General features: G+C 50.7%; 108 protein-coding genes and 4 pseudogenes (1 of these 112 running past the window's edge). 80 read left to right on the top strand and 32 right to left on the bottom strand.

Annotated features, from left to right (window positions below):
* From M0R33_RS05420 to M0R33_RS05395, 6 genes are all read left to right on the top strand, one after another.
* Positions 1-1,085, top strand: the 3' portion of a protein-coding gene (locus tag M0R33_RS05420; protein ID WP_292566164.1) for a Na/Pi symporter. 745 nt of this gene lie to the left of the window's left edge; 1,085 of the gene's 1,830 nt are visible here — the last part of the coding sequence; its start codon lies beyond the left edge, outside the window; the stop codon is at positions 1,083-1,085.
* Complete coding sequence (locus tag M0R33_RS05415) at positions 1,078-1,317, top strand: hypothetical protein (RefSeq protein ID WP_292566161.1); 240 nt, start codon at positions 1,078-1,080, stop codon at positions 1,315-1,317. The genes M0R33_RS05420 and M0R33_RS05415 overlap by 8 nt, the downstream gene beginning before the upstream one ends.
* A 155-nt stretch (positions 1,318-1,472) precedes the next feature.
* Positions 1,473-1,955 carry a hypothetical protein gene (locus M0R33_RS05410; RefSeq protein ID WP_366043133.1) on the top strand — a complete coding sequence of 161 codons (483 nt, stop codon included), beginning with the start codon at positions 1,473-1,475 and terminating at the stop codon, positions 1,953-1,955.
* 143 nt (positions 1,956-2,098) lie between these two features.
* Entirely contained in the window at positions 2,099-2,464 is a 366-nt protein-coding gene (locus tag M0R33_RS05405; protein ID WP_366043131.1) for a transposase, read from the top strand.
* 295 nt (positions 2,465-2,759) lie between these two features.
* Complete coding sequence (locus tag M0R33_RS05400; protein WP_292566159.1) at positions 2,760-4,133, top strand: ATP-binding protein; 1,374 nt, start codon at positions 2,760-2,762, stop codon at positions 4,131-4,133.
* On the top strand, positions 4,130-4,804 hold the full coding sequence (locus M0R33_RS05395) for an RloB family protein (RefSeq protein WP_292566156.1): 675 nt from the start codon (positions 4,130-4,132) through the stop codon (positions 4,802-4,804). The genes M0R33_RS05400 and M0R33_RS05395 overlap by 4 nt, the downstream gene beginning before the upstream one ends.
* 198 nt (positions 4,805-5,002) lie before the next feature.
* Here M0R33_RS05395 and recG read toward each other — a convergent pair whose 3' ends face one another.
* The 5 genes from recG to M0R33_RS05370 form a co-directional block, all read right to left on the bottom strand.
* The gene (gene recG, locus M0R33_RS05390) at positions 5,003-7,114 is read right to left on the bottom strand and encodes an ATP-dependent DNA helicase RecG (RefSeq protein WP_292566153.1); all 2,112 of its coding nucleotides are present in this window, start codon (positions 7,112-7,114) and stop codon (positions 5,003-5,005) included.
* 35 nt (positions 7,115-7,149) lie between these two features.
* Positions 7,150-7,545: a RidA family protein gene (locus tag M0R33_RS05385; RefSeq protein WP_292566310.1), complete on the bottom strand. Its 396-nt coding sequence runs from the start codon at positions 7,543-7,545 to the stop codon at positions 7,150-7,152.
* Positions 7,546-7,547: 2 nt separating this feature from the next.
* The gene (locus tag M0R33_RS05380) at positions 7,548-9,725 is read right to left on the bottom strand and encodes a bifunctional (p)ppGpp synthetase/guanosine-3',5'-bis(diphosphate) 3'-pyrophosphohydrolase (RefSeq protein WP_292566150.1); all 2,178 of its coding nucleotides are present in this window, start codon (positions 9,723-9,725) and stop codon (positions 7,548-7,550) included.
* Between the two features lie 8 nt (positions 9,726-9,733).
* The gene (rpoZ, locus tag M0R33_RS05375; protein WP_292566145.1) at positions 9,734-9,976 is read right to left on the bottom strand and encodes a DNA-directed RNA polymerase subunit omega; all 243 of its coding nucleotides are present in this window, start codon (positions 9,974-9,976) and stop codon (positions 9,734-9,736) included.
* 460 nt (positions 9,977-10,436) lie between these two features.
* Positions 10,437-11,891, bottom strand: a complete 1,455-nt coding sequence (locus tag M0R33_RS05370; RefSeq protein WP_292566142.1) for a M48 family metalloprotease — start codon at positions 11,889-11,891, stop codon at positions 10,437-10,439.
* A gap of 131 nt (positions 11,892-12,022) precedes the next feature.
* Between M0R33_RS05370 and tusD the strand changes: the two genes are divergently transcribed.
* The 6 genes from tusD (at position 12,023) to M0R33_RS05340 (ending at position 15,979) form a co-directional block, all read left to right on the top strand.
* A complete protein-coding gene (gene tusD / locus M0R33_RS05365; protein WP_292566139.1) occupies positions 12,023-12,412 on the top strand; it encodes a sulfurtransferase complex subunit TusD in 390 nt (129 codons plus the stop codon).
* A gap of 6 nt (positions 12,413-12,418) precedes the next feature.
* The gene (gene tusC / locus M0R33_RS05360) at positions 12,419-12,775 is read left to right on the top strand and encodes a sulfurtransferase complex subunit TusC (protein WP_292566136.1); all 357 of its coding nucleotides are present in this window, start codon (positions 12,419-12,421) and stop codon (positions 12,773-12,775) included.
* 75 nt (positions 12,776-12,850) lie between these two features.
* Positions 12,851-13,432, top strand: coding sequence for a PilZ domain-containing protein (locus tag M0R33_RS05355; protein ID WP_292566131.1), 582 nt, complete (start codon positions 12,851-12,853; stop codon positions 13,430-13,432).
* Positions 13,433-13,470: 38 nt separating this feature from the next.
* Positions 13,471-14,463: a bifunctional biotin--[acetyl-CoA-carboxylase] ligase/biotin operon repressor BirA gene (birA, locus tag M0R33_RS05350; RefSeq protein WP_292566130.1), complete on the top strand. Its 993-nt coding sequence runs from the start codon at positions 13,471-13,473 to the stop codon at positions 14,461-14,463.
* Positions 14,460-15,200 (top strand): type III pantothenate kinase, encoded by a 741-nt coding sequence (locus tag M0R33_RS05345; RefSeq protein WP_292566127.1) that lies wholly within the window; start codon positions 14,460-14,462, stop codon positions 15,198-15,200. Before birA ends, M0R33_RS05345 begins: the two co-directional genes overlap by 4 nt.
* Positions 15,197-15,979, top strand: coding sequence for a hypothetical protein (locus M0R33_RS05340; RefSeq protein WP_292566124.1), 783 nt, complete (start codon positions 15,197-15,199; stop codon positions 15,977-15,979). Before M0R33_RS05345 ends, M0R33_RS05340 begins: the two co-directional genes overlap by 4 nt.
* A 247-nt stretch (positions 15,980-16,226) precedes the next feature.
* Here M0R33_RS05340 and M0R33_RS05335 read toward each other — a convergent pair whose 3' ends face one another.
* Positions 16,227-16,760, bottom strand: a complete 534-nt coding sequence (locus M0R33_RS05335; protein WP_292566121.1) for a hypothetical protein — start codon at positions 16,758-16,760, stop codon at positions 16,227-16,229.
* Between the two features lie 79 nt (positions 16,761-16,839).
* The gene (locus M0R33_RS05330; protein WP_292566118.1) at positions 16,840-17,742 is read right to left on the bottom strand and encodes a MerR family transcriptional regulator; all 903 of its coding nucleotides are present in this window, start codon (positions 17,740-17,742) and stop codon (positions 16,840-16,842) included.
* 91 nt (positions 17,743-17,833) lie between these two features.
* Here M0R33_RS05330 and M0R33_RS05325 point away from each other — a divergent pair, with 91 nt between their 5' ends.
* The 17 genes from M0R33_RS05325 to M0R33_RS05245 all read left to right on the top strand — a co-directional run bounded on the left by M0R33_RS05325 (position 17,834) and on the right by M0R33_RS05245 (position 34,128).
* Positions 17,834-19,102, top strand: a complete 1,269-nt coding sequence (locus M0R33_RS05325; RefSeq protein WP_292566115.1) for a sigma-70 family RNA polymerase sigma factor — start codon at positions 17,834-17,836, stop codon at positions 19,100-19,102.
* 143 nt (positions 19,103-19,245) lie between these two features.
* Positions 19,246-20,403: an FtsH protease activity modulator HflK gene (hflK, locus tag M0R33_RS05320; RefSeq protein WP_292566113.1), complete on the top strand. Its 1,158-nt coding sequence runs from the start codon at positions 19,246-19,248 to the stop codon at positions 20,401-20,403.
* Positions 20,403-21,263: a protease modulator HflC gene (gene hflC / locus M0R33_RS05315; protein WP_292566110.1), complete on the top strand. Its 861-nt coding sequence runs from the start codon at positions 20,403-20,405 to the stop codon at positions 21,261-21,263. The genes hflK and hflC overlap by 1 nt, the downstream gene beginning before the upstream one ends.
* A gap of 17 nt (positions 21,264-21,280) precedes the next feature.
* The gene (gene ftsH / locus M0R33_RS05310) at positions 21,281-23,182 is read left to right on the top strand and encodes an ATP-dependent zinc metalloprotease FtsH (RefSeq protein WP_292566106.1); all 1,902 of its coding nucleotides are present in this window, start codon (positions 21,281-21,283) and stop codon (positions 23,180-23,182) included.
* A gap of 72 nt (positions 23,183-23,254) precedes the next feature.
* Entirely contained in the window at positions 23,255-23,674 is a 420-nt protein-coding gene (locus M0R33_RS05305) for a hypothetical protein (RefSeq protein ID WP_292566103.1), read from the top strand.
* 34 nt (positions 23,675-23,708) lie between these two features.
* Complete coding sequence (locus tag M0R33_RS05300; protein WP_292566101.1) at positions 23,709-24,587, top strand: phosphate-starvation-inducible PsiE family protein; 879 nt, start codon at positions 23,709-23,711, stop codon at positions 24,585-24,587.
* 115 nt (positions 24,588-24,702) lie between these two features.
* A complete protein-coding gene (locus tag M0R33_RS05295) occupies positions 24,703-25,179 on the top strand; it encodes an SRPBCC family protein (protein ID WP_292566098.1) in 477 nt (158 codons plus the stop codon).
* 41 nt (positions 25,180-25,220) lie between these two features.
* Positions 25,221-25,682, top strand: a complete 462-nt coding sequence (locus M0R33_RS05290) for a PAS domain-containing protein (protein ID WP_292566095.1) — start codon at positions 25,221-25,223, stop codon at positions 25,680-25,682.
* A 208-nt stretch (positions 25,683-25,890) separates the two neighbouring features.
* Positions 25,891-26,718: a sterol desaturase family protein gene (locus M0R33_RS05285; protein ID WP_292566093.1), complete on the top strand. Its 828-nt coding sequence runs from the start codon at positions 25,891-25,893 to the stop codon at positions 26,716-26,718.
* A gap of 49 nt (positions 26,719-26,767) precedes the next feature.
* Entirely contained in the window at positions 26,768-27,727 is a 960-nt protein-coding gene (gene msrP, locus M0R33_RS05280; RefSeq protein ID WP_292566091.1) for a protein-methionine-sulfoxide reductase catalytic subunit MsrP, read from the top strand.
* A 47-nt stretch (positions 27,728-27,774) separates the two neighbouring features.
* Positions 27,775-28,368 carry a protein-methionine-sulfoxide reductase heme-binding subunit MsrQ gene (locus tag M0R33_RS05275; RefSeq protein WP_292566088.1) on the top strand — a complete coding sequence of 198 codons (594 nt, stop codon included), beginning with the start codon at positions 27,775-27,777 and terminating at the stop codon, positions 28,366-28,368.
* A gap of 30 nt (positions 28,369-28,398) precedes the next feature.
* Positions 28,399-29,313 carry a TIGR01777 family oxidoreductase gene (locus M0R33_RS05270; RefSeq protein WP_292566085.1) on the top strand — a complete coding sequence of 305 codons (915 nt, stop codon included), beginning with the start codon at positions 28,399-28,401 and terminating at the stop codon, positions 29,311-29,313.
* Positions 29,314-29,319: 6 nt separating this feature from the next.
* Complete coding sequence (locus M0R33_RS05265) at positions 29,320-29,832, top strand: hypothetical protein (RefSeq protein ID WP_292566083.1); 513 nt, start codon at positions 29,320-29,322, stop codon at positions 29,830-29,832.
* A 6-nt stretch (positions 29,833-29,838) separates the two neighbouring features.
* Positions 29,839-31,206: a deoxyribodipyrimidine photo-lyase gene (locus M0R33_RS05260; RefSeq protein WP_292566080.1), complete on the top strand. Its 1,368-nt coding sequence runs from the start codon at positions 29,839-29,841 to the stop codon at positions 31,204-31,206.
* 8 nt (positions 31,207-31,214) lie between these two features.
* Entirely contained in the window at positions 31,215-31,733 is a 519-nt protein-coding gene (locus tag M0R33_RS05255) for a lipocalin family protein (protein WP_292566077.1), read from the top strand.
* 8 nt (positions 31,734-31,741) lie between these two features.
* Positions 31,742-32,683 carry a DUF523 and DUF1722 domain-containing protein gene (locus M0R33_RS05250; RefSeq protein ID WP_292566074.1) on the top strand — a complete coding sequence of 314 codons (942 nt, stop codon included), beginning with the start codon at positions 31,742-31,744 and terminating at the stop codon, positions 32,681-32,683.
* Between the two features lie 83 nt (positions 32,684-32,766).
* On the top strand, positions 32,767-34,128 hold the full coding sequence (locus tag M0R33_RS05245; RefSeq protein WP_292566072.1) for a hypothetical protein: 1,362 nt from the start codon (positions 32,767-32,769) through the stop codon (positions 34,126-34,128).
* A gap of 201 nt (positions 34,129-34,329) precedes the next feature.
* On the opposite strand, the gene M0R33_RS05240 is transcribed toward M0R33_RS05245, so the two are convergent.
* Both M0R33_RS05240 and M0R33_RS05235 read right to left on the bottom strand, forming a co-directional pair.
* Complete coding sequence (locus M0R33_RS05240) at positions 34,330-36,069, bottom strand: flavodoxin domain-containing protein (protein ID WP_292566069.1); 1,740 nt, start codon at positions 36,067-36,069, stop codon at positions 34,330-34,332.
* Between the two features lie 91 nt (positions 36,070-36,160).
* Positions 36,161-41,644 carry a glutamate synthase-related protein gene (locus tag M0R33_RS05235; RefSeq protein WP_292566066.1) on the bottom strand — a complete coding sequence of 1,828 codons (5,484 nt, stop codon included), beginning with the start codon at positions 41,642-41,644 and terminating at the stop codon, positions 36,161-36,163.
* A 251-nt stretch (positions 41,645-41,895) separates the two neighbouring features.
* Here M0R33_RS05235 and M0R33_RS05230 point away from each other — a divergent pair, with 251 nt between their 5' ends.
* Entirely contained in the window at positions 41,896-43,116 is a 1,221-nt protein-coding gene (locus M0R33_RS05230; RefSeq protein ID WP_292566063.1) for a UbiH/UbiF/VisC/COQ6 family ubiquinone biosynthesis hydroxylase, read from the top strand.
* 70 nt (positions 43,117-43,186) lie between these two features.
* Here M0R33_RS05230 and glnD read toward each other — a convergent pair whose 3' ends face one another.
* Together glnD and map are read right to left on the bottom strand one after the other, a co-directional pair.
* Positions 43,187-45,832 carry a [protein-PII] uridylyltransferase gene (gene glnD / locus M0R33_RS05225; protein ID WP_292566061.1) on the bottom strand — a complete coding sequence of 882 codons (2,646 nt, stop codon included), beginning with the start codon at positions 45,830-45,832 and terminating at the stop codon, positions 43,187-43,189.
* Positions 45,829-46,593, bottom strand: a complete 765-nt coding sequence (gene map / locus M0R33_RS05220) for a type I methionyl aminopeptidase (protein ID WP_292566059.1) — start codon at positions 46,591-46,593, stop codon at positions 45,829-45,831. The genes glnD and map overlap by 4 nt, the downstream gene beginning before the upstream one ends.
* Before the next feature lie 267 nt (positions 46,594-46,860).
* On the opposite strand from map, the gene rpsB reads away from it, so the two are divergent.
* The 9 genes from rpsB (at position 46,861) to M0R33_RS05175 (ending at position 55,017) form a co-directional block, all read left to right on the top strand.
* Positions 46,861-47,604 (top strand): 30S ribosomal protein S2, encoded by a 744-nt coding sequence (gene rpsB, locus M0R33_RS05215; RefSeq protein ID WP_292566056.1) that lies wholly within the window; start codon positions 46,861-46,863, stop codon positions 47,602-47,604.
* Between the two features lie 124 nt (positions 47,605-47,728).
* Positions 47,729-48,610, top strand: a complete 882-nt coding sequence (tsf, locus tag M0R33_RS05210) for a translation elongation factor Ts (RefSeq protein ID WP_366043161.1) — start codon at positions 47,729-47,731, stop codon at positions 48,608-48,610.
* Positions 48,611-48,695: 85 nt separating this feature from the next.
* A complete protein-coding gene (gene pyrH / locus M0R33_RS05205; RefSeq protein ID WP_292566051.1) occupies positions 48,696-49,415 on the top strand; it encodes a UMP kinase in 720 nt (239 codons plus the stop codon).
* 1 nt (position 49,416) lies between these two features.
* Complete coding sequence (gene frr / locus M0R33_RS05200; protein ID WP_292566048.1) at positions 49,417-49,974, top strand: ribosome recycling factor; 558 nt, start codon at positions 49,417-49,419, stop codon at positions 49,972-49,974.
* A gap of 16 nt (positions 49,975-49,990) precedes the next feature.
* The gene (locus M0R33_RS05195; RefSeq protein ID WP_292566045.1) at positions 49,991-50,755 is read left to right on the top strand and encodes an isoprenyl transferase; all 765 of its coding nucleotides are present in this window, start codon (positions 49,991-49,993) and stop codon (positions 50,753-50,755) included.
* Between the two features lie 35 nt (positions 50,756-50,790).
* Positions 50,791-51,696 carry a phosphatidate cytidylyltransferase gene (locus tag M0R33_RS05190; RefSeq protein WP_292566043.1) on the top strand — a complete coding sequence of 302 codons (906 nt, stop codon included), beginning with the start codon at positions 50,791-50,793 and terminating at the stop codon, positions 51,694-51,696.
* Positions 51,693-52,877 carry a 1-deoxy-D-xylulose-5-phosphate reductoisomerase gene (gene ispC / locus M0R33_RS05185; RefSeq protein WP_292566040.1) on the top strand — a complete coding sequence of 395 codons (1,185 nt, stop codon included), beginning with the start codon at positions 51,693-51,695 and terminating at the stop codon, positions 52,875-52,877. The genes M0R33_RS05190 and ispC overlap by 4 nt, the downstream gene beginning before the upstream one ends.
* A complete protein-coding gene (gene rseP, locus M0R33_RS05180; RefSeq protein WP_292566037.1) occupies positions 52,877-54,241 on the top strand; it encodes an RIP metalloprotease RseP in 1,365 nt (454 codons plus the stop codon). The genes ispC and rseP overlap by 1 nt, the downstream gene beginning before the upstream one ends.
* Before the next feature lie 65 nt (positions 54,242-54,306).
* Complete coding sequence (locus M0R33_RS05175; protein ID WP_292566034.1) at positions 54,307-55,017, top strand: DsbC family protein; 711 nt, start codon at positions 54,307-54,309, stop codon at positions 55,015-55,017.
* A gap of 97 nt (positions 55,018-55,114) precedes the next feature.
* Here the strand turns inward: M0R33_RS05175 and mutS are convergent, their stop codons facing one another.
* Positions 55,115-57,688 (bottom strand): DNA mismatch repair protein MutS, encoded by a 2,574-nt coding sequence (gene mutS, locus M0R33_RS05170; protein ID WP_292566031.1) that lies wholly within the window; start codon positions 57,686-57,688, stop codon positions 55,115-55,117.
* A 680-nt stretch (positions 57,689-58,368) separates the two neighbouring features.
* On the bottom strand, positions 58,369-59,106 hold the full coding sequence (locus M0R33_RS05165; protein ID WP_292566028.1) for a transposase: 738 nt from the start codon (positions 59,104-59,106) through the stop codon (positions 58,369-58,371).
* Positions 59,107-59,203: 97 nt separating this feature from the next.
* On the opposite strand from M0R33_RS05165, the pseudogene M0R33_RS05160 reads away from it, so the two are divergent.
* From M0R33_RS05160 to M0R33_RS05145, 4 genes and pseudogenes are all read left to right on the top strand, one after another.
* A pseudogene (locus M0R33_RS05160) lies at positions 59,204-60,340 on the top strand (thioester reductase domain-containing protein); the annotation flags it as partial.
* Between the two features lie 57 nt (positions 60,341-60,397).
* Positions 60,398-62,872, top strand: coding sequence for a TonB-dependent receptor (locus M0R33_RS05155; protein ID WP_292566027.1), 2,475 nt, complete (start codon positions 60,398-60,400; stop codon positions 62,870-62,872).
* 94 nt (positions 62,873-62,966) lie between these two features.
* A complete protein-coding gene (locus tag M0R33_RS05150; protein ID WP_292566024.1) occupies positions 62,967-64,127 on the top strand; it encodes a PepSY-associated TM helix domain-containing protein in 1,161 nt (386 codons plus the stop codon).
* Positions 64,128-64,342: 215 nt separating this feature from the next.
* Positions 64,343-64,861 carry a sulfotransferase gene (locus tag M0R33_RS05145; RefSeq protein WP_292566021.1) on the top strand — a complete coding sequence of 173 codons (519 nt, stop codon included), beginning with the start codon at positions 64,343-64,345 and terminating at the stop codon, positions 64,859-64,861.
* A 279-nt stretch (positions 64,862-65,140) separates the two neighbouring features.
* Here the strand turns inward: M0R33_RS05145 and M0R33_RS05140 are convergent, their stop codons facing one another.
* Positions 65,141-65,653: an RNA polymerase sigma factor gene (locus M0R33_RS05140; RefSeq protein WP_292566018.1), complete on the bottom strand. Its 513-nt coding sequence runs from the start codon at positions 65,651-65,653 to the stop codon at positions 65,141-65,143.
* A gap of 930 nt (positions 65,654-66,583) precedes the next feature.
* On the opposite strand from M0R33_RS05140, the gene M0R33_RS05135 reads away from it, so the two are divergent.
* Positions 66,584-67,546 (top strand): FecR family protein, encoded by a 963-nt coding sequence (locus tag M0R33_RS05135; RefSeq protein WP_292566017.1) that lies wholly within the window; start codon positions 66,584-66,586, stop codon positions 67,544-67,546.
* A 338-nt stretch (positions 67,547-67,884) separates the two neighbouring features.
* Positions 67,885-68,436, top strand: coding sequence for a pyridoxamine 5'-phosphate oxidase family protein (locus M0R33_RS05130; protein ID WP_292566014.1), 552 nt, complete (start codon positions 67,885-67,887; stop codon positions 68,434-68,436).
* A gap of 81 nt (positions 68,437-68,517) precedes the next feature.
* Here the strand turns inward: M0R33_RS05130 and M0R33_RS05125 are convergent, their stop codons facing one another.
* A complete protein-coding gene (locus tag M0R33_RS05125; RefSeq protein ID WP_292566011.1) occupies positions 68,518-69,174 on the bottom strand; it encodes a response regulator transcription factor in 657 nt (218 codons plus the stop codon).
* Positions 69,167-70,531 (bottom strand): histidine kinase, encoded by a 1,365-nt coding sequence (locus M0R33_RS05120; protein ID WP_292566008.1) that lies wholly within the window; start codon positions 70,529-70,531, stop codon positions 69,167-69,169. The genes M0R33_RS05125 and M0R33_RS05120 overlap by 8 nt, the downstream gene beginning before the upstream one ends.
* Positions 70,532-70,747: 216 nt before the next feature.
* Between M0R33_RS05120 and M0R33_RS05115 the strand changes: the two genes are divergently transcribed.
* The 8 genes from M0R33_RS05115 to M0R33_RS05080 all read left to right on the top strand — a co-directional run bounded on the left by M0R33_RS05115 (position 70,748) and on the right by M0R33_RS05080 (position 75,301).
* Entirely contained in the window at positions 70,748-71,185 is a 438-nt protein-coding gene (locus M0R33_RS05115) for a regulator (RefSeq protein WP_292566006.1), read from the top strand.
* A 9-nt stretch (positions 71,186-71,194) separates the two neighbouring features.
* A complete protein-coding gene (locus M0R33_RS05110; protein ID WP_292566003.1) occupies positions 71,195-71,695 on the top strand; it encodes a DUF2380 domain-containing protein in 501 nt (166 codons plus the stop codon).
* A 126-nt stretch (positions 71,696-71,821) separates the two neighbouring features.
* Entirely contained in the window at positions 71,822-72,655 is an 834-nt protein-coding gene (locus tag M0R33_RS05105) for an alpha/beta hydrolase (RefSeq protein ID WP_292566001.1), read from the top strand.
* 19 nt (positions 72,656-72,674) lie between these two features.
* Positions 72,675-73,367 (top strand): CTP synthase, encoded by a 693-nt coding sequence (locus M0R33_RS05100; protein ID WP_292565998.1) that lies wholly within the window; start codon positions 72,675-72,677, stop codon positions 73,365-73,367.
* Between the two features lie 29 nt (positions 73,368-73,396).
* Positions 73,397-73,849, top strand: coding sequence for a GNAT family N-acetyltransferase (locus M0R33_RS05095; protein WP_292565995.1), 453 nt, complete (start codon positions 73,397-73,399; stop codon positions 73,847-73,849).
* A gap of 8 nt (positions 73,850-73,857) precedes the next feature.
* Positions 73,858-74,502 (top strand): FMN-binding negative transcriptional regulator, encoded by a 645-nt coding sequence (locus tag M0R33_RS05090; protein ID WP_292565994.1) that lies wholly within the window; start codon positions 73,858-73,860, stop codon positions 74,500-74,502.
* A 157-nt stretch (positions 74,503-74,659) separates the two neighbouring features.
* Positions 74,660-74,893, top strand: coding sequence for a type II toxin-antitoxin system VapB family antitoxin (gene vapB, locus M0R33_RS05085; RefSeq protein ID WP_292565993.1), 234 nt, complete (start codon positions 74,660-74,662; stop codon positions 74,891-74,893).
* Between the two features lie 6 nt (positions 74,894-74,899).
* A complete protein-coding gene (locus tag M0R33_RS05080; protein WP_292565992.1) occupies positions 74,900-75,301 on the top strand; it encodes a type II toxin-antitoxin system VapC family toxin in 402 nt (133 codons plus the stop codon).
* Positions 75,302-75,396: 95 nt separating this feature from the next.
* Here the strand turns inward: M0R33_RS05080 and M0R33_RS05075 are convergent, their stop codons facing one another.
* Positions 75,397-75,519: a hypothetical protein gene (locus tag M0R33_RS05075; protein WP_292566314.1), complete on the bottom strand. Its 123-nt coding sequence runs from the start codon at positions 75,517-75,519 to the stop codon at positions 75,397-75,399.
* On the opposite strand from M0R33_RS05075, the pseudogene M0R33_RS05070 reads away from it, so the two are divergent.
* Positions 75,492-75,656: pseudogene (locus M0R33_RS05070) on the top strand (AraC family transcriptional regulator); the annotation flags it as partial. The gene M0R33_RS05075 and the pseudogene M0R33_RS05070 sit on opposite strands and share 28 nt — an antisense overlap.
* A gap of 71 nt (positions 75,657-75,727) precedes the next feature.
* On the opposite strand, the gene M0R33_RS05065 reads toward M0R33_RS05070, so the two are convergent.
* The 3 genes and pseudogenes from M0R33_RS05065 to M0R33_RS05055 all read right to left on the bottom strand — a co-directional run bounded on the left by M0R33_RS05065 (position 75,728) and on the right by M0R33_RS05055 (position 77,659).
* Positions 75,728-76,474: a class I SAM-dependent methyltransferase gene (locus M0R33_RS05065; protein ID WP_292565989.1), complete on the bottom strand. Its 747-nt coding sequence runs from the start codon at positions 76,472-76,474 to the stop codon at positions 75,728-75,730.
* Between the two features lie 46 nt (positions 76,475-76,520).
* Positions 76,521-77,039, bottom strand: a pseudogene (locus M0R33_RS24380) (FecR domain-containing protein); the annotation flags it as partial.
* Between the two features lie 95 nt (positions 77,040-77,134).
* Positions 77,135-77,659 carry an RNA polymerase sigma factor gene (locus M0R33_RS05055; protein WP_292565984.1) on the bottom strand — a complete coding sequence of 175 codons (525 nt, stop codon included), beginning with the start codon at positions 77,657-77,659 and terminating at the stop codon, positions 77,135-77,137.
* 704 nt (positions 77,660-78,363) lie between these two features.
* Here M0R33_RS05055 and M0R33_RS05050 point away from each other — a divergent pair.
* From M0R33_RS05050 to blaOXA, 11 genes are all read left to right on the top strand, one after another.
* Complete coding sequence (locus M0R33_RS05050; RefSeq protein WP_292565981.1) at positions 78,364-78,591, top strand: hypothetical protein; 228 nt, start codon at positions 78,364-78,366, stop codon at positions 78,589-78,591.
* A gap of 133 nt (positions 78,592-78,724) precedes the next feature.
* Entirely contained in the window at positions 78,725-79,984 is a 1,260-nt protein-coding gene (locus tag M0R33_RS05045) for an RNA polymerase sigma factor (protein WP_292565978.1), read from the top strand.
* A gap of 406 nt (positions 79,985-80,390) precedes the next feature.
* On the top strand, positions 80,391-80,783 hold the full coding sequence (locus tag M0R33_RS05040; protein ID WP_292565975.1) for a YciI family protein: 393 nt from the start codon (positions 80,391-80,393) through the stop codon (positions 80,781-80,783).
* 111 nt (positions 80,784-80,894) lie between these two features.
* Positions 80,895-81,260, top strand: coding sequence for a YciI family protein (locus M0R33_RS05035; protein ID WP_292565972.1), 366 nt, complete (start codon positions 80,895-80,897; stop codon positions 81,258-81,260).
* 134 nt (positions 81,261-81,394) lie between these two features.
* On the top strand, positions 81,395-81,871 hold the full coding sequence (locus M0R33_RS05030; RefSeq protein WP_366043159.1) for a VOC family protein: 477 nt from the start codon (positions 81,395-81,397) through the stop codon (positions 81,869-81,871).
* Between the two features lie 35 nt (positions 81,872-81,906).
* Entirely contained in the window at positions 81,907-82,392 is a 486-nt protein-coding gene (locus M0R33_RS05025) for a VOC family protein (protein WP_292565970.1), read from the top strand.
* Between the two features lie 35 nt (positions 82,393-82,427).
* Positions 82,428-82,826, top strand: a complete 399-nt coding sequence (locus M0R33_RS05020) for a VOC family protein (RefSeq protein ID WP_292565967.1) — start codon at positions 82,428-82,430, stop codon at positions 82,824-82,826.
* Positions 82,827-82,890: 64 nt separating this feature from the next.
* Complete coding sequence (locus M0R33_RS05015) at positions 82,891-83,247, top strand: YciI family protein (RefSeq protein WP_292565964.1); 357 nt, start codon at positions 82,891-82,893, stop codon at positions 83,245-83,247.
* A gap of 24 nt (positions 83,248-83,271) precedes the next feature.
* Positions 83,272-83,406, top strand: coding sequence for a hypothetical protein (locus M0R33_RS05010; RefSeq protein ID WP_292565961.1), 135 nt, complete (start codon positions 83,272-83,274; stop codon positions 83,404-83,406).
* Positions 83,373-83,642, top strand: a complete 270-nt coding sequence (locus tag M0R33_RS05005; RefSeq protein WP_366043157.1) for an SRPBCC family protein — start codon at positions 83,373-83,375, stop codon at positions 83,640-83,642. The genes M0R33_RS05010 and M0R33_RS05005 overlap by 34 nt, the downstream gene beginning before the upstream one ends.
* A gap of 332 nt (positions 83,643-83,974) precedes the next feature.
* Positions 83,975-84,760, top strand: a complete 786-nt coding sequence (gene blaOXA / locus M0R33_RS05000) for a class D beta-lactamase (RefSeq protein WP_292565959.1) — start codon at positions 83,975-83,977, stop codon at positions 84,758-84,760.
* 16 nt (positions 84,761-84,776) lie between these two features.
* Here blaOXA and M0R33_RS04995 read toward each other — a convergent pair.
* Both M0R33_RS04995 and M0R33_RS04990 read right to left on the bottom strand, forming a co-directional pair.
* Positions 84,777-85,061: pseudogene (locus M0R33_RS04995) on the bottom strand (WYL domain-containing protein); the annotation flags it as partial.
* 428 nt (positions 85,062-85,489) lie between these two features.
* Positions 85,490-86,911: a PLP-dependent aminotransferase family protein gene (locus M0R33_RS04990; RefSeq protein WP_292565956.1), complete on the bottom strand. Its 1,422-nt coding sequence runs from the start codon at positions 86,909-86,911 to the stop codon at positions 85,490-85,492.
* 147 nt (positions 86,912-87,058) lie between these two features.
* Between M0R33_RS04990 and M0R33_RS04985 the strand changes: the two genes are divergently transcribed.
* From M0R33_RS04985 to M0R33_RS04940, 10 genes are all read left to right on the top strand, one after another.
* Complete coding sequence (locus M0R33_RS04985) at positions 87,059-87,853, top strand: PhzF family phenazine biosynthesis protein (protein ID WP_292565953.1); 795 nt, start codon at positions 87,059-87,061, stop codon at positions 87,851-87,853.
* Positions 87,846-88,733: a DMT family transporter gene (locus M0R33_RS04980; RefSeq protein ID WP_292565950.1), complete on the top strand. Its 888-nt coding sequence runs from the start codon at positions 87,846-87,848 to the stop codon at positions 88,731-88,733. The genes M0R33_RS04985 and M0R33_RS04980 overlap by 8 nt, the downstream gene beginning before the upstream one ends.
* Before the next feature lie 40 nt (positions 88,734-88,773).
* Positions 88,774-89,649, top strand: a complete 876-nt coding sequence (gene ilvE, locus M0R33_RS04975; protein ID WP_292565947.1) for a branched-chain-amino-acid transaminase — start codon at positions 88,774-88,776, stop codon at positions 89,647-89,649.
* On the top strand, positions 89,649-90,149 hold the full coding sequence (locus M0R33_RS04970) for a DinB family protein (RefSeq protein WP_292565945.1): 501 nt from the start codon (positions 89,649-89,651) through the stop codon (positions 90,147-90,149). The genes ilvE and M0R33_RS04970 overlap by 1 nt, the downstream gene beginning before the upstream one ends.
* A gap of 35 nt (positions 90,150-90,184) precedes the next feature.
* A complete protein-coding gene (locus M0R33_RS04965; protein WP_292565942.1) occupies positions 90,185-90,676 on the top strand; it encodes a cupin domain-containing protein in 492 nt (163 codons plus the stop codon).
* 30 nt (positions 90,677-90,706) lie between these two features.
* Complete coding sequence (locus M0R33_RS04960) at positions 90,707-90,991, top strand: hypothetical protein (RefSeq protein WP_292565940.1); 285 nt, start codon at positions 90,707-90,709, stop codon at positions 90,989-90,991.
* 22 nt (positions 90,992-91,013) lie between these two features.
* The gene (locus M0R33_RS04955; protein WP_292565938.1) at positions 91,014-91,154 is read left to right on the top strand and encodes a hypothetical protein; all 141 of its coding nucleotides are present in this window, start codon (positions 91,014-91,016) and stop codon (positions 91,152-91,154) included.
* A gap of 217 nt (positions 91,155-91,371) precedes the next feature.
* Complete coding sequence (locus M0R33_RS04950) at positions 91,372-93,903, top strand: ExeM/NucH family extracellular endonuclease (protein ID WP_292565935.1); 2,532 nt, start codon at positions 91,372-91,374, stop codon at positions 93,901-93,903.
* 54 nt (positions 93,904-93,957) lie between these two features.
* Positions 93,958-94,530 carry a hypothetical protein gene (locus M0R33_RS04945; protein ID WP_292565933.1) on the top strand — a complete coding sequence of 191 codons (573 nt, stop codon included), beginning with the start codon at positions 93,958-93,960 and terminating at the stop codon, positions 94,528-94,530.
* A gap of 11 nt (positions 94,531-94,541) precedes the next feature.
* Entirely contained in the window at positions 94,542-96,377 is a 1,836-nt protein-coding gene (locus M0R33_RS04940; RefSeq protein WP_292565931.1) for a bifunctional metallophosphatase/5'-nucleotidase, read from the top strand.
* Between the two features lie 149 nt (positions 96,378-96,526).
* On the opposite strand, the gene phoU is transcribed toward M0R33_RS04940, so the two are convergent.
* On the bottom strand, positions 96,527-97,213 hold the full coding sequence (gene phoU, locus M0R33_RS04935; protein ID WP_292565929.1) for a phosphate signaling complex protein PhoU: 687 nt from the start codon (positions 97,211-97,213) through the stop codon (positions 96,527-96,529).
* A 302-nt stretch (positions 97,214-97,515) separates the two neighbouring features.
* On the bottom strand, positions 97,516-97,734 hold the full coding sequence (locus tag M0R33_RS04930; RefSeq protein WP_292565927.1) for a hypothetical protein: 219 nt from the start codon (positions 97,732-97,734) through the stop codon (positions 97,516-97,518).
* 22 nt (positions 97,735-97,756) lie between these two features.
* Between M0R33_RS04930 and M0R33_RS04925 the strand changes: the two genes are divergently transcribed.
* Positions 97,757-97,984, top strand: coding sequence for a hypothetical protein (locus M0R33_RS04925; RefSeq protein WP_292565924.1), 228 nt, complete (start codon positions 97,757-97,759; stop codon positions 97,982-97,984).
* Between the two features lie 53 nt (positions 97,985-98,037).
* On the opposite strand, the gene narI is transcribed toward M0R33_RS04925, so the two are convergent.
* The 5 genes from narI to M0R33_RS04900 form a co-directional block, all read right to left on the bottom strand.
* Positions 98,038-98,721: a respiratory nitrate reductase subunit gamma gene (narI, locus tag M0R33_RS04920; protein ID WP_292565922.1), complete on the bottom strand. Its 684-nt coding sequence runs from the start codon at positions 98,719-98,721 to the stop codon at positions 98,038-98,040.
* Between the two features lie 14 nt (positions 98,722-98,735).
* Positions 98,736-99,446: a nitrate reductase molybdenum cofactor assembly chaperone gene (gene narJ, locus M0R33_RS04915; protein ID WP_292565920.1), complete on the bottom strand. Its 711-nt coding sequence runs from the start codon at positions 99,444-99,446 to the stop codon at positions 98,736-98,738.
* 10 nt (positions 99,447-99,456) lie between these two features.
* Positions 99,457-101,013, bottom strand: a complete 1,557-nt coding sequence (gene narH / locus M0R33_RS04910) for a nitrate reductase subunit beta (protein WP_292565917.1) — start codon at positions 101,011-101,013, stop codon at positions 99,457-99,459.
* Positions 101,014-104,754 carry a nitrate reductase subunit alpha gene (locus M0R33_RS04905; protein ID WP_292565914.1) on the bottom strand — a complete coding sequence of 1,247 codons (3,741 nt, stop codon included), beginning with the start codon at positions 104,752-104,754 and terminating at the stop codon, positions 101,014-101,016.
* A gap of 81 nt (positions 104,755-104,835) precedes the next feature.
* A complete protein-coding gene (locus tag M0R33_RS04900) occupies positions 104,836-107,514 on the bottom strand; it encodes an MFS transporter (RefSeq protein ID WP_292565911.1) in 2,679 nt (892 codons plus the stop codon).
* A 768-nt stretch (positions 107,515-108,282) separates the two neighbouring features.
* On the opposite strand from M0R33_RS04900, the gene feoB reads away from it, so the two are divergent.
* Genes feoB through M0R33_RS04875 form a run of 4 tightly spaced genes read left to right on the top strand, consistent with a single transcriptional unit; the run spans position 108,283 to position 114,037 of the window.
* A complete protein-coding gene (gene feoB, locus M0R33_RS04890) occupies positions 108,283-110,805 on the top strand; it encodes a Fe(2+) transporter permease subunit FeoB (RefSeq protein ID WP_366043093.1) in 2,523 nt (840 codons plus the stop codon).
* Between the two features lie 20 nt (positions 110,806-110,825).
* Complete coding sequence (locus M0R33_RS04885) at positions 110,826-112,814, top strand: cation-translocating P-type ATPase (RefSeq protein ID WP_292565909.1); 1,989 nt, start codon at positions 110,826-110,828, stop codon at positions 112,812-112,814.
* 2 nt (positions 112,815-112,816) lie between these two features.
* A complete protein-coding gene (locus tag M0R33_RS04880) occupies positions 112,817-113,554 on the top strand; it encodes a ZIP family metal transporter (protein WP_366043088.1) in 738 nt (245 codons plus the stop codon).
* 3 nt (positions 113,555-113,557) lie between these two features.
* Complete coding sequence (locus M0R33_RS04875) at positions 113,558-114,037, top strand: hypothetical protein (protein ID WP_292565906.1); 480 nt, start codon at positions 113,558-113,560, stop codon at positions 114,035-114,037.
* Between the two features lie 95 nt (positions 114,038-114,132).
* Here M0R33_RS04875 and M0R33_RS04870 read toward each other — a convergent pair whose 3' ends face one another.
* The 3 genes from M0R33_RS04870 to M0R33_RS04860 all read right to left on the bottom strand — a co-directional run.
* Positions 114,133-114,573 (bottom strand): cytochrome c, encoded by a 441-nt coding sequence (locus M0R33_RS04870; RefSeq protein ID WP_292565904.1) that lies wholly within the window; start codon positions 114,571-114,573, stop codon positions 114,133-114,135.
* Positions 114,574-114,749: 176 nt separating this feature from the next.
* Positions 114,750-114,881: a hypothetical protein gene (locus M0R33_RS04865; RefSeq protein WP_292565900.1), complete on the bottom strand. Its 132-nt coding sequence runs from the start codon at positions 114,879-114,881 to the stop codon at positions 114,750-114,752.
* A 125-nt stretch (positions 114,882-115,006) separates the two neighbouring features.
* The coding region (locus M0R33_RS04860) for a hypothetical protein (RefSeq protein WP_292565898.1) at positions 115,007-115,343 on the bottom strand (337 nt) is incomplete at its 5' end.

Here is a 115,343-nt window from a genome sequence, read left to right as displayed (position 1 = left end):
TTACCGCGGTTTTGGGTGCGTTCGGCGCCAATATCAAGGGTAAACGTCTGGCCGGGGCCCATGTATTATTCAATGTATTTACCGGTTTGCTGGCAATTGTATTTTTGCAGCAATTTAGTTGGGTGGTTGAGTTTCTTTGCCGCCACGTCGGTATTGCCCAGGATGATTACACCTTGAAGCTGGCGATGTTTCATAGCGTATTTAACTTTGCCGGTGTCATCATCATGTTACCCGTCTCCGGATTAATGGCGAGGTTGCTGGAAAAGGTGATGCAGGAAAAAACAGCCAGTGTCGATTTACCGCGTTTCCTGACTACCTCGGCCTTGCAGTATCCCGATACGGCGGTTGAGTCGGTGCAGCAGGAAACCATGCATTTATACGAGAACGCTACGCATATCATTTTGAAGGCCATGGGTCTGCATAGGCGTGATGTTTATTCCGGGCAGGATCTGAACGTCGTGATCAGCCGATATAGGCTTATTGGCGATTACGATATCGATGATGCTTATGACCGCAATATCAAAGGCCTGTATAGCGCGATTATCGAATTTGTCAGTCAGGCGCGCTTTACCTGGGAAATGAAGCAGTCGGGACGGCTGCACTGGCTGCGTCAGGCCAATTTAAAGTTGGTGGAAGCGGTAAAAGGGATGAAGCATTTGCAGAAAAATCTGCTAAAACACAATCGCTCCTATAACCGCTATCAGACCGACGAGTATGACCGTATCCGTTATCAGATAGCGATGGTGATTCGGGAGTTGCAGAAAATCAAAGATACGGATGTGGTAAACGAGTTGCCGTTGTTGTCGCTGGATGCGCTTAAGGGGCGAATCAAGGAGCAACGTCAAGCCGCCATCGAAATTATAGAAAGCCTGATTCGTGAACACAAAATCAGCGCCGAGGCGGGTACCTCGTTGCTAAACGATAATTCCTACGTCTATGATATACAAAGTAATTTGCTTCGGATGGCGGAAACTGTATTCATTAACCACGCAGCAGATTCGGTCAAGGCAGAGAAGGAGTTCGCCTTGACCGATCATGAAATGCAGGAAGTTATTAAACCCAAACAGGCAATTGATCATGAATAAAATTGAATTGTTGTCTCGGTTACAAGCTTTTTTCAATTCCGATGCAAAGGCAAAGAAGAAAAAATCGGAGCAGATTAAAGGCGTGATCAAAAAGCTGAAAACCAAACAGAACAAAATTAAAAAAATGTTGGAGGCATGCCGGGACGAGGAAATGAAAAAAGCCCTGCAATTGGAGGCGGACATTATCAAGGCACAAATCGATAAAGGTGTGGACGTGCTGAAAAACCTTTAGCTTTTCAGCTGGAACGCTGTCGGATGACACAAATAACGAAAAACCCGATTGGTATTGGTTCTTAGAGCCGGAATGGCAGGCATGTTTGCAACTGTGCCAACATGATAGTCAAGTCTTCCTGTAAAGCGGGCAAATTATCTACATAAACCAAAACGATGATTGAATATCGCCGTTTTCAATTTCCTGGAGCCACATGGTTTTTTAGCGTTAATTTGGTCGAACGCCATGGCAATCGACTATTAACGGATCGGATTGATCTGTTGCGGATGGCATTTGCCCATGTGCAAGCTCATCATCCCTATGAAATCGATGCGATTGTGGTATTGCCAGAACATTTACATTGTGTTTTAACGTTACCCGATGGTGATTCCGACTTTTCTACCCGCTGGGGATTAATCAAAGCCTATTTTTCCCGCCATATAGCAAAAGGTGAGAGAATTTCCCAAAGTCGAGAAAAACGGGGTAAAAGAGGCTTATACCCAAAAGGCACAAGTGGCAGCGGCGATTTTGGGAACACCTTATTAGGGATGAAACCGATTATCGGCAGCATATCGAATACATTCATTGGAACCCGATCAGGCATGGCTGGGTTAGAACTGTTAAAGATTGGCCCTATTCAAGTTTTCATGGTTATGTAAAGCGTGGTGTGTATCCTGAAAATTGGGGCGATGACATCGATTTATCGAAGGTAGCGACTGGAGAATAACCCGAACGATGCGGTTCCTACCTCAGCACATCCTACCGTGCTAATCATCCCTATGAAATCGATGCGATTGTCGTATTGCCAGAACATTTACATTGTGTTTTAACGTTACCCGATGGTGATTCCGACTTTTCTACTCGCTGGGGATTAATCAAAGCCTATTTTTCGCGACACATCGCAAAAAATGAGAGAATTTCCCAAAGCCGAGAAAAGCGAGGTGAAAGGGGCTTATGGCAGCGACGGTTTTGGGAACATCTTATTCGCGATGAAACCGATTATCGGCAGCATGTCGATTACATTCATTGGAACCCGGTCAAGCATGGCTGGGTTAAATCAGTTAAAGATTGGCCCCATTCAAGTTTTCATGGTTATGTGAAACATGGTATATATCCTGAAAATTGGGGCGATGACATCGATTTATCGAAGGTAGCGGCTGGAGAATAACGCGAACGATGCGGTTCGTACCTCACCGCATCCTACCGTGCTGATCGTTGTCGCCCCGTTTCTGCCATTCAAAGTATTTTATCGATCATCTGATTATTGCCAACAGTGGATGCTCGCAAGATATAACGAACCCGCATATCGTTCCAGGAGCGATCAGATTGCACACGCTATAAACCGAATGTATGCAATACGTACCTATACTGATAGCGCGGAAATATCACATAATCTATGTTAATATCGCCTTATATTTCACCATAAAAAACTTCTATTCTGTGAAAAAATCACACATAAGCACATGATTGTCTCGTTTTCTGTTTCCAATTTCCGTTCTTTTTCCTCGGAACAGACCTTGTCGCTGGTTGCCAGCAATCGTCTTAGCGGCAGCCATGAAGATCATGCGTGTTCTATTCCTGGTACCAAAGAAAAAGTACTTAAAACAGCTGTTCTATACGGCGCAAATGGCGCTGGGAAATCCAACCTTTTTAAAGCGCTACGCTATCTCAAAACGATCGTTCTCAAGCCAAGAAAAAAAAACAGCGGCATGGAGCGCGAAAAATTCCGCTTTGGACCAGAAGCGGACGAACCTTCCGTATTCGATCTTCAATTTATTGTTGATAGTAAACTGTACCGCTATGGAGCAAAAATAGACGACTATAAAATTATTGAAGAATGGTTGTACGAAGTGGTAGGCTCTAAACAAAAAAGTCTGTATGAACGAATAATTGATGAACAAGGCAATGTACGTGTTGAACCCGGTAAGACAAAATTCAAGAAGGGTAAGCTAGGTGCCCTGTTTACAGTCGGCGGACTACAAAACCAATCGTTCCTAGCAACCATTCAGGCAACACTGGATAGCGCAGATTATGACGATGAGTTAACGAATGTCATTAACTGGTTCGATGACAATTTGACATTCATCGGACCGGATTCCTCTTTCGGTTCGCTTGGACATTTATTAGCAAGTGATTCAACGTTCTTAACATTTGCCGGAGATTTTCTTAGATCAGCATCTACCGGGATAACACATTTACAACCGCAAAAAACCGAAATCAGCGAAGAAGAGCTACGTAACCTGTTGCCAAAAAAGTTCGTTTCCAAATTATTGGAAGATATAGTTGAAGATAAGGATGGTACCGCCGTCATTAGCCTTGAACAAGGCAATGAGCTTTTGATCGAGCGTAGCGAGGAAAACCATTTTTATAGATTAAGCATTCAAGCGGCTCATGAGCACGAACTAGGCAAGGTAATTCCATTGGATTTGAGCGAGGAATCCGATGGCACTCGTCGTCTATTAAATCTCCTGCCAGCATTACACTTCTTGCAAACAGGCAATGCGGTATTTTTTATCGATGAAATTGACCGTAGCATGCACCCTATTTTGGCAAAGCAATTTTTGGAATTTTTTCTAAAATCCTGCCAAGGTGGCAGGCATCAAATCATCATCACCACACACGAATCGAATTTGCTGGATTTGGAACTACTGCGTCGCGATGAAATATGGTTTGCGGAAAAAGACCAAGCCGGAGCCAGCCATCTTTATTCCTTGGCTGATTTTAATGTTCGAACAGACCAAGATATTCGTAAGCGTTACCTGCAAGGTCGATATGGTGCCATTCCATTTTTGGGCGATTTGAACGCATTGCTGGAAATTGAAAATTTGTCTCAATGAGTTTAATCAAAGACCTGAAGCCTAGGCCGTTAAACAGAGATGTCGGCACTTTGCGCGACGACAGGTTGTTTATTGTCGCCAGCGATGACTCCTATGCACCTAAGCAATATTTCGATTTTTTCCGGATCGCACGGGTGCAAGTCCATGTGGTTGAAACACCTTTAGATGAGAACAGATGCCACGCTATTGATGTTCTAGAACGCCTAGAGGGTATCGAACATGAAGAGGAAGACGAACGCTGGATGCTGTTAGACACCGACCATTACGTTAATGGCCCTCATATAAAAGAATTTAGGCGAATCATCAAAGAAGCCAAAGAAAAAGGCATATCCGTTGCTTTAAGCAAGCCTTGTTTTGAGATGTGGTTACTGCTTCACCACGCAGACAAAGATGCAGTGGCGGAACTAAACAATGCAAAAGCAGTAGAAAAATCCTTGCGAGACCAGCTTGGGGGATATAACAAGACGAGCTTGAAACGCGAGCATTTTCCGCTTGAAGCTGTCGCAAGGGCATACTTTCAGGCCAAAGCCCTAGATAAAACAGTTAAAGGTGGAATAATTCCACTAACGAATACTAGCCGTGTCTATCGACTCTGGGAAGCCATTATCACCAATGCGCTTCCGTTGCAGCTTCCACCCGAGCTAGCTGCATTGCTTGCATCGAAGAGATAAAGCAGAAATATTCGATGTATGACATTTATCAATGACAGGTATAGGGTGTCAACCGTTCATTCATTAGGAACCTCTCCATCGACTACTTTTGGCCGAACTTGCTCTGTCAGAATGAGGAGCGCGAAATTTTTCAATATTAGCGGCACAAAATCCGGAGTTTTTCACTATTGCTGTCATACGACAAAAACCCCGCGTTTTCTAGGGGCTGTAGACGGTGTGAAACAGTTCGTCCAGGTCTTGTAACGAGCCGCCTGTCCAGCGTTGTACCAAGGGTTTTATCGTTTCCGGGTGTTGCCGGCAAATCAGTTGCGCGGCTGTTTGCACTCTGTCCAGTAGTTCGCGATCGCGGCTGAGATCGGCGATTTTGAACTGAATTTGTCCGGTCTGGCGGTTGCCGATGACTTCGCCGGGACCGCGCAGTTCCAGGTCTTTTTCGGCAATGACGAAGCCGTCGTTGCTTTCTCGTAAAATGCCCAGGCGCTGTTTGCCGGTTTCCGATAGCGGAGATTGATACAGCAGCAAACAGTAGCTCGCCAGGCTGCCGCGTCCCACCCGGCCGCGTAATTGATGCAGTTGCGACAAGCCTAAACGTTCCGGGTTTTCGATGATCATCAGGCCGGCGTTGGGAACATCGACACCGACTTCAATCACGGTAGTCGCCACCAGTAAATCGCAATCGCCTTGCTTAAAAGCCTGCATCACGGCGTCTTTATCGCTGGCTTTCATGCGCCCGTGTACCAGGCCGATGTGCACACCCGGTAAGGCTTGTTGTAGATAAACTGCGGTATTTTCGGCAGCTTCGCATTGCAGTTGCTCCGACTCATCAATCAAGGTGCAGACCCAATAGACTTGGCGCTTTTGCGCGACCCAATGATCGATGCGCGCAATTACTTCGGCACGGCGTTCGGAGGGAATTACGCTGGTGGTGACCGGTTTACGGCCGGGCGGCAGTTCGTCGATCACGGAAATATCCAGATCGGAATATTGCAGCATGGCCAGGGTGCGCGGAATTGGGGTGGCTGTCATCACCAGTTGATGCGGTACCCGGTCGGCATTCTGGCCTTTGGCGCGTAATGCCAGGCGTTGCTGTACCCCGAAGCGGTGTTGTTCGTCTATTATCACCAAGCCCAGGTTTTGAAAGTTGACGCTGTCTTGAAACAGCGCGTGCGTGCCAATAACCAGGCCTGCGCTACCGTCCGCCAAAGCCTCTAGCGTGGTCGAACGAACTTTGCCTTTGATTTGCCCGCTTAAATATAAAACCTGGGTATCGGTGTGGGCAAACCAGCGCTTGAAATTACGAAAGTGCTGCTCGGCTAATAATTCGGTCGGCGCCATCAAGGCCACCTGAAAGCCGGAAGATAGCGCGCTTAGTGCCGCAATCGCCGCGACCAGAGTTTTGCCGGAGCCGACATCGCCTTGCACCAGACGCAGCATTGGATGGGGGGTGCTGCAATCGGCTTCGATTTCGCTAATCACCCGTTGTTGTGCGCCGGTAAGCTGGAAGGGGAGTTCGGCTAAAAAACGCGTTTTGGTCGAAATGTCGCCGATAAACACCGGCGCTTGCCAGGTTTTATAGTGTTGTTTGCCTAGTAACAGTGCCAGATGATGGGCCAAAAATTCCTCGAAGGCCAGGCGTTTTAAGGCTGGCAGCTCGCCTTGGGCCAAGCGTTCCGCCGACAAGGTAGGGGGCGGACTGTGCAAAGTGAGCAAGGCTTCGGCCAGATCGGGATAGCCATATTGTTGCCGGACGGCTGCCGGTAACCAATCCGTCAGGGTGTCGGTGTTACTTAAACAAAGTTCTAAAGCCTGTTTGATGGCTTTACGCAAGGTTGACTGGGTCAGGCCTTCGGTCAGGGGATAAACAGGCGTCAGGCCGGTTTCGGTGGGCTCGTCGCCGGCATGCAGGGTGCGGTATTCCGGGTGAACCATTTCCAGGCCATTAAAACCCATGCGAATTTCGCCGAAACAACTGAGCTGCGTGCCGGGCCTGAGCTGCTGAATTTGTTGTATCGAAAAATGAAAAAACCGTAACGACAGCAGGCCGCTAGCGTCGCTGATACGGCAAATCACGCTGTTGCGGCCGCGTTGTGGAGTGTCGATATATTCCACTCTGCCGCAAACCAGGGCGGTCATGCCGGGGGTCAGGCTGGCAATCGGGTAAGTACGGGTTCTGTCCTGATAACGCTGCGGCAGGTGAAACAGCAGGTCTTGCAGGGTTTGGATGCCCAGTTTTTGCAGCCGGGCGGCGGATTGAGAACCGATACCTGTCAGGCGGGTGACAGGCAATTGTTGCGGTTCTTGCCGAGACATATCAGACGGCGTTTGCGCCGTGTCGGCGCAGCGAATTAATAGTAAGGTTCTTCAACGACCATCACGGCGTCCATTTCCACGCCCACGTCTTTGGGTAAAGCCGCCACGCCCACGGCCGCACGGGCAGGGTAGGGTTCGACAAAATATTCCGCCATGATTTCGTTGACGATAGGAAAGTTGCTCAAATCCGTCAAAAACACGTTCAGTTTGACAATATTGCAAAAATCACCGCCCGCGGCTTGGGCGACGGCGCGCAGATTATCGAACACCCGGCGAATTTGAACGCTGATATCACCATCAACCACTTCCATGGTAGCGGGGTCCAGGGCGATCTGGCCGGACAAATACACCGTGTTGTCGACTTTGATGGCTTGCGAGTATGTGCCGATGGCTTGCGGCGCCAGCGGGGTGGAGATAATGGTTTTTTTCAGGCTCATGCTTTGATACGGGTAATTTTTAACACAATGGATAATTTTTTCAGCTTGCGAATGATGTTGGCCAAATGGACGCGGTCGCGGACGGCCAGCGTCAGCAAGTCCACCGATACCCGGTCGTCCTGGCTGACCACATTAATATTTTCGATGTTCGAATCCATGAACGAAATCGTCGAGGCGATGGTGGCCAACGAGCCGCGTTGGTTTAAGAGCTCGATACGGATTTCGGCCGGAAATTCGCCGCTGGCGTCCGGACTCCATTCCACATCCAGCCAGGTGGTTTGCTTTTTTCTGACTTCGTTACTGTTACGGCATTCGTGGTGATGTACCACAATCCCCTTGCCGGGATTGAAAAAACCGATGATGGAGTCTCCGGGAATCGGCCGACAGCATTTTGCCAAGCTGACCACCATGCCTTCGGTACCTTTGATCACTAAAGGTGATTTGTGGTGTTGTTCGTTATCGTCCAGTTTGACGCCATGATTATTGTCGATCTGGTTGATGTGTTTGGCGACCAGAAACGGCATGCGATTGCCGAGGCCGATATCTTCCAATAAATCGTTCAGCGAATGTTTTTTCATGGCGTGCAGGACTTGCACGATTTGGGCATCGTCGATCTGGTCGAGCTGAATATTCAGGCTGTTGAGTTCTTTTTCCAGTAGACGTCGACCCAGGTTGATGGCTTCCTGCTGGTTGAAATTTTTCAGGTAGGCGCGGATGCAGCTACGGGCTTTGGCGGTGGCCACGTAATTGAGCCAAAGCGGATTGGGCCGGGCCCAGCTGGCGGTAATCACTTCCACGGTCATGCCGTTTTCCAGTTTGGATTGCAACGGTACCAGTTTTTTGTCGATACGCGCCGAAATGCAGGCGTTGCCGACATCGGTATGTACCATATATGCAAAGTCGACGATGGTCGCGCCGCGCGGCAATTTGATGATCTTGCCCTTGGGGGTGAACACGTAGACTTCCTGAGGGAAAAGATCCACTTTCAGGTTGTCGATAAATTCCAACGAATCGCCGGCGGATTTTTGAATTTCCAATAAATCGCGCAGCCATTCATTGGCGCGTGCCTGTATGGTCTCGCTTTTCTCGTTATCGGATTTATACAGCCAGTGCGCGGCGATGCCGGACTCGGACAGACGGTGCATTTCGTGGGTACGGATCTGGATTTCGATGGGCACGCCGTAGGGGCCGATCAAAATGGTATGCAAGGACTGGTAGCCGTTAGCCTTGGGTAGGGCAATGTAATCCTTGAATCGGCCGGGTATCGGTTTAAACAGGTTATGCACGCAACCCAGCGCCCGGTAGCAATCGTCAACCTCGTGGCAATAAATACGAAAGGCATAGACATCGAATACATCGGTAAAGGAGATTTTCTTATGCAGCATTTTTTGATAAATGCTGGCTATGTTTTTTTCCCGTCCGGTTACTTTGGCATCGATATCGGTTTCCAGTAAGCGATTTTGGATCGAGCTTTGGATGGTGTCGACGATTTCCTTGCGGTTGCCTCGGGACTTTTTGACCGCATTGCTGATGGCGGAGTACCGATTAGGGTAAAGCGCCTTGAAGCCCAAAGATTCCAGTTGGTGGCGAATATCGTTCATGCCCAGCCGGTTGGCGATGGGAGCGTAGATTTCCAGGGTTTCCTTGGCGATACGGCGCTTTTTATCCATAGGCATGTTGCCCATGGTCTGCATGTTGTGCAGGCGATCGGCAAGTTTGACCACGATGACCCGCAGATCCTGGGCCATGGCCAAAAACATTTTCCGAACGTTTTCCGCCTGTGCTTCGGCACGCGAGCGGCTATCGATTTTGGACAGTTTGGTGACACCGTCGACCAACTCGGCGACTTCCTGGCCGAATTCCGCGGCGAGTTGTTCTTTGCTGATCGGGGTGTCTTCTATGACGTCATGCAGGATGGCCGCCATGATGCCGTGGGCATCCATGTGCATGCTGGCCAGTGTGATGGCCACGGAGACGGGGTGGCAAATATAGGCTTCGCCGCTTTTGCGGAATTGCCCGGAGTGGGCCGCCGCGCTGAAGTGATAGGCGCGGACGATGTTGCTGATATTTTGTTGGTCGAGATAGCCGTATAAAATCTCGCAGAGCTGGTGGAGCAATTTCTCTTCAGGATGCTCTAGTTGCAGCGGGGTTGTGGGGGCGGCTATCTCGGTCATTCGCACTATCAGCCAATTTCCAGGTGGGTGTCGGACACATTGCCGCCACGATGCAAACGGTCTATATTTTCTTCGGAGACGAAGCCGGCCGCAATCTCGCGTAACGCCAATACGGTGTCTTTATCTTTCCCGCGCGGCAAAAATTCGTCTGCACCTTTTTCCAGTTGTCTGGCCCGCTTGCCGGCCAATAAAACCAGTTTGAAACGGTTTTCTACATTTTCTAAACAATCTTCAACGGTAACACGTGCCATTTTTGAACCTTTTTTGGGAATGGATGGATAAATCAAACAGACTAGATTAAACAGCTAATAGTCGTAAGTGGCTATTATAATTGAAAAAGGACCATGGAAGCCACTCGTCAAGCTTGTGCAGGGGCAATCAGTTTATCGGCGGCGGGCAATAAAAAGCCCGCGTAAAGCGGGCTCGTCCTTATTATTGCTATTATTATGTTGGACGTCTGCCAGCAATGGCAGTGTAGTCAAGCAGTTACTGTTATTGTTATTGTTATGCGCCTTAGCTACAGGCCGCTTCCCTCCCCTCAAAGTCATGGTCTATATTTTTTAGACCTTGTGCACTCCTATAAGGTGGGTAGAGTCTATGTGAAAAAAAATGCGATGTCCATCAAAAAGGTATGTTTTTTCCGGTAATTAGTTTCGGGGCGAAATTAACTTTTTGAAACAAAAGCTTGTAAATATCGTTATTCTCTAATATTTAATCGCGTTTCTTTTTCATCTCTTCCCATTCGCTGAGGAAAAAATTTAAACGCTCATCCAGGATGGCCTGCATTTGGTAATTGATGTTTTTTTCCTGCTTCGCCAAGCGTATTTGCAGAATGGCATCTTCTGTTTGGCCGCCGGCAAAATAATGTTCGGCCATATAGCGGTGCGATTCCGCCGGTTGGTTTAGGTCGGCATAGATTTCGGCCAGGGTCTGGTAGTAAAACGGCCGTTCTTTTTGGTTGTCCGACAGGCTCAGCAATACCAGTTTGGCCTGTTCGGGTTTGGCGTTTTTCAACAGGGCGCGGGTATACTCGATTTTAATGGCGTCATTGCTGGGAAAATTTTGCATGGCCTTAGCGTAAAGCTGATTGGCCTTTTCGTATTCGTGGTTCTCCACGGCGGTGCGGGCCAGGGCGGCGATATATTGGGGTTGATTGGGGTATTGGGCCGCTAGTTGCTGAAATATTTCGCTGGCGGCTTGATAGCGTAAGTTTTGTAAGTCAACTAAGCCGATGCCGTAGCGTGCCACGGCGCGTTGTTCGCTGGTGCCTTGTTGTTCCAGGGTGGAAAAATGTTTGAGAGCAGCATTTTTGTCATGCATGGTGAGTGCATATAATTTGGCTTTGGTAAGCAAATAGCCCATCGAATCAGGAACTTGCCGGTATGGATAGGTTTCCGCCCGGCCGCGGGTGTCGGCAATCCGGCTTTCGGAAACCGGGTGAGTCCTTAAAAACTCCGGAACGCCTTTGCCGTAGTAACGGGTGGATTGTTGCAAACGCTCGAAGAATGTCGGCATGCTGCGCGGGTCGAAACTGGATTCGGCCAAGGTTTGCATGCCGACCCGGTCGGCTTCTTTCTCGTTATCACGGGTAAAATTAATCTGAAATTGCACGCTGCCGGCTTGTACGGCCATTAAGGCGGCCTGACCCATGCTTGGCGATTGGGTGCCGATCAATATCGCCGCCAAGGTGGCCGCTACGGTGGGGATAGACATTTTACTGGCGGTTTCGATTTGTCGGTACAGATGGCGTTGCGTGACGTGGCCGATCTCGTGAGCCATGACCGAGGCCAGTTCGCTTTCGGCTTCGGTGAGTAATATCAAGCCCGAGTTAACGCCGATATAGCCGCCAGGACCGGCGAAAGCATTAATGTTGGGGTCCATTACCACGAAGAAATGAAATGGCGTGGAGGGATTGTCGCTATGCGAGGCCAGTTGCAGGCCTATGCTTTGGATATATTGTTGTACCTCCAGATCCTGGCTGATTTCCGCTTGCGAATGCAGGTTGCGGAAAAAATAAGCGCCGAACTCTTGTTCCTCGATAGGCGAAATCAGCGCGCCGGACGAATCGCCCATGTCCGGCAACTGGATTTTTTCAATTTCAATTGCGTTAGGTACCGTGGGGAGCAAACTCAAAACCATGGCTGCTGTTAGCGCGGATAATTTCATGATAAGTAGGATAATGCCGGAGTCGATATGATTGTGTGCTAAAGGAGTAACCGGGAAATTTAAGCCGGCATGTTATGCTGATATCAATACGATCGATTATAAGTGATTTAGTTTAAATACCTCATAAAGTCATGAAATATGCTATTCAAGTCAATGCCGGTCTTTATGCATCCAATGCCGGTTTAATCGCGCACCGGTTTATTCAGGCCGCTCTGCAAGACGGGCACCAAATTTTGCAGGTATTTTTTTATCGGGAGGGCATTCAGCATGCGTTTCGCTACGTTTTGCCGCCCGATGATGAAATAAATTTAACCGCGAGCTGGTCGAGGCTTGCCGTCGAACGGCATATCGATTTGGTCGTCTGTATTTCTGCTGCCCAGCGGCGCGGTTTGTTGTGCGACGATGAAGCGCGCCGCCAAGGGGCGGCGGACAATCAACTGGCCGATGGATTTCGAATTGCCGGCTTGGGTCAGTGGCTAGAGGCGACCCTGAAGGCCGATCGATGTCTGGTGTTCGGGTAAGCCGGCATGAAAAAATATTTGTTTGTCATGCGTCATCTGCCGCATCTAACCAGTCATGTGCAGGAAGCATTGGACCAAATGCTGACCACGGCCGCGTTCGATCAAGCTGTATCGGTGTTGTTTTTGGATGATGGCGTGTTTCAATTGAAAACCGGGCAAAATCCGCACGGAATGGCTTTAAAAAATACCGCCGCTATTTTTACAGCTTTAGAGCTTTACGAAATAAGTGATGTGTTTGTGGAAGCGGAGTCGTTAGCAGACAGAGGCTTGCTGACGGATGATCTGATTTTGCCGGTGCGAAGTATTCCTCGAGCCGATGTCAATGCGCTGATGCGCAGCCACGATGTGGTGGTTCCGGATTAATGCGGTAAATTTTGTCAGTTTTAGACTGCCATCGGCTAAAATTGGCGCGGACAACTACCTGTTAGGACTGTAAATATGGCAGAGGAATTTGAAGAGAAAAGACGCTATTTCCGGGTTAGCGATACCATTAGTCTGCTGTATAAAGTTGTCAACGAGATGCAAGTTAAACAACTTAGTCATGTGTCCTTCGATGTTTTAAGCACTTGCAGCCTTAGTGCCGCGCTGGAAGTGTTGAATCAGGAGGCGGCGGCCTTGGCTCCTAGATTGGACAGGCGCGATCCGGAAATGTTCGAGTATTTGAAAATTCTGGATAATAAGATCAATTTAGTCGTGCAATCCTTGACGCCTCGGCAGGAGGATTTTTCGGAGCAGGATAAACGCGAAGTCAGTTTGAGTGCCGCCGGGGTGGCGTTTACCAACTGCATTGCGATTCCCGTCGATACTTTACTGGAGCTGCGCATGGTGCTGACCTCCTGTTTAGCCGTGATCGTCGCTTACGGCCGGGTTGCCCAGTGCAAGGATATTTCCCAAGACAATGCCGAACATCCCTATGCGATTTGTGTCGAATACGTGAATATGAAAGAAGAAGATAGAGAGTTGCTGATCAAGCATGTGATTAAAAAACAAATGCAGCAGTTACGTGACAAAAACGCCTAGCATTCTCCATCACTATTCGGGCGGGTGTTAATTTCATTATGTCGATTTCCGATCAACTGGTCCAGTTGCTGAGTTTGCTGGCCGACGGCCGGTTTCACTCGGGCACCGAACTGGCTAGGGTGTTGGATGTCAGCCGCTCGGCCGTCTGGAAACATTTGCATGCCCTGGATGACTTGGGGATAGAGCTGGTGGGGGTGAGCGGTAAAGGCTATAAATTGCAGCGGCCTATGCAGTTACTGGATAGGCAGCATATTCATGATCAGCTTGAGTCACGTGCAAAAGCCCTGATTTCTGAACTGGAGATTTATCCCGCCATTGCCTCTACCAACGGCTATTTGCTAGAACTTGCCCAGCGCAGCCAATCGACCGGCAGAGTGTGTCTGGCGGAATACCAAACCGCCGGTAAAGGCCGCCGAGGCCGGGCCTGGGTTTCGCCGTTTGGGCACAATATTTATTTATCCATACTCTGGCGCTATCACAACGGGCCTGGCGCCATTGCCGGTTTGAGCTTGGCGCTGGGTGTTGCCGTGGTGCGGGCGCTATCTCGGGCCGGCGTGCAAGAGGTGGGTTTGAAATGGCCTAACGACATTTATTGGCGCGAACGTAAGCTGGCCGGCATTCTGATCGAAGTGTCGGGGGAAAGCAGCGGGCCTTGCCATGCCGTGATAGGTTTGGGTTTGAACTTATACTTGCCGGAACAGCAAGCCGAAGCTATCGAACAAGCCTGGGTAGACTTGCGGTACATTTTGGGTGATGGCATTACACAGCAGCGTAACCGACTGGTGGCCTTGCTGTTGAGTGAAATGCTGCCGGTAATTGCCGATTTTGAAGAACGGACTCTACAGGGTTTTATCGACGACTGGCGAAATTTTGATTGCATGCAGGGCAGAGCGGTCAATATCTATATTGGCGAGCAGACATGTACCGGAATTGTGCGCGGCATTGACGATCAGGGCTTGTTGTTGCTGGAAGATGAACAAGGCCGGTTGCGAGCCTTTGCCTCGGGCGAAGTCGGTTTCAGATCGATATGAATTTATTGTTGGACATCGGTAATACCCGTCTTAAATGGGGGCTTGAAAATCAAGGCCGCATGTATCTTAGCCACGCGTGCGATTATCGCCAGCCTGATTTTTTAACCCATCTTCAGCAGGCTTGGCTGGGAATTAGCGTGCCGCGGAACGTGGCCATCGGCTCGGTTTCCAATAAACAGATGTGCGATTGTCTTATCCAGCTGAGTCGAAAATTATGGCCGCAAAGCCGGTTGGTGACCCCGCAATCGTCCCGTTCGGCTTTTGGAGTGCATAATGCTTATGAGCAACCGGAAAAACTCGGCATCGATCGCTGGTTGGCGATGATAGCGGCCCATAATTTTTTTCCCGGGAATGTGTGTGTGGTAGATTGCGGAACCGCCGTGACGGTTGACGCGTTACAGGCCGACGGCAGACATTTGGGCGGCTTGATCTGTCCAGGGTTAACCCTGATGAAGCAAGCCCTGGTGTCCAATACCGCCGATTTGACTTTTACCAATCGTCATTATCGTAACGAGTTGGGTACGGCGACGGATGCCGCTATTGCCAATGGGGTCTTCTTAGCCGTAACCGGGCTGATAGTGAGTGCGCTGGATAAACTGGATGTCGGCTATCGCTTGCTGTTGACCGGTGGCGACGCTGCCGACGTAGCCCCTTCATTAACCATGCCGTATTTGCTCGATCAGGACTTGGTGTTAAAAGGCTTGTCGATTTTTTGCCGGGGAGAACCGAACTTGTGAAGCCGCTGTTTTTTCTGCTCTGTGTATTGAATCTGGGTTTTTTTCTGTGGCAATTTCATTCGGGAAAACTGAGTCCGGTGGTTGCGCGGGAAACGCAGTCTGGCGTTAACCTGTTAACCGTCGAAGAATATAGGCGGGCACTGCGCGGTTCCCGAATTTCTACACTGGTAGAAGAGGATATCAGACGCTGGCAGCTGGCTGACGTCGAGTATATGTTGGCCGGTCTGCGGGGCCCGGTAGGGTATTTGCCGGCTAAAAAAACTGAACAACCGCTTAAGCCTCGCCCCGTGGTTAAAGAAATTCAACCCGAAAAACCGCTGCAACCGATTCAACCGCTTATCGTCCGCAAGTGTTTTGAAGCCGGTCCTTTTCAGGACGAAGCGAACGCCCAACAATGGTTGGCGCAAAAAGCCTTGAGCAGTAAACAAATCCTGGCAAGAGACAAAATTACCGGCAGCGATTTTCAAGTCTATTACCCGGCCGCTAAAACGTCCGAACAATCCCGCAGCGACAAGTTTTTCTTAAAAGACAAAGGCCTGCTCGATATTTGGATGATTCAAGAGGGGGATAAAAAAGGCGCGTTTTCCTTAGGTGTTTTTAACGATAAAGCGAGGGCGGTTTTATTTAAAACCCAACTGGCCGCCCGTGGCATAACCTCTGAAATCAGGCAGCGCGACAAGACTCAATCGCAATGGTTTGCCAAGCTTATGTTGGACAAAGCTAGCTTAACGCAGTACGAGTCGTCGGCTATCCAGCTGTCGCCGTGTACCAATAAATAGCCGAACCAGACGAAGTGTCGCGTCGCAAAGGCGGTTAATGGGGATGTGCTTGCCGGATGCTGTTGATGTGTGTGACAAGCCCATCGGGTCAAAGGGGTTCGAAATCAAACCCAGCAGGCCCTGGCGTATGTATGTCTCAATTTTGTGATTTTGAATTTTGGCCGTCATAAAATTAGCCGGTATTTCGGTCACCCGCATCAATACGCCATTCTTTAAGGCCCGACTGCACAGCCAGGCCTCCCACTTCCTAGCGTTTATTCCGTTCCGCCGCCAGGGCCTCATGGCGTAAGTCCACGTAATTACTGCCTACCCATTTCCAAAACATGGCGGCTGATTCCGGATCGGTGCTGAGCAGTTTCAATGCAACGGCGCCGTTGTCGCTAATGTCGGTAATTTCGGCCTCAATATCCACCGTATCCTTGTTTTGGATGATGCGCTTATCGGCGTCGAAGCGCAGCGTGACGGTTTCTCCGACGCGAAACACTTTGTCCGCCTTTAAACCGCCAAAAAATTGCAGGCGGTATTCCGGTACGGATTGATAAGGCAATACATATTCGGCATGCCAACGGAAAGGCGGGCAGTTAATGGGGCCGCTTTTTTTCGGAAAATGTATGGTGTAGCCATCGTCGACCTGGGCCTTAACCGTACCCTTGGTGTAGATTTGGTGGCAATTGGTCAATACCGTATCGCCGGGTTCAAATTGATAATTGCCTGCCGCTAGGGCTGAAGGGTTGTGCAAGCTCAAAACACTCAATAACGAAAACATGACAAAACGTCTCATAGCACACCTCTTTTTTAGTAGTTATGGTGCCCGAGTCTGGATTGGCCGGTTGCGAATGTCAAGACGGCTAAAATTAGCCTTATCTAAAAAAGTGATGTTGCTGGGCTTTGGCGTGGAATTGGTCGATGTTGGCAATCCACTCGCATCCCGCTGGCGGTGATTGATGTAAATTGAACCAGTATTCGGCACCAGCGCCGGCCAGCCAAAGTTTGGTTGCGCCGGTTTCGGCAAAACCGACCAATTGGTCGAGTTGTAACAGGGTTTGTTTTTCCGGCGGATTTTTAACCACGCCCAGTACTATAACGGACGGTTTTAGATGCTGGCTGGCATCGATAATATCCAGGCTGGGAAGATCCGGGCCTACGTAGTAGCAAGTGTATTGTTGGGCCGCCGCCACCAGGCAACCTAGCAATATTCCGAATTCGTGGGGTTCGCCGCTGGGCGTGGCGAATAACATGGAAGGGTTCTGCTTGGAGGGATGATGCAGATTATTCACCATGGTCAGCACGATGCGTTTTACACAATTACAAAACATGTGTTCCTGGGCAATATTGATTTTCTCTTCGTGCCAGAGTTGGCCGATTAAATGCAATGCGGGTAATAAAACGTCTCTGGCATAGTCCAGAGGTTCGTAGGCCAGTTGCGCGCGTTTCAACAATTGCTCGCAGCGTTCGATACGGTAATTTTGCAAGGCATCCACCAACTGATTGAACAAAATCGTTTGCTGTTGGTCGTTTTGTTCAGGTGATTGGTTCTGATAATGGCGCAATTGCTCGCAGGTCAGGTTAGCAATTTTACTGATGCCGTGGCCGTTTCGAGTCAAATTAACTAACAACTTGAGTTTTTCCAAATCCATTTGGGAATAGGACCGGCGGCCATTCTCGTTGCGTTTTGGGGTAATGCAATCATAGCGACGCTCCCAGGCTCTCAAAGTTTCCGCTGTCAGGCCGGTTAAGGATGTGATTGCTTTAATTGAATACATTTGTTTATGTTTTGTACTAAAATAAGTTTGACAAAAATTCTACAGCATTGTATCTTCGATTCCAACCTAATATTTAATCCGGTAAAAACCAATGTCAGCACTCCCCGAAGTAGTTACCCAATCGGTCGGTCGTCTTGCTAGCGAGTCCGAACCCGTGATTCTGGCTTGCCGTGTCGAAAAAGCGCGTCAGCAGTTGCTTGATTTCTTGTTGGAAAACAATCAGGTGGCTGGTTTTATCGTCAGGCAGTTGCTGTTGGACTTACATAAAGGCACCGAATATTCGGACATATTGCTGGTTAAGAACAACGACAACTACAAGGACTCCTTACGCCGGTTTGTAGCTGAGTTTGCCAATCAAGAGGCGTTTTTCGATAGCGTTTTGAGCGAGGTTAGGCCGGTTAACAGATACAATGTTGTACAGGATTATAGGCTTGTACAAGTTTTAAGTCATATGCCGAGTGAACGGGTTGAGATTTCAGCGGCTGCCTACGGGCTTTTGCGGGAATTGCATTTTCTAGCGATTTATCTGCTTGAAACGAGTGGGTTTGTCGAAAATAATCTAGGGTTGCTGAGCGAATTGGCGCCTGATTATAAGGTCCGTTTGCGCGAGCTAAGATACCAGCTTAAACGACTGCGCCAGGAAATGATTGCCAGTAATACCGGCTTGGTGGCGTTTGTGGCGCATAAATATAGAACCGTTTCCTTAAGTTTTGACGACTTGATGCAGGAAGGCATGGTGGGATTGATCAAAGCGGTCGACCGCTTTGACCCCGAGCGGGGCAATTGTTTTTCAACCTATGCCATTTATTGGGTCCGGCAAGCGATTTCAAGATTGATCGTCAAGCAAGAAAAAGCGGTGCCGTTGCCGGTTGCACTGGCTGAGAAATCCTCTCCCCTATTTGAAGTAATGCGTACCACTTATTTGCAACACGAGCGGTGGCCCACATTTGCCGAATTGAAAGCCAGCTGCGATTTATCCGAACAAGAAATCAAGACCATCAGCAGTTACTATCAATCGACTTACATGCAGGATGCAAGCACCAATGAAGAAGACGATGGTATGTCCATAATGGAAAAAATGCAGCAGCAGCAATTTAGTTTGCCGTTGGAAGACCTGATCGATAACGATCTGGCGAGTTATATGGATAGGGCTGTGGCCACCTTACCCGAAAAACAGGCCGTCATTTTAGCGATGCGGTTCGGCTTAAAAAATCATACCGAAATGACTTTGCAGGCCGTTGCGGATCAGTTACAAGTGACTCGGGAACGCGTCAGACAAATTCAAAACGAAGCTTTGCAAAAATTAAAACAACAATTTGGGTTTGACCTTATGCTGTTTTTGGAACCAAAAGATACTTAAAACACTCTGTATTTTTGTTTCGAATCAGGAAATACCTCATTTTTGTTTCGAATCAAGAAATAATGTATCTAAATCAGCCAGTATTTGCTAAAAATAACAACGAATGCCGAGGTTAGGCTATCTACGTAACGAGAGGAGTGACTATGTCTTCAGAAAACCACAACACCGATAAACAAACGCCGCCGCCGGATTGGAAAATGGAGTTTGAAAAACAATGGAAAGCCATTTCCGATAAGACCGTGGATTTTTACCACGCACATGAAAATATGTTTTCCCTGTCAAAAGTCGCGAGTGTGCTGGGCGGTTCTTTGGTTTTGGGCTGGCTGATCAGCGGTATTTATATTATCGATCAGGGTAATCGTGGTGTGGTCACTCGTTTTGGCGCTTATACCGAAACTACCATGCCGGGCCCTCACTGGCATATTCCGTTACCGATTGAATCGGTCAGCGTGGTGAATGTCGAACAACAGCGATTTATAGAAGTGGGCTATAGCGATTCGGCTAGAGTCAGCAAGTCTTCCGTGATTCCACAAGAATCTTTAATGTTGACCAGCGACGAAAACATCATCGCGGTTCGTTTGGCGGTGCAATATCAAATCAACAGTGCCAGGGATTATCTGTTCAATGTCAAAAATAACGAACATACCCTGAAACAGTTGACGGAAAGCGTGTTGCGGGGTGTGATCGGCAGAAACAATATGGACTATGTGCTAACCGAAGGCCGCAGCCAAATCGTGGCGGAAATCAAAACCGATATCCAGCAGGCCATGGATGAGTACAAGGGCGGCGTTATTGTAGCCAGCGTCAATTTGCAAGACGCCCAGCCACCGGAAGAAGTGCAGGGCGCTTTCGAAGATGCGATTCGCGCCAGAGAAGACAAACAGCGTCTGATCAACGAAGCTGAAGCTTACAGCAACGAAATTATCCCTAAAGCGCGTGGTGCGGCAGCCCGTATTCTACAGGAAGCGGAAGGGTATTCGGCTGAAAAAGTGGCGAAAGCAAAGGGTGAGACCGAACGCTTCGATCAATTGCTGGTTGAATACGAGAAAAACCCTGCTATTACCCGTAAACGTTTGTATTTGGAAGCTAAGGAAAAATTGTACAGCTCGACCAACAAGATCGTGGTCGATACTGATCAACCGCCCGCGCTTTACATGCCGTTACAACAGATGTCGGCTCCTCAGGCGCCTTCCGGTGCCGCAGCCAACGAACCTGAATTGAACGTTGAGCACCATAATGCGGTTAAAAACCACGCGCGTAATTCAGCGTCCAATGAATTGCGTCCAAGCAGGAGCAGATAATGAACAAAGCACAAGTCATTTTTCCGGTCAGTCTGGCGTTTTTGGGATTGGCCGCCATGTCGGTTTTTCATGTTAATGAACATGAGAGAGCCATTTTATTTCGTCTGGGAGAAATCGTTACCACTGATTTAAAGCCCGGACTCCATTTTAAGACCCCCTTCATCAATAATGTCAGTATGTTTGATGCGCGCGTGCTGACCTTGGATGCTAAATCCGAGCGTTTTCTTACCTCCGAAAAGAAGAACGTTATTGTTGACTCGTTCGTCAAGTGGCGAATCGGTGATGTGGGTCTTTTTTACACCACGGTCGGCGGCGATGAGTTTCAAGCCAATCTGCGCCTCGATCAGATCATGAAAGATGCCATGCGTAGCGAATTCGGCATACGTAACATCAAACAGTTGATCTCGGAAGACCGTAGCGAACTGCGCGATACTTTGTTGGAGAAATTGTCGCCCACGGCTAAAAAATTTGGCATTGAGCTGATCGATATTCGCATTAAACGCATCGATTTACCGCCGGAAGTCAGTAGCTCGGTATTTCAACGTATGCGAGCGGAACGCGAACGGGTAGCCAGAGAGTTTAGATCGCAAGGCGCTGAAAGCGCGGAATTGATCAGTGCGGAAGCCGATAAGCAAAGACATGTCATCGTAGCCAATGCCCAGCGCGAAGCAGAAAATGTTCGGGGTCGCGGCGATGCGGAATCCGCCGAAATTTATGCGAAAAGCTATGGAAAAAACCCTGAGTTTTATGCCTTCCATCGTAGCTTGCAGGCCTATCAAGCGTCATTTGAAAATACCCAGGATACGTTGGTGTTAAAGCCGAACTCCGATTTTTTCAAATATTTCTCCAGCGAAAAGTGAGTTAGGAGAACCTAATCATGAAGAAAATTTTATTTTTTGTCGTAATTGTTGCGGCGATTGGGATAGTGGTTTCTTCGATATTCAATCGAAACATGCCCGAATACGATCCGCATTACGAAATTTCCTATTCCGATTTTATCGAGGATGTGCGTAATAAAGTGGTGACCGAAGTGGTCATAGATGGGAATAATGTCGACGGTAAGCGCAATAACGGCAGCCGTTTTTCTACTTATAATCCCAACGATATGCGCATGATTGACGAGTTGTTGGAATACGGTGTCAAAATCAAGGTCGAAAAACCGGAACCGCCATCCACCCTGATGAATATTCTCATCTCCTGGGCGCCGACTTTGTTATTGATCGCGGTGCTGATCTACTTCATGCGCAAACAGTCCTCGATGGCCGGTGGGCGTGACGGACAAATGGGTTTCGGTAAAAGCCGCGCCAAATTGATGGAAGAAGACCAGGTCAAGGTGCGTTTTAAAGACGTTGCCGGGGTGGAAGAAGCCAAGGAAGACGTGGTTGAAATGGTGGATTTCCTGAAAGACCCCGGCAAATATGAAGCCTTGGGAGGCAAAATTCCCCGCGGTGTATTGATGGTTGGGCCGCCAGGTACCGGTAAAACCTTGCTGGCGCGGGCCATAGCCGGTGAAGCAGGGGTACCATTCTTCTCTATATCGGGTTCCGACTTTGTGGAAATGTTTGTGGGTGTCGGCGCCTCGAGGGTACGAGACATGTTCGAGCAGGCCAAAAAACGCGCGCCCTGCATCATATTCATTGATGAGATCGATGCAGTCGGCCGTCAGCGCGGTGGTGCAGGCGTGGGTGGCGGTAATGACGAACGCGAACAAACCTTGAACCAGTTGTTGGTCGAAATGGACGGTTTCAGCGGCAATGAAGGCATTATCGTGATTGCCGCCACCAACCGTGCGGATGTGCTCGACAAAGCCTTGTTAAGGCCGGGCCGGTTTGATCGTCAAGTCCAGGTCGGTTTGCCTGATATCAAGGGCCGTGAACAAATTCTTAAGGTACACGGCGAACGGGTACCTTTGGCCGACGATGTGAATATCACCGATCTGGCCCGCGGCACCCCAGGATTTTCCGGGGCTGAATTGGCCAATCTGATCAACGAAGGCGCTTTGTTTGCCGCACGGAACAGCAAACGCGTGGTCAGCATGAACGATCTGGACAAAGCCCGCGACAAAATGATCATGGGCGCGGAAAAACGTACCATGGTAATGAGGCGAGAAGATTTGTTGATGACAGCCTACCACGAAGCGGGCCACGCCATCGTCGGTCGCATGGTGCCTGAACACGACCCGGTCTATAAAGTCAGCATCATGCCGCGCGGTGGGGCGCTCGGTATTACCATGTTCTTACCGGAGCGGGATCAATACAGCGCCAGTAAGGACAAATTGGAAAGTCAAATTGCCAGCTTGTTTGGCGGTCGGGTGGCAGAGGCTTTGATTTACGGTAAGAACAAGGTTACCACGGGCGCCTCGAACGACATCATGCGTGCCACGCAGTTGGCCAGAAACATGGTCACAAAGTGGGGTCTTTCCGACAAGCTGGGGCCAATGGATTATGGTGATAACGAAGGCGGCTACATGGGGCCGCAATCCAAGCCAATGTCGCAAAAAATGGCGGAAACCATCGACGAAGAAATTCGTGCAGTGATTGATAGCAATTACAACCGTGCAGAAACCATCCTGAAAGACAATATCGAAATTCTCCATAACATGGCGCATGCGCTACTGGATTGGGAAACCATCGATAAATATCAGATCGATGAGTTATTGCAGGGCAAAACCATAGCGCCACCCGAGCCGGAACCCGAGCCCGAGCCGCTTGTAACTGAATATGAGCTTGATGATGGCCAAGCGGAATCAATTTCTGAAGAACCTGTCACGACCTCATAACCGTCCTCCTCTATATACCCTCCCATTGCAGTACTCAGGGAGGGTATTTTTTTCAAATAAGAGGTATCAGCCATGAATACCCGTTCAGTATCTTTCGCTCCCTTAACCATTTTGCAGATCGTTTTACAGGTTAATTTTAATGCCTCCGTTATTTTAATTTTGCTGGCCAGTGTATTGTCTTTGACCGGTAGCGAATTTTTTTTTGAAAATACTAGCGATTTATACGGGCCGTTGGCAAATAATTTGCGATTGATATTGATATATCTTTGTTTAGTGCAAATTGCAGTCTATGGTTTCTATCAAATGAGCAGTAATTATGCTGCTATTGTGGCCTTAGGCGCCTTTTTTTTGATACTGATTTTATCTCTGGAATATTATGCCGCGGTCAATCAGGTTGAAATTGATGAAAACTATCAACAAGTGTTTTTATATGCCGGCTTATCCCACTTACTGTATGGTGGGATTTGTGTTTTTAGAAAAAAAGGCAGTTAGTGGCGCCTGACGTAAGGGCTTTGGGAGCAGGGTTATGATCCGGTTAGTTTACATCAGTCATGCAGTAAAACCTTTTTCTACCGATGATTTAATGTCGCTCCTGAGGCAGTGTCGGCGCTGTAATTCAGCTTCCGGCATCACCGGCGTTCTGTTGTACTTTAATGAGTGTTTTGTGCAGGTTTTGGAAGGTAAGGAAGAAGAGGTTAATAAAGCTTTTCTAAAACTCAAACGGGATCCACGCCATAAAAATATAATTGAACTAGAACGAAAATACATAAGTGAACGGCAATTTCCAGATTGGAGCATGGGCTTTGAAGAGCTGGATATGTCCCAGTTGGCCGGTCTGAATATTGAAGGAGTGAATAGTTTCTTCAGCGAGGGCGGTGGTTCTCCTCATAGCGAACTGAATCAAAGGTTGCTGGGCACATTGATGACGCATTTTAAAGGCGCCTATCAAAAACGTAAATCACATGAAGAATTACCGGTTGATGATGAGCAGGGTGATATTCTCAAGTCGTTTCACAAAGCTATTCGTTTTGCGGTAACTATTTTAGCCGGCTTAATGGTAATGGTAATTTTTCTTGGTGTGTTTCAAGTGATTTTTGTGTTGTATCAAAAGCTTGCCACGCCTCCATATTTGGTTTTGAGCATAACGGATTTATTGTCGACGTTTAGTGCGTTTTTATTGGTACTTATTGCAATAGAAATTTATTTAAACATTAGTTTGTATTTGCGTAGTGATGTGATTCCCGTAAAACTGGTAGTGGCTACCGCGTTGATGGCTATATCCAGAAAAGTGATCGTTTTTGATTTTAAATATTTAGAACCACATTATATTTATGCCAGTGCCGCCGCGGTATTCGCCTTGGGAGTAACCTACTGGTTATTGGATAAAAAAGAAAAGACAAATTGAGTAACTTGCAGGATTTTATTTATACCTTAATATATTGGCCTACAATGACTGCCGAAATTTTTCAAAATTTATATTGCTCGAGTTGAAACAATTCAACTTTATATAGGGGATTGTTATGCGTTTGAAGTTACCGTTTGATTCAACTAAGCCTGTTGTTGGCGAGGCAACTATAGAAATTGATAAGCCTCTCTGCGATGTGTTTGCTTATGTGGGAGAGCAATTTTTCAATAATTATCCGAAATGGGCCGTCGAAGTGGTGAAATTTGAACCATTGGATGGTAATAAGGTATTTGTTGGTGCAAAAGCAAAACAAGTGCGCGTGGATAATGATGCTGAAATTGAATCGACATTCGCTATTACAGATTTTAGTCCGTTTGATAAGTTAATTTTAAAAGGATTGGATCAGCCTTATAAACATAGTTATATATTAAATGCTAATGAGCAAAGGAAACCTACTCGGTTGACTTTTCGATTTGAATTGTTGGAATTGGATATTTTCATGCGGCCTTTTGAAAAGCTAATTCGTTATGCCATTGAAGACGGAGCCGAGAATACCGTTGAGAATATAAAAAAATTAATTGCCGTTGAGTGAAATTGATAATTATAAATACAGACTGATTTTGGAGTGCGAGCATGAATTTTATTGTTGATAAAGACTCGGGCATTATCCCTCAAGTGTTGTCCGCGATTTTGGATGAATGTGTTAATGGCGTCACTTTGGCTGATCCCGATTTGGAGGATGCGCCGATAATATATGCCAATAAAGCATTTGAGCGCCTGACCGGTTATTCTCAAGAGGAAATCGTTGGTCATAATTGCCGATTTTTACAAGGCGAGGACAGAGAGCAAGTTGCGCGTTATCAAATTGCCGAAGCTATGAATAACCAGCAGGGCGTTGAAGTGACCTTGCGTAATTACAAAAAGGATGGCACATTGTTTCATAACCATTTAAAAGTAATTCCTTTGTTTGATAAAAAGCAGCGCGTTATTTATTACTTGGGCGTGCAGTACGATATTACTCAGCAAGTTGACGCTAAGAATGAAATAAAGGCGTTGACCGAATTATTAAGTGCTGATCAAAAGAAAGAACAGTAACTGGTCGGCGAGGCAGTTCGCCCCTTCTTCCGGCGGGAGAAGGCTGGGATGAAGGGGCAAAATAAGCGTTTCCCTTGATTTCTATTTTCCTACTTCCCTGCATGGAAGCAGGTGGGACGGCACGAGGTCGTTCGCGGGGAGACCTGTTGTGCTTTGCGCCGAATAGTGAATAAGAATAATAGTTATTGGATTTAATAGGGGTGGGGTTATGGGGGCTTTGGAACACGCTGGAAATGCTGATATGGCAGTCACCGGTGCTTTATTTGGGTTGGCCATATTGGCATTTGTGACATTACTGGTTATCGAAAAGTTTAAACCTTATAGATACTTTACTAAAAAAGTTTATAAGAAATCTATTGTTACCAATACTACTGCATTTTTAGTCAATAATATTATTTTAACGATATTAAGAGCTTCTTCCTTATTTTTAGTGGCGCAGCAGTTTTCGTCTATAGGCTTGTTAAGCGGTTTGCAGAACGGACCTTTAAAATGGTTGTTGGCTTTTGCTCTCTTTGACTTGGCTATTTATGCTTGGCATGTTGCCAGCCATAAATATGAATGGTTATGGCGTTTTCATAAAGTGCACCATAGCGATAAAAGCTTTAACGTATCCACGGGTTTTCGTTTTCATGTATTTGATCTTTTGCTTGAAATAGCCTACAAATGCCTGTTCGTTATCGTTATTGGTGTCGATGCTTATTTAGTATTGTCAATTGAAATTATAGAGCTGTTTTTCATATTTTTTCATCATGCCAATATTCGTGTTCCAAATGAACAATTGATATCAAATTATATTATTACACCTTGTTTGCACCGCACTCATCATTCCACTTTACGTATAGAACATGATAGTAATTACGGTATTGTTTTAGCTGTTTGGGATCGTATCTTTGGTACTCGTAAGGAATTAGTACCCGTCAATATCGGTTTGGATTTAATTGAGGCTGAAAATTTTATTCAATTGTTTTCGTTGGCCTTTATAACCGAACGCAAGTTTAAACAGTTGTTAGGATTGATACCTAAAGGCAAAAAATAACTTCACGCTGGCATTGTTTGGCCCGGCTCCAACCTGCAGGTGATTTAGGATGATTATAAAAACAAATAAAGCTATCCCTGCGAGTGAAATTACAGATCCATTAGTATTTCAACAGCGGCGGAACATTATCAAGGCCCTGTTGGCGGGTACTTTGCTTCCTGCTGCTATTGGGTCGGTTTCGGCTAATACTGTCCCTCAATTACGTTGGCCGGCATTAACGAAGAGTAAACATTCTACCGATATAGGCTTAATTACCCCGCCGGAATTAGTTAAAAACTACACAAATTACTATGAGTTTTCTTTTAATAAACAGGACTCCACTGAATTGGCGCAAAGTCTTCACACAGACAACTGGACTATCGAAATCAGCGGGGAAGTAGAAAAACCGGGCCATTATCAGTTGGAAGATATTCTGGGACGGCAAACTTTACAGGAATACGTTTACCGTTTTCGCTGTGTCGAGGCCTGGTCCATGGTCATTCCGTGGATTGGGTTTCCACTGGTCGATCTGATTAAAAGGCTCAAACCGTTGTCCAAAGCCAAGTTTGTCAAGTTTACCTCTATATATGACCCGGAGAACATGCCTAAGCAGCGTATCAATGCCATGCTGGATTGGCCATATGTGGAAGCATTACGCATTGACGAGGCCGTTCATCCGCTGACGATTTTAGCTGTCGGCATGTATGGCGATGCGTTACCCAAACAAAACGGGGCGGCTTTACGTTTGGTGGTGCCCTGGAAATACGGTTTTAAAAGCATCAAGGCCATCGTTAAAATCGAATTGTTAAACCGAGCGCCCATGACCACCTGGCACGCATTCGCGCCCAACGAATATGGGTTTTATGCCAATGTCAATCCGTCGGTACCTCACCCGCGCTGGAGTCAATTTAGCGAGCGACGATTGGGTAGTAGGTTTTTTACGCCGCGTCGTCAGACGGAACTTTATAACGGCTATGGCGAGCAAGTCGCTTCTTTATATAGTGACATGGACTTACGGCATTTTTACTGATGTGGTTTCGTATCAATAATGCATGGATCGTTATTTCAATAGGTTGTTTGCTGCCCCTATTCGGTTTGCTATTGGATATTGTCACCAATAATTTAGGCTCAAATCCGATTCAGGCCATTCATATTCGCCTGGGAGATTGGTCTTTGCGTTTTCTCTGCCTTACGCTGGCCGTTACGCCGATTCAAACGATGACCAAATGGCGGGGGATGGCTGAATATCGGCAAATGCTAGGGTTATATGCATTTTTTTACGCCACCTTACATGTATTCGGCTATTTATTTGTCGATCATGCCGGCGCATGGCGGGTGATAGGAATCGATATTATCGAGAGTTCGTATATCTGGTTCGGCGTAATCGCTTATGTTATTGTCTTAATGCTGGCGATTACTTCACCCAAATCCGCTAAAAAACGCTTGGGTAAAAATTGGAAAAAACTGCATCGGCTTATTTATTATGCCGCCGGAGCAGCCGTTATTCATTATTTCTGGCAACTGAAAGGTAATTTGTTTCAGCCCTTATTTTATCTGACCATCATTTCATTTTTGTTGGGCTTCAGAGTGCTGGTTAGGCTTAAAAACCGGCAATTGGCCAAGTTGATGCTCCCAAAGGGTAGGCCGATTTCGCTTGAAGATAACGAATAATTTTGAATCAAGATTTACCGGAGCACGCAGATGCCAAATAAATCCATTTTAATTACCGGCGGTACTGGTTTTTTGGGTAGCGCCTTGACTTATAAATGGTTACAGGAAAATCAACCTGTAACGATTTTCAGCCGCAGTGCCGACAAAGTGCAGCGAGCTTTTCACCATCAGGTGCCGGCCATCACACGGATCGAAGACTTGCCCGACGCTTCCAGCTATAAAGCCGTGATCAATTTGGCCGGTGCGGGAATTTTCGATCAACGCTGGAACGATGCGCGCAAGCAGGTATTGCGTAAAAGCCGTATCGATTTTACCCGGCAACTGGTCAACTGGATTAACTCGTCTAATAGCCCGCCGGATGTATTGATTAGCGGTTCCGCCATCGGTTTTTATGGCGATCAGGGCGATGAATTGCTGACCGAACAAAGCCTGCCGCGGGTCGACTTCTCTCAGCAATTATGTGCTGATTGGGAGCAGTCCGCACTGCAGGCGGAAGCCAGTGGTACGCGGGTTTGTTTGATACGTACCGGGCTGGTCTTGGGGCAGGGTGGCGGATTACTGAAACGCATGTTGCTGCCGTTTCGGCTTGGTTTGGGCGGTCGGCTAGGACAGGGCGGGCAATGGATGTCTTGGGTACATCTGCAAGACTGGCTGGAAATTGCGCAAGCCATGATAGGCAATCCCAATATGCGGGGACCCTATAATGCTACGGCGCCGATTCCGGTTACGAATAGAGAGTTCAGCGAAAATTTGGCGGGGGTTTTAAACCGCCCTCTATTGCTGCCCATGCCGGAATTCGCGCTAAAGCTATTGCTGGGCGAAATGGCCGCCCTGGTTTTGGGTAGCCAGCGTGTGATTCCTCAACGGCTTTTGGATAAAGGTTATTCCTTTCAATTTACCCAACTCGACTCAGCCTTGCGCAATCTTCTGTTCCCCATCCAATAATCAATCATGCTTATCGATAGCCTATCTTTATTATTTGCCTTTACCTCATTCATTGCCTGGTACGAAGCGCTACTGTTGGGTTTGGCGTTTGCCGTGCTGATCTACACCATCACACCTGAACCCTTACCGGAATGGGAAGAACGCACCCCGCCCACCTTGTATTTTTATTTACAGTGGAGTTGGTTGGGCTGTTTGAAATTAAAGGACGCATTCTGGCCTTTCTTTATTTTTTTTAACGGTATATTGTGGTATATCGATTATCGTGTTCAGGAAGGTACATTCACGGTGGCCAGTTGGGTAACCATGCATATCATTATAGCCATGCCGCTTATTTACTGGACGGGAGCGGTATGGCGTTGTTCCAAAAACAGCTCCAGCCGTATTTGGCCCAGTGTGGCGCGCTGGATGACGGTGGCTGCTTATTGCGATTTGGCCTTTCGCTGGGTGATTTACCAGCATTACCCTAATATTCTGTTTAACTGTCAGCAAATGATCATTCACTGGGGCGATTGCTTTTAACCCGGTATGAAGAAACGCTTTGCAAAATCCCTGTTTATTTTTCGTCGCGATCTACGTTTATACGACAATTCCGGATTGAATGCCGCCTTGCAACAGTCCGAGCAGGTGTTGGCTTGTTTTATTTTCGACCCGCGCCAGATCGAACCGCATCCCTATCAAAGTCGACCGGGGTTGCAATTTATGCTGGAGGCCTTGCAAGACTTGCAGCAGCAGTTTCAGGCCCACCAGCGTCAACTCGGTTTATATCATGGGCAACCCGAACAGATTATCAGCCGCTTGCAACGTGAACAGGTTTTCGATGCGGTATTTGTCAATCGCGATTTCACCCCCTTCAGCCGCCGGCGCGACGCCGAGTTGCAAACATTTTGCGAGAAGCAGGGGCTGGATTTTTATAGTTGTGCCGACGCGTTGCTAAATGAGCCGGAAACTTGCCTGAAAAGCGATGGTTCAGCTTATCAGGTATTCACAGCCTTTTATAACAGGTCCCGCTTGCATCCGGTCGGTCTGCCGCAAGGCTTGGCTGAAGGACAATTGCTTGATGGCGAACACCACGCCGATCTGGTTTCGCAATTGCAGCAAGCCCATCACCATGCGTTGCTTGGCGGTCGGCAAGCCGCATTGCAAAAGCTGGAAAGCCTGGCGGATTGCAGGGACTACAGTCGACAACGCGATTATCCTGCGCTGTCGGCCGGCAGCAATTTGTCGGCCTATCTCAAGTTCGGCTGTTGCTCGGTCCGGGAAGCCTATTATGCGGTGGTGGAAAAGCTGGGAACCGAACATCCTTTGTTACGGCAATTGTATTGGCGGGATTTTTTTACCCACATTGCCTTTTACTTTCCGCGAGTTTTCGGACATGGCTTCCATCAACGCTACGACCGGATAGTCTGGCGCAACGACAGAGAGGAATTCCAGGCCTGGGCCGAAGGGCGGACCGGTTTCCCCATTGTCGATGCCGGGATGCGGCAGTTAAACCAGACCGGCGGTATGCATAATCGGGTGCGCATGATCGTCGCCTCATTTTTGGTGAAGGATTTGCATATTGATTGGCAATGGGGTGAAGGTTATTTTGCCCGCCAGTTGCTGGATTACGACCCCTGTCTGAATAACGGTAACTGGCAATGGGCGGCATCCACCGGTTGCGATGCCCAACCTTACTTCCGAATTTTCAATCCCTGGCTGCAGCAAAAAAAATTCGATCCCGATTGCGTGTATATCAAACACTGGTTGCCGGTGTTAAAAGACCATACGCCGGCAGCGATCCATAATGGCTACCAAAAACCGTTGGCCGGCAGTTATCCACCGCCGATAGTGGCGCACGGCATACGCAGCCAACAGGCCAAGATCTTGTTTCAGCAAGCCGGCCAACAACCATAGGCGTATTTATGCGGTATTTTTTATGTTTTCTTTTGGCGTTGAGTTTCACGGCTTGCACCGGCATACCCGCGGGAGTCAAGCCGGTAACGGGATTTGAACTGAACCGCTATCTGGGCACCTGGCATGAAATCGCCCGGCTGGATCACAGTTTTGAACGGGGCTTGTCCCAGGTAACCGCTGAATACAGTTTGCGCGAAGATGGCGGCGTAAAGGTGATTAACAGCGGATACAATGCCGAAGAGCAGCAACGGCAAATGGCTGAAGGTAAAGCTTATTTCATCGACAGTCCGCAAGTTGGGCGCTTGAAAGTGTCGTTTTTCGGGCCGTTTTATGGCGCCTATAACATCATGGCACTGGATAAAGCGGCTTATCAGTATGTGATGATTGCCGGACCCACTACCGAATATCTGTGGATCCTGGCGCGCACCCCCAAGCTGGATAACTCTGTTTTGCGGGCCTTGGTACAACAAGCCCGAACCCTGGGTTTTCCGACCGAGGATTTAATTTATTTGCAACCTCGACCGTAAACACCAATATGGACAGTATATTAGTAGGCATTAGCAGTTGTTTGTTGGGCAATTTAGTCCGCTACGATGGCGCGCACAAATATCACAGTTATATTGAACGCACACTTGGTCAATATTTCCAGTTCAGGGCCTTTTGTCCCGAAGTGGAAGCCGGTCTGGGTGTGCCTCGCCCGGCGGTGCAATTGCGGGAAATAGGCCCGCATATCAGGGTGGTAGGCGTTAAGGACCATAGTCTGGATGTCACGGAAGCGTTGCGGGACGTGGGAGAAAGACAGCGCGAATGGCTGATGGGTTTATGCGGTTATATTCTAAAGAAGGACTCGCCCAGTTGCGGCATGGAACGGGTCAAAGTCTATAAAAACCAGATTCCGGCCCGTAGCGGAGTGGGGGTGTTTGCCGATTATCTGCAACAACATTTTCCAACCCTACCCATTGAGGAAGAAGGCCGGTTAGGCGATCCCGGTTTACGGGAAAACTTTATCCAACGGGTCTTTGTTCGCCACCGTTGGCGGCAATTGTGCCAAAGTCCTTTAACCGTGCACGGCTTGATGCGTTTCCATAGCCGGCATAAATTGATCGCCATGAGCCATGAGCAAAATAGGGCCAGGGAATTGGGACGGTTGATTGCCGAAGCGCGGGCCGATAATATCGATGAAATTGCTCAACGGTATATTGTCGAATTAATGGCCTGCCTTAAGATTGTCGCGACCAGGGGTAACCATGTGAATGTGTTGCAACATATTCAGGGTTATTTAAAGCGCACCATCGATAGCGACGATAAGCAGGAGTTGGCGAATACTATCGAAACCTACCGTCAAGGTAGCGTGCCGTTGATTGTACCGTTGACTTTGTTGCGGCATCATTTTCGTAAACAGCCGGATGCGTTTATAGACGAGTCTTTTTACCTGACACCGCACCCCGGCGAGTTGTCGTTACTCAACGAAATATAAGCTGGTCGTTATATAATGCGCTTTTTAGCGTCGTCTTTTTTGAAGATCCGATTTTCCGAATAATTATAAAACAGGAACCTGTAATGGAAACCGTGCAAAATCTTGTGCCCTATTTTAAAGAGCTGCTGCAACAGTGGTATCAATTGACTCTGCATAACCAGGAATATGCCCTTTGTCTTGCGATTTCCGTGTGGTTGCTTACCGCCATTTTTTACAGCATTCGGATTGGATTTTTAAAAAGAGGCGCGGCTACAATCTTAAAAGCCAAACAAGAAACACAGGCCGGCTTGGATGAAGCCAAGCAACAACTTGAAGCCCTGCGGCAGCAGTTAACCGAAGCTACGGAACTCAAGCTGGCTGCCGAGCAAGCAGCGCAGGCCGAGTCGCACCGGGCTGCAAATATCGAGTTACGTTTGAACAAAAGCAATCAGCAATTAGCCGGTAGTTTGGTCAACTTGGTGGATTGTTTTGAGCTGAACCTGCATAACTTGCCGGTAGCCGATGCGGAAAATCTGTTGCCTGAATACGAAGCCGTGATTGCCCGAGTTGCCGACCGCTTCCAGAATGAGCAACAGGCCAAAACCCAGCTGCAATTAAGCATGCATGCCGAAACCGCAAAATTGGCCGAAAAGGAAATGTTGATCAGCAGTCTGGAAAATCGTTTGGACAGCCAAACCCAGCAATTAGCCAAATTGGAATTAGCCGTCGAAAAATACGAAGCGGCACAAAAACAGCTGGAACAGGACAAGCTGCAACTGGCGTTAGAGCTGCAGAATCGGCATGCGGAAGCGCTGCGTCAGCAGGCGTATGAAAAGCCGGCAGCGGCGGCCGTAGTCACTCATGCGCCTATCCACGCAGTCATTGAACAAACAGCCGAGCCGATTAAACCAACGGAAGTCGCTGAAAAACTACCTGAAACCGCACCGATTGAGTCAGAAGTTAAACCAGAGCCAGCTCTCATCACGCCAAAACCGCAAGCCGCTGCTTCAGAACCAGTTGCTGCTAGCGCAAAAGCTCCAACCGTGAAAAAAGCCAAACCGGCGGCGGGTAATAAAATGAAAGGTCTGTTTGGCAGAGCCATGGACAAAATCAGCAAAATGGATGAAAAACTGGGCAGCCCGAGCAAAGTCACTACAGAGCCGGAACCTGAAAAAACCGACGTCTTGGAGCCGCGGGCCGCCGCCGAGGTCGTGGAAAAAACCGAAACCGTTGAACCCGCTAAAAAGATTCAACAAGATAAAGGTATAAACGATAAATTATCCGGCTTGTTTGGCGGTTTTAAAAAATCCGCGCCAACTAAGGCTGAAAAAGTAGAAACCGAGCAAGCACCGACCGCAGCCGTTGTGCAAGAAACCAACGACGACGCCGAAAAATCGGCCGGCAAGGAAAAAAAAGTCGCTTCGGGGTTGAGCGGGTTGTTTGGTAGATTCAAAACCAAAAAATGACGCTGCGGCGTTGGCTACAGGACCGAACGGCGAGCGTTCGCCGGGATAGCCGGTTTTTCGTCCTCAATTGATATGCTTAAACGAAAACCATGATAATTGCCGCAGACTCTGATCGATCCCTATAAGGTTTGTATGCAAAAAAGCCCTCGCATCCTTTCGGTGCGCGGGCTTTTTGTTCAAGCGGTTTAGCGATGTCGGAATTTAATAAACATCTCTGACATAACGTTTGTCTTTTTTCAGCTGATTGACGTAGTCGACGGCTTCGGTGACTGTTTTGTTGCCGTGTATGCGGACTACATCGTGCAAGGCTTGATCGACATCTTTGGCCATGCGATATGCGTCGCCGCAGACGAAGAAGTACCCGCCTTGTTCCAGCCAAGCATATAATTCCGCGCCGTTTTCCAACATGCGGTCTTGCACGTAAATTTTTTCCGCTTGGTCGCGGGAAAAGGCCAAATCCAATTTGGTCAGCAGGCCGCTGGCTTGCATGGCTAAAATTTCTTCCCGATATATAAAGTCGGTAGCGGCGTTACGGTCGCCGAAGAACAACCAGTTTTTGCCGGCGGCGTTGCGGAATTCGCGTTCCTGCAGGAAGGCACGGAACGGCGCAATACCGGTGCCGGGACCGACCATGATCATCGGCAGGCTGTCGTCGTTGGGTACCCGGAAATTGTGATTGGGGGTGAAGAAAATCTTTACTTCACCGTCAGCGCCGGCCAAATCCGCCAGATAGGTCGAGCATACGCCTTTATGCTGACGGCCATGGGCTTGGTAACGGACGCTGGCTATGGTCAAATGCACACTATCCGGATATTTTTTGCCGCTGGACGAGATCGAGTAGGCGCGGTGCTGCAAGGGTTTGAGCAAGCGCAAAAACTCGGCAGCGGAAAATTCGACGCCGGGAAATTGCAATAGCAAGTCCAGGGTATCGCGTCCCCACAAATAATCATTCAGTTTGTCTTTGTCGCCCGCGCTCAGTAAGGCGTTTAGATCGTGATCGCCCGAGCGCTTGGCGATTTCTTCAAGTAACTCTTTACTGGGCAGCTTGATTTCAAAATGCGTGCGCAAGGCTTCCGAGAGTTTCATCAATTCGCCGTTGACCGGCTCTTCTTCGGTTCCGCTGCAGCCCAAGGCCTTTAACATGTCGGCGACCAGCTCCGGACAGTTGGTGGGGATCACGCACATGGCATCCCCAGCTTCATAACTCAGCCCGGAACCGGCTATGGAGATTTCGAAATGACGGGTTTCCTTGGATGAATCCAGTGCCGTAACAATGCGGTTGACGCTCAGTTTGGCCGGGAACGGATTTTTCCGGTTGTAAGCCGATTTTGCGGCGTGGGTTTCCGTATCGACCACTGCTACGGTAGCAGCGCCTTCCGCCATCAACGGAATCACTTCGCTGAGCCATTTTTCCGCCGGCGTTTCGAAATCGACATCGCAATCGACTCGCTCGAACAGGCGTTTGCCGCCTAATTCTTCCAAGCGGTTATCCCAGTCTATGCCGGCCTGGCAGAACAGATCGTAGCTGGTATCGCCCAAGGCCAGCACCGCATATTTAAGATTTTCCAGGCGTGGAGCGTCGTCACTGCTGGCGGCTTCCCAAAGCATTTCGGCATTATCCGGCATAGCGCCCTCGCCGTAAGTACTGGTGATGATCAGCAAATATTCCATATTAGCCAATTGGCTAAGTTCCACTTCGTCCATGCTTTTTACGACGGGTTGTAGTCCGTGGCTTTTGGCGCTGGCCGCGGCATCGTTGGCCAGAGATTCGGAATTGCCGGTCTGGCTGCCGTAGAGAACATGCAGGATACGGGCATCGGTCTGATTAATGCTGCTGGCGCTATGCAGCATATGGCTGTGCATGCCGGCAAAAAATCCGCTCAGCCAGGCGCGTTGATTATCACTGTAAGGGGCGTTTAATGGGATAAAAGGTGCTTTCATTTATTTACCAATTTTGAGCCGATTCTGTTCGGATCGATCAATATTTAATTTAACGTAGGCGGGGTTGAATCCCGCCTACCTAATCAGTCTATTAGGCTGTTTCGTTCTCCAGCATGTCCTTGACTATGGCCATACTTTCCAGGCTGGCAAGGTTTTTATCGATGGACGGTAAACCGGCCAGAGCCTGGCGGTTGAGATTATCCTGTTCGATGATCCAGGCAGTAGAGCCGATGGAAAAGATACTTTGCACGTCGCGCAGCATCAGGGTGGTTTTGTAGTCGTTCAAACGTTTTTCCGCCATCAGGGTCGCCAGCTGTCCATCGTCGTATTGACTATATGCTTCGCGGATGTTTTTGATTAAGGCATCCTGCAGTTTACGCGGTCTGTCCATCACCAAAATGCGGGCATGTTTGTCGATCAGGGCTTCAGTCAGCGGTTGACCGGCCTTGTTCAGTTGATCCTTGGCAATTTGCTGCGCCTTGTCGATAACGGCATAGCTGTTGATCAGCTTTAGGGTCAATTCGTTGTCGACGTTGCCATAGCCGGGGATGGCGCCGTTAAATAACGTGGCGTTGTTTTTATAAGCCTGTTTGATCAGCTCGATTTGTTTCTGTGCGTAAGCCACTGACAATTCCTCGATCATGGCTTTGCGGTCCATGGATTGGCTGAGGAATTCCGCTGTTTGAGTTCTGTTCAACCACAACGGCAGTGCGAATTTAAAATGCTGGCGCTCTTCCGGCCAGTTACCCAAAATGGCCTTGGCTTTTTTCGAGCCGGTGTGTTCGATGTGTTGCTCCAGCATGTACAGAATGAATTGTTCATGGCTGGCGGCTGCATCGCTACCATCGGCGAGGCTGTGAATACTGACGGAGGTTTTGTCGTACAAGTCCTGCAAGCGGTTTTCCGGGTCGTACTGGTAGGCATTGCCGCCGGACATGCCGGTGCAGAAGCCTTTACCGAAGCCGCCCAGATTCAAAACCGCGCCGTTGATCATATATTCGCAACCGAAGTCGCCGACGCCTTCCACCACAGCCATGGCGCCGGAGTTGCGCACCGCAAAGCGGTCGCCGGCCTCGCCATTGATAAACGTTCTGCCGCCGGAAGCACCGAACAGAGCGAAGTTGCCGATCAGTACGTTTTCGCCGGGTTTATCCGAGCCGCCGCCTGGCGATTTGATGACGATAGTGCCGCCGCAAGCGGTTTTACCCACGCCGTCGTTACAGGTGCCGGTGTGTTCCATGCGCATGCCGTCGTTGTTGAACGCCGCATAACTTTGCCCCGCCGAGCCGTGGGTACGGACGATGATGGTGTCATCGGCCAGATAGCGGCGGCCATGCTGGTTAGTATAGATAATTTTTGACGCGGCGAGTTGGTCGGCACTCAGTCCATATTGCAACAAACGCTCAATGTCGATAGCGGTTTGCCCGCCTACCGTTTTGTTGCGGTTGTTCAGCTTGAACTCGTCTCCTTCAACGATTACCTGCTTTTGACCTTGTTCGAATAGGGCCGTTTTGACTTGGGCAAAAATTTTGTCGTCGATGGTAAAATCTTTTTCCAGATAAATCGGTTTTTCAATTTTAATTTCCTGGATTTCCGCCAGTAGTTTATGTAAGTGAATTTGACCGACCATGCTGGAGTGGTTGATTAAATGCAGCAATTCAGTTTGACCGCGAATGTCCCGCAAACTGGCGTAACCGAGGTTGGCCAAAATTTCGCGTACTTCTTGGGCCAGGTTCATGAAAAACTGCGCCAGTACCCGCGGATCGCCTTTGAATTCTTCATGGGCGGTGGTCAAGCCGGCTGGGCAGCGGATGTTGCAGTTTTTCGCCATCACGCAGCGCAGCATCATCAGCGCTGTGGTGCCGAATTCGAAGGAGTCGCCGCCGAGTATGGCGGATTTGACCACGTCGACACCGTTCTGGTGCGCGGCACTACAGCGTAATACGATTTTTTCACGCAAACCGTTTGCCGCTAATGCCTGGTGTACCTCGGCGATGCCGATTTCGGGTGAACGGCCGGTGTTTTTCAAACTGGTTACCGCGGCCGCGCCGGTACCACCGGTGTTGCCGGCCACGTTAATCACATCGGCACCGGCTTTGGCCACGCCGACGGCGATGGTGCCTATGCCTTCGGAAGAGACCAGTTTGACAACCACTTTGACCCGGGCAGCCTTGGCGTCGTGTATTAATTGACCCAAATCTTCGATCGAATAGGTGTCGTGATGCGGCGGAGGGCTGACCAGTTCTACTTTGGGGGTACCGCCGCGCAAGGCGGCGATTTCCACCGATACCTTGGGTGCGGGTAATTGGCCGCCTTCGCCGGGTTTTGCGCCTTGGCCGATTTTGATCTCGATTTCTTCAATGGTCGGATCGGCCAGATAGCCAGCCCAGACCCCGAAACGTCCGGAGGCGAACTGTTTGATTTTACTGGAGCGTAGCGTACCAAAACGGCTGGAATGCTCACCGCCTTCGCCGGAGTTGCTTTTCGCGCCGGCAATGTTGGTGCCTTGCGCCACGGCTTCATGTGCTTCCGCTAATAAAGCCCCGTGGCTCATTGCACCGGAGGCAAAGGTGGAGGTGATTTCGTGCGCAGGTTGCACCTTGTCCAGGGTAATAGCGCTGCGGGCCGTGCGCAGGTTGTTCAGATAGTGGTAAACGACGCTATCGCTATCGTTGACGCGCAGACTGATGCTGGTATTTTCTACGGTTAAACCGAAATCGTAACCGGCAAAGCGTGCTTTGAAATGCTCGGCCAATTGTTCCAGGCGGGCTTTGCGGTTGTCGTTGGTCAGGCTTAGCGTAAAAACAACGCCATTGCTTTTCTCGGCGTTTAAGCCGCGAATCACAAAATTGTTGTTACCGATTAAATTCTGGCTGCCCAGCAGACGGTCAAAATCGGCTTTGCTGTTGGCGGCGGTAATATCGATCGGGAAGTCCATTACATCACGTAGCGCGGCCGGGCGGTTGGCCCGCTCCTGGGCCAGATTGCGGCTAAAGCTGCGGTAAGCCGGGGTAATGCCGAACGCGTCGATTTGTTCGGGGGTGCGTTTTTCGTAACCGAAGTCCAAATAAGCCGTGTCGCTGGCTTCGGCGGCTTGCTCCCGCGGAATGTACAAAATGGGCTCATCGGTCATGTTGATATATTCGCGTACCGCAGTGTTGCCAAAGGTATGGCCGGCGCCTTCCTGACGCTCTTTGAACAACCCCAGGAACGGAATATCGTTTTCGTCTTCGACGGACAAGGCTTTGTGGTGCCATTCGGTGGCGCTGGCGGCAATGTCCGAATAGCGGACGCCGCCCACTGAAGCATTGATGTTGGGAAAATAGGCTTGTAGTTTTGGTTCTTCTGTATCCAGATAGTTGGATTCGAAGAACTCGCCGCCGATATAACTTTCCGCTGTACACAGGCCGAATTTGCCCATGGTTTTCATCAGCGATTTTTCCACGCCTTTTTGGAAGTTATTTAAGGCTTTTTGTCGGCTGGCGGGGTCGCTGTATTCGGTCATCACCCGGTTATGAATACTCAGTGGGCAGATCGCGGAAGCGCCGAAACCCAGTATAGTGGCGACATCGTGCGGGCTGGCGGCTTGGCCGGTTTCCATAATCAGTGAAGAATTAAAGCGTAAGCCGTGTTTCACCATATGCTGGTTGGCGGCGGCGACCATCAGCAGCGCAGGTATGGCTGCTTTGGTTTTGCTGATGTTGGCGTCGCTCAAAATGATAATACCGGTATTACCGCGCGCGGCCAGTTCGACTTGTTCGCATACATTTTCAAGCGCCAGTTCAATGGCTTTCTCGTTTTGCACGGCATCGTCAAAGTCCGGCGTGTACAGCATGTCTAGTGTGACGGTTTTGACTTGGACTTGCCTGCGTATCTGTTCCAGTTGGGTGCGCTGCAGGATTGGCGATTCGATCATCAATTGCTTGCTGTGGCTGGGTGCGAAGGTCGGTTTGGCGCCCAAGGCTACCCGCAAGGTCATGCCGTCGCTTTCGCGCAGCGAATCCAAAGGCGGATTGGTTACTTGCGCAAAGCGTTGGCTGAAGTAGCGGGACATGCCGCCTTCCGCCGCGCTCAATGCATTTGGCGCCAAACCGTAGCCCATGGCGGAAACTTTTTCCAAGCCGGTTTGCAGAATGGGGTCCAGTAAAAACTTAAAACTTTCCTGGTTCAAGGAATAGGCGGTGTGGCGCTGATCGATATTCAGTTCGTGATCGTTGCCGATCTCGGCAAGCTCGACCTTGGGTAGATCGTTCAGGTGCAGGCTGCGCTCGGCCAGCATGGCTTTGTAGTCATGTTCCTTGGCCAGGCGCTCCAAAACCTGAAGGCTATTGTAGGATTGGCCGGTGCCGTGATCGAAATACAACATGCCGCCGGCTTCGATACGGCCGCGGTATAAAACGTCTTCCGGTGGAAAGTCTATTTGGCCGGCTTCCGACATGACGGCCAGATATTCGGTGGTTTCCACCGAGCGTAAAGGACGTAAACCCAGACGATCCAGACGGGCGCCGACCCGGATGCCGTCATTGAAAATTAACGCGGCCGGACCATCATTTTTTTCTTCGTATAGGCTGAAGAACGCCAGCATTGCCCGCACATCGTCAGACAAGGTCGGGTCGTTTTCCCAAGCCGGCGGCATCATGGCCAAAATAGCGGTTACGATGTCCAATTCGTCTTCGTTGATGCGGCGGGTCAGGGTTTGGTCTAGTCGGCCGGAGTCGGATTGTCCGCATGGGAAAACCACATGTTTATTGTTTTGGCGGGCAATGGCGTTTTCGCTGAGACGGTTTTTCTTGTCCGTGTTTAACTCGCCGTTGTGTGCCATGTAACGGAATGGCTGAGCCATCATGGTGGCCGGCGCGGTATTGGTGGAAAAACGGGTATGGAAAAACAGCGTGCAAATTTCGTGGTCTGTATCGTACAGATCGATGAAATAAGGGATTACCTCAAAGGAGTTTAAGCGGCCTTTATAGACTTGCGTGCGAGAACTCATGGACAGCGGGTAAAAGCCTTGCAATTCAGGGCGGCTAAAACCATCCGCTTCAATCGTCAGTAAAGCTTTTTGGATGTGGCGCTCAAATTCGTGGTGGCTGGCATTTTTTAAAGCGGCGGGACGGCCGAAAATCAGCTGTTTAATCGGTAATTGCGCTTTGACGGCGGCTGCATTTAACACTGATTTGTCTACCGGTACCTCGCGCCATTTTATGACCGGCAGGTCGAATTCTTTCAGGTGATCTTCCACTAACTGCGTTGCGGTGGAGTCGTAATGGGCATGATCTTCCGGGAAAAAGAAATTGGCCACGCCAAATTGGCCTAATTCTAAATTGTCGATACCGGTAATTTTTCGGAAAAACTTTAAAGACAGGTCAATGTTTACGCCCGCGCCGTCACCGATACCTTCGGCACTCATGCCGCCGCGATGCGGAATGGTGCACAAGGCTTCGTGCGACTTGACCAGAAGAGCGTGCGTCTGTTTGCTGTCTTTGCGAGTGATAAAACCTACACCGCAGCTGTCCTGAGATAAATCGGCGTCGTAAAGCATATGTGTTGCGTTGTTTTTCTGGGCGTTATTGATCATTGCTATCCAGATCCTGTCTTGCTGGTTAATTGCGTTGCCAGGTAATTACCTTATAGCAAACGCTGTTTATGGTTTTTCTCTCTGCCGCGTGTTAGAGTCGTCGAAAGCGGCAACAAGCTTGCGAGGTTGTTCTAAATTTCAGTTAGTGAAACTTTCCAATCATAACACGCAGCGGCTTTCCTGTCATTTCGCGAGCCGTGTAAATACTGGCTAGGTTGTCAGGCTAATGTTTTAATACTCTGTGACAAAATATGAAACCAAAATTTGATGTGTTGATAGTTGGCGGCGGCATGGTCGGCGCCGCGGTTGCGTGTTGCCTGGGCGGCAGTGGCCTTAAAGTGGCGATTATCGAGGCCCAAGTACCAGACGCGTTTTCGCCCGATCAACCGCATGATTTGCGGGTTTCGGCATTGAGTATCGCTTCACGTAATATTCTGGATATGGTTGGCGCCTGGCAAGGCATCACCTCGAGGCGTTATTGTCCATTCAAGCGTATGCGGGTTTGGGAAACTGCCGGCGACACTACCTTTAACAGCGACGATGTGCGAGCCCCCGAGTTGGGGTACATCGTCGAAAACAGAATTACCCAATTGGCACTGCTGGAACGTCTGGCGGATTTTAGCAATGTCACGCTGTTAATGCCTCAGTCGATTAGTAAAATTCACTATGACGGTCGGGAAAGCGAAGTGGTGCTGGCGGATGGGCAGGTATTACAGACCCGGTTGCTGGTGGCTGCCGATGGCGGTCAGTCCCGTGCGAGGCAGGCGGTAGGGTTAGGCGTGACGAGGCGGGATTATAACCAGCACGCACTGGTTATTTATGTGGAAACCGCTTATCCACAGCAGGATATTACCTGGCAACGTTTTGTGCCGAGCGGCCCGCAAGCGTTTTTACCTTTGACTGGAAATTATGGCTCGATCGTATGGTACCAGTCCCCCGATGAGGTTCGGCGTTTAAAGGCTTTACCTTATGATCGGCTCAAAGACGAGTTGCTGGCGGCTTTTCCCGACTGTTTGGGGCAAATAAATCACGTGCTGGGCGTGGCGAGTTTTCCGTTGAAGCGTCAGCATGCCCAAAGCTATATAAAACAGGGGGTGGCGCTGGTGGGTGACGCGGCGCATATGATCAATCCGTTGGCGGGGCAGGGTGTCAATATCGGCCTGCTGGACGCTGCCGCTTTGGCGGAAGTATTGGTTGATGCGCATAGACGAGGTAAGGATATTGCCGAGGTTTCGGTTTTAAAGCGCTATGAAGCCATGCGGCGCAATGAAAATTTGAAAATGATGACGGTAATGGATGTGTTTTATCAGTCGTTTAGCAATAATATTTTACCGGTCAAATTCATTAGAAACCTGGGGCTGGGCTTGGCGCAACGCCTGGCTCCGGTCAGAAACAAGGTCATGAAGGCGGCCATGGGATTGGAAGGGCGATTGCCAAAGCTGGCGAGAGGACAAGGTCTGGATACGCACTGAAAACCTTCGTTCTGCGAAATATTCAGGATGAAGGTTTGTTATTTTTTGGGGTAAAGCCAACGGATATGCATTAATTTTTGTCGGCCAAGTAACGTAGAATCGTTGCGCTGATTCTGGCTTTTTCTTGCGGATCCAGAATAGGTTGGCCATTTTGATCCGTGACATAAAACATGTCTTCCGCCCGGCTGCCGATGGTGGTGATTTTGGCGTCGTGCAGTTGTATGTTCAGCTCCGTGAAGGCTTTGCCTATGGTGGATAGCAGGCCGGCGTAGTCGGTGGTAATCAGTTCGATAGTGGTGTGTTTGCTGTGCGGATTGTCCAAAAGGGTCGCGCTGGTTTCGATTGGAAAGTGGCGGGCCTGCCTGGATTGTTTGTGAATATTTTTCGACAGGCTGACTTTTTTGTTAATCAAGCCCTGCCGTAAGGTATCGCAGATATGGATTTCCCGATACAAATCGTTGATCGCTTCCCCCGATTGTTCCAAAACCTGAAAGCTGTTTAAAACGTATTGATCTTCGGTGGTGATGATGCGGGCATCTAGAATCGTCAAGCCCAAGTGATCCAGTGTCCCGGTGCAAATGGAAAATATCTGAGCTTTATTGCGAGTGTAGACAAAAATTTCGGCGCTGCCGCGTTGGGTTTGTGGGCGCAGCAAGACCAAGGGTAATTCTTCTTCTGTCGAAGCTGCAATGGCAATGGTGTGCCAGGCAATTTCGTCGGCGGAATAGCGTAAAAAGTAATCGCCGCTTAAATGTTGCCAGGATGTTGAAATAGCGCGTTTGCTTATGCCGAGTTTGATCAGTTCGCGGTGTGCCTCTTTCTGGGTTTCCTTGATGCGTTCGGAATGGGCGACCGGGTTTTGCAGTCCGCGATGCAGTGCGCGATGCGTGGCGATATAAAGTTCTTTTAATAGTGCATCTTTCCAGGTATTCCATAAGCTGGGATTGGTGGCCCTTATGTCGGCGACGGTCAATAAATACAGATAATTCAGGTACTCGATGCTACCCACTTGCGAGGCGAAGTTGTGAATGACGTCAGGGTCGCTTATATCCTTGCGTTGCGCCGTCATCGACATCAACAAATGGTTGCGAACCAGCCAGGTAATCAACTTGCTGTCCTGTCTGGATAGGCTGTGTTGCTTGCAGAAATCTAGGGCAATTTTCTCGCCCAGCGAAGAGTGGTCACCGCCGCGGCCTTTGGCAATGTCATGAAACAGGGCGGCGATATACAAGACATCGGGCTTAGGTGTGAGCAGAAAAATATTGTTGCAAAACGGCAGTTCCTTGCTGTGCTTGTTCAATGCAAAGCGTCTGAGATTTCTAATCACAAACAGCGTATGTTCATCCACGGTATAGATGTGAAATAAATCGTACTGCATGCGGGCGACGATGTTGGCAAAATCCGGTAAATACGCCGCCAGAACGCCGTAGCGGTTCATGCGTTTGAGCTGGTGGGTGATGCCGCGGGGTTGTCTGAGTATTTCGATAAATAGCCGGTTGGCTTGCTTGTTGCGGCGAAAGTCTTCGTCGATCAAACTCAGACTTTTGCGAATAAGTCTGATGGTGCTGGCGCGAATGCCTTTTAGCGAGGGTGATTGCTGAAGCAGCAGGAAAATTTCCAGTAGCGCCAAAGGATGATTTTGAAACACATCTTCGTGGCTGACTTCCAGGTAGCCGGCAATGGATGAAAAGTTGGCTGTAATCGGGCTCGGGGTGAGGGTTTCGTGATTATTAATCAGGCGTTCGTTCAACAATTGCAGCAGCATTTCGTTAAGTCGCTCAATATCCACGACTGTTTTAAAGAAAAACTGCATAAACTGTTCGACATCTGGATTGCCGTCTTCGTCGGTATGGCCAAACAAGTCGGCCATTTCGCGTTGATGGTCGAATAATAACCGGTCTTCGCAGCGGCTGGTCAGACAGTGTAGGGCAAAGCGCAGTCGCCAGAGTATGTCGCGGGCGGCTACCAGACTGTCGTATTCCGAGCGGGGCAGAAAGCCGTACCTAATTAGTTCGCGCAGGGAGTGTGCGTTGTAATGATGCTTGAAAACCCAGCTGATGACTTGTATATCTCTAAGCCCGCCCGGTCCTTCCTTAATGTTGGGCTCCAGATTGTAAGCGGTGTCATGGAATTTGCTATAGCGCTGCTCTTGTTCGCTCATTTTGGCCAGGAAAAACCGCTCCGAAGACCAAAGCTGGGTGTTGATGATTTGTTTGGAAAGTGCTTCGAATAAATCTGCATTGCCGTTGACCAGACGCATTTCCAGCAGGCTGGTGAAAATGGTTTGGTCCTGTAGGGCGAAGGCTACGCATTCGCTGGTAAAACAGGTTCTGAGGCCGGGCTTCAGGCCGATATCCCAAAGAAAGTTACTGAAAGCGGACAGGCCGTTTTGGGTTTTATCGCTAAACTCCTGATTTAAAACAATCAGGATGTCGATGTCGGAATAGGGAAACAACTCGCTGCGACCATAGCCGCCCGTGGCGATTAAAGCCTGATGATCGGCTTCATCAGCCAAAAAATGCGTCCAGCAGGCGGATAGAAGGTTATCGATAAAGCCGGCGTTTTCGCTGAGCAGGTCCGTCGGCGATTGGGCGGGATTAAAACGAAGCTTTAGTTGTTCGTTTTCGCTGGCAATGGCATTTTTAAAGGCCGCGATAGGTTGAGGATCTTCAAAGCTTTTGGCGAAATACGCTTCGGTAAATATAGAGTCGGTCACCGTTCTTCCTGGCGCAAGGTCAATATTTCGTAACCGGAATCGGTTACCAGAATTGTGTGTTCCCATTGGGCGGATAGGCTGCGGTCCTTGGTGACGGCGGTCCAGCCATCGGAAAGAATTTTCATGTGCCGTTTACCGATATTGATCATGGGCTCGATAGTGAAAATCATCCCCGGCTCAATCACTGCCCCGTCACCGCGTTTGCCAAAATGCATGACATGTGGGTCTTCGTGAAATTTTTTACCGATGCCGTGGCCGCAAAATTCCCGAACCACCGTGTAGCGGTTGCTTTCGGCGTGTTGTTGAATGGCATGGCCGATATCGCCGAAATGGGCGCCGGGTTTGACCTGCTCTATGCCCAGAAACATGCATTGGCGGGTAATTTCAACCAGACGTTTGGCGTGTGGGCTGACATCGCCAACGCAAAACATTTTGCTGGTGTCACCGTGGTAGCCGTCTTTGATAACGGTAATATCAACATTGACAATATCGCCGCTTTTGAGTTTTTTATCGCTGGGGATGCCGTGGCAAATTTGATGGTTAATCGACGTGCAGATCGATTTGGGGAAGCCCCGATAGTTGAGCGGGGCGGGGATGGCTTGTTGTTCGTTAACGATGAAATCGTGACAAATCCGGTCGAGCTCGTCAGTCGTGACGCCTACGATCACATACGGGGCAATCATTTCTAATACATCGGCGGCAAGTTTGCCTGCAATGCGCATTTTTTCAATTTCGTCAGCTGTTTTTATAGCAATGCTCATCAGGGTATTTGGGGTAAATTATGAAAACGAGGTGGCTAATATAGAGGGTGTTGCTATCTTGGTTTAATGACAGTCTATCAGACTTGGTATTGTTGTGAAATTGTAATCATGGTATAAAGTGAAGTTCACTATGTTTAATACTCACGTCTGTCGACACGATTGATGGGGTGCCGGTTGCAGTGGAAACACGGTAATCGGTCATCAGTCGGGACAGTGCGGAGGCGTAACCCAACGCCGAATCATTCGGCAAATCTTTAGGAGAAATAAATGGCAGCAGTGTCAATGCGTCAAATGTTAGAAGCGGGTGTTCATTTTGGACACCAAACTCGTTACTGGAACCCTAAAATGGCTTCCTATTTATTCGGTGCCCGTAACAAGATCCATATCATTGATTTGGAACAAACGCTGCCGATGTTTAACGACGCGATGAATTATCTGGGTCAAATGACAGCCAACAAAGGCAGTATTCTGTTTGTTGGTACCAAAAAAGCCGCCCGTAAAGCGGTGGCGGAAGAAGCAAAACGTTGCGGCATGCCCTTCGTTAACCATCGTTGGTTGGGTGGTATGTTGACCAACTTCAAAACCATCAAAAAATCCATCAATCGCCTGAAAGAACTGGAAGCGATGAAAGCCGACGGTACTTTATACCAACGTTTCAGCAAAAAAGAAGCTTTGGGTATGGAGCGTGAATTGGAGAAGCTGGAACGCAGTCTGGGCGGTATCAAAGACATGCGCGGCACTCCCGATGCGATTTTTGTATTGGATGTTGGCTACGAAAAGAACGCTATTATGGAAGCCAAAAAACTGGGTATTCCTGTTATCGGCGTGGTTGATTCCAACAACTCGCCAGACAATGTCGATTATGTAATCCCCGGCAACGATGACTCGATTCGTGCGGTAACCCTGTATTGCCAAAGTGCGGCAGCTGCTGTTTTGGAAGCTAAAGCTTTGCGTATGGATGCCGGTACAAAATCGGATGATTTCGTCGAGGAAGTTGCAGCGGAAGCGTAAGTTTTTGCAGCTCGGAAATTTAAACCGGGCGCACCCGAAGCCGATTGATGTCGGGTTCGGATTTTAGTCTTTTAAACGCCTCCTTTGTGAGGCGTTTTTTTAGTTAATAATACTTGAGGAAAAAATAATGAATATTAGTGCGGCGATGGTTAAGGAACTGCGTGAACGTACAGGTTCTGGGATGATGGAATGTAAAAAAGCCTTGGTTGAAGCCAATGGCGATATGGAATTGGCCATCGAGAACATGCGTAAATCCGGTCTGGCTAAAGCCGATAAAAAATCAGGTCGTATCGCAGCCGAAGGCGTGATCGGGGTTAAAGTCTCCGCGGATAACAAAACTGTGGCCATGGCGGATGTGAATTGCGAAACCGATTTCGTTGCCAAAGGCGATGATTTTTCCGCTTTTGTAACCGACGTGGTGAATGCCTTGTTGTCGGCTGATGTTGATAACGAAGAGCAATTGCAAGGCATGGTTTTGGCAAACGGTCAAACCCTTGACGAAACCCGCCGGGCACTGATCGCCAAATTAGGTGAAAACATCACTGTGAGACGTTTTCAAAAATTCGTTACCGCGGAAGGCGGCCAAGCCTGCTACCTGCACGGTAGCAAAATCGGCGTTATCGTTGAATTAGCTAAGGACGACAGCGTACTGGGTAAAGACATTGCCATGCATATTGCCGCTTCCAAGCCAGAATTTGTGTCTGAAGACCAAGTGTCCGCCGAGGTGATTGCCAAGGAAAAAGAGATTTTTTCCGCCCAAGCCTTGGAAAGCGGCAAACCTGCCGAAATCGTTGAGAAAATGATTGGTGGCCGTATCAGCAAATTCCTGGCTGAAATTACTTTGGTTGGTCAAGCCTTCATCAAAGACGACAGTATGACTGTCGGTAAATTGCTGTCTTCCAAGGGTAACTCAGTGGTACGCTTCGCTCGTTTTGAAGTCGGTGAAGGTATTGAGAAGAAAGAAGAAGACTTTGCCGCTGAAGTAATGGCGCAAGTTAGAGGCTAAAGCCTCGTGGAAAACCCGGTGAGAACCGGGTTTTTTTCTGTGCCGGATTAATTGCTTTAACCCTTCAACCTTGGATACTTCGATTATGAGTCAGATCATTTGTCAGAGAATTTTACTTAAATTAAGCGGTGAAGCACTAATGAGCGAAAAAGGGGGTAGTATCGATCCCAACATCGTTCAACGTTTAGCGCAAGAAGTTAAGGATTTATGTGATGCCGGTATTCAAGTAGGTTTGGTAATAGGCGGTGGGAATATCCTGCGCGGCGCGGAAAAGGCCTCCGACGGCTTGAATCGGGTTACCAGCGATCAAATGGGTATGCTGGCCACTGTTATCAATGCGTTGGCAATGCAGGATGCCTTGGAATACCTGGGGCAACCAGTACGGGTTATGACCGCATTGAAAATTAACCAAGTTTGCGAGGATTACATTCGCCGTCGCGCCGTCAGGCATTTGGAAAAAGGCCGGGTGACTATTTTTGCCGCCGGTACCGGTAATCCGTTTTTTACCACCGATACCGCCGCCAGTTTACGGGCCATTGAAATCGACGCTCAATTGATGATCAAGGCCACAAAGGTCAAGGGCGTTTATTCAGCGGATCCCAACAGGGTAGCCGATGCCGTGTTTTATTCACGTTTAACTTACGACGAAGCGATAGACCAGCGTCTAAACGTAATGGATACCACGGCCTTGGTATTATGCCGTGACAACAACCTGCCCATGCGGGTAATGAATATTTTTGAGCCTGGAGCGGTCATGCGTTTAATGCGCGGTGAAGACATCGGCTCTTTAATTGTGAGGAAATAGAATGATCAGTGATATTCAACAAGATGCCGCAGCGCGAATGGCAAAAAGCATAGAAGCGCTGCAAAAAGCCTTTACCAAGATCAGAACCGGACGGGCCCACCCTAGTCTGCTGGACCAGATCAGTGTGAGTTATTACGGTTCTGATTCGCAATTATCGCAAGTCGCCAACGTTTCGGTTGAAGACGCCAGAACCCTGAAAGTGGTGCCTTGGGAAAAAGGCATGGTGCAAGCCATTGAAAAAGCTATTATGTCTTCCGGTTTGGGCTTAAACCCGGCAACCCAGGGAACGGTGATTCGGATTCCGTTACCGGCGTTAACCGAAGAACGTCGCCGCGAGTTGGTGAAAGTGGTAAAAAACGAAGCCGAACAGGGCCGGGTTTCGATTAGAAACATTCGCCGCGATGCCAATGCGGCTATTAAGGACGCCTTAAAGGAAAAACTGATTTCCGAGGACGATGCCCGGCAAGGCGAAGATAAAATTCAGAAATTGACCGATCAATACATCAAAGAAGTGGAAAAGCATCTCGAAGAAAAAGAAGCTGATTTGCTGTCCATGTAGATGATCGAGCACACACATGGCAAACGAACTGGGTAGCAATTTGATAATCAACGGAAGCAATCCGAAGCATATCGCCATTATCATGGACGGTAACGGTCGCTGGGCGCAAAAGCGTATGATGCCAAGAATCATGGGACATCATGCGGGCGTAAAAGCGGTTAGAAAAATTGTTGAATACTGCGCCAAGCAAAACATCGAAGTGTTGTCGTTGTTTGCCTTTAGCAGTGAAAATTGGCGGCGACCCAAGGAAGAAGTCAGTTTGTTGATGGAGCTATTCATGAATACGCTGAAAACCCAGGTCGATAAGCTGGATAAAAACAATATCCGGTTGCGTATCATTGGCGATAAAGCGGCGTTTCCGGAAAAGTTGCAGGAAAAAATCCGTGCCGCCGAAGCGCAGACCGCTCAAAACGACGGTTTGACCTTGTTGATTGCGGCTAACTACGGTGGCCGCTGGGATATTACTCAAGCGGCGCAAAAAATTGCCGCCGGCATCAAAGCCGGCCAAATTCAGGAACAGGACATTACTGAAGAATTAATTAACAGCCATTTGGTAACGGCTGATTTGCCGGAACCGGATTTGTTCATTCGTTCAGGTGGCGAAGAACGGGTGAGTAATTTTTTACTTTGGCAATTGGCTTATACCGAATTTTTCTTTACCGATGTACTATGGCCGGAATTTGATCAAGCCATGATGCAAAAAGCCATTGATAGTTTTAAGAGTAGACAGCGGCGATTTGGTCATACCGGCGAGCAAGTCATTGATAAGCGTATTCTTTAGGCACTTTCCATAACCATAATAATTAAAAGTAAACTATGTTAGTACAACGCATTTTAACGGCATCGGTATTAGCGGCTGTCGTCGTTTTGGCAGTTTTGCAATTGCCTGCCATCTATTTTTCATTGTTTATCGCTGTTATTACTTTCGGCGCCGCTTGGGAATGGTTATCACTGACCAGCGTGGAAAAGCCGAGTAAAAAGATATTGTTTTTCGTGGCTTTAATTTTCCCCATGCTGGGCGTCACGTATTGGACGGTGTTTCTGGAATTGTTAGGCGAAGCCATGGAATGGCCGGAGGTCAAAGACTACTCCGATGCCCTGGAGTGGTTTGTGATTGCTCCGGTATTGTTTTGGGTGCTGGCCATGATAGTCATCAGACAATCGGCAGCACAGTTGTTGACTATAGACTTTAAACCGCGCGTCAAAGCCTTTTTGGGCTGGTTGGTATTGCTGTCCGCCTGGATGTTCTTGACCAAATTAAGGGCCTACTATGGCCCAAGTATGGTGTTGTACTTCCTGGTTTTAATTTGTTCGGCGGATATCAGTGCATATTTTGTCGGCAAAAAATGGGGCAAAGATAAATTGTCGCCGGAAATCAGCCCGGGAAAAACCGTGCAAGGCATGTATGGTGCAGCGGTGGCGGCAGTGATCTGCGCCATAGGCTTGCGTTTGTATTACGGTTTGGAAGCTTTGCAATCCGACGATGCGGCATTGGCCATTCTGATGACCATAGATTTACTGATACTCTCGGTTTTGACCGTACTGGTCTCCATATATGGCGATTTATTTTTCAGCCTGGTTAAAAGACAAAAAGGTGTTAAAGACAGCGGCAGCCTGTTGCCCGGTCATGGCGGTATTTTGGATAGAGTCGATAGCATCATTGCCGCCGCACCGTTTTTCTATGCCGGCATCGTGCTGATCGGCCGGAGCGTATTCGCATGAAAGGTATTTGCATTCTCGGGGCCACGGGCTCGATAGGCGTTAGCACCCTCGACGTGGTAGCGCGCCACCCCGACCAATATCGAGTAATTGCGTTAACCGCCAACGGCAATATCGATGCGTTGTATGAACAATGTGTCACGCACCACCCGGAATATGCGGTAGTGGCTACCGAAAGCAAGGCCGAGGAATTCAAGCAGCGGATAGCGGCATCCACCGTTGCGGATATTAAGGTTTTGGCTGGTGCCGAAGCATTGACACAAGTGGCAACGTTAGAAAATGTCGATGCGGTCATGGCGGCGATCGTCGGCGCGGCCGGCTTATTGCCTACCTTAGCGGCGGCCAAAGCCGGCAAAACCGTATTGCTGGCCAATAAGGAAGCGTTGGTGATGTCCGGGCAAATCTTCATGCAGGCCGTCAGCGATTCCGGTGCGGTATTGTTGCCGATAGACAGCGAACATAATGCCATTTTTCAATGCATGCCGTCCGGCTATACACCAGGGCATACCGCCAAACAAGCCCGCCGAATTTTGTTAACCGCGTCCGGCGGCCCTTTCCGTAAATCGCCGCTTGAGACATTAGCCGACATGACCCCGGATCAAGCTGTGGCGCACCCGAAATGGGACATGGGCCGGAAAATATCGGTGGACTCGGCCACCATGATGAACAAAGGTCTGGAGTTGATCGAAGCGTGTCTGCTGTTTAACATGGATCCCGATCAGATTCAGGTGGTGATTCATCCGCAAAGCATCATTCATTCCATGGTCGATTACGTCGATGGATCGGTATTGGCACAAATGGGTAACCCTGATATGCGCACTCCGATCGCCCATGCCATGGCTTGGCCGGAACGCTTTGATTCCGGTGTGACGCCTTTGGATATTTTCGAAGTAGGACATATGGATTTCGAACGGCCCGATCTGCAGCGCTTTCCTTGTTTAAGGCTGGCTTACGAAGCGATTAAAGCCGGAGGCATCATGCCGACCGTCTTGAATGCGGCCAACGAAATCGCCGTCGAAGCCTTTTTAAATGAAGACGTTAAATTCACCGATATCGCCATCATCATTGAGCGCAGTATGGCTCAATTTAAACCGGACAATGCCGATAGCCTGGAATTGGTTCTACAAGCAGACCGGCAAGCGCGGGCTGTAGCCAAAACGGTTATCGGACGCTTGGCGGCCTGATGGAAACCCTGCATACCCTGTTTTACTTTAGCGTAGCGATTGCGGTGCTGGTTGCATTTCATGAGCTGGGCCATTTCTGGGTGGCGCGGCTGACAGGGGTCAAGGTGATTCGTTTTTCGATCGGTTTCGGCAAAAAGTTGTGGGCTTACCAAAAAGCGCCGGAACAGACTGAATTCGTGGTGTCCGCCATACCCCTCGGCGGCTACGTCAAGATGGTCGACGAACGGGAAGGCGAGGTGGTGGCCGCGGATTTGCCCTACGCATTCAACAGGCAATCGGTCGGCGTCAGGACGCTTATCGTTGCCGCCGGTCCGGTGTTTAATTTAATCCTGGCGGTGATTTTGTTCTGGGTGGTCATGGTGGTGGGTGAAACCGGCTTAAAACCCGTGTTAGGCGAGGTCACGACCGGCACCCTAGCAGCGGAAGCCGGGTTTCAAGCGGGCGACCAAATTATCAGTGTCAACCAAAAACCCACCCCTACCTGGGCCATGGCCTTGGATGCGTTGTTTTCATTGGCTATCGATGGCCAACGCGATATCGTTGTCGATGTAATAACCCGCGACGACCAGAAGCAATTTCGGGCGCTGGTTCTGACCGATGGCGATGTGCAAAGCCCGGAGGTTTTGAACGAACGGCTGGGTTTAAAGCCGTTTTTGCCGGTCATTAAACCGATTATCGGCAAACTGATGGAAGACGGTTCGGCCAAACAAGCCGGCTTGCAAACCGGCGATTTGATAGTGCGCGCTGACGATCAGCCGATTGAGGATTGGCAACAATGGGTCGATTACATTCAAGCCAAGCCGGATGTCGAGATTAATGTCACGTTGGAACGCAATGAAGTACAAACGCAAATCAAATTGACACCGCGAAAAGAGGAACAGGCGGACGGCAAAGTAGTCGGAAAAATCGGCGCCGGGGTAGAGATACCCGAGGCAATGATGCGTGATTTGCAGGTAGAGTATTCGCTATCGCCCCTGGAAGCCATTCCGGCGGCATTCGAAAAAACCTGGTTTTATTCGCTGAGCACCGTAAAAATGATCGGCAAAATGTTTGTCGGTTCAGCCTCGGTGAAAAATTTAAGCGGGCCTATCAGTATTGCCCAGTACGCCGGCCAGTCGGCCGAAATGGGTTTTACCGCCTTCCTGAAGTTTTTAGGTTTAATCAGTGTCAGCTTAGGTGTTTTGAATCTTTTGCCGGTACCCGTCCTGGACGGTGGTCATTTGCTTTTTTATGCGCTGGAAGTCATTAAGGGCAGCCCGGTTTCGGATCGGGTGCAAATGGTTTTTCAGCAGATGGGTATGCTGGTATTAATGTCTTTAATGGCGCTGGCTCTGTTCCTGGATCTGGATCGTTTATTTCAATAGCGCTGAACGAAATGTTCGGTTCAAAGTCCACCTCACTTTATCAAAACCTCAAAATTGGTCATACCATGAAAAAAATCTCTGGAATTTTATTGTTTGCGGCCGCTATGCTGACGGTCAATAACGTTTCCGCGGACGAAGCGGCAATTAAAAAAGCCTTAGGCGACTTTATACCGGGCGCACAAGTCGATTCCATCAAGCCAAGCGAAATTAAGGGCTTGTTCGAAGTGATCGCCGGCGGTAATATTTTCTACGCTTCCGAGGATGGCCGCTACTTGTTGCAAGGCCAGTTGTTCGATGCAGTCGAAAAGAAAAATATCACCGAAGGCAAGCTGGCGAGTGTACGAAAACTGGCTTTGGATAAAGTCGGTGAAAAAAACATGATTATCTTCAAGCCGGCAACCAGCAAACATGTGGTTTCAGTGTTCACCGACATCGATTGCGGCTATTGCCGGAAATTGCATTCTGAAATCGACCAATATATGGCACAGGGTATCACCGTGCGTTATTTGTTCTTCCCCAGAGCGGGTAAGGGTTCGGAGTCTTATTCCAAAGCCGTTTCGGTTTGGTGCGCAGCCGATAAGCAAAAGGCCTTAACCGACGCCAAAAAAGGCGATTCGTTGGAGTCTAAAACCTGCGACAACCCAGTTGATCAACATATGGCCTTGGGCGAGGCGTTTGGCATGAGTGGTACGCCGATGATTGTCACCGAAAAAGGTAATATTCTGCCGGGCTATGTACCCGCGGCACAGTTGGCGAAAATTTTAACTAACGAATAAATTTGGATTCGTCGGTATTTGTAAGTCGTAACGAATAGGTAAGAATGGACAGCGGCTTGGCCCCCATTCTTACCCGCTATTTAGCGGTTTGCTCGAGCTATTTCCATTCCTTCAACATTTTCTTCAATCGATACAATTCATCCAGTGCCTGACGCGGACTGAGCTGATCGGGTTCGATTTCCTCCAAAAGCACCACCGCCGGATGACATTCCCGGCTGGTAAATAAATCCAACTGATTTACTTCAAGATGACTTTGCTGTTCGATATAGGCCGTGTTTTCCAATTGTTGCAGTTTGTGTTTGGCGTGCGCAATCACGCTTTGCGGTACGCCCGCCAATGCGGCCACTTGCAGCCCGTAACTCTGGCTGGCGGGGCCGTCTTTCACCGCGTGTAGAAACACGATTTTGTCGCCATGCTCCATGGCATCCAAATGAATATTGTTGATGCCGGTCTGCTCTTCCGCCAGAGTGGTTAGCTCGAAATAATGGGTGGCAAACAGCGTATAGGCGCGGGTTTGCCTGGCAAGATAGTCCGCGCAGGCCCAAGCCAGCGATAGGCCGTCGAAAGTGCTGGTGCCGCGGCCGATTTCATCCATCAATATCAAGCTGTTGCTAGTGGCGTTATGCAGAATGTTGGCGGTCTCCGACATTTCCACCATAAAGGTCGAACGGCCGCTGGACAAGTCATCCGAAGCGCCAATGCGGGTAAAAATTTTATCGATTGGTCCGCAGCGCAAGGATCGCGCCGGGACAAAGCAGCCGATATGGGCCAGCAATACGATCAAGGCCGCCTGACGCATATAAGTCGATTTACCGCCCATATTCGGGCCGGTAATCACCAGCATCCGGCGTTCGTTGGAAAAATCCAAATCATTGGCCACGAACGGGATGCCGGACAGTTGTTCCACCACCAAATGGCGGCCAGCAAGGATGTTGATACCGGGTTCCTGATCGAGAACCGGCTGCGACAAATTCAAGGTCTCGGCGCGCTCGGCAAAATTGACCAGTACGTCCAACTCGGCCAGCGCCTCGGCGCACACTTGCAAGTCAGGTAAGGATGCCGCCAGAATAGTCAACAACTCCTCATACAAGGCTTTTTCGAACGACAGCGATTTTTCGCGGGCGCTGAGCACCTTGTCTTCAAAGCTTTTTAATTCAGCGGTGATATAACGCTCGGCGCCTTTCAAGGTTTGTTTGCGGGTGTAATGGGCCGGTACCTTGTCGGCCTGGGTGTTGGATATTTCGATGTAATAGCCATGCACCCGGTTGTAATTGACCTTTAGATTATTGATGCCGGTGGCGGCGCGCTCGCGCAACTCCATATCGATCAGAAATTGATCGGCGTTTTGGCTGAGATTGCGCAGTTCGTCCAGCTCGGGGTGATAGCCCGGCGCGATCACACCCCCATCGCGAATCAAGACCGGCGGGTTGTCGATGATGGCGCGTTGCAGCAGATCCAGCATGCGCGGTTGTTCCCGTAGCGATAGCCGCAGTTGCTCCAGGTGCGGGTTATCACTATCGGCCAGTTGAGTTTGCAAGGTCGGCAACACCTCCAGAGTCTGGCGCAAAACCAATAAATCCCGTGGGCGGGCGGATTTTAAAGCAATGCGCGAGCTGATACGCTCTATGTCTCCGACCTGGCGCAGACTGGTTTGTAAATCCCGGAATAGCTGGTTGTCCAACAAGCTGGCTACGCAGGCATAGCGGCCGTTGATGACGGCATGATCGCGCAAAGGGCGATGTATCCAGCGCCGCAGGCAGCGTCCGCCCATGGCTGTGGCGGTTTTGTCCAGCACGCCTAGCAAAGTGTATTGCAATTGTCCGCTGGGATGGCTATCCAACTCCAGGTTACGGCGACTGGCAGCATCCAGACTGATGCCGTCGTCGGCATCTTCGACCCGGATGCCTTGAATATGGGGTAGGGCGCTCTGCTGGGTGTCGCGCACATATTGCAACAAACAGCCCGCTGCGCAAATAGCTGCCGGCAGGTGCTCGCAGCCGAAGCCTTTTAAATCATGGCTGTTGAACTGCTTTAAGATCTGTTGTCGGCAGCTATCCAAATCAAAATGCCAAGGCGGACGTTTACACAAGCCGCGGCGTTCCTTGATAGCGGCAGGTAATACTGTCTCTTCGCTATATAGCAATTCGGCGGGATTCAGTCGCTCGACCTCGCTGAGCAACTGGGTTTCGGTGTCTTGCTGTTGCAGCACGAACTTGCCGCTGCCCAGGTCCAGTGTTGCCAGGCCGTAATATTTATCGAACACTGCCAATGCAACCAGCAAATTGTCCTTGCGGTCTTCCAGCAAGGCTTCGTCCGTAACCGTGCCGGGTGTGACAATGCGCACCACCTTACGCTCGACGGGTCCCTTCGATTTGGCCGGATCGCCGATTTGTTCACAAATAGCGATCGATTCGCCTTGTTTAAGCAGGCGGGCAATGTAATTTTCCGCAGCATGGTAGGGAATGCCGGCCATCGGAATCGGTTGGCCGCCGGAATGTCCGCGCGCGGTGAGTGTAATATCCAGCAACTGCGCGGCTTTTTTGGCATCGTCAAAGAACAGCTCGTAAAAGTCCCCCATGCGGTAAAAAAGTAACGTGTCCGGATGTTGCGATTTGATGCGCATGAATTGCTGCATCATCGGGGTGTGTTGAACGGGCTGATCTTTATTCATATCTTGATAATCATGGTCTGTAGGCTTAAATAAGCCGATTTTAAGACGTTGTCTATGTGATGTATAAGCTGCTATCTATGGCCAACTAAGGCTAGGCAAAGTTGGCTTTTTGGCGTAACAATTAGGCGATAAAAATTGAATGTTACGCCTGTTCGATGCTAGGGCGGCTAAAGCTCTGCTGCCTGGACAACCTATAATTATCTCTGATTATCCTGGGTTGCGTCTAACTGCAAAGAAGAGAAGGGTCAAAGAGAAGAGAAGGGTCAGGCCTTACATTTGACATTTTTAGGGAAAATTTTCAGCCCCCCCCCGATAACAGCCCACGTATGTCATTCATCGCTATCCACCACAAAATTGACATCATCGCTCCCCATCAACTCGATAAATTCCTTAGGCGACATAGCGTTGATAGTCTATGTCGTTAAGGGTGGAATGCTCTCAAATCCCCATCTGTCTATCGCTTGGCATACTCCTTTCCTGTTTTGGAAAATGCGCTTGTCTCAAAAACATGCACCCGATTACGCTGCGCTAATCGAACCTACGCGGGCTGGCGATTTAAAGTTGCCGGAAACGATCCCGCTTATTCCAGCCTACATAGCCAGGAAGAGTCGGTTAAAGACTGGCCAACCCTTGATTCAAAGGTCGCCAGAGATGGACAGCCAAGTACGCATATGGTGCGTTCAGGATGAAGTAGTTCCACCAACAGATAATGTGCAGTTTAAAAGAAATTGTTCCGATTTTCGGTCTCCCCCTCTGGCTTTGGGCTCAACCCGTCTACCCAATTGTTCTTGAATACGTTGCTTAAAACGATCATTGCCTAATACCCAAGCCTTATTGGTCGCCTCTCTGATTTCGGTAATACTGTTATTAGAAAGTTGATGCTTGAATAACGCGCGATAGGCAGACTGACGGGCTTCGTTCGACTTACCCAAATGCTGGAATTCGGGATGAGGTAGCACTAAATCATTAGCTTGTCCCAGTGCATTGTAATGATAACTTGACCAAGGGTAGTCAGCCGGATTGATGACCATGCCTGCTCGCACCGGATTCAGCTCTATGTAGCGCATACAGGTAAATAGATAGGCCTCGGAATCAATTAGTGTCGCTTTGTAGCGGCCTTCCCAGAGTGTGCCGGTGCGCTGGTAGCAATAGTTATAGTATTGCACATAGTAACGCCCCAGCATTTGCATGGCTTTACCCAGGCTTTGTTCGAGATGCGGCGTTATGAGCAGATGCACATGATTGGTCATTAGCACATAAGCGTGAACGGAGCATTCGTGCTTGTCACAGGCCAATTTGAGTTTTTCAAGATAGAAGTTGCAATCCGCATCGGCGCAGAAGATTTCTGCTCGATTATTACCTCGAACAATCACATGTTGTGGCTGACCGGGGATCACAAATCTCGGTAAACGGGCCATTTACTGCTCTCTTGCTTTTTTTAACAGCAGACATTATAGATAGTAAATACTACAAATCAATCGAGTCTGACCCCATTGATTCCCGACAGGCTTTCTCGGCGCGTTTTTGCTGGCCGATTTGTTGGAACAAACCCAGGCCAATGTCTATAGCCTGATCCGGGCGGCCGACGAGCCGCAGGCCGTTAGCCGGCTGGAAAAGCAATTGGCGCGTTACGAATTGCTCGATCGCATCGATTGGCGGCGGATCATTCCAGTGTGCGGCGATTTGGCGTCCGAACGCCTGGGGCTTAGCGAAGACCGTTACCGGGAAATTGCCGCTAATGTCGATGCGATCTTTCACAACGGCGCGCTGGTCAATTTCGTGCAGCCTTACCGGGCGTTGAAGGCCGCCAACGTGTCGGGCAGCGTCGAAGTCTTGCGTTTGCCGGCGACGGAGCGGCCGAAGGCGATTCATTACGTCTCGACCTTGTCGGTATTTGCCGGCCATCCCGCGAGTCCGCAAGGCTTTAGCGAAACCGACGAACCTTTACTCGGCGACGCATTGACCGGCGGTTATGCGCAAAGCAAATGGGTGGCGGAAACAATATTGCGCGCGGCAAGCCTGCGAGGTTTTCAGGTAGCCGTTTACCGGCCGGCGACAGTGGCCGGCGATAGCCGCAACGGCGTCTGGAATACCGACGACTTTGTCTGCCGGGTGTTCAAGGGGTGCATACAGATGGGCTTGGCGCCGGATGCCGACAGTCGATTAGACATGGCGCCGGTCGATTTCGTCAGCGGGGCGATCGTGACCCTAGCGCAAGAACCCGATGTTGCCGGCGGCATTTTTCATTTGAATCATCCCCATCCGCCAACCGCAAATGCCTTGTTCGATTGGTTTATTGCCGCCGGTTTTCCGTTGCGCAAGGTGTCGGCTCGGCAATGGCGGGCGGCAATACAGGCCTCCGCGGAAACGATAGCCGATTTTGCGCTGGCGCCGTTGCTGACGGTCTTTGCCGAGGAGGCGGTGTCGGACGAGTCAATGGATCAAAACGCAGGGTACGACTGCTCGGCAACGCAATGCAGGCTTGAGGCGCGAGGCATGGCTTACCTGCCAATCGACGATAACTTGCTGGCGCGTTACCGTGACTATTTCGCACGTAGCGGATGGATGAATGCCGGCAATATCGAAAAAATAGTTAATGGCGATGGGGAGAACGGGCTGTGCTGTCGTCTTCCGGGTAGGGTGCGTATGTAACAGCCTTGAGTTCGGTTGGGCGCTCCGTCATTCATTATTTAATCATCGGAACAAATCATGAGTCATTCAAGAAAACATTACGGTTTCAAGGTTAGCAAGCAACAAAAGGGGAATAGGCAACGGCATGCCTTAAAAGCGGTTGCTCTGTTGTGTGCGATGGCGGCTTCGGGCGCGGCGATTGCGGACAATGCCGGCAGTGCCGAGGTCTACAAGTTCAATATTTCCGCCGGCGACATGTCCGCGGCGCTGAACAAATTGGCGGAAACCGCCAATGTGGAACTCAGCTATCCGGCTGCGATGGCGAGCGATATGAAATCCAATGGTTTGAAGGGCAATTACACGGTCGAACAGGCGTTGCAGCAATTATTGAAGGGTAGCGGGCTGAATTACCGGGTGGCTGGAGGGAATTCGATTACCGTGGAGAAGGCGCCGTTGGCGCAGGCGAATGAGGCGACTATGGCGGCGGTGACGGTGACGGGAATTAGAGCGGGTTACGACTCGACCGATCCCTATACCAAGGATTACTCGGTGCCCCGTTCCAGCTCAGCCGGTAAAACCGAAATGGCTCTGATGGAAACGCCGGTCAATGTTCAGGTCGTGCCTAGAACCGTTATGGACGACCAGCAAGACATCGAAATCACCGAAGCATTAAGTAGAAACGTCAGCGGCGTTCAGCGCAGCCCGGAATACGGCGATCTTTATGAAAATTTTAATATCCGGGGATTCAGTACCAATTTTTCTACCTATCGGAACGGACTACGGCGCTATACCAACTACTCCGATCCTGCGAACATCGAGCAAGTGGAGGTTATTAAAGGCCCGGCGGCGGTGCTTTACGGACAAATTCAACCCGGCGGCATGGTCAACGTCGTCACCAAAAAAGCCTTGGATAAACCCTATTACTCTCTGCAACAACAATTCGGTTCCTACGATCAATACCGCACGACGGCTGCGGCTACAGGTCCCATCGACGATGCCAAGACACTGAAATATCGCCTCGATGCGTCTTACCAGGAATTAGGCTCGTTCAAGAAATACGTGGGGGACGAGCGGGTATTCATCGCGCCCAAACTGAGTTGGACGCCGAACGACAGGTTCGAAGCCAACGCGGAGCTGGAATTCAAACACGATAAGCGGGTAGACGACAACGGCATACCAACGATAGGCAAGCGCCCCGCGCCGGTACCTTTCGATACCTTCCTCGGCGATGTAAACAAAGGCCCCACCATGAATTCCGTGCTGACGGCATTCGATTGGTCTTATAAATTCAACGACAACTGGAAAGTGAATAACCGCTTTATGCACGAAGATTGGGATATCAATTATTTCGATCTTCAGCCCCAATTCATGCTCGATTCCACGACCTTGAAACGGTTTCCCATCACGGGCATGGCTTATCACGATACTTACGGCACCAATCTGGATTTGATCGGAAATGTCGAGTTATTCCATACCAAGCACGAGTTATTAATCGGCGGCGACTTTTCGAGAAGAACTCGAAAGGCCGATAAAAACCGATTCGCCTGTTGCAGCGGAAACAACACCGGCGGAACGGTCGACATTTATAACCCTACTTACAATAGCGTCGATTTAGCCGCCATTTATGCTTCGCCTTACGATTATGCGGTGAGAGAAAAAGAAGAATGGTTCGGCATTTATTTTCAAGATCACATTACCCTTTTCGATAAATTACATATTCTCGGTGGCGGCCGTTACGATTGGGCGACTTTCGGCAGGGGGGCGGACTTTGCCACCGGTAGCTACGATGTCGCCAGAGCGAATTACCAAAGCTACGACAATCAAAAATTCAGCCCTAGGGTTGGCATTTTATATCAACCGATGTCTTGGCTTTCGGTCTATGGAAACTATACCGAATCCTTGGGTAGCGCCAACACGGGCATGAGTTACGGTAACCAGTCGCTTAAACCCGAAATTGGCGAGCAATTCGAAATCGGCTTTAAAACGGAGTTTTTCGATCAAAGGTTGTCGAGCACCGTATCTTTCTACCATTTAACCAAACAGAATCTCCAAATCTCAGATCCCGCGCACTCCGGATTTACCGTTACGGCCGGCGAAGCGAGAAGCCAAGGTATAGAAGCCGATATTAAGGGCCGAATTACCGACCAACTGAATATGATTCTAACTTATGCCTATACCGACGCCAGAATTATCAAAAATGGCGAAAACACCGATGGCGCACAGGGAAAAAGACTTATCAACGTTCCCGAGCATCAGGCCAGTTTATGGGGAACCTACCAATTTACGCCGGAATTTAAAGCCGGCATTGGCGGTACCTTGGTCGGTTCGAGAGCGGGGCAAACTTGGAGCAATCTGGAATTGCCGGGATATGCGCGCATGGACATGATGGCGGCCTATGTCAAACCGATAGGAAAAACCCGGCTGACAACTCAATTGAATATCAACAACGTATTGGATAAGGAGTATTACGCGGGCGCCACTCAGCAAGGCGCCAGCAATACAATTACCGGAAACCCGCTCACGGTAATGGGTTCGTTGAAACTGGAGTATTAACTCCAAAATATACGGATATTTAAAACAAATTGGCTGAGCGGTGGCTTGAAGCCTAAGCTCGGCCTTGGAATGTTATTTTTCGATAAGCATATCCATGATAATTTCTCGTAAAAATATTCGAGGATTTTGGCTCAAACTGCATTTAATACTGGCGTTGATTTTTGGGTTGCTATTCGCGGTTCTTGGTTTAACCGGCTCCAGCAACGTGTTTTATTACGAATTGCGCGAATGGGGACTACCAAAGCCCGTAAAAGAAAACACTCAAGCGGCATTACCGCTGGATGCTATTTTACAAAGCGTTAAAGCGCAGCATCCGCAGCGAAACGGCGGCTGGTCTTTTTTGTTACCCGGTTATGGCGCGGAATATCTTCTGGTCGAATATCCAAGACCCGAAGAAACTCGGGAAAAACTTTTTGCGCCTCTGGAAATATTGATTGATCCTTACACGGGGCAAGTTGCCGATCAACGTTTTTGGGGACAGTCCGTTCCTAGTATGCTTTACGAGTTGCATGCGGCCTTGATGCTGGGTGAGCTGGGAAAAAATGTCGGCTTAATAGGATTCAAATTCGTCAGTGGCTTAGGTGCCGCGTTATTCGTATTGTGCCTAAGCGGTTTATATCTTTGGTGGCCACGCAATGGTAAGTTCAAGCAAGCTTTGACCGTTAAGCATCGAGCCAGACCGGAGCGCTTGTGTTATGACATGCATAAGATTTTCGGTTTTTATGGTTCTTTGATTTTATTAATCTTGGCCTTTACCGGTTTTTCTTTTGCGTATTCGGACGTGTTTCTGCCGATCGTGAGACTATTTTCGCCGGTTGACGACGAGCATTTGCATGAGTCCAAATTGAACTCGGTTCGAGCAGAAGCTACAAAAAGCGCTTTGACGATTAGTGAGATTTTAGCAATTGCGGATAGGGTTTTTCCAAATGCGGAGTTGCGCATGGTTAATACACCGGATGGTGCTGATGGCGTGTTTATGGTTGCCAAGCGCCAGCTAGGCGAAGCCAACCGTAAACGGCCGCGCAGCAAGGTTTGGATAGATCAGTACAACGGCAAAGTGTTAGCGGTACAAGACCCTAACCGTTTTACCTCCGGCGAAACGTTTTTCAATGTGCTATGGCCGCTTCATGACGGTCAGGCTTTGGGAATCGTTGGACGGATTGTCTGGTGTTGTGTTGGCTTTATTCCTTTAGGTTTGTATGTGACAGGGATTTTGTGGTGGCTATATAAGGGTAGGAAAAAACAGTTGGTTTGATTTGAGTTGTAAATACTTTAAGTAATCGTTTTGTCTTTTTGGGAAGGCTTGATATTCAATAATATTTTTAAGTGAATAGCAGAAAGTTCGTTTGCATTGCTTGGATGGTAAAAATAATTGAAACGAACGTCCGGCGATGTACTTATTTATAATGAGTATGGTTTGTATGATATTGTTTGAATCTTGGGCTTTAAGTTAAAAAGAGAGTTTTTGATATGGATGAAACATGTGGTCCCGTTTTTATATTATCGTGTGTTCGTTCTGGTTCTACATTATTGCGATATGTTTTAGATACTCACCAAAATATCTGTAGTCCTGGGCATTTGAACTTGGGTGTGTTGTGTCACAACTTATACCATGCCGCTTACTTGTCGATAGGTAGTTTATCTTCGGTTAAAAGCGAAAAGCAAAGAGATGGTGTGGCTATTGATGAGGTTAGGCGCGTCGTATACGGTTTGATGAATAACTATGCACAAGGCAAAGGAAAAAAAAGGTGGTGTGAAAAATCGACAGACAATATTGATTATTTGGATATTATGGAAAAAGTATTTCCGGATGGGCAATATGTCTGTCTTTATAGAAATTGTTTAGATGTGGTTTATTCATGCGTCAACGCTAGTCCGTTAGGCTTTATGTCTGAATTGGCTCCTTATGTTAGGAATAGGCCTGAAAACTTCGTGGCGGCAGTGATCGAATATTGGCTTGAGGAGAAAAGGGTCAGGCCTTACATTTGACATTTTTAGGGAAAATTTTAAGCCCCCCCGATAACAGCCCACGTATGTCATTCATCGCTATCCACCACGAAATTGACGGCATCGCTCCCCATCTGTCTATCGCTTGGCATACTCCTTTCCTGTTTTGGAAAATGCGCTTGTCTCAAAAACATGCACCCGATTACGCTGCGCTAATCGAACCTACGCGGGATACGTGGTTCACGGTATAAAGGTAGTAAAGCTGTTTGCTTGACCAATTAAATTCTTCAATCAGGTAAACGACCTGATCCCTCTTTGTCCTCAGTCATTGCTGAAATCGGCCTGATGAATTTTAAATTGCTTGCGGCAGTGTAATAGGGCCCGAGCTAAAAGTTTTTCCACCGCGCTATCGGAAATATTCATTTCAATGGCAATTTCGGCATATGTCATGCCATAAACACGATTCAAAATAAATGCTTCTCTGGCGCGATCCGGAAGTTCGTCAACGATATTGGAAAAAATCGATAGTTTTTCATTGGCGATTGCCAGCTGTTCAGTGGAAGGCAGTTCGTTACAAATAGTTAGTGTAGGGTCGGTGTTGTTTAGATGTTTTTCAACAACTTTACGGTGCTTGATATGGTCATAAGCCAGGTTTTTAGCGGTTTGAAATAGGAAAGCTCGTGGGTGTTCGATAATCTGCTTGCGCGCTTCCCTGGAAAATATAATAAAACATTCCTGCACGAGTTCTGCGGCGATATCCGGGCAATCAACAATACGTGATAAATGAAGTTGTAGCTCCGATTGATGGTCGATGTACACAGATTCAAAATTCATGTTCAATTTCCTATTGGTTGTTTTGCCAACTTAGTCAACTGCATTGACGTGGGCTGCAAAGTGTCACATGGCTAGTTTTTTCGCTAAGGGTATGTAAATTTCATAATTTCCAAGCGTTTAAAGCGGTTATCGTTTAGGCAGAAATTTTGCATCAAAGTTAAAACAACAATCGGCTAGATCAGCAAAAATTGAGCCAATAATTAATTTTTTAAAATATCAAAAAGTTGCGTTTGCATGATCAAGAAACTAGGCATCAAAGAAGTGAGATGCCACATATCAACACGCTATATGACATAGTTTAATTGTCGTGACTGATCTACTTTCCTTTAGCTGGGGTGATTTCGCATTTAAAGCGTCTTCTATATGACATGACTGTATAACCTAATCTTGTATTCTGATTGGTCTTCTTAGGTGCTGCAATCTTGATGGAATGGTCGGCACCTTCCGCCCCTTTGTAAAGCAAAGATATGGTTGCAAATAACTTCCCGCTATCCAAATTACATGGATATGGAAGGAATTCAGCCATCCATGACTTCCGGCAATCACTGTTGGAACGACGACTTTTTGCATGCAGATTCCAGTTCTGGAAGTTATTCCAAACCAAATCCTAAGCGTTTGTTTTAGGTAATACAAAAATGCTTGGTAGTTCATCGTAATCACAATGACAAGGTGTTTTGCTCTATGGTTTTAAAAGTATTGTCGCCGGATGTTTTAACGCAAAAACCGAAATTACTCGCGTTACGGGATTATTTGACCAGCTGGCACGGCAGAGCTGATATTATAAGTTTGGGATTGCCTATGTCTTTTCTGGCAGGCGAACCACAACATAAACTGGTGTTAAAGCCGGAATAATCCAGCTAAACGATAATAAAACTGAGTCAAGTAAATTAGAATTCGTTAAAATATCGGATTGTTTTTTATAATAGCCAAGTGAAAATTTTGGATTCCGATCTTAATGACAATATAGACGAACAGGCCGTGGCATGGTTTATCCGCTTGCGCTCTGATAACGTCAGTAGAGAAGATAGGAAGTCTTTCGATCAGTGGCTTGAGCAAGCCGCCGATCACCGGCATGCGTTTGATGAGGTTTGCGCCATGTGGGGTGATACCGAGCTACTAAAGAGTCTAAGACTCAATGCAAAATCACATGGCATTGCCCCGAAACGTTCTAAAAAGCGTTACATCAATCCGAAAATACCCTTGGCTTTTGCTGCTTGTTTGGTGCTTGCCGTGTCATTTTCCGGTCAAATACAGGTTCTATTAAAAGCGGACTACTCATCAGCCATTGGCGAGCGTAAAACTGTTCTACTGGCGGATGGCTCCACCGCCATGCTTAACACTGACAGCGCTATTGCTGTCAATATGAAAGACGGCAAGCGTTCTGTGGAATTATTCAAAGGTGAAGTTTTTTTTGATGTTAAACCAGATGCCAGCCGCCCGTTTTTAGTCCAGGCTGATCATTCAACGACGCGCGTATTAGGAACGCGTTTTTTTGTTAATCATCGAAAAGAAAGTGACGAGATTAAGGTGCTCTCCGGTCGTGTCGAAGTATCTGATAATCAAATTTGGAAAGATCCTGTCGTTTTAGGCAAGGATGAAATGGTAACCGTTTACGAGACATCATTTGGGCAGCCAAAAAAATTGGATTCGAAACTGACCACTTCCTGGATTGACGGGTTTTTGGTGTATGAAAACGAAACGCTAGAGGCGGTAATCGAGACTATTAACCGGTATCGTCCAGGAATGGTTTTCTTTAGAGACGATTCATTGAGGCAATTAAAAATCAACGGTCGCCTCAGTATCAGGGAGCCCCATGATATGCTGAAGGTTCTGCAAAGAACCATGAATGTCAAGATGACCTATGTAACCGACTGGGTAGTTATTGTAGGTTAAGCCATTATCTTTTTGATGCAGATTGCGCCTTAGATTTCAGCCTAGGGTGATGTGTTGACAGCGAAGATTCCAAGCCAATAATGTACTGGGAGGGTCTATAATTTCCAGCCATTCAACGATATCGTCTCATTGGCTCATTTTGGCCGAAAAGATGGCAAGGTCGCCAGCATGTCGTATTACCAAGCGCCGGCGGAATGTATGGAAGAGCGCGAACAGGCTGCTGTCTGGACGCGATGCGCGTATGATGCGGCATTGCGTACACAGCGCAAAAAACGTAAAAGAAAAACGCCGACTGCGAGCAGAACATTGAATACGTAAACAACAAGCTAGAGACATCCATGGGCAAGCGCTTTAACGAACTATCCGAGAAACATATCCGTTTTATTGTCGAACAAAAGCTGTTTTTTGTTGGGACGGCGACAGCCGACAGTCGGGTTAATATTTCGCCGAAAGGCATGGATTCGCTCAGGGTTCTGAGTCCGACTCGTGTGATTTGGCTAAACGTGACAGGCAGCGGCAACGAAACCTCCGCCCATGTGCAAATCGATCCGCGCATGACCATCATGTTTTGTGCGTTCGACGGGAAACCGCTGATTTTGCGGCTTTACGGCACGGCCAAGGTCGTCCACACACCCGACCCGGAGTGGCAGGCGTTGTTTGCGCATTTCGAAGCCTTGCCCGGTGCCCGGCAAATTTTCGACGTCAGTGTCGATTTGGTTCAGACCTCCTGCGGCATGGCCGTACCGTATTTTTCATATACCGGCGAGCGGGAGATGTTGTCCGATTGGGCCATCAAAACCGGCGAGCAGGGCATAAAAGCCTATTGGGAAGACAAAAATCAAATCAGCATCGATGGCATACCGACGCATATCCTGGCAAAAAGAGGATGAAGACCAATATCAACAGCGGCAATGCAATGGCTCGATACATCGTGCACGCCAAGGCCAAATCACATGAATGAATGCAGTTTGTCACCCTACAGGTCCAGATAACGCCAAAAGATCAAGTACATTGAGTTTAATGGCCAGTTTGGTTAATGCGATATCGCTGGCAACACCGAGTTTGCTTTTGATCAAATAATGACAATTGCCGACCGTTTTGGTGCTAATGCTGAGAAGGTTGGCAATATCATCATGGTTTTGCCCATCCATCAGTAACCGTAAGATCTCGAACTCCCGTACCGTCAGGGTTTGCAAGGCAATTCTGTCACTACCCAGTTTTTCCAATGCCAATAGTTGAGCGATGTCCGGACTTAATACATGCTGACCTGAAGACACATCCAGAATCGCGCGCAACAACACTTCGGGCTCGCTGCTTTTGCTTACATAGCCTAAGGCACCGGCACGCACGGCCTGCTCGGCAAAGGCCGGATTTTGATGCATGCTGAACACCAGGATTTTGGCACGGGTGCATCGTTGTTTGATGCGGTAGATCAGTTCAAGACCACTGCTGCCGGGCAAAGAAATATCGGTTATTACCAGATCAGGTCGGCATTGTTTAAACATTTGATAGGCTTGAAGGGCATCTCCTGCTTCCGCCACTACTTGCAAGCCGGACTGTTTGGAAAGTAATCCTCTATAGCCCTCACGAACAATGGCGTGGTCGTCGACCAATAAAATGCTAATCATGGTGTGTACTCGAAAGGCCTGCCATTGGCAAGCAAACCTCAACGATCAGGCCCTGTGGGTTGGCAATGGCCAGTCGCAACCGCCCTTGTAAGGCAGTGACACGTTCACGGATGCCCAAGAAGCCAATGCCGGTGGTATTGGCAAACGGTAATGTCTTAGCCATGCCGTCGTCTTTAACGGTCAAGCTTGCAGAATCTGAACGAATGCTCAGGTTTATACTGACATGATTTGCTGTCGCATGTTTGGCGACATTGGTCAGACATTCCTGGGTAATCCGAAACAAGGTTATTGCCTGGGCTTCCGACAGTGAAGAACAATCGCCGCTGATATGCAGTTGAAAACGGGTTTTGCTGCCGCTTCGCGCATTCCATCCTGCAACCAGACTATTGAGGTTGACGGCTAAGCCCCATTCAGCAAACTCAGCTGGTCGTAAAAGACCCAGCAAGCCGCGCACGCTGTCCAGCATGTGGGCGGTAATTCGAGTGATGTGATCGGTTTCGGCGACCAGTTCCGGGCATTGTTTTGCTGCGGTTTGTTTGATCGAGGTAGCCACAGCATTGATAGCCGCCAGACATTGGCCGAATTCATCGTGTAGCTCTCTGGCTAAATAGCTGCGCTCATCTTCCTGTAGATTGATTAACTTCACAACCAGCTTTTGGCGCTCGTCCAGCAATTGTTGCTGACTGTTCGCCAGTTGGTTGATGGCTGCGGCAATTCGTTGCCATTCATTTAACTCAAAAACGGGTAGACGGCAGTCAAGATGTCCGGATTCCATGTCTTTGATGCCTGCAACGATGGTTTTTGCCGGTTGCAAGGCATGATTGATATTCCAATAAACCAATAGACACACTGCAAAGACTGTAACGCTGGATAAGGTCATCAAGCTGAGAGTCTTGTTCCAAGCGCCGGCAATTTCCAGCTCGGCACTGGGTGTCATTGTCAAGGTTCCGTAAATCAGGCCATGGAATACAATAGGCCTCGCTACCGCTAATCCAGGGTAAAAAATTTGCCGATAGACTGTTTCAAAGAGTGTCGGCCATTCGGTCTGGCTGAGTTTACTACCGTTACAAAGACTGCGTGACATTGTGCCCACGGTAGGGACATACCTCAAACAGATACCGGGTTGGCCGCCGGATTGCTTCCAGATTTCAAAGTCGGGGAAAGGCTGGGCTTGGCCCAAGCCAGCATTGGTCAGCAATAATTGCGATTCCAGTTGCTTGCCCAGCGATTCGACCATTTGCCGGGTGTTTTCTGCGGCCATGTGATGGCTTTGATACAGCACGTAGGCTGCAATGATTAGCAAGCATGCCAAAGCCACCCAGGCGATCCGGAACAGCAAATGCAGTTGTAAGTTCATACCACGCCTAAGTTGAAAGAATTTGGTATTGCTGCATTCTACGAGTCGGCAGCCTAACTGCAAAGTCATCTCAAAATACGCGGGTAAATTGCCCGATTTTGGCGGGTAAATATCGGCTTACGATCAGTCAGGTATTGCCTATGCTGTGGTCGCCTGATCGGTGATTGGATCGGGCGCAATGTTTCATTGACCCACTTCATGACGAGGATACCCCCTATGAGTCAAACCTTATTCGACGATAGTCATATCCACTGGCAAACCCTGGCAGGTTTCGATTATTTGCACTATTCGATACTGGATATTGACGAGCAACGCCACATTATCGATGCCTTGTTTAAATTTGCCGCTAACCGGCAAATTGTCTTACACAGGCACAAAGTCTTAAATAAAACCTTTGTCATTCAGGGCGAACATCGCTTGTATCACGCCGACGGCAGCCTCAAGGAAATCAGGCCTGTCGGCCAATACACGTCTAGTCCAGCCAGCGACGAACCGCATCGGGAAGGTGGTGGTGAGGTGGATGTCATAGTGTTGTTCAGCATCCGAGGTGGCGATGGTGTTTTGTATGAAATACTGGATGACGCGCAGGATGTTATCGGCGAACTAAGATGGCAGGATTTCATCGATCTGTATGCGGCGCAGAAGCAAATTTAGGCGGCGGACATGACGCAACGGATCTTCAAATTCATCTTATCGGCACTGCTAACGCTTAGTCATCATGCGGTCGCCAGGCAGCGTGTTGCGGTGTTGGATTTCGAACTTAACGACAGCACGCTACTACCCAACACCGTAGAGGAGCAACGACGGACAGAAAGTCTTCGCCCTTTGCTGGAGCAGGCGCTGTTGCAGAAAGGCGATTACGAAATCATCGTCGTCAATGCCGAGGCTCAGGCGACCTCCAATGCCGGTTTTGGTTACTTGTTCAGCTATCATGACCTGGCGGCAAAACTGGCTGAGCAGTTCGGCGCCGATTGGGTGATTGTGGGGCAGCATAATAAGCCCAGTTTCCTGTATTCCCATTTGATAGCGGACTTGGTTTACGTCAACACTAAAAAATGGGTTTCGCGATTCGATATCGAGTTAAAGGGTACTCATGAAACAGTCACCCGGCATGGTGTTTCTGCCCTTGCCGATAAGATTACTAAAAGACTCGTTAGGCAATAAAGCGTTAAGCTACAAATATAAATTTTTCGCGGTGTGTTCGTTTTTTAAACCGTCAAAACTGGCAGTTGCTGTAAGATCTTCAATAATAAATGGTTCCCGCAATACGAGGTGCCCGATAGCGGTATTATGCATTCAGAGCAGTTTTTAGCCTACCGCCAATTTGGCGCAGCCGACGGCCAGCCGGTGATCTATTTCCACGGTACGCCGGGTTCGGCTGACGAATGCGAAATTTTTGATCTGCATGGCAAACAACATCAGCTGACCATCATTTGTTATGACCGCTCGACTATAGCCCCTAAGTTGCAAGGCAACGCTTATTACCAATGCCTAGCCGATGAGATTACCAACAAGGTTGGCGCTAAACCGGTCGATTTTATCGGCTTTTCGATCGGCGCTTTCATTGCCTTGCAAGTCTGCCGGGCGATGAACGGCAAAGTCCGCAGCCTGCATTTGGTTTCCGCGGCTGCGCCTCTGGACGCCGGCAACTTCATCGATGCGGCGGCGGGAAAAGCCGTTTTCCGGCTGGCTCAAAATCATCCGTCTGCATTTCTGCGGCTGGCTCGCGTACAAGGGGAAATAGCGCGTAGGTTGCCTGGCCTGTTATTGCGGATGTTATTTTCCAGCGCGGTCGGTGAAGACAAGGCTTTAGCAGAAGACAAGACGTTTCGGGCCGCCATGACCCAAACGCTCAAAACCTGTTTCAAGCGCGATTCGCTAGGCTATGCTCGTGACGTCATTGCCTACGTGCAGCCCTGGAAAGCGATGTTGGCCGATGTCAGCACCGATACTTATATCTGGCACGGCGCGGAAGACAACTGGTCGCCGGTTGCCATGGCGGATTTTTTGGCAACGGCGCTGCCTGGTTGTTCGAAAGTCACGGTACTGGACGGACTTTCCCATTATTCCTGCCTGTATCGAGCCGCGCCGACGATATGCCTAGCGATCAAAACGTTCAGTTAAACAAGGAGTTTACCCATCTATGACGGTATCCATCGCATTGCTCGGCGAATACACGCCTACATTTCCGCCTCATGCTGCTACCAATACCGCTATCGAACATGTCGAGGCGGATTCCGGTTTGGATATTAGCGCCGACTGGATTTCAACCGCCGACATTGATCCATCGTTGTTCGAACGTTACGCCGGCATCTGGGTGGCACCCGGCAGCCCGTACAAAAATCTGGACAAAACCCTGGCGGCAATTCGTTATGCCCGAGAAAACAATATCCCATGCTTCGGCACCTGCGGCGGCTTTCAGCACATGATTATCGAATATGCTCGCAACGTGTTGGGGTTTAAAGACGCGCAGTACGCCGAGTACCATCCGTATGCCTCGAATTTATTTATCTCGCAGTTGACTTGTTCACTGGCCGGACGCGAAATGCAACTAAGTTTCGAACCCAATTCTCGCGTGGCAGCCATTTATGCTGCGATAACGGCTACCGAGCAATATTACTGTAATTTCGGCATCAACCCGGACTATGTCGATGCTCTGAAACAAGGCCCTATGCAAATCAGCGGCGCCGATGCCGAAGGTGATATCCGGGTGATCGAGTGGCCTAGCCATCCGTTTTTCATCGGCACTTTGTTCGTGCCGCAAGCCCGATCCACGCCGGAACAGCCGCACCCTTTGGTTTCGGCGTTTTTAGCTGCAGTGAAGAACGGCGATTAATACTGCCGGAAATGGATAACGCATTCATTATGACCTACAGCTACAGAAAAGCGATTGCAATGGATCAGGAAGCGATTTTCGAATTGTATCGCCAAGTCATGGGCGATTATATTTCTGAAATATGGGGCTGGAATGAAGACTGGCAAACTAACGATTTCGCCGCACATTTTAATCCTGACGGAATAACGGTAGTTTACGAAGGGAAGCAACTGGTTGGATACGCCCACATTGACAATAATACGGATCACTTATTCCTGCGCATGTTGGCTATTCATCGTAACCATCAAAGTAAAGGCATAGGGACACACTTACTGCTGTGGCTTATTACTTCCGCTACCGAACAATCCAAACCCGTCGGTTTAGAAGTGTTTAAAATTAACATGGAAGCCAAGCGATTCTATGAAAGGCATGGTTTTAATGTGGTAGGGGAATCGCTTCATAGCTATGTTATGAAATATTACGTTTCCAATACCGGACAGTAACGGCCAAAATGTATATTCCCAAGTATTTCGAAGAACCCAGACTCGATGTCATGCAGACATTGATACGTGACTACCCGCTGGCGACGTTAGTCACCTTATCCGCCAATGGTCTGAACGCGAACCACATTCCTCTGCATTGGATGCAGGATGACGGTTCACCTTACGGCAGCTTGCGCGGCCATATCGCCCGCTCGAATCCGCTGTGGATGGATTTCGATCCGCAAGCCGAAGTGCTGGCGGTGTTTCAAGCAGAAAACGCCTACATCTCGCCGTCCTGGTATGCGACAAAACCTCAAACCGGTAAGGTGGTGCCGACCTGGAATTATGCCGCCGTGCATGCTTACGGCAAGCTACGGGTAATCGACGATCCAGACTGGATTCGCCGGCAATTGGATGCTATGACGCAGGAATTCGAAGCCGGATTTCCCGAACCCTGGTCGGTAGCGGACGCGCCTGCCGATTTTACCGAACGCTTGATAACACAGATTGTCGGTATCGAAGTCAGCGTGACGCGGCTGCAAGGCAAGTGGAAAGTCAGCCAAAACCAGCCGCCGGAAAACCAACGTAGCGTGATCAAAGCTTTGCGCGAGTCCGGCCAGCCGGCCATGGCAAACGTAGTGAACGAGGCCGGCCAAGACAAGAATAGCGGTTAAGCGGGTTGATGTTGTACTTTAAGCGTAATACGGAGAAGGTCCGGGGTGTAAGGGCCTCACATCGTCGCGGCTATCGAATTCCTCGGACAGTCAGTATGCATTGACGTTATATGGGCACAGGGATATATTGCTTGTATATAGCATTGCGGAGAAGCCCATGACCACCAGCACCGTTTTCACCAACAACCGTAGTCAGGCCGTTCGCCTGCCTGCCGACATGCGTTTTCCCGACAGCGTCAAAAAAGTTGAAGTTCGCGCCGTGGGTCAGGAGCGTATCATTGCCCCGGCGGATGCGGCCTGGGACAGTTTTTTTCTCAATGGTCCTACCGTCAGCGACGATTTTCTAAACGAACGGGCCGGTCAGCAGCAAGGCGAACGCGAGAGTTTCTAGCTGCGCATGTTGAAATATCTGCTCGATACCAACATCGTCATCTATGTGATCAAACAACGGCCGATCGAAGTATTGGCGACATTTAACCGGCATCACGGTCGCATGGCGATCTCCGCGATTACGCTAGCAGAGTTGATTCACGACACCGAGAAACGCCAGTTTCCCTCCCGAAATCTCGCCACAGTAGAAGACTTTTATAGTCGCTTGCGGGTATTGCCCTACACCGACAGCGCCGCAATGCATTACGGCAGCATACGCGCCGCGTTGGAAAAAATTGGACAGCCGATCGGTGTCAATGACCTGCACATCGCCGCCCATGCCCGCAGCCAGGGGTTGGTGTTGGTCAGCAATAATCTAAGGGAATTCGAGCGGGTGCCGGGGTTGTTGATGGAGAATTGGTTGGATTGATTCTTTTTGTGGGTAGGATGTATTGTATCGTTGGCGCGACGGCTGATTTTGAAGTCGGTTAGGCGTCAGCTGCGCTACAGGATTAGCTCGGCTATTCAACCCGCCGAACGTCCGTATCCACTATCGATCCGGGTGTGCAACGCATCGCCGAGCAGCTGCAGGCCCATGATGACTTGACGCCGCTGACTGCTTGGCTGCGCAGGTAGGCTTGTCGCCATCGCGCTTTCAGCATCTGTTTAGCCGACAGGTCGGCGTGCCGCTCAGGCGTTACCGGGCTTGGAACCGTATGCGCCAGGCGCTGACCTGCATCGTTTGCGGCGATAATTTCACGGCCACCGCCCACGCCGCCGGCGTTTGCGATTCCGCCCTCTTCAGCCACGATTTCCGCAAGACTTTCGGCGCGCTGCCAAGCGTCTGCAAAATGACTTACAAAGCCTGCAGTTTCACAGTGGCCATGAATAGAATGGCTAACGGTTGGTTGCTGTCTGGATCGTTGGGTTCGCGGATTTCGACGATCTCGAAGCCGTTGCCGACGAATAAATCCACCCAATTGGAGAGGGTGCGGAAATAATACGGTGGTGGATTGCTAAAGTCCGGGCTGAACCCTTGCCACGAACCGGCGCGCCAGCCGTCTTTGTATGGCTGGTCGCTACAGGTTGCATGTGGATGCAGGGTTTGCACGATCAAGCGGCCGTGTGCAGGCAATAAGCCGGCAGCGGCGGCAAACAGTGCTTCGACTGAGGTTTTTCCGAACAGGGAAAAATTGCAAACCAGTGCGTCGGCCTGAAACCGGAACCGGCCGTGGGCAATGTCCTGGTAAGACGCCAGGTAATAGGTTTCCGGGCCGGCTTGGCGGGCTTGTTCGATCAATATTGGAATGGCGTCGACGCCGGCCGCCTGAATGCCGCGTTCGGTCAATGCCCGCACCAGCCAGCCTTCGCCGCAGCCGATATCCAGTACCGACTGCGGCGCGCAATCGACGACGGCGTCGATGATGGCCCGGTCGGTGGCTAGGCGGCGGCTGGCGATTTGCCCTTCGCGTACGGCTGCCGTCCACGGCCCGGCATTGGTTGCCCACGACACCAGAATGCGGCGGTCGTTGGCTTGATCGGTTGCGGCGGCAAGCGGTTCGGCCTCGGCCGCAGGCGATGCCGGCAAAGCTGTTGTCGACACTGAAGGCAGTACCGGTTACTCGCGCCCGGACATCGTCGGCTATCGCCCAAAAAGGCCGTTGCGGTGCATGCGCCACCTCGAAAAACACTTCGCCACGTAATAGTCGCACGCTACGCGAGTTGTCTTGCATATCAATGCTTACAGCGGTATCGGTGTTGAGCAACAAGCGCGAACCGTCGCTCAACTCGACATGCCGTTGCTCGCCGGTATCCGTATGATAATCGCTTTGCAGATTTTGTATCAGCACCGGGTTAACCAGAAATATCAAGATACTTGCACAGACGGTAACTGCGGTCGCAGCTCGCCGTATAGGCAGACGGCGACGGCGGATAACCGTGTTCGGCTTGGATTTGCCGATTGCGAGCGCGGATTTTTCCCGCTGGCGAATTGCCGCGGCCGGTGATTCCAGAGCCATAAATAGCTCTTGTACCTCGTTCCAGGCTTGAGCATGTCGCGGGCTGATCGACAGCCAACTGACAAATGCCTGCTTTTCGGCTGCGCTGACGTCTTCAGCGCGCAATCGGAAAAACCAGGTATTTGCTTCGTCAAACAGGCTATCGGACAATGGGGGCGGTAGCGGATCGATGATGCTGACTCCGGACAAAATGAGGCAAGTACAGGCTATTAGGCCCTGCGGGTAGGCGGCTATTTAAACAGTCATCAGGATTTTGTCAAAAAACTTCGGCATAACAATAACGCCTGCCGTAAATGATGCTCAACAGTGCGTTCTGAAATATTTAAGCGGCCAGCGATTTCTTTGTAGCTTAATTGATCGATGCGATAGAGCAAAAAAACTTCCCGGGTTGTGTCCGGTAAAGTGGCAAGCGCCTGCTGTAGTTGGTTGCTCATGCATTGCTTGATGATGATGTCTTCTACACTTGGCTTTGCATCGGGAATGTCTATATCCAATGGTACAAACTCTCGGTTTTGTTCCCGGGCGAGGTTCCGCAAGTAATCGCGAGCAAGATTGGTGGCAATAGTGAACATAAATGCGTTCAAATCCTGAATTGAATTTGACCGGGGTTGCTTCAAAAATCGGAAATAAGTTTCCTGTGCCAGCTCTTCAGCAACTTCGTATGAACCTACTTTCCAGTAAAGAAATTTTTGAAGTTCCGACTGACGAGTTTCAATAAAATTAATAAGTATTTGATTGGTCGGTACATCAATGGAAGTGATTGTAGGCATAATGTATTCAATTATTCCGGCACCAAATGTAAAGCAAGAATAAAGCCACATGATAAATCTGGACAAAGGATCCGTTAAAAAAAGCAATTTCAAAATATTAAAATGCGGTAAATGCCCTATTTTGTTTTTTACTAGGGGATATGCCGCAATTTAGTCGCCGACAGCTAAAAGTTGTTTAGGCGGATGCTAATAATTCGAAGGTGCTTAGTGCCGTCACAAGTACCAACTAAATTTTACCCTGCCAATAAAATATCTCGGTGGACCATTGAACTGAGACCTGTGGACTTTGACATCTAGGTTGGTCTTGCTATCGTCGAGAGTGGAGACCAATGGCTGTCCACTGGCCGGATACCTAAATGTTGCTCGTGGAGGACCAGCTGCTCTCTTGATTGGTCGTGCACTCGAGCTTTGCCCAATCAGCAGGGCGTTGTAGTCAAGGGCTTAGCCAACATTCAAGTGGATTCGGCCAATGAAGTCGGCGCCGCGTTACATACATCTGTGACCGGAGTTGCTGCTGATGCAGGGAAATCCGCGGGTACCTGTGGAGCCGTAGGGAGATGATTACTGGGGTAGGCTCAATTGCAAGAAAGAGGGTGCGAGCCAGCTCAGTGGAAATATTATCGATCAATTGTCGAATCGGCCACATGTCATTCGACTATCAGATGGCACTCGGTTACGGTAATTGCTTACATTGAAACAGAAGAATGAATATTAATATAATTCCGGAACATACCGCCGACCGTGAAATCGTCATCAGTCGTGTCGTCGACGCAGCTCGCGAACGCCTCTGGGAGACGATGGTCGTCCTGCGTTGGTGGGGGGCGGACGATGTCGATTATCCCTACTGTAGCGGCTTGTTTATGCGCACGGCGGCGGCAAAAATGACGGTCCAGACGTGCACTTTCTCGGCAGTTGGGCGTTTGATGCACTGAACTCCCGAACTCAGCTGGCGCTAAGCATGATTTTGGATTCACCCAGTAATCGCGACGTCATCGTCAACGAATACGGCGCTATAGACCGAGGCCGCCAATGCCTTGACCGTCTCACGGGTTTTCTGACATCGGTATGACAGCTAACGGAATTTCGACGCCAATCGACAAGAAAACGGTGCATGATGCCGTGAGCGGCATTTATCGCCTTGAGTCTAGCCATGTCCTAGCCACGCTGATCCGTCTGCTTGGTGATTTTGATCTGGCGGAGGAAGCGCTGCACGACGCCTTTCGTGCCGCATTGGAGCAATGGCCACGCGACGGCATCCCTGCCAATCCGAAAGCCTGGTTGGTATCGGTCGGTCGTTTCAAAGCCATCGACAATCTACGCCGTCGGGCGCGTTTTGAGATGCTGGAGGATGTCGACACGCTGGCCGACCCAGCAGGCGAAAGCGGCGATCCCGATGAAGAGCATCTGGAAGACGACCGCCTGCGGCTGATCTTCACCTGCTGCCACCCGGCTTTGTCGTCGGAAGCGCAGGTGGCGATGACCTTGCGTGAAGTGTGCGGCTTGGCGACCGAAGAAATCGCTCGCGCCTTCCTGACGCCCGCACCTACGCTGGCGCAGCGTATCGTTCGAGCCAAGGCCAAGATTCGCGATGCAAAAATTCCTTACCAGCTGCCGGACCCCGCCGAATTACCGGAGCGGCTGGACAACGTGTTGCGCGTGGTTTATTTGGTCTTCAACGAAGGGTATTCAGCTTCGTCGGGCTCGATGCTAACCCGTCATGATTTATCGGAAGAGGCGATTCGCTTGGGCCGCTTACTGGCCGAGCTGTTGCCGGACCCGGAAATCCTGGGCCTATTGGCCCTGATGCTGTTGCACGAATCCCGCCGCGCCGCGCGCAGCTCGCCGGATGGTGAACTAATACTATTGAGCGATCAGGACCGCTCCTTGTGGAACCGAGAACAGATCGCTGAAGGCTCAATAATGGTGGAACGAGCTTTAAGGTCGCGACGATTCGGCCCGTATACGCTGCAGGCGGCCATTGCGGCGGTACACGCCGGCGCGGTGGAGGCCGCGGCCACCGACTGGCCGCAAATCGCCGCACTTTATACAGTCTTGCTGCGTATCGAGCCGTCGCCTATCGTGAAATTGAATCGAGCCGTGGCGATTGCGATGCGGGACGGTCCGGACGCCGGCCTTGTGCTGATCGACGCTATTCTGTCGCGAGGCGAATTGGCCGAATATCAGTTGGCACACTCGGCTAGAGCGGATTTGTTAAGGCGTTTGGGAAGAACGAACGAAGCCCGATCCGCTTATGAACGCGCCCTGAGCTTGACCCGGCAACAGCCGGAGCGGCGTTTTCTGGAGCGACGCTTGCGCGAATTGTAAGCACGGGCCGACACACAGGCCTTCGTCAACCCGACTAATGACGAAGCAGGCACTGCCGCATTAATGCGGCGAGCTGGACCATTGCCTGGTCGATATATGCGCTGTTTATCATGCCTAAGCCGAAGGCAAAGCCGTATAAGCGGCTGTTGGCGACGGTAAGCGGGTCAAAGCATAGAGTCCTATAACCTTTATCGGCTGCGCGCACGGCGATGTCCTCGGCTTGCAAGCGTTAGTCATTTAGCAAGGCCGTTTGACAGTATCGGCGGCGTGAAGAATAAATCAAAAATTTCAAAACGGTAGCGAGTGGCGTGAAATTTTTTTCGATTTTCTATCCCGGTTATGTCGAAATTCTCGAAGCGGAAACGACTATTAGGCGTCTAGCGTTTTTAACTAACAGGAGCCGAACATGAAATACCTCTGCCTGATTTGTGCCGAAACCGTGATGGAGCACATGACGGAAAGCGATGCGAGCAAGCACTTTGACGAATACATGGCATTTACTCAAGCCATCAAAGATAGTGGTCATTATCTAGGTTGTAATCGCTTATTGCCCGCCAATGAGGCGATTACGCTGCGGGTTCGGAACGGCAAAACCACCACCACCGACGGGCCCTTTGCGGAAACCAAGGAACAACTCGGCGGCTATTACCTGATCGAGGCCATGGATTTGAATGAAGCAATCCAGGTGGCGTCACGAATCCCGGGAGCGAAACTGGGTTGCGTCGAAGTGCGGCCGGTTGCCGAAGACGCGCAGACCTTGCAGGCACTGGGTCTTGCCGTTGCGGATATGGTCTGTTAGATAGCTTTAAAGAAATTTCGGGCGACTTGTCGATTTCGGCAAACGCTATTCGACTATCGATTGTAAGACCGCCAATTCCACTGCTCGACCGGCTTCAACAGGAGAAATTTAATGAAATGTATGGTGATTGTTAAGGCAAGCAAGGACAGCGAAAAGGGTACTATGCCTAGCGCCGAATTACTGACTGCGATGGGTCAGTACAATGACGAGTTAATCAACGCCGGCATTATGCTGGTCGGCGCTGGTTTAAAGCCCACCTCGCAGGGGAAGCGTGTCAGGTTTTCCGGTACCCAGCGCACCGTCATCGACGGCCCATTCCTGGAACCGGAAGATCAGATTGCCGGTTACTGGCTTTGGCAGGTCTCATCGTTGGATGAAGCCGTCGAATGGGTGAAGCGCTGTCCGAATCCCATGCTGGAGGACTCCGACATTGAAATTCGCCCGGAGTACGAAGAAGCAGATTTTGCAGCCTACTAACGGTAACAAATCTGCGGCAATGAACGGCATTCCCGGTAGGAGCGACGCGTAGTCGCGACAAAGTGTCGCTCCCACGGTGAATTTCATACTAATTTTGACGTTATCCCACCGATGGAGGAGGGACATGATGAAACCTGCAAAAAATCACGATTTGCCTCTGGTACAACGGCGACGCCGAAGACGCGGCGCGGTTTTACGCCGAGACCTTCCCCGATTCCTCCGTCGACGCGGTATTCCATGCCCCGGGAGACTTTCCGTCCGGGAAGAAAGGGGATATGTTGACGGTCCGGTTCAGCGTGATGGGCATTCCCTGCCTCGGGCTTAACGGCGGACCCGTGTTCAAGCACAATGAAGCGTTCTCGTTTCAGGTTGCCACCGAAGACCAAGCCGAAACGGATCGCTACTGGAACGCCATCGTCGGCAACGGCGGCGAAGAGAGTGCCTGCGGCTGGTGCAAGGATAAATGGGGCGTGTCCTGGCAGATTACGCCGTTGGCTTTGACCGGCGCGATCAGCGGTCCCGATCCGGCTGCCGCCAAGCGCGCGTTCGAGGCGATGATGCAGATGAAAAAGATCGATATCGCGGCAATCGAGGCGGCGGTTCGCGGTTGAGCATACAAAACATTTTCCACAAACAGGAGGATATTATGACCACTCAAATCAAACCTATTCCGGACGGTTGCCATACCGTCACGCCCTATCTGACGGTTCATGACGCCGACGCGGCGCTGGCGTTTTATAAAACAGCCTTCGGCGCGAAGGAAGGTTTACGCCTGCATATGCCGGACGGCAAAGTGGGGCATGCCGAATTCAAGATCGGCGAGTCAAACTTCATGCTTTCCGACGAATATCCGAATCCGAATTCCACATCGCCGCAAACCTTGGGCGGCAGTTGCGTCAAGTTGCATTTGTATGTGAGCGATGCCGATGCGGTGTTTTCGCAGGCTATCGCAGCGGGCGCCAAGCAAACCATGCCGGTCGAAAATCAGTTTTGGGGCGACCGCATGGGCTCGCTGATCGATCCCTTCGGCCACCATTGGCTGATCGCCACTCATGTGGACGATATCGATCCAAGCGAATTGCAAGGACGGATGGAAGCTTTTTTCGCCGCGAATCAAAGCCGCGACAACTGACAAACTGCAAACCACTCGCGCAAAGGAGAAAAATCATGAACCAACCCTGTAACACACATGGCGCCTTTAGTTGGTGCGAACTATTGACCAGCGATACCGGTGCCGCCAAACAATTTTACGGCAAGCTGTTCAATTGGACGCTGGAACCCGCGCCGATCTCCACTCCGGAAATGGAATACACCCTGGTGAAATACGCTGGCGAGCCGAGCGGCGGCATGATGAAGATACCGGCCGCCGCCGAAGGCATGGCGCCGCAGTGGGGCGTTTATGTCACGGTCGACGATGTCGACGCCACCGCAAAGCTGGCCGTGGAACTCGGCGGGAAAATTTGTCTACCGCCGCAGGACATTCCGCAGGTCGGACGCTTTTGCGTGCTGCAAGATCCGCAAGGCGCCGTGATCAGCATCATCACCTATGTTCAGCATTGCGGTTGATGTGCGGTGCGGCGGCGCATATCGTCCGAAAACCCGCTGATCCCAGCTTGAACGAGAGCAGATAATGAAATACATGTTGTTGATTTACTTTGAAGAACAACAGTTGGCGGAGAGCGAGCGCGAGGCGTGTTACGTCGAGTCCACCGAACTGGCGCACGATCTGAAGGCGAATGGACAATATCTGGCCGCCAGTCCCTTGCAACCCACCGAATTGGCGACCAGCGTCCGGATACGCGACGGCAAGCGTTTCGTCACCGACGGCCCGTTTGCCGAAACCCGTGAACAGTTGGGCGGCTATTATCTGATCGAGGCTCGGGATCTGGACGAAGCCATCGGCATCGCCGCACGGATACCGATGGTGCGCAAAGGCACGGTCGAAGTCAGACCCGTGATAGAGCTTCCCGGCTTGCCGGGCGATTAAGCCCGCCCACCTAGAGGAAAAACCATGATCAAAACCATTATTATCGTCTTAGCCGTGCTGCTCGTCATCGTGCTGATCTATGCGCCGCCAAACCCGACAGCTTCCGGGTCCAGCGCGTTGTCGTCATCAAGGCGGCGCCGGAAACGATTTTCCCGCTGATCAACGATCTACACAGCATGCAAAGCTGGTCGGCTTGGGAAAAAGTCGATCCCGGCATGAAGCGCAGCTACGGCGGCGCGCCTAGCGGGCCGGGTGCCATTTACGAATGGGAGGGCAACCGGGAAATCGGTCAGGGGCGCATGGAGATTCTGGAATCGGTGGTCCCGACCAGGATAACGATCCGCATGGACTTCATCAAACCCTTCCAGGCCCCAACACGTGCATTTCCAAATTGATGAGCCTGGTGTTCAGTATGGACAAGATGATAGGCGGCAAATTCGAGGATGGTCTGGCCGGGTTGAAGTCGCTTGCCGAAAAAAACAGCGGCGCCTGAGCCGAAACAAACCGGGGAGGCGCGATGAAATGTTTTGCTTGGGGTGACTTCGACCGAGAGCAGAGGCCTGTTTACGGGATGCGCTCGATGCTGTGATGCGCAGTCAGGAAGGCCGGGAATTTTCGGGTTTTGGTGTTTGCCGAGCCGGTCGAGCGCTCGTAAGTCCGGCAGGCTACTCCGGTCTGTGAGCCGATATAATGGACCTTAAACCAGTTTTAAACGGAAATCTAAAGCATGAGATATTTATTCGTCGCCTTCTTGCTGTTGATTTGCCGGCAAACCCATGCCCTCGATTGGTGGGATAGCCCGGCGATCGGCAAGCTGTTTGCCGATGCGGGCGTGCAGGGGACCTTCGTTTTGTATGACGCCGATGCGAAGACTTTTATCGGGCATGATCGTGTCAGGGCCGAGACTCGCTTGGTACCGGGATCGACCTTCAAAATCGCCAATAGCCTGATTGGGCTTTCGGCCGGTGCGGTCAAGGATGTCGACGAAGTCCTGCCTTACGGCGGTAAGCCGCAGCCATTCAAGGCGTGGGAGCGCGATATGAGCTTGCGCGAGGCGATTAAGGTTTCCAATGTGCCGATATATCAGGAACTTGCCCGCCGTATCGGCCTGCAGCGCATGCGCGATGGCGTTGCCGCGCTGGAATATGGCAACGCTGAAGTCGGCGAGGTGGTCGATCGGTTTTGGCTGCGCGGCCCGCTGAAAATCAGCGCCGTGGAACAAACGGCTTTTCTCGCCCGTTTGGCTCAAGGCGAGTTGTCGTTTCCTCAGGATGTGCAGGAACAAGGCCGCGACATCATCCGGATGGAGCGAGGCGATGGTTGGATTCTTTACGGCAAGACCGGCTGGGTCGACGCCTCCGAACCGGGTATAGGCTGGTGGGTTGGATGGGTCGCAAAACAAGGCCATGTCTACAGTTTTGCTTTGAATATCGATGTCTTGCAGCAAGATACATTGGCCAAACGCATAGCATTGGGCAAGGCCAGCCTGAAAGCCTTGGATGTGCTCGACTGACGCTCGCCGGCGATCGGCTCTGCGTCATGCGCCTTACAAACTCATCCAGCGTTTGCCCTGCGGAATCGGTAAACGTGGCGTTTTCGGGTTTCACGCTTTGAATTCGGCCCAAACGAAAATTGCGGAAATCGTCGCGCAATTCGCACCAGCCGACCAAGGTCCAGACACTACCCCAGAAGTAAAGGCCTAAAGGGCGGATGCGGCGCAGGCTCAGTTCGCCGTCCAAATCGGGGCGCGGTCCGAAACGCCGAGCGAACAGTTTGCTGTTTTCGATTCTGTCCCGTAGTTCGTCGGGAATCACCGCCGTGATTTTGTCCAGCGCCGATGGTTTTAAACTTACCCAACCTGGTCACTCGGACCGGCACCCAATTGGCTGCGCCGGGTGCTTTACCGAGTTGACTCTAAATAAACAATGAAAAGAGGCGGCGGATCAGGTGGTAGTTATCCCGCGTAGAAACGCTAAAAATTAATCGTCAAAGGGGGCGGACTTCACCGGAATCGGTGGCTGCTTTGCTCCGGAATACGCAACAAGGTTTGTTGTTGATATTTGTGACGCGACATTGCCGTAGATATTTTAAGCCGCATCCAGTAATGCCGCATTCAGGTTCGGGGTAGAAAGCCGGTGTCGAATGTTTTCAAGCATACTTAAAGAGTTGGAGTAAGTCGAGTAGCATTTCAGGGCTGAACAGCCGGGTGTTTATTATTTTTATGAGGTTGAAGTCCAGTCGCTCATCCGTTCAGTTTTTTCTGAACCAGCTGCCCTAAAGTCACCAACGCTTTGTTCAACCGTTCGTCCCAATCCACCGCGCAATTCAGGCGAATAAAATTCCGGTACTTTTGCGTGGCGGAAAAAATCGGTCCCGGAGCAATACTGATACCCAGGGCCAGGGCCTGTTGGGTGAGGGTAATGGCGTCGACTTTACCGGGCAGTTCCACCCACAACAGGAAGCCGCCCTGCGGTTGAGTGATTCGGGTGCCGGGTGGAAAGTACCCGCCAACCGCCGCTGTCATCCGCTCCACGGCTTGCCGGTATTGCTGGCGGGCCCGGCGCAGATAACGGTCGTAACCGCCGTGTTCCAAAACTTCGGCCACGATCAATTGCGCCAGCGTCGGGGTGGCCAGATTGGTGACGTATTTTAGATATTCGGTTTTCTCATACAGGGCGCCCGGTACCAGCCAGCCCACTCGTAGGCCGGGGGATAAGGATTTCGAAAACGACGAGCAATACAAAACCCGCCCCTCGCTATCCCAGCTTTTGACCGTTGACGGCCTTTGCAGGCCAAATCCCAGATCACCGTAAATATCGTCTTCTATCAACATGATTTGGTGGCGGTTGATCAGTTCGACCAAGGCCTGCTTACGCAGGTCGGACATGCAATAGCCGAGCGGATTGCTGTAATTGGCCACCACAATACAGGCTTTGATCGGCCACTGTTCGCAGGCCAGTTGCAGCGCCTCCAGGGCAATGCCTTCGCGCGGATGGGTCGGAATTTCGATAGCCCGCAAGGACAGCGATTCGATGACTTGCAGCAAGCCGTAAAAGGTAGGTGATTCCACGGCAACAATGTCGCCGGGTACGGTGATCGCCCGTAGCGCCAGGGTCATGGCCTCCTGGCAGCCGTTGGTGATCAGGATGTCGTTGGGATCGATCGGGCAGCCTTGTTCCGACATGCGCTTGGCGATTTGCCGGCGCAGCTCCGGCGCGCCAGGCGGAAATTCGTAACTGGACATGCGCTGCCGATAACGCCGAGAGGTGGTTGCCGACAGTTGCGCCACTTTTTGCGTAGGCAGGAAGGAGGGCGCCGGTACCGCCGCGCCCAGCTGGATGAATTGCGGATTGTTGGCCGCTTTCACCAGCCGCAACACTAGCTCCTGACCGGTCACTTGGGTCGGTTCCCGCGAAGGCGAGGACATGGTCGGTTCTTGCAGAACAGAGCGTAGCCGAGGCCGCACATAATAACCGGAGCGTTGCCGGGCCTCGATCTGACCTTGGTCCTCCAACAGGCGTAACGCCGATACCGCAGTCGCCGTGCTGATCTGGTGTTGCTGGCTGAGTAGTCGCACACTGGGCAAGCGTTCACCCGCTCGATAGATGCCCTGAGTGATGGCTGTTAACAAATGTTCGGCAACGGTTTCGTAACGTAGCGTCATTGGCATTTCAATACAGTTGGGTCAATTCACAATCGATACAACGCTGCATGGTTGTTAATTGTATCGATATAAATTAACTATTCTGCAACTGTATCGGTATGGCTATCTTAGACTAAAGTAATGCCTCCCATCAAGCGACTGAAAACCATGAAAACTTCACTTTTTATTATCGATGCATTTACCGATCAAGCGTTTCACGGCAACCCGGCGGCGGTTTGCCTGGTAGACCCTGATACGGATGACGCGTGGATGCAGCACGTTGCGGCGGAAATGAATCTGTCCGAAACGGCTTTTTTGTATCCGCTGGATGCGGATTTGTGGTCGTTGCGCTGGTTTACCCCGACCACGGAAGTCGATTTGTGCGGTCATGCCACCTTGGCGGCCGCGCATGCATTGCGGCATGAATTGGCATTGGCCAATGGCCCTATGAACTTCCGCACCCGTAGCGGTATTTTGACCGCAACCTCTGTAGGTACTGCAATCAGTCTGGATTTCCCCGGCTTTATCGCGGAGCCGGTCGAATTGTCCGCGGCTTTCGATGCCGCAATCGATGCGCAAACCACGGCCGCGTTACGTGCCGGAGCTCACTTGATTCTGGTGTTGCGGGATGCACAAACCGTGGTTAGCCTGAATCCCGATTTGGACCTTATTCGTCGGTTGACGGCACGGGGTGTCGCTGTTACAGCGGCCGCGGCGGCCGATTCGCGCTGGGACTTTGTGTCTCGGTTTTTTGCGCCGGCGGTAGGCATACCGGAAGATCCGGTAACCGGTTCCGCGCATTGCAGTCTCGGTCCTTATTGGGGAAAGGTCCTCGGGAAAGCGCAACTGACCGCCTATCAGGCTTCGGCCAGAGGTGGTGAGGTTGGAATGGAATTGCTGGGAGACAGAGTGCGGTTGTTGGGTCAAGCCAAAACCGTCGTCAGGGGAGAGCTTTGTGCATAAACTATCGACGACAACTCAAAATGCAGCAGCGGTCAGACGCGCTTATCTGTCGGGTATGCTTGGCATCGTTGGCTTTAGTCTGACGTTGCCGGCTACCCGCTTGGCAGTGATGGATCTCGATCCGGTGTTTGTCGGGCTTGGCCGGGCAGTGGCGGCTTCGATATTGGCGGCGGTGGCGCTTTTGATGGTCAATGCCCGGCTACCTAGCAAGCGTGAATGGCTGAGGCTGGGTGCGACGGCGACCGGTGTGGTGATCGGTTTTCCGCTGTTATCGGCCTTGGCCATGCAAAGCGTTTCCGCCATTCACGCTGCGGTCATTGTCGGATTGGCGCCTTTATTTACCGCCTGGTTTGGGGTGAGGCTGTCAGGTGAACGTCCATCGCGGCGATTTTGGTTAGCCACCACGGTCGGCAGCATGGCGATCCTGGTTTTCGTGGCTTTATCGGGAGCCGGTACCCTGCAAACCGCCGATTTGTATCTGCTGGCGGCCGTATTGTGTGCTGCTTTCGGCTATGCGGAAGGGGCTCGTTTAACGAAAGAATTGGGCGCTTGGCAGACCATCAGTTGGGCGTTACTGGCCGCAACGCCGCTATTGCTGCCCTGGGTGGCGATGGCGGCGCCGGCGAGTTTCAACCAAGTCGGCTGGCTTAGTTGGTCGGGGTTTGCTTATGTCAGTGTAGTGAGTATGTACTTGGCTTTTTGCGCTTGGTACAGAGGGTTATCCCTGGGCGGTACCGCCCGTATCGGCCAATTACAGCTGTTGCAACCATTTTTGACCATGGTGGCCGGCGCAACGTTGATGGGTGAATCCCTCCAACCCCTGCAACTTGCCACGGCTCTGATTGTAGTGAGTTGCGTAATGGTAGGAGGTAAGCGCTGATAACCAAAATGGCTATAGCTACTTTTTTGAGGAAAACGATATGAACGAAAAAGCCTTGTGCTGGCTGAACGGCGAACTTATGCCTGCCGAACAAGCTTGTATCCCGGTCAACGACCACGGTTTGCTATATGGCGACGGTGTATTCGAAGGCATACGCTTTTACAAGCGCCGGGCTTTCCGTCTGCAAAGGCATTTGCAGAGGCTGCAGATGTCGGCGCGGGCGATTGCGCTGGCAATACCGCGCTCTAATGAAGAATTGACGGCCGTCATCGAACGGCTGATCGACGCATTTGCCGACGACGACGGCTATATCCGCCTGATGGTGACACGCGGTCCGGGTTCGCTGGGCTTGAATCCTAAGGGCTGTTCGCAGCCGAACGTCATCGTCATTGCCGATCAACTGTGCATGGTCGATCAAGCCAGTCGGGAGCAGGGCGCGCGACTGATTGTCTCCTCGGTGCGCCGTCTGCCGGTCGACAGCCTGGATCCGCGCATCAAAAGTCTGAATTATTTGAACCATATTCTGGCCAAAATCGAAGCCAACCATGCCGGCGTCGACGAAGCCGTGTTGCTGAATGCGCAAGGCCGTGTAGCCGAAGGTACCGCGGATAATATATTTATCGTGCGGAACGCTTGCCTGTTGACGCCGCCATGCAGCGAAGGTGCACTGGAAGGCATCACTCGCGAAATGATTCTGGCCTTGGCGGACGCGGCCGGCATTAAGGTGCGGGTGCAGCCGCTCGGCGTTTACGACCTGTATGCCGCCGACGAATGTTTCTTGACCGGCACCGGCGCGGAACTGATTCCGGTTGCCAGTATTGATTGCCGATCATTACCTAGTTGCCCTGGCCCGGTATTCCAAAGCTTGCAACTGGCCTTTCAGCGAACCATAGACCAAGAGTGCGGAGGCGAGTGATGAATTGGCTGGAGAATTTGCTGTTGCAGGCCCGTTACAGCCAGTGGGTCAATCAGCGTCTGTACGACGCTTGCACGACCTTGGCGGATGCCGAACGCAAACAGGATAGGGGCGTATTTTTTCATTCCATCCACGGCACCTGGAACCATTTGCTGTTGGGCGACCGCGTCTGGCTGGCCCGCTTACAAGGTCACCCGGTGCCATACCAACGCTTGGATTTGGCGCTTTACACCGATTTCGGCGAATTGCGGGCGGCGCAAACCGATTGCGACCAAGTTTTGCTGGATTGGATTCAAGGCTTGAACGAAGACGCCTTGCAACGTCGCATCGCCTTCCGTAGCCTGTCCACCGGTCAAGATAGAAATCTGTCCGTGGCCAGCATGTTGACCACATTGTTGATTCACAAAACCCACCATCGCGGTCAAATTACCGCGCTGCTGGGTCAGTGCGGTTGCGATTACGGCGACATCGATTTTATCTGCGCGCCGTTTGTCGACTAAGCTTGCATTTTTTAACCCTTTTTGGATTATTCTCAATGACTGAGTCAACGTTCCCAATTGCCGCTGTAGCGGATCAAGTGCCGCCGCGCACCAGAAAATCCTTGTATCCGCAAGCCATTTTGGACGCGCATGGCGCCCGATTGGAAGGCCGGGAAAAGCGACTGTTAGGCGAATTGTTCGGTCTGCAAAACTTCGGCGTCAATCTGACTCGGTTGGCGCCGGAGGCTATATCGGCTTTGCGTCACGCGCATAGCCAGCAGGACGAATTTATTTACATCTTGCAAGGTTGTCCGACCCTTTACACCGATGCCGGCCCCACGCCCTTGTCGCCCGGCATGTGCGCCGGATTTAAAGCCGGCAGCGGCGATGCCCACCGGCTGGTCAACGAAACGGCTAACGACGTCGTGTATCTGGAAATCGGCGACCGCAGCGCCGGTGACCAAGTCGTTTACCCGGACGACGACTTGCAAGCTGCGTTTGTCGATAGTATCTGGCGGTTTTTACACAAGGACGGCACACCGTATTGAGTACTTAGAAATTTTTCACCGCCGAAGCGGATGATGCCCGTTACATCGACAGGCAAAGCCACCATGCAAATCACCCTGTTAAGATGCGGCAAACCGGCCGTCCATCTATCAGGCATGTCCGGCATCCTCGACCGGCCGCCACCGGAAATCTTGGCGGGACTGAGCCATGCCAACTACGTGGTGCGTAGCGACTTGGCGCGCTGGGGTTTGCCAATTTGCAGGTGGTGGATAGCTTGTTTCGCGAATCGGCGCTGCCGCCTTTCGGCGGCTAAGTTAATAGCTTGCGTCATAGGGCTTTTCAAAGGGTATGAATAAAGACAGCCGACGCAGCATCCGGATGAAGTTCGCCGCAATCCTGCATAACCTATTGTCCACCGCCTATAGTCGGGCCTTACGAATCGCCAGACCCTACCGGGGTGGTCGATTCTCGGTTGTCGAACAGCGCGTGATTATCTTCGATTACTCAGACTTACCCTAACTGCTTGAAAGCCTTTTCCTCGGCATGTAGTGCCGGGAACGGTTGCGGCGCTTGAATGACGTATTACATTTCATAAATTCTTCAGCTAAGCGTAACGCACTCTTAACCGTTGCAGGTTTAAATAACTGTTAACCAGTTCACGGCACTGGCGGCTTAAATCCTGTTTGGGATCGCGGCCGCCTTTTTTCGGTTTCAACGTTGCAGAGATAATCCAATAATGAGCATTAACCCTTCATACGGCTTCCAGCGCTTGATATTGGCGGCTTCGCTTGGTATCTGCGGCGTAGCGCAAGCTGCTACGCCGGTATTCATCAACGAATTGCATTACGACAATGCCGGAACCGATGCCGGAGAAGCAATAGAAATCGCCGGTCCGGCCGGTACAGACCTGAGCGGCTGGTCGTTGGTACTGTATAACGGCAGCGCTACTCAACTGAAGCAGTACGATACGATTAATTTATCCGCTGTGATCACCGATCAATCGGGTAGCGGTTTCGGTGTTTTGAGCGTGCCCGCGCCCGGCTTGCAAAACGGTGCGCCCGATGGCGTGGCATTAATCGATGCAAACCACGGCGTCGTACAGTTTTTAAGCTACGAAGGCAGTTTTACGCCAATCGACGGCCCAGCGGCCGGGATGACGGGAACCGATATCGCTGTAGTGGAAACCGGTTCCACACCAGTGAGCGTGTCGCTACAGTTACAGGGTAGCGGTAGCCAATATGAAGATTTTACTTGGGCCGGCGAATCGGCTGCTTCTTTCGGCACCATCAACACGGGGCAACGTTTTACGGGCGGGAATAGCGGCGGCCAGCCGCCGCTGTCGCAATGCGGACAGCCGTCAACGTTAATTAGCGCTATTCAAGGCACCGGTTCAATCAGCCCGGTTAGCGGCGCTGTGCGGCACGTGGAAGCGGTGGTCACAGCCAATTTCCAAGGCAGTGGCAATCTAAGCGGGTTTTTCCTGCAACAAGCGGAGACCGATGCCGATCCGGCTACTTCCGAAGGTTTATTCGTGTTTACCAATACAGCGGTAAATGTCGGCGACCGTGTACACCTGGTCGGTACAGTGACTGAGTTTAACCAGCTAACCGAGCTGAATAACGTCAGTTCGCTGGACATCTGTAGCAACGGCAACCCCTTGCCGGCGCCGATTCAGGTGAGTCTGCCGTTTGACCAAACTACGCATAATCCGGAACGCTGGGAAGGCATGTTGATTAGTCTGCCGCAAACCCTGACTGTTACCGAAAACTATAACTTGGCTCGTTTCGGTGAGTTGCTGTTGTCGTCCGGCGGGCGCTTGTTGACACCCACCCAAATCGCGCTGCCGGGGCAGGCCGCTATCGATGCGGCAGCCGGCAATGCTCTGAATCAACTGCTGGTGGATGACGGTTCCAATATGCAAAATCCGGATCCGGTGATTTATCCGCAACCCGGCCGGCTGAGTGCCGTCAATACGTTACGCAGCGGTTACAGCTTAACCGGCGCGACCGGGGTGTTGTCATACGGTTTCGGCGCTTACCGCCTGGAGCCTACCCAGGTATTGAATTTTGTCGCCGATAACGGCAGACCGGCGGTTCCGGGCTCCGACGCTACGTCAGCCTTGAAAGTCGCCAGCTTCAATGTATTGAATTTCTTTAACGGCAACGGTTTGGGTGGTGGCTTTCCAACGCCGCGCGGCGCCGATACTCAGCAGGAATTCAGCCGCCAGCGCGACAAAATCGTCCATGCCATTCATGAGCTAAATGCCGATGTGGTGGGGCTGATGGAAATCGAAAACGACGGTTACCTAGCCACCAGCGCCATTGCCGATCTGGTCAACGGTTTGAATCAGCTAGCGGGCGCCGCGCAATATGCTTTCGTCGATCCCGGTGTCGAAAAAATCGGCACGGATGAAATCGCGCTAGGCTTGATTTACCAACCGGCCAAAGTACAAATTGTCGGCACGGCGGCGATACTGAATTCTGCGGTAGACCCGCGCTTTATCGATAGCAAAAACCGCCCGGCTATTGCCCAGACCTTTCTGGATAAGACCTCGAACAAAATGCTGACAATCTCCGTCAACCACCTGAAATCCAAGGGTTCGGCTTGCGATGACGTAAACGACCCGGATAGCGGAGACGGCCAGGGCAATTGCAATATCACCCGTACCGCGGCAGCTGAAGCCTTGGTCGGCTGGTTAGAAAACGATCCCACCCTAACCGGTTCCCCTAACGTTTTGATCATCGGCGATTTGAATGCTTACGCGCAGGAAGATCCGATTGCAGCTTTGAAGAGCGGTGGCTACGTCAATCTGATCGAGAGTCTAGTGGGCAACCAAGCGGCGTATAGCTTTGTGTTCGACGGTGCTTCAGGTTATCTGGACCACGCGTTGGCGAATGCACACCTGACGCCGCAGGTTAAAGCGGTCGGTGAATGGCATATCAATGCCGATGAACCGAGGGCGCTGGATTACAACAGCGAATTTAAGTCCGCCGGGCAAATAGACCGTTTTTATGCGGCGGATGCGTTCCGCTCATCGGATCACGATCCATTGCTGGTGCAAGTCTTCGTGGCCGGCGATTTGGATAACGATGGCGACGCGGACAATACGGATGCCGGCCTGTTCCGGCGGCAACTGGGTACATGTATCGGTGCGCCCGGCTTTAATGCCGAAGCCGATTACGATCATAGCGGTTGCGTGACCATGGGCGACTACCGGATCTGGTACGGATACTACAAAGCCTACTCGGTAGCCGACAATTCGAATTAACTCAAGGCTTTCAATCAAGCCGCCTTTTATACCATTAGGTTAGGAACAATTTGCATGAAACCTGTATTCAAGACTTTATTGCTGATGCTTGTCAGCTTTGCCGGCACGCTGGCTCAGGCGGCGGTATTTTCATTAAATCCAAGCAGCACCACCATTCAAGTTGGTGATCAATTCGATATCGAGGTGTGGGTGCAAGATGCCTTTATTAACAATGCCGCAGACGAATTGTTGGGCTTCGGGTTCAACACTCAGCTCAGCGGGATAGGCGAAGTGCGGTTTTTAGGCGGCACGCTCAACCCATTATTTGACGATATTGCCGCCGACCTAAGTCTGGATGCGGCGGGGTTCGTGTTTCCGGGGTGGGATCTGAATACGATCGGCTCGTCATTCTCTCTGACTACTTTGCACTTTCAAGCCTTGACGGCCGGTGAGGCGTTCCTGGCCGTCGGCAGCGACCTGGCGGATTTGAATCAGGGCCTGATCTTTCTGACGCAAGGTAATTTAGCCATCGATGCCGGCTTAAATCTACGGATCACCGCCGTGCCGATACCTACCTCTGCCTGGATATTTATCACGGGCCTGATCGCTTCGGGTGCCGTTTCCCGCCGGCCTTTAGCTGTTTCTTAAGGAGTTACCAGATGAAAATGGATAAATGGGTTATCGGTATTGGCTTGGGTTTGGGTTTGATTGGACAGTGCCAAGCTGATGGGCATAGGCATGAAGCGAAACGGCATCATGAAAATCATCACGGAAAACACCACGGAAAACACCACGGCAACGTCACCGTAAAAATCGTCGCATTCAATGACTTTCACGGCCAGCTGGAATCGCCGGGTGGTTTTCGGCAAACGCCCGCCGGTCCGGTGTCAAGCAATATTCCGGTCGGCGGCGTTGACTGGATGGCAGGTTATATCGACGATTTTAAAATGCAAAATCCCAATACGCTGGTGGTTTCCGCGGGCGACATTATCGGCGCCACGCCGCTGGTCTCCGCGCTGTTTCACGACGAAGGCACCATCGAGACCATGAACCGCCTGGGTCTGGATATCAATGCCGTGGGTAACCACGAGTTCGACGAAGGCAGGGATGAGCTCTTGCGGATGCAAAACGGCGGTTGCCATCCCAGCGACGAAAATACTTGCCGCGGCGCCGATGTGGGTACGCCGGTGCCGTTCGAAGGGGCGCAATTCAAGTTTCTGGCCGCCAATGTGGTCGATACCGCCACGGGTAAAACCTTGTTTCCGCCGTACCAAATTAAGACCATAGCCGGGGTGCGGATCGGATTTATCGGCATGACCTTGAAGGAAACCCCGACCATAGTGACGCCCAGCGGTGTGGCTGGTTTGGAATTTACCGACGAAGCAGCGACCGTGAACGCTTTGATCCCGAAATTGCGCAAACAGCATGTGCAAGCCATCGCGGTTTTGATACACCAAGGCGGCGTAGTGCCGGTAACGCAAAGCGCCGCGACCATCAATCAATGCGAAGGTAATCTGGAACTCGATTCGCCTATCAAGGCTATCGTTAATCAACTAGACGACGCGGTGGATTTGGTGATTTCCGGTCATACTCACCAGGCTTACAATTGTCGGGTTGCCAACCGGGACGGCCGTTTAATCTCGGTCACCAGCGCCAATGCGCAGGGCAGGGTGCTTACCGATATCGACTTGCTGATCAACAAAGCCAGCGGCAAGGTACTGGATGTGGCGGCCCAAAATATCGTGGTTGACCGCGGTCATTCCCGTATCAGGCCGGATGCGACTTTGAAAACCATCGTCGACAATTACAAAGCCATTGCCGAGCCGGTTGCGAACCGGGTGATAGGAAGCATTAGCGCCGACATAACCCGGAGTGCCGGTGCAGCCGGCGAATCCGCGTTGGGCGATCTGATTGCGGACGGACAGCTGGCGGCGACTGAAAGCGCCGAGTTTGGCGAAGCCGTTGCCGCGTTTATGAACCCCGGCGGTATTCGAGCAGACCTAAGCTTTGCCTCCAGTGTCGCCAACGAAGGCGATGGCAAGGTCAGTTACGGCGAAGCATTTTCCGTGCAGCCCTTCGGTAATAGTCTGGTGACTATGACCGTAACCGGCGCACAATTGCATACTTTGTTGGAACAACAATTCACCGGCTGCAGGCTGGATTATCCGGCAAACGCACCGGCCAGCGGCCAACCCTTTAACCGGATTTTGCAGGTTTCCCAGGGCTTTAGTTATAGCTGGCAGGAAAAAGGCACGCCTTGCGATAACGTCGATCCCGTCAGCATCAAGATCAATGGCGAGCTGGTTGATCCTGCCGCGCCTTACCGGATTACGGTTAACAGCTTTTTGGCGGCCGGCGGCGATCAGTTTTATGTGTTGAACCAAGGGACGGACCGGCTCGGCGGCGCCTTGGATTTGGATGCGCTGGAAAATTATTTCAACGCCCATCCGTTGGTGAGTCCGGGTTTGCAAGATCGGATAATGCTGTTGCCGTAAGATTTAGTGGGTTTCTTTTAAGGCCTGAGCCTCGGGCCCGCCGGTACACTCCCTGCCCGGCGGGCTTTTTTTTGTGGGTCAATACAAGCAGCGTTGCCGATTAAGGGACTAGGATCGGCAAGCGGTTTAACGAAGTTTGCGATGCATCGTTAAGCGCTGTGGCGAAAATCGATGCTGTCTTTCATGAAAATCATGTATCCGGCAATGTGGCAGCAATGTTCCCCGCAGTCTTCCAATACTTTCATCATATGCATCAGTGTCAATGCCCGGCTGATGCGGCGCGCATCCTTGATGGCAAAGTCAAGCTGTTGTCTGATACCGTCGCGGAATTCAGTTTGACAATCCCGCTCGTTTTCAAGCAGGGCGTAGGCGGGTTGGACGTCGTTTTTTTCCAGCACCAGGATTAGCCTGTCCAACATGCTTTTGACCAAATTGCCGAACTTGGAAATTTCCTGCAGCAAGACATGATTGGGGTTGCTGGTGTCCGGGCCGAATAGATAGGCCACTAGACCTGCAAAGTCGATAATGTCATTACCGATTTTTTCCAGCTCGACGGCAATTTTGGAAATGGACAATATGGTACGTAAATCGTTGGCTACCGGATTGCGGCGGGCCAGGATATTGAGCACTTCGCTATCGATGGATATTTCATATTGGTCGACATTTTCATCACCGATTACAACCTGTTTGGCTAATTCGTCATTACCCTCATCCAGCGCCCGCAGGGCTTGCTCCATTTGTCGGGTGACCAATTGCGTCATTTCAACGATCAGTGTATGGACATGATTGATTTCATTGTCGAAACCGCGTACTAAGTGTTCAGTATTGTTTGACATGACCGGGCTCTTGGGAAAGTGTTGCAAATCCAAATCTTATAACACTGCGATGTTACATAAATATGACAAGCGTCTGAAAGCTCGCATACCCGTCTTGTCCGCTCGGCTCCTATTATTAAAGGTAAAAACCGGATGAAATCCGGGGTACAAGGTTAGGCAAATTTACGACAAGGCGCTCATCAAATGCGGCCTTGATGATGCTCGATAAGTGGCTGCCGTCTAGTTAGCCCGCACGTTGAGGGGGGCCACCGATACCTCGCTATTCAGGCTGATCGATACCAACTACGGCGGTGAATCCCCGGCTAACCGGCTGCCTTGGTCGGATTCCAGCTATGCGAGCCGGTTGTTCCAGACTTGTTATGGTTCTCCTCGGCATGTAGGGTCAATGCATCAGCGGACATCATTTTATGCTTGATTTTTTCGGCTTGCGCGGCGGGCCTATTTATCGCCCTGGCCGGGTATTTCGCTTCATCGGAACAGTCGGCGGCGGTTCCGGCAACCACTATTCGAATTAGCAGCAAACAAAATCCGTGCTGTATGCCGATGCCTGAGCAGCAGGATGGGCGGTCAATAACATTCCATCCTCCGGTGCTATTTCAATTAAGGATGGATTTTGTAGTTATTAAGTCGGCCTTGTCCGATAAAACCGGAAAAGGCCGAGAGGTTTTCTTAGGCCGTTTTTTGAGCGAAATTAACCAAGGCCTTCACCCGTTGCTTGGTTTCGGCAATTACTACATGGCTGCGACAGCAGTCCCGGCAATGAGTGTCTAGGCAGGGGGGGCGAAATTTCGTAACAACACTCCGTCGATATGCGGAAACAAGACCTATCCACGCCTGCGCACAACCTGATAGGGACGATTGAAGTAGCCCAAGGGCACACTCCAGACATGCACCAAACGACTGAATGGAAACACCAAAAACAGCGTCATGCCGAAAAACAAATGCAGTTTGAACAGGAAATTGATGTCGGCAATCACATCGGCCGCGCCGCTTCTAAACGTGACGATGCGTTGCGCCCATTCCGACAGCAATAACATGCTGGAGCCATCGTAATGATAAATCGATACCGGCAAGGTGAATAGACCCAGCACGAGCTGAAAGCCGATCAATAGCAAAATAAAAATATCCATGCGGCTACTGGTCGCCCGTACTCTGGGATCGGTTAAGCGGCGGCGGATTAACCGATATATTCCTGCCAGACAGATGCTGCCGAAGATGCCGCCGGCAATAACCGCCAGAATTTGTTTGGCAGAGGTGGAGATGCCTAAGCTGTGATAAACAGCTGGCGGGGTCAACAGGCCGACAAAATGCCCGAAAAACAACAGCAATATGCCGATATGAAATAAATTATTGCCCAGGCGAAAATCCTCGTCAGAGCTTAATAATTGGCTGGAACCAGTGCGCCAGCTGAATTGATCGCGTTCGAAACGCGCCAGGCTGGCGACAAAAAATACGCTGATGGCTAGATAGGGGTAATAGCCGAACAACAAAGTATTTAAATAGTTCATAGTCTAATCCTCCTTCAAAGCGAACGGCCGGGCGACGCGTTTAAAATCTGATCGCGCGGCGTAATGGTGATGGGATTAACCGTGCCGGTCTGCGTGTGACAAGTATCGCCGGCCACCATGAAACTGACGGCTTCTTCCTCCCAGATGGCATCCATATTCGCCAGCGTTTCATCTTCGCCTTCCACGGCGGCCTGTTGCCGAATGTCGTCTATATCTTCCGGTTCGCCGGCCAAATCCGCCAAGGCGTCGAAAATGGCATGAAACTCGCTGCCGCGCTCCGCCAGACGGGCGCCGAGCAGACTGAGCACCGGCATGGCATCGCGCAGCAGTTGCATGGCTTGTTCGCGCGAGTCGAGCTGGGCCAGAAATTCCAAAAATAACGGAATGTAATCCGGCAGTTCCCGGACAGTCAATTCGAAACCATGGGACTGATAGAGCTGCTGCAGATTGACCATGGCTTGGCCGCGATCGCGCGATTCGCCGTGCACATGCTCGAAAATATGCAGTGATAAAAACCGGCCGCGGTCGAATAACGCCACATAACGCTCCTGGCAATCCAGTAAATCGATGCCGCGCTGGGAATCGATCAGCGAATGCAGTGCTTTTTTAGGGGCTTTGGATAAATCGGCATCCCTTTCGATAATCTCCGCCATTTCATTGAGCGCATTCAGCATCTCGGGTTGCGGATAACTGAGTAGCACCGACAAAATTTTTAATGTAAGCATGATGACCTCGTTATTTTACCGGTTCCACTTTTACCGGAATTTTGATCGGGACTTTGCCGCGCTGCGTCAGCTTGCCGCCGCCGAACAGATTGACTTTGTCGTCGCCGGAACAGCCGTTGCCGAAACTGAAACCGCAGCCGCCTTGTTCGCTGTAGGCGTCGAATGCGGAACCCGCATATTCGCGGTGGCTGGTCGGAATCACGAAGCGGTCTTCGTAGTTGGCGATGGCCATGTAGCGGTACATGTCTTCCACCTGCGCCTGCGTCAAGCCGACCTGATTCAGCACCTGGGTATTGATTTGGCCGTCCACGGTTTTGCTGCGCATATAGCTGCGCATCGCCAGCATGCGTTCCAGTGCCAGCGCCACCGGTTCTTCCTTGCCTGCGGTAAGCAGATTGGCCAGATAACGGACCGGAATGCGCAAGGAACGCACGTCCGGGATATCATGGTTCATGCCGATCCAGTCGTTTTCCGCGGCTGCCTGTATTGGCGACAACGGCGGCACATACCAAACCATCGGCAAGGTACGAAATTCCGGATGCAATGGAAAAGCCACCTTCCAATCCAGCGCCATTTTGTAGACCGGTGAGGCTTGGGCGGCGGTCAACCAGGATTCCGGTATGCCTTCCTTGCGCGCTTCGGCCAACACCGCTTCATCGAAAGGGTCCAGGAACACATCCAATTGTTGTTGATATAAATCCTGTTCGTCTTCGCAGCTGGCCGCCGCTTCGATGCGGTCGGCATCGTACAGCAACACGCCCAAATAGCGGATGCGACCGACGCAGGTTTCCGAACAAACTGTGGGTTCGCCGGCTTCGATGCGCGGATAGCAGAATACGCATTTTTCCGATTTGCCGGTTTCCCAGTTGTAATAGATTTTTTTATAAGGGCAGGCGGACACGCACATGCGCCAGCCGCGGCATTTATCCTGGTCGATCAAGACGATGCCGTCTTCCTCGCGTTTGTATATCGAGCCGCTGGGACAGGCGGCGACGCAGGTCGGATTGAGGCAATGTTCGCACAGCCTCGGCAAATACATCATGAAGGTATTTTCGAATTCGCCGTACATGTCCTTTTGCACTTGCTCGAAATTGACATCGCGGGAACGGGATTCGAATTCGGTGCCGAGAATGTCTTCCCAGTTCGGGCCACCTTCGATTTTTTCCATGCGTTCGCCGGTGATCACCGAAAAAGGCCTGGCAGTCGGCGGCGTTTTCGATGCCGGTGCATTTTGCAAATGACCGTAATCGAAATCGAAGGGTTCGTAATAGTCTTCGATGCCCGGCATGTTGGGGTTGGCGAATATATTGGCCAGGGATTTCAGCTTGCCGCCCTGTTTCGGCTCGATCTTGCCGTTGATTTTACGCACCCAACCGCCGTTCCATTTGTCCTGATTTTCCCATTGCTGGGGGAAACCGATTCCGGGTTTGCTTTCCACGTTATTGAACCAGGCGTACTCGGCGCCCGATCGCGAGGTCCAGACGTTCTTGCAGGTGATGGAACAGGTGTGACAGCCGATGCATTTGTCCAGGTTCAGCACCATGCCGATTTGTGCGCGAATTTTCATTTATGCATCCTCCCGCTGTTCGGAGCTTTGACTGGGTTCATCCAGCCAATCGACTTTGTTGGTTTTACGGACAATCACGAATTCGTCCCGATTCGAGCCGACGGTGCCATAGTAGTTAAAGCCGTAACTTTGCTGAGCATAGCCGCCGATCATATGGGTCGGCTTCAGCGTCACCCGGGTGACCGAATTATGAATGCCGCCGCGACAACCGGTAATTTCCGACCCCGGCGTATTGATGGTTTTTTCCTGGGCGTGATACATCAAAGTCATGCCTTCCGGCACCCGTTGACTGACCACGGCCCTGGCCGTCAAGGCGCCGTTGACATTGAAGGCTTCGATCCAGTCGTTGTCTTTAATGTCCGCTTTGGCGGCATCGATTTCGCTAATCCAGACGATAGGCCCGCCGCGCGACAAGGTCAGCATTAGCAGGTTATCGGTGTAAGTGCTGTGTATGCCCCATTTTTGATGCGGAGTGAGGAAATTCAATACCAGCTCCGGATTGCCGTTGGATTTTTTTTCCAGCATCGGTTCGATCGTGCGCGTGTCGACCGGCGGTTTATAGACGCACAAAGTCTCGCCGAAGGCGCGCATCCAGCTGTGATCCTGATAAAACTGCTGACGTCCGCTCAGAGTGCGCCAGGGGATACGTTCATGCACGTTGGTGTAGCCGGCGTTGTAACAGACTTTTTCGGATTCCACACCGCTCCAGGTGGGCGAGGAAATAATCTTGCGCGGCTGCGCCTGAATGTCGCGGAAGCGAATTTTGTCATCTTCGCGCGGCAACGCCAGCGGGGTGTGATCCAGTCCGGTAAACTTGCCGAGCGCCGTCCAGGCCTTGACCGCGACCTGACCGTTGGTCTCCGGCGCCAGCGACAGTATCACTTCGGCCGCGTCGATGTCCGAGTCGATACGCGGCAGGCCCTGACTGATGCCTGCTTCGGTCACCCGATGATTCAAATTGCCTAAAAATTCGACTTCCTCATCGGTATTCCAGGCAATGCCTTTGCCGCCGTTGCCGATAGTGGTCATCAACGGACCCAAGGCCGTGAACATCTTGTAGGTATTGGGATAATCGCGCTCCACCACGACCCAATTGGGCATGGTTTTACCGGGGATAGGTTCGCATTGGCCTTTTTTCCAATCTTTTACCTCGAATGGCTGCGCCAGTTCGGTGGGTGTGTCGTGTAATGTCGGCACGGCGACGATGTCTTTCTCGATCCCCAGATGTCCAGCCGACAATTCGGAGAATTTGCGGGCGATGCCTTTGTAAATCTCCCAGTCCGAACGCGATTCCCAGGCCGGATCGACGGCTTTGGACAGCGGGTGAATGAACGGGTGCATGTCCGAGGTATTCAAATCGTTCTTTTCATACCAGGTCGCCGTCGGCAGCACGATATCCGAATACAGGCAGGTGGTGGACATCCTGAAATCCAGCGTCACCAACAAATCGAGCTTGCCTTCCGCAGCCTGCTCATGCCAGACCACTTCGGCGGGCTTTTCGCCGCCTTCGGTGCCCAAATCCTTGCCTTGAAGGCCGTGCTGGGTGCCCAGCAGATATTTCAGAAAATATTCATGGCCTTTGGCGGACGAGCCGAGCAGGTTGGAACGCCAGACGAACAGGTTGCGCGGAAAGTTTTGCGGATGATCCGGGTCTTCGCAGGACATTTTCAGGCTGCCGTCCTTTAAACCGGCCACGACAAAATCGACCGGCTTTTGTCCCGCCTTTTCGGCCGCTTTAGTCACCTCCAGCGGGTTGGTTTGCAACTGCGGCGCCGAAGGCAGCCAGCCCATGCGTTCGGCACGCACGTTGTAGTCGATCAGGCTGCCGGGCCAATCCTTGGGATCGGCCAGCGGTGACAGGATTTGGTTAATTTTGAGCTTCTCGTAACGCCACTGGCTGGTGTGATTATAGAAAAACGAAGTGCTGTTCATATGCCGGGGCGGACGTTTCCAGTCCAGGCCGAAGGCCAGCGGCAGCCAGCCGGTTTGAGGGCGCAGTTTTTCCTGACCGACATAATGCGCCCAACCGCCGCCGGATCGACCGATACAACCGCACAGCATCAGCAGGTTGATGATGCCCCGGTAATTCATGTCCATGTGATACCAGTGATTGATGCCGGCGCCGAGAATCACCATCGAACGGCCTTTGGTTTTTTCCGCATTGCTCGCAAATTCGCGGGCTACCGCGATGACTTTTTGGCGTTTGACACCGGTGATTTTTTCCTGCCAGGCGGGTGTGTAAGGTACGTCATCATCGTACGAACTAGCGACATTACCGCCAGCCAGGCCGCGATCGATGCCGTAATTGGCCACCAACAAATCGAATACCGTGGTGGCCAACACCTCGCTGCCATCGGCCAGGGTGATTTTTTTGACCGGGACCTGGCGTTGCTGGATAGACGCGTGCTGCGAATGGGTAAAATGCGGATGTTCCGAGCCGCCGAAATAAGGAAAGCCGACGCTAACGACCTCGTCTTTAGTGTCGATAAGGCTGAGGCGCAGCTTGACCTCGGCCCCGGCCGATTTTTGTTCGATATTCCAGTGCCCGCTTTCGCCCCAGCGGAATCCTATCGAACCGTCGGGCGGTACGATCTGACCGTTGATTTCATCATAGGCGACCGTTTTCCATTCCGGGTTGTTCTCCTGTCCGAGCTGACCTAAAAAATCCGAGGCTCTGAAAAACCGGTCCTGTACATAATAGCCGCCTTGTTCTTTCAGCATCACCAGGAACGGCAGGTCGGTATTTTCCCGAACATACTCGGTGAAATAGGCGCTTTGCCGTTCGATATAAAATTCTTTCAGAATCACATGACCCAACGCCATGGCTAAAGCGGCATCGGTGCCTTGTTTGGGATGCAGCCACAGATCGGCGAATTTGCTGGCTTCGGAATAGTCCGGCGTCACCACCACAACCTTGGCGCCTTTGTAGCGGGCTTCGGTCATGAAATGAGCGTCCGGGGTGCGAGTCTGCGGCACGTTGGAGCCCCACATCATGATGAATCCGGCGTTGTACCAATCCGCCGATTCCGGCACGTCGGTCTGCTCGCCCCAGGTTTGCGGCGAAGACGGCGGCAGATCGCAGTACCAGTCGTAGAAGCTCAGGCTGACGCCGCCGATCAACGATAGGTAACGGGTGCCGGCGGCATACGACACCATCGACATGGCCGGAATCGGAGAAAATCCGACGATACGATCGGGACCGAATTTTTTGGCGGTATAAACATTGGCGGCGGCAATGATCTCGTTGACTTCCGCCCAGTCGGCCCGAACCAATCCGCCCATGCCGCGTTTGCTTTTATACGCCTTGGCTTTGGCCGGATCTTCGACAATGGCGGCCCAGGCATCCACCGGTTCCAAAGTGGTTCGGGCTTCGCGCCATAGGCGCACCAAATGACTGCGTATCAGCGGATATTTCAAGCGATTGGCGCTGTATAAATACCAGGAATAACTGGCGCCACGCGGACAGCCGCGCGGTTCGTGATTCGGCAGATCCGGTCGGGTACGCGGATAATCGGTTTGCTGAGTTTCCCAGGTGACCAGGCCGTTTTTGACATAGATTTTCCAACTGCAGGAACCGGTGCAATTGACGCCGTGGGTCGAGCGGACGATTTTGTCGTGTTGCCAGCGTTGACGATAGCTGTCTTCCCAACTTCGATCTTCATTGGTGACGATGCCATGATCGCCGGAATAGGTATCGACTTTTTTCTTGAAAAACATCAAGCGGTCGAGAAAGTGACTCATAATGTGTACCTGCTTGTCGTCAGTTAGCGAGAGAAAACGGGTCGGATTAGCGGGCGTTAAGCCGACGTTTGATAAATTTATTCAACACGGCATCGGCGCATTTTTGCGGGCGTAATACCACCAGGTTATACCGATACAGCTCAGATAAAAACCGATAAAGCAGTAAAAAGCGGCATCCGGAGCGCCGGTCAGGCTGATCGAGGTGCCGTAGCTTTTCGGGATGAAAAAAGCGCCATAGGCGGCAACGGCCGAACTGAATCCCAAGACGGCAGCGGACTCCTTGGCGGCGTTGCGCCGGGCCTGGTTGATGAACTCTTCGGCTTGATCCTCGGCTGCGCGCAAGCGCTCGGTCATGAAGATGACCGGTATCATCCGGAACGTGGAGCCATTCCCGATGCCGGTGGTCAGGAACAACAGCATGAACATCATGAAAAAGCCGGCGAAACTGCCCGCCGTCCCGTCGTGCGGCATGAAATGCAATACCCCGAACACCGCAGCGGTCATCACAAGAAAATTCCATAAGGTCACCCGGGCGCCGCCCAGCTTATCGGCCAGCCAGCCGCCGACAGGCCGGCTCAGCGCACCGACCAGTGGCCCTAAAAAGGCAAACTGGGTGGGGTTCTGTTCAGGAAACAAGATTTTGATCAGCATCGGAAAACCGGCCGAATAACCGATGAAGGAACCGAACGTACCCGTGTACAACCAGCACATCAGCCAGTTGTGTTTACGTTTGAAAATGACGGCCTGCTCTTTGAACGAGGCTTTGGCCGAAGCGATATCGTTCATGCCGAACCAGGCGGCAAGGGTGGTGGCCAGAATAAACGGCACCCAAATGAAAGCGGCATTTTGCAACCAGACCGATTGCCCGACGCCGTCCTTGATCCAGGTCTGCGGTTCGCCACCCAGCGGACCGAATACGCTCATGGCAATCACCCAGGGCACGACAAATTGCACGGTACTGACGCCGAGATTGCCCAAGCCGGCATTCAGACCCAAGGCCGTGCCTTTTTGCGCTTGCGGGTAGAAAAAGCTGATGTTGGCCATGCTGGAGGCGAAATTACCGCCGCCGAAGCCGCATAACAAGGCCAGAACCACCATGAGCAAATAAGGCGTTTCAGGATTTTGCACCGCAAAGCCTATCCATATAGCAGGTATTAATAACGATCCCGTACTGATGCTGGTCCAGCGGCGACCGCCAAAAATAGGCACCATGAAGGAATAGAAAATCCGCAGCGTGGCGCCGGACAAGCCGGGCAATGCCGCCAGCCAGAATAATTGGTTGGTGGTATAAGTGAAGCCGATATTCGGCAGGTTGATCACGACGACGCTCCACACCATCCAGACCGCGAACGCCAACAGCAAGGCCGGGATACTAATCCACAGGTTGCGGGCCGCGATGCGCTTGCCGGAAGCTTCCCAGAATTTTTTATCCTCCGGGTTCCAGTCGTTCAGAACCAAAGACGATGGATGGCTCAGTTCCGGCAAGTCGGTGGATATTTCAGCCAGACCCGGTACGGCGCTGCGTTCGGAACGAATGATAGCGAAGTGCATCCAGGTCAGCGCGATCATCACCAGCACGAACAGCAGCATGAAACAGCTGCTCCAAAGGTTGGTCAAGTCGTTCAGCATGCCGAAAGTCAACGGCAGCAGAAAACCGCCCAATCCGCCGACCATGCCGACGGCGCCGCCGACCGAGCCGACATTATTGGGATAGTAGACCGGAATATGTTTATAAACGGCAGCCATGCCGAAGGACATGAACAAACCCAATACCGCCATGATAGAAATAAACCAAACGGGTTGAATGGCAAAGGCGAAATTGATGTCGCCTTTGATGCCATGCACGGTGTAATCGGTCGGCGGATAGGACAGTACAAAGGTACAAGCGGCCGCGACGATAAAGGTCCAGTACATGATGGTACGAGCGCCGAAGCGGTCAGCCAGCCAGCCGCCCAGGGCGCGGAATGAACTGGCGAAAATCGAGTAAATAGCCGCCAGCATGCCGGCGGTTTTAATCTCGAAACCGTAAGCGCCCATCATGTAGCGCGGCAGCCATAAAGCTAACGCGACAAACCCGCCGAAAACGAAGAAATAATACAGCGAGAATCGCCAGACCTGAATATTTTTCAACGGCTGGAGTTGCGCCATGAAACTAACGCCTTTGATATGGGCCGCTTGCCGGGTTTTTAAGGACGGGTCGTCTTCGGTCGTCAGCCAGAAAATGGCGGCGGTCAAGAGTAAAACGCCCGCCCACACTTGGGCCACAGCATGCCAGCCATAGGCGACCATCACGAACGGTGCGACAAATTTTGTGACTGCCGCACCGATATTGCCCAAGCCGAAAATCCCCAGCACGGCGCCTTGTTTTTCAGCCGGGAACCAGCGCGAGACATAAGCGATACCCACCGCGAACGAACCGCCGGCAACCCCGACGCCCAATGCCGCAAGCAGGTACATGATGTAGCTTTGGGCAGTGGTTAATAACAGGGTGGCGATCGCGGCGGTAACCATCACCAGCAGGTAGACGATACGTCCACCGTAGATATCGCTGCAGATCCCCAACAGCAACCGGACCAGCGATCCCGATAAGATCGGCGTGCCGAGCAAAAGCCCGAATGCCGTTTCGCTTAACTGCAAATCATTTTGGATTTGCAGGCCGATAATGGAAAAAATGGTCCAGACCGCGAAACAAACCGTAAAGGCCAGCGTACTGGCGGTTAAGGCCCGGGTTTGAAGAGAGGTACTCGCATTGCTAACCATTAAAGTTACCTTTTATTTAAGAGATGGTTACGGGTTTCTAAATGGGTGTTAGTGAAAATGCGTTATTGCCTTGCAGCCAGATTTTTGCGATGTCGTGTGGTTCAGAGGTCGGCGCGTCAGCGGCACCCGCATGATAGACGTATTTGGCTAACAGCGAATAATGTGTACGGAATTTATTCATAGCTTGAAACCGGTATTCGTCTACCATCCTGTTGTTGCAGGGCAGCGTTAGCGGTCACGCCGAGGACGGTCAATCATCCCATCAGGCGATAAACGAGCAACAAACGAACGGGTCGCCAGCGACTTTATCACAAGCCTGGTTGAACATTCAAAGTTCATTATTTCCCTGGCTTGTGGAAGAATTAGAGCCGTTGACGACGATATAACAAGAGTCGGCGACGATCCGGTAATGTTGAGACAACCATGCAGGTGCGACAGCAGCGCCTAAAGCGAACACAAGCGGTTTTAAAAGAACGGCGGATCTAACGGTTAACTATGTTCGGCAGGCATTGCCGGTGACAATTCTGCAACGGGCTCGAGAGTGTTATGTTATCTGAGAGCCGGCCCCTAGTGAGACGTCGGCAGCTGATAATCGGCAGGATTTGCGAGATTCAGAATGTCTACAGGATTATTTGCCATGCTAAATTTAAGGTTTACAAGTAACCCCGCATAAGATAAAACTAATATTATCCGGCGCGGGCGGCGCAATCACAGTTATCAGGCATTCACCGCCTCTTTTTGCACCTACGGGATCAGGATGGCTCGAAAATGTTTATCAATCTGCGCGACATGAAAGTCGGCGACTGGGGACGCGTCGCCAGTTACGATCAAAACCTATTGCCTGACCGGCAAAAACTATTAGCCATGGGCTTGACGCCCGGCACGGAATTCAAAGTCATACGAGTCGCGCCTCTGGGCGATCCGATTGAAATCCGGATGCGCGGCACCGATCTCAGTTTGCGTATGGATGAAGCGGCTGGCTTGAACATCAAACTCATGGACAACCTCGCAGAGTCTTCAAAACCCCTCTCTCAGGAAGAATACACCGTCGCCGTCATCGGCAATCCCAACAGCGGAAAAACCACCCTATTCAATAGCCTGACCGGCGCGCGACAGCATGTGGGCAATTGGGCAGGGGTTACTGTCGAGCGGAAAACCGGCTGTTACCGTTACTGTAACAAAGCCGTCGAAGTGGTCGATTTGCCCGGCATTTATACCTTGGACGTCAACGAAAAGCTCACCTCGCTGGATGAAAAAATCGCTCGGGATTACATCCTGTCCCAAAAAGCCGATCTAATCATCAATATTGTCGACACCTCGCATCTGGAACGCAATCTGTACCTGACCACACAGCTGCTGGAAATGCGCTTGCCGATGCTGGTGGTGCTGAATAACATGGACGATGCCACGGGTTGCGATCTAAACATCGACAGTGACGAAATCGCCCGTCGACTCCAGTGTCCGTTGGTGTCGCTGGTGGCCACTCGTGCAGACGACACCCGGAAATTGAAATCCAGCATCGATCGCTTGGCGGAACACAACATCCTGGCAGATTTTGCCATCAGTTATCCCACAGCGATTCAAGCGGCGCTGAAAAGTTTGACCCCGCTGGTCGAACAACAGCTGGAAAAACCCATCGGTGATACTCGTTGGTTTGCTCTGAAACTGTTGGAGCAGGACGAGTTTGCGCTTGGTCAGGCCGATACAACCCTAACCGAAACGGCAGCACAATTGCGCCATGCCATCGAGCTCGAACTCGGCGACCAAATCGACATCGCGATCGCGGATAGCCGCTACGGCTTTATCAATCTTCTGGTACAGGAAACCCTACAGAGAAAGTCGGAAATTGGCCGCGACCTATCCGATAAAATCGACAGTGTGGTGCTACACCGTGTTTTCGGGATTCCGATCTTCTTCGGCATGATGTATTTGATGTTTACCTTCACGATCAAACTCGGTCGTGCCTTCAAACCGTTTTTCAACGATCTGGCCCAGGCACTCTTCGTCGATGGCGTCGCACATGGCCTGGCGTTACTGGAAAGTCCATCCTGGCTGATCATGCTGGCAGCGCAAGGCGTCGGCAACGGTATCCGCGAAGTGGCGGCTTTTATCCCGATTTTGGGTTTTCTGTATTTGTTTATCTCGGTACTGGAGGAATCGGGCTATATGGCAAGGGCAACCTTTGCGATGGATAGATTGATGCGCGGATTGGGTTTGCCCGGCAAGGCCTTTGTGCCGATGATTCTGGGTTTCGGCTGTAACGTGCCTGCCATGCTAGCGACCCGAACATTGGAGAATCCGCGCGACCGGTTGTTGAGCATCCTGCTCAATCCCTTTATGACCTGCGGAGCACGCCTGGCGGTTTTTACCTTATTTGCCGCTATATTTTTCCCGGACAACGGCGAGATGATCGTTTTCATCCTGTATTTGATAGGGGTGATGTTCGCCGTGTTGACCGCTCTGCTACTGAAGCACACCTTCCTGAAAGAGGCATTCTCTTTGGTATTGATGGAAATCCCCAACTACCATGTGCCGAAGCTTAAAAATGTGTTGATCAACACCTGGACTCGGGTCGAGACTTTTGTCATGCGGGTTGGAAAAATCATCATCAGCATGGTCTTGATATTGAACATTCTCAGTTCACTAGGAACGGACGGCTCCTTCAAAGCCAATAACATCGAACACTCGGTACTCAGCGCGGTCGGACGTGCGGTGACGCCGGCACTGACGCCAATGGGTATAGACCAAGACAATTGGCCGGCCACGGTTGCGTTGTTCACCGGTATTTTGCATAAAGTCGTTGCGATCAGTACCCTGAAAACGATTTACGCGGAATCCAATCAAACTAAATCAAACCATCAGGCTGCAGCATTTGATTTAGTCGACGCCGTCAAACAGGCCTGCATGACCATTCCGATGGGCTTGAAAAAAATGTTGGGCATAGCCTCCGTCACTCAGTCGGCAGGTCAGGATCATTTTGCTGCCGCACTGCAGACGCATTTTCACGGCCAAATCGGGGCGTTTGCCTATTTGCTGTTCATGCTGCTGTATTTTCCGTGTATTGCCACATCAGCGGCGGCTTACCGCGAATCCAGCCTGCGCTGGTCGGTGTTCATGGTGTCGTGGGCCACCGGTTTGGCTTATCTGACCGCGACGCTGTTTTATCAACTGGCAACCTTTAGTCAGCATCCGCTCTCTTCGAGCAGCTGGCTGTTGGGGATAATTGCCATTGCCTGTACAGTAGTGCTGGTATTCCGTTACTGGGGCAAAAGTCGGCCAAGCGACATTTGAACCCGCAAAAGGATAATTTTATGCCTTATAAATACTATTTCGACAAAATCGACGCCGAATTGCTGAAAATCAGTCCGCGCGGCGACATTATGCTGCTGCGCGTCATCGCCGCTCTCATTCCCGTAGTGATGTTCGGTTTGGATGCACTCTATGACCTGCCGGTTTTATTTTGGTTGGGGATACCATTTTATCTTGTCTGCCTGGGGATTTATCTTGAGGCCCTGCTAAAAACCATACTGTTCATGCATAAAGTTTCGGCGGAGTTGTTAATCGTATTGGTGATGGCAGTGACACTGGTAGACGGCACACCGTTAAGCGGGGCGATGGTGGCCTGGTTTATCGGGCTGGGTTTATACATCTCGTTTACGATTATTCGCAAAAACCGGGAAAAAATCGAAAGCCTGATTCAGGAAGGCAAAAAAACCGCCCAAGTGCTAAAGGATGGCACTATTGAGGAGATACCGATCAACCGGGTTCGTCAGCATGATGTAGTGCTGATTCCGAAAGGTGCGATGGTGCCGATAGACGGCATCATCATCGAAGGCGAGTCATCCATAGACGAATCGACGATTACCGGCGAACCTTTTCCCGTCTATAAAACCACCGGCGCCGAGGTGACCTCCGGCACGCTGAATCTGACCGGACCGTTGCAAGTCAAGGCGGACAAAAACGGCGATGATTCGTTTCTGTCCGTGATTACCCAGGAAATCGAAAACAGCCTGCTGAATAAATCGGCACTACAAAAGCGTGCCGATACTACGGTACAAATTCTACTGCTGTCGGTCACAGCTTATTCATTTTTACTGTTGTTTATCACCGGCAGTCTGCATCTGATGGCGACGGCGCTGGCGGTAGTTTGTCCCTGCGCCTGGGCACTGGCGATGCCGACGGCGTTCGCCGCCAATATCGGCCGTCTGGCTCGCTCCAATATCCTGGCTCGAGGCGGCGAACCGTTGGAAAACATGCAGGACATCAAAACCCTGATTCTGGATAAAACCGGTACGGTAACCTTGGCGGAACCCGAAGTCAGCCAGATCATCGAAATCGGCCTGCCGCGGCAGCGACTATTGGAACTGGCCGCCTCGATCGAATCCCGCTTCGATCATCCGATTGCGCGCGCCATCATCAACTTCTCGAAAGCGCAGGGGATAACCCGATTGCTGCCGGTCGAGCAGGCGGAAGATTTGCCGGGCCGAGGCATACAGGCTCTTGTTGACCAACAGCATATTTTGATGGGCAGCGCCGAAACGCTTAGCTACCAGGATATTGAATTGCCGGCCATCGAGTATGCCGGCCGCGCCATTTGGCTGGCCGTAGACCGGGAAGTGAAAGGTGTCATAGTGATTCGCGACATCATGCTGTCGGAAATGCAGGGTTTGGCAGACACCATTCATGCCTGCGGCATAGAAAAAGTGATTCTGGCGACCGGCGACAACGAAGAGCAAGAAGCCAAGCGGGTGGCCGACTATATCAATGCTGACGAATATTATTTTAATTGCACACCAGAGGTTAAAACCGAACTGGTAAAAAAATACCAGACCCAGGGTAAAGTGGCGATGGTGGGCGATGGCGTCAACGATGCGCCGGCCCTGGCGGCCGCCAATGTGGGTATTGCCATCGGCGGCCATAAAAACGTCAATCTGGCGATTGTTTCGTCGGATGTGGTCATTCTCGGCAATGATGCCCAGGATTTGGTCACCATTTTGCGACTCAGTCATAAAATGGGTGGCATCATCCGCCAAAACTATCTATGGGCGGTCAGTTTCAACAGTATCGGTCTGGCAATGGCCACCTTCGGCCTGCTCAATCCTATCCTTGCCGCCTTATTGCATCACGTCAGTTCGGTATTCGTGGTGGTCAATGCCGGTCGGCTGTATTTCACCGGTATAGAACAATCCATTATCGGACCTGTGTTTAAAAAAATGGATCAGATGGTTAACCGCGCGCAGCACTGTCAGCCTGAGCCGTTAGCAGCCGCCCCTGAAATAGTTGCAGAACCAGAGCGCTGATCATGTTGCTGTGGATAATCGGCTTCAGTATCTTGGGTAGCATTGGTGCGGTCGGTTGTTCCGTCTTACTTTTGGTTTTTCCGGAAGGTATTCGTAAGGTTCTGCTGCCTTATCTGGTTAGCTATGCCACCGGCACTTTGCTAGGTTCTGCGTTTCTGGGCATGATTCCCGCCGGGCTGGAACGGGCGCCGGCAGACTCATTCATGGCGACGGTATTGGCCGGCATGGTGGGGTTTTTCGTTTTGGAGAAACTGGTTATCTGGCGCCACTGCCATGATGTAGACTGCGATGTTCATAGCCGTGCCGCACCGCTGATTCTCATCGGCGATGCCTTCCATAATTTTGTCGACGGCGTGGTGATCGCCGCAGCCTTTCTGACCTCGATTCCGTTGGGTATCGCGACATCGTTAGCGGTTATTGCGCACGAAGTGCCGCAGGAGGTCGGCGACTTTGCCATTCTGCTAGACAGCGGCTATAGCCGAACCAAGGCCTTGTTGCTGAATGGGCTGTCATCCACCAGTACTCTTCCCGGCGCACTGTTCGCCTATTTCTGGCTGGCCGAGATGAGCCAGGCGGTACCCTATATTTTGGCGATTTCCGCCGCCAGTTTCATCTATATCGCAACCGCCGACCTGATTCCTGGATTGCACCGGCATGTCACGCCTATGGCCTCGTTGCGTCAACTATTGCTGTTGCTGGCAGGCATTGCCAGCATCCTGTTCTTTCATTTAGGAGCTTAAGATATGAACGAGCTATCGGAGATTGAAATTCAGGCACTGAATGAAGTGCTCGATGACGAGTATCGCGCCTTCGCGACCTACGAACAAGTGCTTGCCGATTTTGGCGATGCTCGGCCGTTTAGTAATATTCGCGATGCCGAGGCGAGGCACATAGAGGCGCTTTATGCGCTGTTTGCGCGCTATGGCCTGACTGTGCCGGAGAATCCCTGGCCGGGCAAGGTTGAGCGATACGCCAGCCTGCATGCCGCTTGCGAAGCCGGCGTCGCCGCCGAGATTGCCAATGCCGAACTCTACGAACGCTTGCTTAAAGCGATAGGGCATCCGGATATAGTCAGGGTGTTTCACAATCTTAGAGATGCTTCGCAGCAGCGGCATCTGCCGGCATTTCAGCGCTGTGCGCAAGGTTCTGAAGCTGGCGGTGGTCATCATGGTCACGGTGCGGGACGCCAGGGTCGGCATAGAGGGAGGTTCCGCCAAGCATAAATCGGAACGTCATAAATCTTGCAGAAAATACCGTTCGAACCCTTAAAATATTTGGTGCGAACGGTATTCAGCAATTTAGCTGCCGTTACGAGGACTTATTCTTGCAGCCGAAAAAGGTATTCAACCAATGCCAGAATACGACTGCGAGCGGCTGACTCGCTATCGTGCGAGGGATAGTTGTCAAAATATAATGACGTTTGGTTGTTGAAGGCATTTCCCCAAACCGGCATCTCGCGCGACCCATGCGATTTGACCTCTTGCCGCCCGTCTATGATCTGATAGACCCGGTCGAACGGGAATACCCCTTTATTATTTTTCGCCAGTACCGTCAGATTAGGTACCGGCTTCACTAATAGTGCTTTTAACGGGCCATCGTCGCCTTTGCCGTTAAGTCCATGGCAAACGGCACAAACCGAATCGTATTCTCTTTTTCCAATATCCAGCTTATCCGCCGCAAGTGCATTAGCGGATAGGCCGATCAGCATGACGCCAATCGGTATTAATGACATGGGTTGGAATTTCTTGATAATTTTCATGTTGCCTCCATACGCTTTGTTCAACAACGTGCCGATTATTTGCAGATTTATACTATAGTTTTTTGCCTGAGAAATCCAACCAATGACCATAAAGTTTTTATGCCTTTAGGGTGTTAACGTCCATTTACGGTCCGGTTCCGCCGCCATTTCGTTTTGTGGCGGCTAAAAGGGATAACTCAAGCTCCTGTGGAAAAAATTCCGCGCACCCACTCAATGTCCTGTGCAAACATTTCCGGATCGGAATCTCGGATGCCTTTAAAAGGTATCTCAATATGTCTTTTGTGAAGTTCATCCTGAAGTTCTTTCATAAATACCCCTGAATGAGCTAGTAAATGTCTGTCTTGACAATGAATTGCGCATCCCGGACTCATTGGATTGCCGCCAAGGATGGCTAAGAGCTGATATCCCTGCTTAGTGTATTCTTCAAGGCGGTCTACGATATCGATACTGATTTTTCTGCAACAGTCACGGCCTGCATCGTTATCGAGTGCATCTCTAATGGATTGGCCAGGTTGTCGTTTTCTTTCAAAACCCAAAAAACGTATTTCAGGACACGGCATTTGTAATATGCCAACATTGTATTGGTTGCATAGATCAAGAATCGGCCCGTTAATCGCTGGAAAGTTTGCAGCCCCGGCATCACGAGCATTCTGATTAACAATACATTCAATCTGAAGTTTCCCAGAAAATAATCAAGCCACCATGCGCAGCAACACCGAGACCAGTGAATTTTTGGTGGGATTGCCGGGTTTTGGGCAAACCCTATCGAA

Source organism: Methylomonas sp., from assembly GCF_023228165.1.
Classification (GTDB): domain Bacteria; phylum Pseudomonadota; class Gammaproteobacteria; order Methylococcales; family Methylomonadaceae; genus Methylomonas.
The sequence above is the reverse complement of the archived record's forward strand: the minus strand, read 5'-3'. Positions and strand labels throughout refer to the sequence as shown.

Excerpts from the sequence above, each read along its gene's own strand:
- M0R33_RS04960 (WP_292565940.1), top strand. The coding sequence starts at position 90,707 with ATGATGCCCGTTACATCGACAGGCAAAGCCACCATGCAAATCACCCTG.
- ispC (WP_292566040.1), top strand. The coding sequence starts at position 51,693 with ATGAAAGGTATTTGCATTCTCGGGGCCACGGGCTCGATAGGCGTTAGC.
- M0R33_RS05370 (WP_292566142.1), bottom strand. The coding sequence starts at position 11,891 with ATGAAATTATCCGCGCTAACAGCAGCCATGGTTTTGAGTTTGCTCCCC.
- M0R33_RS04880 (WP_366043088.1), top strand. The coding sequence starts at position 112,817 with ATGTTGCTGTGGATAATCGGCTTCAGTATCTTGGGTAGCATTGGTGCG.
- M0R33_RS04985 (WP_292565953.1), top strand. The coding sequence starts at position 87,059 with ATGAAAACTTCACTTTTTATTATCGATGCATTTACCGATCAAGCGTTT.
- M0R33_RS05165 (WP_292566028.1), bottom strand. The coding sequence starts at position 59,106 with ATGGCCCGTTTACCGAGATTTGTGATCCCCGGTCAGCCACAACATGTG.
- M0R33_RS04865 (WP_292565900.1), bottom strand. The coding sequence starts at position 114,881 with ATGAAAGAACTTCAGGATGAACTTCACAAAAGACATATTGAGATACCT.
- M0R33_RS05095 (WP_292565995.1), top strand. The coding sequence starts at position 73,397 with ATGACCTACAGCTACAGAAAAGCGATTGCAATGGATCAGGAAGCGATT.
- narI (WP_292565922.1), bottom strand. The coding sequence starts at position 98,721 with ATGAACTATTTAAATACTTTGTTGTTCGGCTATTACCCCTATCTAGCC.
- M0R33_RS05295 (WP_292566098.1), top strand. The coding sequence starts at position 24,703 with ATGCGTTTGAAGTTACCGTTTGATTCAACTAAGCCTGTTGTTGGCGAG.
- M0R33_RS05100 (WP_292565998.1), top strand. The coding sequence starts at position 72,675 with ATGACGGTATCCATCGCATTGCTCGGCGAATACACGCCTACATTTCCG.
- M0R33_RS05120 (WP_292566008.1), bottom strand. The coding sequence starts at position 70,531 with ATGAACTTACAACTGCATTTGCTGTTCCGGATCGCCTGGGTGGCTTTG.
- M0R33_RS04900 (WP_292565911.1), bottom strand. The coding sequence starts at position 107,514 with ATGGTTAGCAATGCGAGTACCTCTCTTCAAACCCGGGCCTTAACCGCC.
- M0R33_RS05380 (WP_292566150.1), bottom strand. The coding sequence starts at position 9,725 with ATGACCGAGATAGCCGCCCCCACAACCCCGCTGCAACTAGAGCATCCT.
- M0R33_RS05105 (WP_292566001.1), top strand. The coding sequence starts at position 71,822 with ATGCATTCAGAGCAGTTTTTAGCCTACCGCCAATTTGGCGCAGCCGAC.
- M0R33_RS05050 (WP_292565981.1), top strand. The coding sequence starts at position 78,364 with ATGAATATTAATATAATTCCGGAACATACCGCCGACCGTGAAATCGTC.
- M0R33_RS05400 (WP_292566159.1), top strand. The coding sequence starts at position 2,760 with ATGATTGTCTCGTTTTCTGTTTCCAATTTCCGTTCTTTTTCCTCGGAA.
- M0R33_RS05140 (WP_292566018.1), bottom strand. The coding sequence starts at position 65,653 with ATGAATTTTGAATCTGTGTACATCGACCATCAATCGGAGCTACAACTT.
- rpoZ (WP_292566145.1), bottom strand. The coding sequence starts at position 9,976 with ATGGCACGTGTTACCGTTGAAGATTGTTTAGAAAATGTAGAAAACCGT.
- M0R33_RS05130 (WP_292566014.1), top strand. The coding sequence starts at position 67,885 with ATGGGCAAGCGCTTTAACGAACTATCCGAGAAACATATCCGTTTTATT.
- M0R33_RS05020 (WP_292565967.1), top strand. The coding sequence starts at position 82,428 with ATGAACCAACCCTGTAACACACATGGCGCCTTTAGTTGGTGCGAACTA.
- frr (WP_292566048.1), top strand. The coding sequence starts at position 49,417 with ATGATCAGTGATATTCAACAAGATGCCGCAGCGCGAATGGCAAAAAGC.
- M0R33_RS05045 (WP_292565978.1), top strand. The coding sequence starts at position 78,725 with ATGACAGCTAACGGAATTTCGACGCCAATCGACAAGAAAACGGTGCAT.
- M0R33_RS05175 (WP_292566034.1), top strand. The coding sequence starts at position 54,307 with ATGAAAAAAATCTCTGGAATTTTATTGTTTGCGGCCGCTATGCTGACG.
- M0R33_RS05115 (WP_292566006.1), top strand. The coding sequence starts at position 70,748 with ATGAGTCAAACCTTATTCGACGATAGTCATATCCACTGGCAAACCCTG.
- M0R33_RS04970 (WP_292565945.1), top strand. The coding sequence starts at position 89,649 with ATGAATTGGCTGGAGAATTTGCTGTTGCAGGCCCGTTACAGCCAGTGG.
- M0R33_RS05410 (WP_366043133.1), top strand. The coding sequence starts at position 1,473 with ATGATTGAATATCGCCGTTTTCAATTTCCTGGAGCCACATGGTTTTTT.
- M0R33_RS05325 (WP_292566115.1), top strand. The coding sequence starts at position 17,834 with ATGTCAGCACTCCCCGAAGTAGTTACCCAATCGGTCGGTCGTCTTGCT.
- M0R33_RS05270 (WP_292566085.1), top strand. The coding sequence starts at position 28,399 with ATGCCAAATAAATCCATTTTAATTACCGGCGGTACTGGTTTTTTGGGT.
- M0R33_RS05015 (WP_292565964.1), top strand. The coding sequence starts at position 82,891 with ATGAAATACATGTTGTTGATTTACTTTGAAGAACAACAGTTGGCGGAG.
- M0R33_RS05305 (WP_292566103.1), top strand. The coding sequence starts at position 23,255 with ATGAATACCCGTTCAGTATCTTTCGCTCCCTTAACCATTTTGCAGATC.
- hflK (WP_292566113.1), top strand. The coding sequence starts at position 19,246 with ATGTCTTCAGAAAACCACAACACCGATAAACAAACGCCGCCGCCGGAT.
- M0R33_RS05330 (WP_292566118.1), bottom strand. The coding sequence starts at position 17,742 with ATGTATTCAATTAAAGCAATCACATCCTTAACCGGCCTGACAGCGGAA.
- M0R33_RS05080 (WP_292565992.1), top strand. The coding sequence starts at position 74,900 with ATGTTGAAATATCTGCTCGATACCAACATCGTCATCTATGTGATCAAA.
- pyrH (WP_292566051.1), top strand. The coding sequence starts at position 48,696 with ATGAGTCAGATCATTTGTCAGAGAATTTTACTTAAATTAAGCGGTGAA.
- recG (WP_292566153.1), bottom strand. The coding sequence starts at position 7,114 with ATGTCTCGGCAAGAACCGCAACAATTGCCTGTCACCCGCCTGACAGGT.
- M0R33_RS05260 (WP_292566080.1), top strand. The coding sequence starts at position 29,839 with ATGAAGAAACGCTTTGCAAAATCCCTGTTTATTTTTCGTCGCGATCTA.
- M0R33_RS05230 (WP_292566063.1), top strand. The coding sequence starts at position 41,896 with ATGAAACCAAAATTTGATGTGTTGATAGTTGGCGGCGGCATGGTCGGC.
- M0R33_RS05265 (WP_292566083.1), top strand. The coding sequence starts at position 29,320 with ATGCTTATCGATAGCCTATCTTTATTATTTGCCTTTACCTCATTCATT.
- M0R33_RS04870 (WP_292565904.1), bottom strand. The coding sequence starts at position 114,573 with ATGAAAATTATCAAGAAATTCCAACCCATGTCATTAATACCGATTGGC.
- M0R33_RS05255 (WP_292566077.1), top strand. The coding sequence starts at position 31,215 with ATGCGGTATTTTTTATGTTTTCTTTTGGCGTTGAGTTTCACGGCTTGC.
- M0R33_RS05190 (WP_292566043.1), top strand. The coding sequence starts at position 50,791 with ATGTTAGTACAACGCATTTTAACGGCATCGGTATTAGCGGCTGTCGTC.
- M0R33_RS04950 (WP_292565935.1), top strand. The coding sequence starts at position 91,372 with ATGAGCATTAACCCTTCATACGGCTTCCAGCGCTTGATATTGGCGGCT.
- blaOXA (WP_292565959.1), top strand. The coding sequence starts at position 83,975 with ATGAGATATTTATTCGTCGCCTTCTTGCTGTTGATTTGCCGGCAAACC.
- M0R33_RS04965 (WP_292565942.1), top strand. The coding sequence starts at position 90,185 with ATGACTGAGTCAACGTTCCCAATTGCCGCTGTAGCGGATCAAGTGCCG.
- M0R33_RS04940 (WP_292565931.1), top strand. The coding sequence starts at position 94,542 with ATGAAAATGGATAAATGGGTTATCGGTATTGGCTTGGGTTTGGGTTTG.
- ftsH (WP_292566106.1), top strand. The coding sequence starts at position 21,281 with ATGAAGAAAATTTTATTTTTTGTCGTAATTGTTGCGGCGATTGGGATA.
- M0R33_RS05110 (WP_292566003.1), top strand. The coding sequence starts at position 71,195 with ATGACGCAACGGATCTTCAAATTCATCTTATCGGCACTGCTAACGCTT.
- birA (WP_292566130.1), top strand. The coding sequence starts at position 13,471 with ATGTCGATTTCCGATCAACTGGTCCAGTTGCTGAGTTTGCTGGCCGAC.
- M0R33_RS04885 (WP_292565909.1), top strand. The coding sequence starts at position 110,826 with ATGCCTTATAAATACTATTTCGACAAAATCGACGCCGAATTGCTGAAA.
- M0R33_RS05025 (WP_292565970.1), top strand. The coding sequence starts at position 81,907 with ATGACCACTCAAATCAAACCTATTCCGGACGGTTGCCATACCGTCACG.
- M0R33_RS05250 (WP_292566074.1), top strand. The coding sequence starts at position 31,742 with ATGGACAGTATATTAGTAGGCATTAGCAGTTGTTTGTTGGGCAATTTA.
- M0R33_RS05335 (WP_292566121.1), bottom strand. The coding sequence starts at position 16,760 with ATGAGACGTTTTGTCATGTTTTCGTTATTGAGTGTTTTGAGCTTGCAC.
- M0R33_RS05300 (WP_292566101.1), top strand. The coding sequence starts at position 23,709 with ATGATCCGGTTAGTTTACATCAGTCATGCAGTAAAACCTTTTTCTACC.
- msrP (WP_292566091.1), top strand. The coding sequence starts at position 26,768 with ATGATTATAAAAACAAATAAAGCTATCCCTGCGAGTGAAATTACAGAT.
- M0R33_RS05290 (WP_292566095.1), top strand. The coding sequence starts at position 25,221 with ATGAATTTTATTGTTGATAAAGACTCGGGCATTATCCCTCAAGTGTTG.
- M0R33_RS05125 (WP_292566011.1), bottom strand. The coding sequence starts at position 69,174 with ATGATTAGCATTTTATTGGTCGACGACCACGCCATTGTTCGTGAGGGC.
- M0R33_RS05345 (WP_292566127.1), top strand. The coding sequence starts at position 14,460 with ATGAATTTATTGTTGGACATCGGTAATACCCGTCTTAAATGGGGGCTT.
- M0R33_RS04925 (WP_292565924.1), top strand. The coding sequence starts at position 97,757 with ATGCCTGAGCAGCAGGATGGGCGGTCAATAACATTCCATCCTCCGGTG.
- M0R33_RS05010 (WP_292565961.1), top strand. The coding sequence starts at position 83,272 with ATGATCAAAACCATTATTATCGTCTTAGCCGTGCTGCTCGTCATCGTG.
- rseP (WP_292566037.1), top strand. The coding sequence starts at position 52,877 with ATGGAAACCCTGCATACCCTGTTTTACTTTAGCGTAGCGATTGCGGTG.
- M0R33_RS04990 (WP_292565956.1), bottom strand. The coding sequence starts at position 86,911 with ATGACGCTACGTTACGAAACCGTTGCCGAACATTTGTTAACAGCCATC.
- mutS (WP_292566031.1), bottom strand. The coding sequence starts at position 57,688 with ATGAATAAAGATCAGCCCGTTCAACACACCCCGATGATGCAGCAATTC.
- hflC (WP_292566110.1), top strand. The coding sequence starts at position 20,403 with ATGAACAAAGCACAAGTCATTTTTCCGGTCAGTCTGGCGTTTTTGGGA.
- M0R33_RS05240 (WP_292566069.1), bottom strand. The coding sequence starts at position 36,069 with ATGAAAGCACCTTTTATCCCATTAAACGCCCCTTACAGTGATAATCAA.
- vapB (WP_292565993.1), top strand. The coding sequence starts at position 74,660 with ATGACCACCAGCACCGTTTTCACCAACAACCGTAGTCAGGCCGTTCGC.
- M0R33_RS05145 (WP_292566021.1), top strand. The coding sequence starts at position 64,343 with ATGGATGAAACATGTGGTCCCGTTTTTATATTATCGTGTGTTCGTTCT.
- M0R33_RS05040 (WP_292565975.1), top strand. The coding sequence starts at position 80,391 with ATGAAATACCTCTGCCTGATTTGTGCCGAAACCGTGATGGAGCACATG.
- tusC (WP_292566136.1), top strand. The coding sequence starts at position 12,419 with ATGAAAAAATATTTGTTTGTCATGCGTCATCTGCCGCATCTAACCAGT.
- tusD (WP_292566139.1), top strand. The coding sequence starts at position 12,023 with ATGAAATATGCTATTCAAGTCAATGCCGGTCTTTATGCATCCAATGCC.
- M0R33_RS05285 (WP_292566093.1), top strand. The coding sequence starts at position 25,891 with ATGGGGGCTTTGGAACACGCTGGAAATGCTGATATGGCAGTCACCGGT.
- M0R33_RS05235 (WP_292566066.1), bottom strand. The coding sequence starts at position 41,644 with ATGATCAATAACGCCCAGAAAAACAACGCAACACATATGCTTTACGAC.
- feoB (WP_366043093.1), top strand. The coding sequence starts at position 108,283 with ATGTTTATCAATCTGCGCGACATGAAAGTCGGCGACTGGGGACGCGTC.
- M0R33_RS05035 (WP_292565972.1), top strand. The coding sequence starts at position 80,895 with ATGAAATGTATGGTGATTGTTAAGGCAAGCAAGGACAGCGAAAAGGGT.
- M0R33_RS04905 (WP_292565914.1), bottom strand. The coding sequence starts at position 104,754 with ATGAGTCACTTTCTCGACCGCTTGATGTTTTTCAAGAAAAAAGTCGAT.
- M0R33_RS05195 (WP_292566045.1), top strand. The coding sequence starts at position 49,991 with ATGGCAAACGAACTGGGTAGCAATTTGATAATCAACGGAAGCAATCCG.
- M0R33_RS05090 (WP_292565994.1), top strand. The coding sequence starts at position 73,858 with ATGTATATTCCCAAGTATTTCGAAGAACCCAGACTCGATGTCATGCAG.
- M0R33_RS04875 (WP_292565906.1), top strand. The coding sequence starts at position 113,558 with ATGAACGAGCTATCGGAGATTGAAATTCAGGCACTGAATGAAGTGCTC.
- map (WP_292566059.1), bottom strand. The coding sequence starts at position 46,593 with ATGAGCATTGCTATAAAAACAGCTGACGAAATTGAAAAAATGCGCATT.
- M0R33_RS04945 (WP_292565933.1), top strand. The coding sequence starts at position 93,958 with ATGAAACCTGTATTCAAGACTTTATTGCTGATGCTTGTCAGCTTTGCC.
- ilvE (WP_292565947.1), top strand. The coding sequence starts at position 88,774 with ATGAACGAAAAAGCCTTGTGCTGGCTGAACGGCGAACTTATGCCTGCC.
- M0R33_RS05075 (WP_292566314.1), bottom strand. The coding sequence starts at position 75,519 with ATGGCGACAAGCCTACCTGCGCAGCCAAGCAGTCAGCGGCGTCAAGTC.
- M0R33_RS05415 (WP_292566161.1), top strand. The coding sequence starts at position 1,078 with ATGAATAAAATTGAATTGTTGTCTCGGTTACAAGCTTTTTTCAATTCC.
- narH (WP_292565917.1), bottom strand. The coding sequence starts at position 101,013 with ATGAAAATTCGCGCACAAATCGGCATGGTGCTGAACCTGGACAAATGC.
- M0R33_RS05155 (WP_292566027.1), top strand. The coding sequence starts at position 60,398 with ATGAGTCATTCAAGAAAACATTACGGTTTCAAGGTTAGCAAGCAACAA.
- M0R33_RS05150 (WP_292566024.1), top strand. The coding sequence starts at position 62,967 with ATGATAATTTCTCGTAAAAATATTCGAGGATTTTGGCTCAAACTGCAT.
- M0R33_RS05055 (WP_292565984.1), bottom strand. The coding sequence starts at position 77,659 with ATGCCTACAATCACTTCCATTGATGTACCGACCAATCAAATACTTATT.
- M0R33_RS05355 (WP_292566131.1), top strand. The coding sequence starts at position 12,851 with ATGGCAGAGGAATTTGAAGAGAAAAGACGCTATTTCCGGGTTAGCGAT.
- M0R33_RS05395 (WP_292566156.1), top strand. The coding sequence starts at position 4,130 with ATGAGTTTAATCAAAGACCTGAAGCCTAGGCCGTTAAACAGAGATGTC.
- M0R33_RS04955 (WP_292565938.1), top strand. The coding sequence starts at position 91,014 with ATGAAGTTCGCCGCAATCCTGCATAACCTATTGTCCACCGCCTATAGT.
- phoU (WP_292565929.1), bottom strand. The coding sequence starts at position 97,213 with ATGTCAAACAATACTGAACACTTAGTACGCGGTTTCGACAATGAAATC.
- M0R33_RS05245 (WP_292566072.1), top strand. The coding sequence starts at position 32,767 with ATGGAAACCGTGCAAAATCTTGTGCCCTATTTTAAAGAGCTGCTGCAA.
- narJ (WP_292565920.1), bottom strand. The coding sequence starts at position 99,446 with ATGCTTACATTAAAAATTTTGTCGGTGCTACTCAGTTATCCGCAACCC.
- rpsB (WP_292566056.1), top strand. The coding sequence starts at position 46,861 with ATGGCAGCAGTGTCAATGCGTCAAATGTTAGAAGCGGGTGTTCATTTT.